Raw genomic sequence first — 115,343 nt, forward strand, 5'->3', positions numbered from 1 at the left:
TGAAAAGCAAGTTATGCTTTCACATGACTCTATTACACATTGGATGGGCAGGCAGCCCGAAATGAGTGAAGAGGTTGCACAGCTGGTTCAAAACTGGCATCCGCTGCACATTTTTCAAAACATTGTCCCTGATCTGAAAAGTAAGGGTATTTCTGATGAAGCTGCTGAACAACTGTTCCGTCTTAAATGAGGATTCGATATAAAAATTAACTGATAAATGTAAGCGTTATCTTAAATTAGGGCTCTTTTCGCAGGTTTTGTTGCTTTTCAATCTTCGCAGTTGATGTAAAAGGCGAAGTAACTGACAGAAAGAATCAATTTCTTCTGTTTAGACTGCTAAACCATCGCTTTGTCAGAATGCTTCGCTTTCCGCAGCGATGGGTATAGACATTTCAAAATTTTCACTAGTTGGCATTTCATAGATTTTGTGTCAAAACAACAATTCTTTTTAGAAATTAGCTTAAATTAAACTTTTTTAAGGGAGGAAGTAATGATGGATAAAGCTTGGCATAAGCATTACCCGAGTCATATTGAGAAGGAATTAAAGATTCCGGACAAGTCACTTCCAGAAATGTTAAACGATTCAATTGCAAAATATGGAGATCATGCAGCACTTCATTTCTATGGAAATGAATTTACGTATAGAAAAGTTGGTGAACTGGCTGGTGCGTTTACAGCTGCTCTTCAGGAAGAAGGCGTCGAGAAAAATGATCGGGTAGCGATTATGCTACCGAACTGTCCGCAGTATGTATTCAGTTATTATGGAATCCTGCAGGCGGGTGGTGTAGTCACTCAGGTTAATCCAATGCTTATCGGCAAGGAATTGGCATATATTTTAGCGGATTCTGGTGCGGAGACGATTGTCATTTATGAGCCTTTGCTCCCGGTTTTAAATCAGATCATTGATAATACTTCTATTAAACGTGTAATTAAAGTTAATTTGGAAGGAAGGGATACCGAGGATAGTCTGGCTATCGGGTTTAATGAATTTTTGAGAAAAGCTAAAAGACCTCCTCAACCCGCAGCAATCAATGCTAATGACGACGTTGCAATTTTACAGTATACAGGCGGAACTACCGGCCGTTCTAAAGGCGCAATGCTTACACACCGTAATCTTCTGGCAAATGTGATGCAGACATACGAATATTTTAAAGATGCAATTACACCTGGAGAAGAACGGTTTCTAACTGTTATTCCTTTATTTCATGTTTATGGAATGACGTCTTGTATGAATCTGTGCATCTATACTGGTGCGCTGAGTATTATGCTGCCAAGGTTTGAACTTGAAGAAGTATTGAAAACCATTAAAAAAGTACAGCCGACCTCCTTTCCGGGTGTGCCAACGATGTATATAGGATTAATTAATCATCCAAAAGTGAGTGAATATGGTCTAAACAGTATTGAAATTTGTAACAGTGGAAGTGCACCAATGCCTGGGGGAATTCTCCGAACATATGAAGAAAAAACCGGGGCCACCATATTGGAAGGATACGGACTTTCAGAGAGTTCACCGACCACACACAGTAACCCATATTTCGGCACGAGAAAGCCTGGAAGTGTTGGTATTGGTTTACCATCAACTGACTACAAAATTGTTGACCTGGCAGATGGTGTAACGGAACTTCCTGCAGGTGAAGCAGGTGAAATAATTATTAAAGGTCCGCAAGTGATGAAGGGGTACTGGAACATGCCTGAAGAAACCGAGCAGACACTTCGGGACGGCTGGCTTTACACAGGTGATATAGCTTATATGGATGATGATGGCTACCTGTTTATCGTTGATCGTAAAAAGGATTTAATTATTGCGAGTGGCTACAATATTTATCCTCGTGATGTTGAAGAAATTCTGTATGATCATCCTGCCGTACAAGAAGCAGTTGTAGTTGGAATCCCTGATCCATATCGCGGGGAAACCGTTAAAGCGGTCGTTGTCTTAAAAGCAGGAGAGGCTTGTGACGAAAAAGAATTAATTGCTTACTGCCGTGAAAATCTGGCTGCTTATAAAGTTCCGGAAGTCATTGAGTTTAGAGAAGAACTGCCAAAAACAAACGTCGGGAAAATTCTGCGACGAAAAATAAGAGAAGAATCCGTTTAAACATTTACGAGGATATTCATTTTTTAACTAGGAGGAATAACGTGAAGTCTGTATTAAGGAAAAGCTGGCCTAAAGGTATTCCGGAGACACTGGAATACCGGCTTGGTGAAAGGCCTTTGCATGAATATTTAATTCGAAATGCAATCGACCGGCCAGAAGAAACGGGATATGTTTTCTATGGAAATAACCTTACCTGGGAGCAATTGAATAACAAGACACAACGCTTTGCACAGTTTTTAAAAAACCGTGGCATAAACAAAGGAGACAGAGTTGCGTTATATATGCAAAACTGCCCGCAATATCTGATTGGCCACTATGCAATACAAATGCTCGGTGCAATAGTTGTTCCATTAAACCCTATGTACAAAGAAGCAGAGCTGGAATACGCGATAAATGAAGCGGAAATCCAAGCTATCGTAGCAGGTCAGGAATTGTATGAGCGGCTTGAGAACATTAAGGATGAATTGCCTTCCCTGGAATTTCTGATTACGACTAATTATGCTGATTTTCTTTTAGGTGAATCGAACTTGCCATTGCCTGATGAGTTGAAAATTGAAAAGAAAGAAATTAAGAATACGTTCGACATGGAAGAAGCAATTGATACTTCTGAACCTATCGGAGAAACAGAAGAAGTTGATATTTGGGAAGATGTTGGATTGATGGTTTTTACTTCCGGTACAACCGGCAGACCAAAAGCAGCAATGCTAACATTTGGAAATGCACTTTTCAAAACCGCTGCATCTGCACATGGTTATCAGGTTTCTTTATCTGATAAAACGCTGGCAACTGCACCGCTTTGTCATATTGCAGGAATGGTTATGGGAGTGAATATTCCAGTATATAGTGCAACTCAATGTGCTTTGCTTACACGTTTTGAACCGGAAGCTGCAATCAAGGCAATTGAGAGTTATAAACTGAACAAACTATATACGGTGGCACCAATGAATGCCGCGATATTACATTATCCAGGAATAGAAAAAAGAGATTTAACATCATTGGAGTTGAATTTTGCCACAAGCTTTGGAATGGCAGTAGATGAAAAGCTGGCGACAGCATGGAAAAAGCTTACTGATGGCTGTCTGCTTTTCGAAGCATCTTACGGATTAAGCGAAACGCATACATGCGACACTATGATGCCGATTGATCAAATCAAATTTGGGACGTGCGGTATTGCCACATATGATACAGAATTTCGTATCACCGATCTGGATACTGGTGAAGATTTACCTCCTGGGAAACAAGGTGAAATAGCAGTGAAAAGCCCAGGAGTCTTCAAAGGTTATCTTAATCGCCCGGAAGCAACGGAAGAAACGTTGCGGGATGGCTGGGTATTTACTGGAGATATCGGAATACTTGATGATGATGGCTATTTATATTTCATCGGTCGTGTTAAAGAAATGATTAAGGCATCAGGTTACAGTGTGTTTCCTGAAGACGTTGAATCATTATTAAGCGCACATGAAGCAATTTCACAAGTGGCAGCAATTGGTGTTCCAGATAAAAAGAGAGGCGAAAGTGTGAAAGCCTTTATCGTTTTAAAGCCGGATTACAAAGGCAAAATCACCGAGAGCGGAATGGTGGAATGGGCTAAAGCGAAAATGGCAGCTTATAAGTATCCGCGTGAAGTTGAATTCCGTGACAGTTTGCCAGCAACATCTTCTGGTAAGGTACTCAGGAGATTATTAAAAGAATCATAATGTAGCAGGCAGACACCAGACAGTATGGACTTTTTAACTAGAACAGCGAATCAAATCATCTTTACAACAGGGGAGAAAGTTATGGAAAAAGTAAAAGAGGAAAATATGCAACAGGCAATACAAGAATTACTGGAGCGAAAAGAAAAGGCTAAGCTGGGAGGCGGTCAGGACAAAATTGACCGTCAACACCAGTCAGGTCACTACTCCGCAAGGGAACGTATTGATAAGCTTGTCGATCCCGGCACTTTTCTGGAATGGGGAATGCTTGCCCATTCTGATCAAGTTGGCAGTGAAGAAAAGAGTGCAGGGGATGGGGTCATAACAGGATTGGCAAAAGTGAACGGGCGTCCAATCGTTGTACAAGCGGCAGATAAAACAGTCTTTGCTGGCACAGAGGGAATGGTTTACTTGGACAAAACAAAAGCTGCTCATGAGTTTGCAGTAAAGCGTGGTTTTCCGTTACTCAATCTAATGGAAGGCGGGGGATTGCGCATGCCTGATGGGATGGGATCTGATGGAATAAGCCAGATGCTTTTCCCAAATGAGCTTCTGATGCATCGTCGCCAAGTCCCTTTGATTACTGCTATTTTAGGGGACAGCTTTGGCGGACCGACATGGACAGCGGTTTCTTCTGATTTTGTCACACAAGTGAAAGGATCTTCTATGGCTGTAGCTGGACCTCGTATGCTTGAAGTGGCAACAGGGGAGAAGATTTCAAACGAAGAACTTGGCGGCTGGCAAATACATGCCGATCACACTGGGCAAGTAGAACGTTTTACCGAAAATGAGGATGAAGCAATTGAGGAAATAAAACAGTTCCTGGAATACATGCCGTTAAATGGCGATGAAGAACCTCCATTTAAAGAAACGGAAGATGACCCGTACCGTAAACTTGATGAGATTGTTGACTTGGTTCCGACTAGGCAAAAACGAGCTTATGATATGAAAAAGGTGCTTAAACTGATTGTTGATGACGGGGAATACTTCGAATTGAAGGCACTATATGGCACAGCTCTTATCACTGCCTTGGCAAGAATTGATGGAAGGGCAGTTGGGATAATTGCAAATCAGCCGATGAAATATGCGGGAGCAGCTGGGGCTAAGGAATGTGAGAAAGCTACTGACTTCATTTGTTTGTGCGATTCTTATAATATTCCGCTTATTTTCTTACATGATATTCCCGGTTTCCGTGTTTCTAGTGATGCTGAAAAACAAAAAATGCCGACTAAAATTATGATGTGGAATCAGGCATTAGCACAGTCAACTGTTCCGAAGATTTCAGTTGTAATCCGAAAGAGTATTGGTGCTGCATATGGAAATATGTGCGGTCCGAATATGGGTGCTGACTTTGTTGTGGCATGGCCCACAGCAGAAATTAATTTTACAGGTCCTGAAGTTGGCATCAACGTTGTCCACGGCCGTGAAATTCAAAAATCAGAAAACCCGGAAGAAAAAAGAATGGAACTATTGAAGTCGTGGGGCTTTGACAGCTCGCCTTATAAGGCTGCAGGGAAGCACCTGCTTGACGATATAATTGATCCGCGTGATACACGAAAATTCCTTTCACAAACGTTGGAGTATGCTTGTATAAAAAATGGCTCTATAAGTGAACGCCACCTTGCAAACTGGCCAACGGGGTATTAGAACATACTGAACGTTAAGTATTCTCCAAAAGCAGAAAGGAGGGTGATTATATGAGGTTAGCAAATAAAACGGCTATTGTAACTGGCGGTGGTGGTGATATCGGCAGGTCGACAGCATTAAGGTTTGCTGAAGAAGGAGCCCAAGTAATGGTATCTGACATTAGTGAAGAAAATGGGCGAAAGACAGCAGAGTTAATTAAAGATAGAGGCGGCACCGCAGAATTTCTGCTGACAGATATGACAAATCCTGAAGATGTTGAAAGGGTGGTACAGCGAACAATAAAAAAATTTGGTCGTCTTAATATCCTATTTAATAATGCAGGGGTCAATAGTGACGAAAAGAAAATACCTGATGTTTCACTGGAAGAATGGAAACGTGTTATGGATATAAATATCAGCAGTGTATTCCTGGGAATGAAATATGCTCTACCGCACATGGAGGCAGGCAGTTCAATTGTTAATACAGCCAGTATTGCCGGAATTAAAGGGCAGAAATTGGTTGCAGCATACTCTGCCTCAAAAAGCAGTGTGCTTACACTTACAAAGACTGCTTCAACTGAATTCGGCAGGAAGAACATTCGTGTGAATGCTGTTGCTCCCGGGATTATAGATACCAAAATGGTGGAGGATTGGAAGAAAACGGAGAAGTGGCCTGTATTATCTACTGCAAATGTATTACGGCGCATCGGTAAACCAGAAGAGGTAGCTAACGCAGTTCTGTTTTTAGCATCAGATGAAGCTTCATTTATTACGGGGGAGACCCTTGTGATTGATGGTGGAACACTAAATTTATAAGAATATCCGATACACAAGCATATAAAGAGAACTAGAATAATAGAGCCTAAATAAATGCAAGGGAGGAAAACCATGAATTTATTTTTGCAGCAATTATTAAATGGTCTTTCTAATGGTAGCGTTTACACGCTTGTGGCTTTGGGACTGACGATGGTTTTTGGGATTCTGCATGTTCCTAACTTTGCACATGGTGCTTTCTATATGATTGGAGCATATATAACGCTTACAGTTATGACTCTATTCGGGATCCCTTACTGGATTGCAATGTTTCTTTCGATGATTTCGATTGCAATCATTGCTGTTGCAACAGAACGTTTTATTTTTAATCCATTAAGAAAAGCAGAGGCGCTCCATCAGATGATTGGGGCAATTGGAATTTTACTGTTTTTGACAGCTCTTGCTCAAATAGTTTGGGGGCCTAACTACCAGCAAATGACTAGCCCATATGGCCACGCTGTAGATTTCCTTGGCGTCACATTTACACAGCAGCGGTTAATTGTAATCTTCGCAGCGGTAGTTATTATGCTCATTCTACATTTTTTCCTAACTAAAACGATGATTGGCTCTGCAATCATTGCAATGGCACAAAATCGAGAGGGAGCCTATCTGGTTGGTATAAACGCCAACGTAGTTGCTATGCTGACGTTTGCTATATCGGGAATATTGGCTGCAGCTGCCGCAACACTCTCTTCCCCTATTAATCTAGTGTTTCCGAGCATGGGCGACCTTGTAATCATGAAAGCATTTGTGATCATTATTATAGGGGGCATGGGAAGCATTCCTGGTGCGATTATAGCAGGGTATTTACTTGGGATAGTCGAAAGCTTTGGTGCGACTTATATATCGGGGGATTATAAGGATGTCATTGCATTTGCGCTGCTCGTAATTATTTTGACGGTGAAACCAACAGGGTTATTTGCGAGGAGGATTAGCTAATGGCAGAAATGATTAATAAAAAAAGCAGTATATTATTCATCCTTGCTATTGCGCTGCTTATGCCCTATATTGTCCCGAACGAATATATCCTGCATGTTTTAGTACTGGTTTGTATTTGGTCAATCAGTGTATATGGAATCAATATTTTTACCGGATATACTGGGAATTTATCACTCGCACATGTAGGTTTCTTTGCTATTGGGGCATATACGTTGGGACTTTTAACAGTGAAAGCAGACTGGAACTTTTGGTTCGCTCTGCTTGGCGCATGTGTGTTGTCTATCATCCTAGGAACACTAGTGGGCCTGATTTCCCTGCGAACAAGCGGTCATTTTTTCGCCATTTATACAATGTGTGTCGGTTACATTATTTATCTTGTAATTGATAAATGGGATGACCTTACTGGCGGGGTTCGAGGACTGGTTGGAATCCCAAGTCCTGCTTCCATTGGGCCTGTATCATTTGACAGCTTAACAGCTCAATATTATTTGGTTTTGTTAATCCTGATACTCACCATCTTAATTTCAAAACGAATTATTCAGTCGCTGCTGGGGCGGACATTTGTAGCAATCCGCAATAGTGAAGAGCTTGCATTGACAATCGGGATATCAACAAAGAAGAATCAGCTTTTAGCCTTTGTTATATCTTGTTTCTTCGCAGCATTGTCCGGAGCACTGTATGCGTCATTTGTTCAGTTCATTGGCCCGGAAGTTGGTTCCATATTGCTGGGTTTTGAAATGTTAATTTACCTTGTGATTGGAGGAATTGGTACATTAAGCGGACCGCTTGTCGGTACATTGTTAATCGTGACCTTAACGCAATCACTTCAGTTCCTGCAAGAATATCGAATGGTTTTCTTCGGGCCTATTCTGCTTATAATATTGATCTTTTATCCCCAAGGAATCGTTGGATTGGTAAACAATATTGCAAATAAATTCAAACGAAAAAAGGTCAGTTCTCAACCAGCCGGCGAAAAGAATCTTGATAAAAAGGAGGTTGGCTAATGGTACTGAAGGTTGAAAAATTAACAAAAGCATTCGGGGGCTTAACTGCTGTCAACAATGTCAATCTTCAAGTGGAAGAAGGAAGTATTCAGGCAATAATTGGGCCAAACGGTGCAGGTAAATCAACATTTTTTAATCTGATAAGCGGTTTCCACCTCCCGTCTTCCGGCAAGATTATTTTCAAGGGAAAAGACATTACAAAGCTGCCTCCAAACAAGATTGCTAAACTCAGAATTGCAAGAACGTTTCAGACTACTAATCTGTTTGAAAATGCGACTGTTCTGGACAATGTTGTAATCGGCAACAGGTTAAGGACAAAGTCAGGTGTGTTTGATGCTATTTTTAGGACAAAACGTGAGATTAGAGAAGAGAAGGAAAGTATGGAAAAGGCTTTTGAAGCGTTACGATTTGTAGAGCTGACTCACTTGGCAGATCAATCAATTGGGAGCATAACACAGGAACAAAAAAAACGAGTAGCAATTGCTTTAGCATTGGCCACAGATCCAGAGCTGGTCCTTCTGGATGAGCCGGCAGCAGGCATTAATCCAGATGAAACAGATGGGCTCGCTGCATTGATTAAGAAGATGGCAAAAAGTGGTCTGACTGTTTGTCTCATCGAGCATAAGATGTCGATGATTATGTCCTTGGCAGATCGGATTATGGTGCTAAATCAAGGCGAAAGAATCGCCGAGGGCACGCCTGAAGAAATTCGTAATAATCCAGTTGTAATTGAAGCTTATTTGGGGAGTGAAGAAGATGAGTCAAGTAAAACTACAAGCGTCTGAACTATCCGTAAACTATGGGCCGTTTACAGCTTTGGAAGGGATTAATATGAATGTGAAAAACGGCGAGCTGGTAGTATTGCTTGGGGCAAACGGGGCAGGGAAAAGTACTATTTTCCGGGCAATCAGCGGATTAAATAAACCTAGCTCTGGTGAGGTTCATTTCTTAGGCAAAGAGATAAATGGCTTGTCCCCAGACAAACTGGTGAAACTTGGTATCGTTCAGTGCCCGGAAGGCAGAAAGCTGTTTCCAATGATGTCGGTCTATGAAAATCTGCATATGGGTGGTTTTGTGCTTCGAAAGAGTAAGAAGGAAATAAAAGAGTCACTCGAATATGCTTATGACTTGTTCCCCATTTTGAGAGATAAGAAAAATCAGGCGGCAGGTTCCCTAAGTGGGGGCCAACAGCAAATGCTTGCTATCGGCAGGGCTTTAATGTCAAAGCCAAAATTACTTATGCTTGATGAACCATCGTTAGGTCTTGCCCCGCTAATAGTGAATCAAATGTTTGAAGTCATTCAGCAAATAAATCAGCAAGGAACCACAGTACTTCTGGCAGAACAGAATGCAAACGCTGCCCTCAAGATTGCCGATAGAGGTTATGTAATTGAAAATGGCCAAATTGTGCTGGAAGGTAAGAGTGAGGAGTTATTTAACAACGAAGAAATACGCAAAGCTTATATAGGGGCGTAAAGGTTTGCTCTTAAGGGGGGTGCTGCTGCCATTTAGTCTTGAATCTTTATCTTTACTGTTTTAACAAATAAGGGGAGGTACAAAAATGAGGATGACTAAAAAATGTTTACTGTTTGGAATTCTGGGTTTCCTGATTATACTGCTGGCAGCTTGTGTGGATGTTTCAAATGAAGAATCAACCGATGAAACAGATAGTGACCCTGTTGCGGAAGAGACTACAACTGACGAAGCTGAAGTAGAAGAAGGGGAAAAAGTCGTTAAGATTGGTTATAGTGGACCATTAAGTGGTCCTGGTGCCCAGTATGGTGCCAACGTGCTAAACGGTGTGAAGATGGCAGCTAATGAGATTAATGAAAACGGTTTCGAAATAGACGGGACAACATATAAAATTGAACTTGTCGCATTGGACGATAAATATTTGCCTAATGAAACTGGTGTCAATGTGAAGCGAATGGTATCAGAAGATGATCCCGTGGCAATTTATATTCCACACAGCGGGGGCGTTTTTGCAACACAGGAGTTTAATGAGGAAGACGATTTCATCATTATGGCCTACACAAGTGAGCCAAGGATGTATGAGCAGGGAAATGAATTACTGGTTGGAGTTCCTCCAAAATATAGTGTTTGGAGAGAGCCGTTCACTGATTACATGATGGAAAATTTCGGCCCTAAAATGGCAATGCTTCCAACTGCCTCGCAATATGGGAAAGACTGGACAGAATCGATAACGCCAGTTTGGGAAGAAAATGGCGGAGAGATCGTATTCGAGAATGATATTGACTTCAGTAAAGAAACTGATTATTTCACAGTCGTAACGAACGCATTAAACGAAAATCCGGATGTACTGTTTGTTGGTGGACCATCCGAACCAACCGCTCTAGTGATTAAGCAAGCCAAGGAGCTTGGATTTGAAGGTGGATTCATGATTATGGATCAGGCGAAGATAGAGGAAATGGCAGGGTTTTTGGGTGGTTATGAAATGCTGAATGGGTCAATTGGCCTTCTTCCTATTGAAAGTTACGAAATGGAAGCTACACAAGAATTTGTAAAAACATACAAGGAAAAGTTTGATGCTGACTATGCAACATCCGAATCTGCTTTAAACTATCAAAGCATGTTCGCATTGGTAGAAGCAATGAAAGCTGCAGGTTCAGTAGATGATACACAGGCAATCATGGATGCTTTTAATAAAGGGATTGAAAATATTCCTGAAGAAAATATGGTAACAACTCTTACTGGTATTAATGAAGATGGCAGTCTTCAATGGGAATCAGAGGCTGCGGCCGTTGAAAATGGTGAGGTTATAGCAATTCCGGTTGACTAGCAACCTATTTTAAATACTAGAGTCGACTTTATCAACTGCAAGGATTAAATTGCACAAAGACGTATGAAAAGAGCTTTTAATAAGGAAGGGACAGCTTTTATTAGCAGATAGGAAAGTATAAAACTTTCCTGCTGCATAAGTAGTGCAACTAAGGCTTTCACCAGTAGGGCGTGGCGATAAGCTAAGTTGTCTAAGGTTCTTCCTTCCTTCCTTTCTAAAAAGAACATACCTACCAGTTGGTATTCATACTTTAAAAGAATATGGAGTGATAAATATGCATTTACGTTTAACAGATGAGCAAAAGATGGTTCAGCAGACAATACGGAAATTTGTGGAGAAAGAATTGATTCCTCTCGAAAATGAAGTCCTTCGCAATGAGAGAGAAGGAAGGCCAAGCTTACCAAAAGAAAAGCAAGAGGAGCTTCAATTAAAGGCTAAAAAAGCTGGGTTTTGGGGAGTGAACACACCTAGTGAATATGGTGGAGCAGATATCGGGCAGATGATGCTGGCTGTTGTATTGATGGAGCTGTCAAAAACGTTTGTACCATTTGAATTCGGTGGCTCGGCAGATATTATTCTTTACCGTGCAAATGAAGAACAGAAGAAAAAGTACTTAATACCTACTATTAATGGTGATAAAAAATCATGTTTTGCCATGACAGAGCCTGGAGCAGGATCTGATACAAGAAACATAAGGACAACAGCTGTCAAGGATGGAAATGAATGGATTATAAATGGTGAGAAGACGTTTATTACAGGTGGAAATGAAGCTGACTTCGTGATGGTAATTGCTGTAACAGACAAGGAAGCTCACCAAAAAACTGGAAGAGACGGTGTGACCTGTTTCATTGTTGACAGAGATATGGGCTGGAAATCGGAATACATTCATACAATGGGTGAATGGGGACCAGCAGGACTAGTCTTTGATAACGTACGTGTACCAGAGGAAAATATCCTGGGAGAAATACATGGCGGATATGATCTTGGTCTTGAGTGGATTGGATTTGCCAGATGGATCGTTGGTGCCCGGGCAGTCGGATCTGCTGAGCGTTTATTGCAAATGGCAATCGATTATTCGAAAGAACGGGAAACATTTGGCAAACCTATTGCTGACAGACAAGCGATTCAGTGGCAGATTGCCGATTCTGCAGTAGAAATTGAAGCGGCTAAATGGCTGGTACTTAATGCAGCTTTCACATTGGATCAAGGTGAGGACAACCGTCATCTGGCGTCAATTGCTAAGCTGTATGGTTCCAATATGGGTACTAGAGTAGTAGATCGTGTTCTCCAGATTCATGGCGGAATGGGATATACAAAAGAATTGCCAATTGAACGCTGGTACCGAGAAGCAAGATTATGGAGAATTTACGATGGGACAGATGAAATTCAGCGGTTAATTATTTCCAGGAACCTATTAAAAGGAAATGTTAAAGTAGGGCAATTTATTTAATATCACTTAGGAGCAGGAGGAATTAATATGACAGGCAGATTTGCAGGGAGAACAGCATTCGTTACAGGTGGTAGCAGGGGAATTGGTAAAGGGGTTGCTCAAAAGTTTGCTGAAGAAGGAGCAAACGTAGCGATTATTGATATCAATGAAGAAGCTTTACGTAATACAGCAATAGAGTTCGAGGAACAGGGCTTAGAAGTTTTTACAAAAACAGCAAATGTGATCGATGCAGATGAAGTGGAAACAGCAATGAAAGAAGTTGTTACAGCGTTCGGGTCTCTGGATATTCTTGTCAATAATGCCGGCGTTATTCGGGATAACCTATTATTTAAAATGACGGATAGTGACTGGCAGCAAGTAATGGACGTCCATTTAAAAGGCTCTTTTAACGCTGCCCGTGCGGCCCAGAAATACATGGTCGATAATAAATATGGGCGAATCATTAATACTTCATCAACATCTGCTCTTGGTAATCGTGGGCAAGCCAATTATGCAACAGCCAAGGCAGGTTTACAAGGTCTAACCAAAACGCTAGCCATCGAGCTTGGTAAATTCGGAATAACAGCAAACGCTGTCGCACCCGGATTCATTGAAACGGAAATGACAAAAGAAACAGCTGAACGAATAGGGATTCCATTTGAAGATCTGGTGAAGGCAAATGTCGGCACCATTCCTGTTGGCAGAAGCGGAAAACCTGCTGATATTGCAAATGCAGTTGCCTTTTTTGCAGATGAGAATTCTTCATTTGTGAATGGCCAAGTAATCTACGTTGCCGGCGGACCAAAAGATTAGGTGTTATTTAGCAGATAAGAAAGCATTCTTTCTTACTGCATAAGTGTAAGGCGTCCCGCTATAAAGGCTTGGCGACAAGCCAAGTTTTCTAAAATAGTTGTTTTTTTTAACTTGCTAAAAACTTCAACTGCGGTGTCATAATAGCAGCATAATATAAGAAATGACCCAAATATAAATCTTCTAAAGCATAAGGGAGTGAGCTCGTATGTTAAAAGACTCAATTGGAAAAAAATCCACTAAAGTCAAAAATATTGTTGAAAGAGGAATGGTTAAACGATTTGCTGAATCCATTGGTGATTTGCACCCTATTTTCATGGATGAAGCGTTTGGAAAACAAACAAGTTACGGAAAAAATATTGTACCGCCAACCTTTCCAAGAGTTTTTGAATATGGAGAAGTTGATGGATTGTACCTCCCCAATGTTGGATTAATTCACGGAGAACAAACCTATCATTATGAGAGACCATTGCTGGTAGGTGAAGCGATTTACTGTTACACAGAGGTGGCAGATTACTATGAGAAGAATGGGAATAATGGCTTAATGGGTTTTGTTATCTTAAAAAGGTACGGGGAGGATCCAAAGGGGAACGTTATTTTTACAGAAGAACAGGTTGTCATTATTACAGAGGCAGTAAGAAAGGAACTGGTTCGATGAAAAATATAATGAATTTAAAAGAAGGTGAATCACTTGAAGCAGTAACACTTAACCCTGTAACACGACTTGATTTGATTAAATATGCCGGTGCTTCTGGGGATTTTAATCCTATTCATACGATTGATGACGAAGCAGAAAAAGCAGGGTTGCCTGGTATTATTGCACACGGAATGTGGACAATGGGAAACCTGGCAAAACTATTTACACCTTATTATGAAGCCGGATTTATTCAGGATTACAAGATACGGTTCGCCGGAATGGTTTTTTTGAACGACGTTATTACGCTGAAAGCAATAGCGCAGGACCCCGGTGAAGATTGCCTGAATTTTAAAGTGGCAGCTGTTAATCAGGATGGGAAAGAAGTTATTAAGGGAAAAGTTAAATTTAAAAAATATTAATAGAGGAGTGTATGCATTCATGAAAAGGGATGCTGTTATTGTATCAGCTGTCAGAACACCGATTGGTAGGCAAGGAAACGCTTTGGCTTCTGTTCCAGCACATATTTTTGGTGCTGAAGTAATCAAGGAAGCAGTGGAACGGGCAAATGTTGATCCACAGTTGGTTGATGATGTGATTTTAGGAAATGTATTAAGCGGTGGTGGAAATATTGCTCGATTAACAGCTCTACAGACAGGATTGTCATTAAATTTGCCAGGGCTTACAATCGATCGTCAATGTGGTTCAGGAATAAATGCTATCAACCTTGCTGCACAGGCTATTAAAGCAGGAGATGGCGACGTCTTTATTGCTGGTGGAACAGAAAGCATGAGCCGTGCCCCATATCTGATGGAACGTGCTGAACGAGCATATAGCCCTATACCACCTAAAATTCGAGGTTCGCAACTTTCGCCAAAGGAAATTGGTGATCCGCCGATGGGCATTACAGCAGAAAATTTAGCAAAGAAATATAAAATTAAAAGAAATGAGCAGGATGAATTTGCTTTACGAAGCCAGCAAAGGATGGCTAGAGCTATGGAAGAGGGTCGTTTTGACGAACAAATCGTTCCAATCCATGTTCCGGTTCGAAAAGGGGAACCTATTGAATTTAAAACAGATGAACATCCCCGTCCACAAACGACAATCGACGGCTTGGCAAAGTTACAACCAGCCTTTCAGAAGGGTGGAACAGTAACAGCAGGAAGTAGTTCTGGTTTAAATGACGCGGCATCAGCACTTGTTGTTATGTCACGAGAAAAAGCAGAAGAATTAGGTGTTAAACCACTAGCCACCATTCGGGCATCAGCAGTTTCCGGCGTTGATCCGAGTATTATGGGTATTGGGCCTGTTCCAGCTACAAAAAAGGTAATGGAAAAGTTAGGCTTTGATTTAGACGATATGGATATTATTGAAATAAATGAAGCGTTTGCTGCACAAGTCCTTGCATGTGATCGGGAACTTAAAATGGACCCTGAAAAAGTGAATGTCAACGGTGGAGCAATTGCACATGGACACCCACTAGGTGCAACAGGAGCAATTCTAGCAACCAAAGCAGTATATGAATTAGAACGTTCAAAAGGACAATATGCTTTAATCACAGCTTGTATTGGCGGGGGTCAGGGTATTGCGACGGTCATTCAACGCGAATAGACGTTACGTTTTCTAATCCAGCGTTTGTTTAGGAAGGAGGGTACCATGACAACTTCACATGAAATAGAGGTGTATGTTAGATTTTGCGAGACAGATGCGGCAGGCCACGTGAACAATACAAGTTACTTTTTCTATCTAGAAGAGGCCCGTCTAAAATATTTTGATACACTTGGCATCGTTGAAGATGAACGATTAAATTTTATCTTAGCCTCAACTACATGTGATTATGTAGCGCAGGCATACGCTGGTCAGACGCTTAAAGTTAGCACAAATGTCTCCAAAATAGGGGTGAAAAGTTTTAGTGTGAACCATGTGATAACGGAAGCAGATACAGGAAAGGAAATTGCAAAAGGTTCTGCTGCACTTGTTTGTTTTAATTACTTTGAGCAGAGAACAAAATCGATTCCAGCATCATTAAGGGATAATTTGGAAAGTAAAATAGTCAAGTCCACCATATAAGAGGTTGTTCAAAAAGTCCGGTAAAAATGACACATCGAATTTCTTCGTTAGCTTGCTTTACCGTTCCTTGGAAAAGAAAACCACTTTTCCTGCGTGCGATGTAGATTCGGGGTAGCTTTCCTTGTGCTCACGTATTAGAAGCATACGTTCCGCTACTCAAAGCTTCGCTGACTCGAACTTTCGACGCACAGGAAGTGCTAGTGTCGGCGTTGCAACAGGACGTTGCGAACATAGCCGACTTGGTCCTTTTTATCCTTCTTTTTGAACACGCACTATAAGGAAAAATAGATTTAAACAGGAGGAGATTGAATGATGGAACAGAATGAAAATAAGCATGTATTGGTGAAAACGCATGAGGGTATTATGCAAATTTCCCTGAATCGCCCGGATAGTTTAAATGCCTTTAGTCCTGAAATGATTACAGGATTAAAGGATGCGATAAAACAGGCTAAGCACGATGAGAAGGTTCGTGTTATTACCATTTCAGGCTCAGGCCGTTCATTCAGCGCTGGTGGGGACGTCAAGACAATGGGGGAAAGTGACGCCTTAAAAACGTATAATCATATTGGTGAATTAAATGAGTTAATTCTTTCGATGAGAGATTTGGAAAAGCCAATTATTGCTGCTGTGCACGGTTTCGCTGCAGGCGCAGGATTTAATCTTGCTTTAGCATGCGATATAATCCTAGCCGCAAAGGAAAGTAAATTTGTTTTAAGCTTTTCTAAAGTGGGCTTAATTTCTGATGGGGGAGGTCTATACTTTTTGCCAAGGTTAATTGGTCCATACCGTGCGAAAGAACTACTATTTAGAGCCGAACCAATCAAGGTCGGCGAAGCTCACTCTTTAGGTATTGTTAATCATGTGTATCCATTAGATGAATTTGAAGAAAAAGTACTCGAGTTTGCTAATGAAATTGCTGCTGGTCCTGCAACAGCTTATGGATTTATAAAGAAGATTGCTGATCAGTCACTAACTTCAAGCTTACCAGAGATCCTTGAACAGGAACGCATAACCCAAGCAACAGTCGTTTCTACAGAGGATCACCGGGAAGGGGTTCAAGCATTTAAGGAAAAACGAAAGCCTAATTTTAATAAGGCTGACGGAGGAGTCTTAAGTAACAAATAATTGGTAGTTTTGGGGAGTCATCAAAGGCTCCCCTAAGTATAAGTGTATAAGGAGTTTGAATATACATGCAAAAAGAAACAGTAAAACAACTCAAACAATCTATGAAATTGCCTGTCATTATGGCACCAATGTTTCTCGTTTCGAATCCTAAGATGATTATTAAAGCCTGTGCATCTGGAATTATCGGCTCATTTCCAGCCTTGAATGCTCGCACCAGTGATGATTTAGAGGAATGGATGAACGAAATCAGCACAGAATTAGAGGAAATGAAAAGCAAAAATCCAAATAAAGCGGTAGCACCCTGGGCAGTCAACCTTATCGTGCATCGCTCGAATAAACGATATGAACAAGACCTTGCCTTAATTGAAAAATACCAGCCGCCAATTGTAATTACGTCGCTTGGAGACCCAAGTGCTGTCGTAAAGGTTGTCCATGAATATGGTGGGTTTGTTTTATCCGATGTCATTAATATGAAGTTTGCTAAAAAGGCGATCGAAAAAGGAACAGACGGATTAGTACTTGTCGCGAGCGGTGCAGGAGGGCATGCTGGAGTGTTGAATCCCTTCGCTTTTCTTCATGAAGTTACGGAATTTTGGGACGGGCCAATTGTTCTGGCAGGTGGTATGTCGAAGGGTGAGGATATACTGGCAGCAGAAGTACTTGGAGCGGATTTTGTTTACATGGGCTCCAGATTCATTCCATCTGCAGAGAGTTCAGCTGTAGAAGACTATAAAACTATGATTATCGATTCATCTATAGACGATATCCTATATACCGATACGTTTAGTGGTGTGAATGCAAACTACCTCATTCCAAGTATACGAAAGGCCGGATTAGACCCTGATATCTTAAAGGAAAAAGAGAAAATAAACTTTGATAAATTAAATAACTCCAAAGCAAAGGCATGGAAGGATATTTGGGGTGCAGGGCAAGGTGTTGGGGCAATCAACAAGATTCAATCTGTTGCCCAAATCGTCGATGAACTCCAGCTTTCCTATAATGAAGCAAGAGCTGGAATCGTACGTCATGACAAAATATAGGAGGTAATGAGTTTGCTAGAGGAATACGGAATAAAACAAATAAGGCTTGATCTTCCTTTTCGGCTAAACCATGTGAATTGTTTTATTGCTGAAGGGGAGGACGGCTGGAAGGTTATTGATGCTGGACTTCATAATAAGGAAACGGCAGATAGGTGGGACCAGGAATTAGCAGGAAAAAAGGTTACCGATATTTTAGTCACTCATTATCATCCTGATCATTTCGGTTATGTCGGAGCTATGCAAGAAAAAACGGGTGCACGTGTTTCGATGACAAAGATTGACGCTGATGCGGGAATCAATGCTTGGCAAGAGAGCTTTATACGTGACCTTGCAAGGAATTATTCGCTGGCCGGTATTCCTGGTGAGATTGCCAATGATATGACAACCAATACAAATGAATTTGTTTCCCGTGTTACACCTTATCCAAAAGTGAACCACAACTTTCAGGAGGGTGAGATAATCCTAATTGGCAAGTATGAATATGAAGTAATCTTTACACCTGGGCATTCGGACGGCTTGATTACTTTTTATAATAAAGAGAAGAATATGCTGCTTTCGACCGATCACATCTTACCAAAAATAACGCCGAATATTTCGTATTGGTTTCATGGTGATCCCAATCCATTGGCAACCTATCTAGCATCTTTAGAGAAAATAAAAAAGCTTGATGTCGATTTTGTAGTGCCTTCCCATGGTCAGCCATTTTACGGGGCGAATGATCGAATTGACGAAATAAAAACTCACCATGATCATCGGCTTGAACAAACATTAGAATTAATTAGCGGCGGAAGTACAGTGTACGATGCGTGTCAGAGATTATTTCCCAAAAAACTGACCACTCATGAGATGAGGTTTGCTATTGGTGAAACACTCTCCCACCTGGAATTTTTACGATATAAGGGAGAATGTAGACGGGACATTAAGGATGGGACGTATTGGTATGAGGTTGGGTAGAGATTTAAGCGGACAAACTGTGTCGAAGTGAAATAGGGCTTTTTCTGCCTAATAACCGCTCTGGTGTCCGCTCAATTTCTCTTGCAGCTTTATCCAATCTAAAAATCAGCAAGTTTCTATCAATCTGCAGTCGAAAAGGATTTAAAAGTATCAATTTCTTTCGCAAGGGTAGTTTGCATTTTTTCGCCACATGTTTCGGAGCAGAATGCGAATAAGCCGTCCCCTCCATTTTCCTTGGCTTCAGAATCAGCTGTAGCAACAATCATCGGAACACTTGTCCCTCGTGAAGTTAAATAAACTTGGACAATTTCCCCTTCCTGATCCGAGTAGTCAATTCCATCAGCGAACTTGACATTGAGAGCATGTAATGGTTGATCGTCAGCAATTTTCTTCATACACCATGCACATCTGAACAATGTCAAATCTCCTTTCTATAAATACATTTAATTTAAGTTTAAGGTGTCTTTTCGTATTTTTCAATCAGAGAACATGAGCAACAGAACTGTACCTAAACCTCCAACCCTGCAATCCCAAAACCACCAGGTCCTGCATGAGTTGAAATCATAGCACCAGCTTGCATCCATTTTATATTTTTAAAACCATTTTCTTTAGCGATTTCTTCCACCCGCAGCTTGATACTTTCATCAAGTCCAATCGAATATTGAAAATAAAGCTGCTCCCGGTCAATGTCGAATTGATTTAAATAATCTTGCAAAAGCTTTTCGGCAACGCTACTCATTTTGCCACGATATTTCTTGGTAGAAACCAGTTTTCCATCGATTAATTCAATCCTTGGCTTTAGTTTCAATAAGGCCCCTCCGAGATAGGCGACATTGCTTACACGTCCACCTGCTCTGAGAAACTCTAAGCTTCCGGGTACGAATGCCAATCTTGATTTCGGAATGATAGCTTTTATTTTTTCTACTAGACGATCAGATTCAATCGCAGGTTCATTCTCCAGCAAGGTAACAGCATGCATCACAATAGCTGTTAGTCCACCTGTAACATTTAACGCATCAATGAGAAAAAGATCATCGAAGTTCTCTGAAGCGATCACCGCGTTTTGGAAGGAAGAAGATGCCTTTGATGTATAGCCAATGTGAATAATGATACAATCAGGAAAATCCGCCTGTATCTTCGTAAAAAAATCATGATATTCATGGGCATTTGTCGATGTTGTAGAGGGTATCTTTTTGGAGCGATCATAATAATCGTAAATATCCTCTACGGGTAAAGAACCATCCAGATAATCCTGCCCATCCATGACTACATGCATCGGCACCACCTGAACAGCATGTTTCTCAGCCAAATCCTCTGGTAAGTCTGCTCCACTTTCTGTCGATAAAATAATTCTTCTCATATTACATCCCCTTTCATATTAAAAAGCTATTACCGTTCATACTAAATTATCAATTCTATTCTTACTATACCTTAAAAGGGAATGTCATTCATTAACTAGGAAAAATTATTTCTCCATTCCATGATACTTTTTCCTCACTACAATCATTAGTAATTGTATCCCCACTATAAATACAATCGAACGCAACCCTTAATAGGTATCATTGAAAGTCAGTTTATAAATAGGATACCTTGACACTGGTACAAATCATTTTTAAACACTCCCATTTTTGCACAAATATGTTTTTTCCATATAGCCACTGGCCATTGATTTAAGGGAAAGCAAATTAATCAGGAAGGAAAATAAGTAAAAAAGACTACTATAGTTTCATAATGTGAAATATTTTTATTGCGCGGTCAGACATGTATCGATATAATTAATGAAAATTAAATATTTAAAATTTTCAATTTTGAAAGCGATTACAAAAAACTTGTCAACCTTATATACATCAAATCTATTAGGTATATCAATATTTTTTTTGTGGAGGAATTAAAATGATAGAGTCTGTGAAAAAGGCTAGTAGAATTATAAATTGCTTTACAACTGAAGATCCCATCTTAGGAAATGGACAAATTGCAGAGAAACTTGGGTTGAATCGTAGTACTACACATCATTTAATTAGCACCCTATGTAATGAAGGGCTGTTGATGCGAGCTAGTAACGGAAAGTATCGTCTTGGTTGGAAATTACTTGAATTAAATAACAATGTAATGTTTCAACAAGATATATATGACAAAGCTATTCCGATAGTTAAGGAATTGACCCAAAGATTTAAAGGGACGGTTCATATAGGTATGTTTGACAAAGGCGAAGTTGTATTTGTTTTGAAGGTTTCTTCACTAGATTCATACTACATACAGACACATGTCGGAGCTAGGAAACCAGCTTATTCTACTAGTGCTGGAAAAGTATTATTATCCTTTAATTCATCTTATCTGAAAGAAACAATTAGTAGAGGGTTATCTCGTCAGGCTCCTAACACGATTACTGATACGACCAAGCTTAAACAAGAGTTAGCAGTAGTGCGTAAAACTGGTTATTCAATTAGTAATAATGAGAACGACACACATACATATGCAATTGCGGCACCAATATTATCTTATTCTGGAAAAACTATTGCAGCAGTAAATTTGGTTGGTCCAGTATCTTACATGAAAGGAAGTAATCGCACTATAATGATAAAAAGTATTATGAACACCGCAAATTCCATATCTCAGGAATTAGGTTATATCGATATATAATCTTAAGCAGAATGGATACGTATCAAGGGGGGGTTAATGCCCAGAGAATAAGAATAGCTCATAAACTAACTGAGTATTGCATATAAGGCAATTACTGACCAGCTTTAAAGGAGGTAACTTTTTCGTAATTAACTAGTATATAACTTAAATCAACGATATTAGTGTGTACGAAGATCAAAGCATAGAACAATTTAGTTTGTGCTTTACTCTCATTATTTCTTGTAAGTATATAGTTGATAATTTCGGATGGAAATGGTTTTTTAAAAACTTAAAAAGGGGTGTTTGTAATTGAATAAAATTAGCGGGATTTTTGTATTTAGTTTATTTATGGTTTTAATACTTGTTTTAGGTGCATGTAGTGAGGGAGAAGCGGGTGGTAAAGAGACGGAAAAGAATGCGAAAGAATACAGCTTTAAACTTGCTCACATAGCACCAGAAAATCACATTTGGAATGATGCTGCAAAAAACTTAGCAAAAGAATTGAAAGAACGTTCTGATGGTCGTATGACGGTGGAAATTTATCCAGGTGGGCAGTTAGGAAGTGATGCCGATATGGTGCAACAACTTGAAACAGGTGCTCTAGATTTCGCGTTCATTACTAATGCTCACTTAACATCGATGTCAGATGCATTTAGTGCTTGGTTCTCACCATTTTTATTTGATTCATACGAAGATGTTCTTGAGGCGAGCAAAAGTGATGTAGCCAAAGATGTTTTAGCAACAGTTGATGATACTGGAATAAAAGCGATGAATTATTTCTTCTCAGGTAATCGTGTTATGTTATTTAGAGAAAAAATTGAAACACCTAAAGAGATGGAAGGTTTGTCTATGCGTGCGACCCCAAGCCCAGCACTACAAGATTGGTACCGTTCCTTGGGCGCAAATCCTGAATCTATTTCATTACCAGAAGTATATCAAGCTGCCCAAACAGGTGTTATCGATGGAATGGATATGGATTTAGATGCAGCAGTTACTTCTAATTTTAATGAAGTTACTGGTTATGGGGCATTAACGAATCATATGGTTTGGCCATCAATCATGGTTACAAATAAGGAACAATTTGAAAATATGCCTAAAGAGGATCAAAAAATTATAGAGGAAGCAATGGCGGCGACGTCTGAATATGCAACACTTAAACGGTCTTCACAAGAGGAAGAGTTTATTAATACTCTAGAAGATCGGGGAATGGAACTTTATAAAATAGATGAATCTTTGTTTACACCATATACTGAAAAGTTTGATGAAAAATATAAAAGTAAGGACCCATTAATTAAAGAATTTATTGAGACATTCCGTTAGGGGGTAATTTTTTGAAGACTTTGGATACATGGATTGAATCGGTTGAAAAAGTAATTTCAATTATTTTAATCGCAACACTAGCCCTGGTAATAGCTACATCAGTATTCTATCGGTACTTTTTAAATGCACCAATCTATTGGGCAACTGAAGCAAGTATATTTATGATGGCATGGCTTACTTTTGTAGGGGGAAGCTTGGGACTTAAATATAAGTCCCAAGCTTCTATAACATTTTTAGTGGAGAGGTTATCAATGAATGGAAAACGTATTTTGGATATGTTTTCGCATATTGTTATCTTAGTGTTCCTAATAATTTTGCTGTATTTAAGTTATGATTGGATATTTTCTTTATCGAGTCAAAAGTCATCTGCTATGCGAATTCCTATGTGGGTACCTTATCTTTCCGTACCAGTTGGCCTAACCTTCAGTTTTATTCATTTATTGAATTACACTATAGATTTAGTGAAAAATAATAAACAAGAAGGTAATGCCTCATGACAATGATTATTGTTGTATTGTTGTTCATTGTATTTTTGCTCGTTGGAATCCCCATATCATTAGTATTAGCTATTACTTCGCTTTCGTATTTATTACTAAGTGGTCTGCTAACGGCAATGGGGTCTGCTCCTCAGTCTATGTTCTCTGGAATAGATAGTTTTGGATTATTAGCTATACCTTTATTTATGTTAGCTGGTGAGTTAATGAATGGTGGGGGAATTACGAAAAAGCTAGTAAACTTTGCGAGAGTTTTAATTGGTCATTTTCGAGGTGGACTAGCATATGTAGCAGTTATTGCTAATATGTTTCTTGCGTCCATTTTGGGCTCTGCAAATGCTCAAGCAGCAATGATGAGTAAAGTAATGGTCCCCGAAATGGAAGAGGAAGGTTATAGACGTGATTTTTCTTCTTCTCTAACTTTAGCCTCCTCTATAGTTGCGCCAGTAATACCACCGAGTATGTTATTTATTATTTATGGCACTTTAACTGGTGCTTCTATTGGTGATTTGTTTATGGCGGGTATTATCCCCGGAATTTTATTAGGGATAGGTTTTATTATTGTCATCGGTATAATGGGTGCGAAACAGGGTTTTCCGAAAAGTCAAAGAGCAAGTTTGAAGGAAATCTTAACAACCTCTATAAAAGTGCTACCTGCTATGCTTATCCCATTTACGATAATTTATGGTATTTTAGGTGGTATATTTACACCGACTGAATCAGCAGGTGTTGCTTGTATTGTGGCGTTCATAGTAGGTGCTTTTATTTATCGAGAATTAAAAATGAAAAAACTTCCTTCAATATTTATAGATACCGTGATTAACACTGCAACAATTACCTTTCTAATTGTGACAGCAAATTTATTTGGCTTTGTTTTGTCGTTTGAAAGAATCCCACAGTTGATTGCTGACTCAATGCTTGGTATTTCAGATAACCCGTTCGTATTTTTATTGTTAGTCAACATTTTTCTCCTGTTACTTGGAACGGTATTAGATGGAATTGCTGCATTAATTATATTAGTACCGGTTATGATGCCTTTACTGGGAATCTATCAAATAGACCCAGTTCATTTTGGGGTAATCATTTGTATTAATTTAACACTTGGTTTATTAACACCACCAGTAGGGACAGGGTTATTTATCGTCTCTTCCATTGCAGAAGTTAAGTTTGAGAATCTTGTTAAGGCGATAATGCCATTTTTAACAATGGCAATAATAGTGTTAATCATACTCACATATTGGGAAGATGCTGTATTGTGGATTCCAAGCCTTATTAGTGACTAACTTTATTATATGCTTGTTAGAAAAGCTGAAAGGTAAAAACTTATATCACTTTCACATGGTGAAATCAGACTGTTGTTACTAGTTTGAAAGTTTATTATATTTAAAATCAACAGACTAAAAGGGGGGGTAGAAAAGATTTAATGGAGAGTTTATTATCCGTGAATCCTTGGCTTTTGTACAAATATACAGGTAGGTCTGAAAAGCAATAAAAGGGCAAATCAACGAATAAAATAATTCATCTTAAAAAACTATCAGAGTAATATTATTTTCTAAATGATAACAGTGTACATCAAAAGGTCTTAAGTATTCACAAAATGTAAGCGCTAACTTAGTAGATAAAACTATCATGAAGACATATCATAGGAAGAATTTAGAATATTAATGAAATGAAATCAAAGGTTCATGGATAATCAGAAACTAAGGAGGATGAATAATGGGTATTAGAACAGGTGAAGATTATATCCGGGCTTTGAAATCAAGACAACCGGAAGTTTGGATGAATGGAAGAAAGGTTACGGACCTAGTCAATGAAGACAATTTTAAGCAACCGATTCGCGAAATTGCAAAATTGTATGATATGCAACACGATTCTAAGTATCGAGACAAAATAACGAGTATATGTGAGGAAACCGGTGAAAGAGTATCAAATGCGTTTATTGTTCCTAAAAATTACGGTGATCTGATGGCTCGTAGAGAATTATACGATGTTTGGGCAGAGGCAACTTTTGGATTGATGGGAAGAACGCCGGACTTTTTGAATGTGACCGTTACTTCCATGGCGAGTAGCCCGGACTTTTATAATCAATACAATTCGGACTGGGCGGAAAATATTAAAAACTATTACAAGTATATTCGTGATAATGATTTATTTATGACACATGCATTGATAAATCCACAAGTTGACCGGAGTAAATCTTCTCATGAACAAAAAGATCTCTTTACACATTTAGGTGCTGTCGAAGAAACTCCCGACGGACTTATTGTTCGCGGGGCAAAAATGCTTGCAACACTTGCCCCAATTACGGACGAGGTTATTATTTATTCATTCCCGGGTTTTAAACCTGGTGACGAGCGGTACGCGTTGTCTTTTGCTGTCCCGATTGATACACCGGGGCTACGTTTAATGTGTCGCGAACCTATGCAAGATGGAAAGCGTCCATTATTTGATCATCCACTTGCATCAAGGTTTGAAGAAAATGACGCTGTTCTTATTTTCAACGATGTTCTTGTACCTTGGGATCGCGTCTTTCTTTATAACAACGTGGACGCGGCCAACAAACTTTATTCAGAAACTGGTTTAAGTCAAAACACTCATCAAAATGCGGCGCGAGGATTAGTAAAACTCAAGTTTGCTCAAGAGGTAGCGTCAAAGGTGGCTGATGCAATCGGTGTAGACGGGTTTCTAAATGTACAAACTCAATTGGGTGAACTGGTACAGTCTGTTGAAACAATTAGGGCTTTGTTACGCACTGCAGAAAATGAATATACTATCAGATCTAATGGGGAGGCCATACCTAATCCTATACCATTGGAGACTATTCGAGGCATTTTGCCGAAAGCTTATCCTCGGGCTATTGAGGTTATCCAGACAATCGGAGCAAGTGGATTAATCTTACCTCCAACGGAAGCGGATTTAAACAACCCGGAATTAGCAGAAGATATTGATCGTTATTATGGTGGACGTTCAGGTATATCAGGTGAGGAACGGGTTCGCTTGTTTAAGTTAGCATGGGATTTAAGTGGTGAAGCGTTTGGCCAAAGATTAGTGCAATATGAACGGTATTATTCAGGTGATCCGGTTAGGAAATTGGGCATGTTTTATAGCAAACATAAAAGTCAAAATTCCTTCGATATGGTAGATCGAGCATTGGAAGAAGCTAATGATTTTAAAAATCGATATCCTAAGAATCCAGTTTAAGGTTTATATTAATCCTTTTATAATAGCGCATAATTCGACATGTCCAATGGCTGAAAGGACGCTTGAAAGGTAGAAATAGTAGAATCAACATCAAAGTTCCAAGTGTGAAAATAATCATTTTGAAAGGACGTGATTTTTGTTGGAGGTTCATGCGGCGAATGAAAAACTTATCTTACCTAAATCAATTATTACAATAGGTGCCTTTGATGGTGTACATCGTGGTCATCAGAAAGTTATCCGAGAAACGGTGAGAGAAAGTGCTATTGAGGGCGTTCAAAGTGTGGTATATACCTTTGATCCACCACCACGTGCCTACTTTCAAGATGCACACATTTTAACATCTGTTAAAGAAAAGATACAAAGATTTAAAAAACTAGGAGTCGATTATGTAGTTATTGCACCATTTGATGAATCATATACAAAACGAAGCCCTGAAAGTTTTATAAATGAGTTAAAACGATTAAACCCAAAGAGTATAAGAGTAGGAGAAGATTTTCGTTTTGGAAAAAGCCGCGAAGGAGATGTAGATCTTCTGAAAAAATACTTTTTAGTTCAACCTATTCATACAGTTTGCTGTACGAAGGGTACACGTATTTCATCAACAAGAATTCGTGAGTTGATTTTAGAAGGGGACATTCAACAAACAGAGCCCCTTTTAGGATGGTAGGATAAAGTTAAATAAATAAGAGTTTACAAGTTTACTAAAAAAATGGAGGTATTTAATATGTCAAAGTTTAAAGCATTTAATTTGTTAGGTTGGATTGAAGAGAATAAAAGTGAAATGAAACCACCGGTAAATAACAAACAGCTTTGGGCTGACTCCCAAACCATTTGTATGATGGTTGGAGGACCAAATAAACGTCGTGACTTCCATGTAAGTCCCTCAGAAGAGTTTTTTTACCAAATTAAAGGTGATTGTTATGTTGAAGTAATTAATGATGAAGGAAAACGAGAAGTTGTAACAGTTAAGGAAGGGGAAGTGTTTTTATTACCAGGTATGGTTCCTCACTCTCCACACCGAGTTGCCAACACATATGGACTCGTTATCGAGCAACCTCGTGGTGAAGGGGTAACGGAAGATATGGTTTGGTTTTGCGACAAATGTGATCATGAATTACATCGCATAACAATGGTATTAACAAATATTGAAAAACAGCTTAAAGGCGGAATTGAAGAGTTTGATTCAAACGAAGAGCTTCGTACATGTAATAATTGTGGTCATGTTATGTCCGAAACAGTGGGACTTTGGAAATGAGAGTAGATTTTCATACACATATTATTCCGGAAGAAATTCCCGATTTTGCGGATAAGTTTGGTAGTGACAAATGGCCCGTATTGGAAAAAACGTGTAGTTGTGGTGCGAATATCATGATTGAGGGAAATGTATTTCGTGAAGTTACGGATCAGGTGTGGAGCCCAGAAAAAAGAATTCAAGATATGGATGCTGAAGGTGTAGATATCCAAGTGTTATCTCCTATCCCAGTAACATTTTCTTATTGGGCTAAAGTAGAAGAAGCGGAAGAAATGTCAAAAGTACAAAATGACTTTATCGCGAATACGGTTAAACAGTATCCAAATCGTTTTGTTGGATTAGGTACTGTCCCTTTACAAAATGTAGAAGTAGCTATTAAAGAGATGGATCGTTGTATACATGTATTAGGATTAAGGGGTATTGAAATTGGTACAAATATCAATGGAAAAAATCTAGATGAACCCGAATTTACAACTTTCTTTGAGATGGCTGAAAAATGGGGAGTACCAATATTCATTCACCCCTGGGAGACTTTGGGTAGAGATCGCCTGCCCCGTCATAATTTCATGTATACAGTAGGAATGCCGAGTGAAACAGCTGTAGCAGCAGCTAGTTTAATTAATAGCGGTATTATGGAAAGGTTTCCTAGATTGAAAGTTTGCTTTGCCCATGGTGGTGGATCGTTCCCTTATATTTTACCGCGGTTAGACCAAGGGTGGAATGCGTGGCCAAATTTACGGTTAACAAGTATGCCACCTAGTTACTACGCAAAAAAGTTTTATTTTGATTCATTGAATTATGACCCATTAAATATTAGGTATCTAGTAGATCGTTTTGGTCATGAAAAAATTATAATGGGTTCTGATTATCCATTTCTACTTAGGGAAGTTCCACCGGGTAAAGTGATTGATGAAACTATTAAATTAAGAGATGAACAAAGAAAGGCAATTTTAGGAAAAAATGCGCTTAACTTCTTAAATGTTGATATAAAGGAAGAAATCAAATGACGAAAACACCAGAGGAAAAACTTGAAGAACTAGGACACGTTTTGCCACCTCTAAGGCCTTCATGGGGTAGTTATGTAAGTTGTGTGAGAGTGGGGAATTTATTGTTTACTGCGGGACAAGGTGTTGATCAATATCATGGTAAATTGGGTAATGAATTAACTACTGAAGATGGCTATCTGGCAGCTCGTCAATCCATGCTAAATTTATTAAGTGTAGTTAAAAATGAAGTAGGCGAACTAAGTAATGTAAAACAGTTTGTTAAATTACTTGGTATGGTTAATTCGACAGAAGATTTCATAGAACTACCACAGGTTATGAATGGGGCTTCCGATTTAATTGGCGAAGTCTTTGAAGACAAAGGAAAACACGGTCGTTCAGCTGTTGGTATGGCACAACTTCCTAATAACACAGCAATTGAAATAGAAATGATTATTGAAATAGAAAATTAGGGAGGAATAGGAAGTGACTAATGAGGTAGCAGCTAATAATAGACTCATACAGGATTCAAAGCTATTTATTGATGGTAAATATATAGAAGCTCTTTCTGGTGAAACGTTCGAGACTATTAACCCAGCTACAAATAAGAAGATAGCTAGTGTTGCTAAGGGTGGCAAAGAAGATGCTAAACAAGCAATAAACGTGGCGCAAAGCACATATGTAAATGGAGTTTGGAGCACCATGTCTGTTAATGAAAGGTCGCGTATCTTGTGCAAGATGGCGGATTTAATTATGGAAAACGTGGATAAACTTGCCTATGTTGAAACATTAGATGTTGGTAAACCAATTAAGGAAAGTCGTGGATTTGATATTCCCCGTGCAGCAGACAACTTTCGATTTTTCGCTGAAATGGCTAAATACATGGTAGATGAACATTATGATATGCATAACCATATGTCTTATGCACAATATGCACCAGCAGGGGTTACAAGCTTAATTATTCCTTGGAATCTTCCCTTCATGCAAATGACATGGAAGGCCTCGGCAGCATTGGCTGCTGGCAATACAGTGGTGGTTAAACCAGCCTCTTATACACCACTAAGTGCTGTCTTGTTGGGTGAGATTGCTAACGAGGCTGGCCTTCCTCCTGGTGTGCTCAATATATTGACTGGGCCTGGTGGTTCTGTAGGAACAGAAATGGCTACCCACCCATCTGTTAGTCGGATTTCCTTTGTTGGGGAGTCGACTACGGGAAAAACTGTGATGCGTAATGCAGCTGAAAATTTAACTCCTGTCTCATTAGAGCTTGGAGGAAAGTCTGCTAATATTATATTTGCAGATGCTGATTTAGAAGAAGCGGTAGCTGGATCAATTGATGCCATATATCGTAATCAAGGGGAAATCTGTTTAGCAGGTTCAAGAATTCTGGTGCAAGAAAGCATATATGATCAATTCTTAGATCAATTTGTAGAAGCTGTAAAGAAAATTAAAGTAGGAGACCCAATGGATGAGGTCACTGATATGGGAGCTCTTGTATCACGGGAACACATGAAATCTGTGGATGACTACGTGCAACTAGGAATATCAGAAGGTGCCAAACTTGCCTATGGAGGAAGAATGGTTGCAGGAATGGAGACAGGCAATTTCTATGAACCTACCATTTTATATGATGTTGATAATAAGATGCGAGTAGCGCAAGAAGAAATTTTTGGGCCAGTACCAGTTGTTATTCCGTTTAAAACAGAAGAAGAGGCAATTCTAATAGCCAATGATTCAATTTACGGATTAGCTGGGGTTGTATGGACTAATGATTTACGACGAGCTCAACGCGTATCCTCCTTGGTAGATGCAGGTTTACTATGGGTCAACTGCTGGTATGTTCGTGACTTAAGAACTCCATTCGGTGGCTCTAAAGCAAGCGGCATTGGACGTGAGGGTGGTAGACACAGCTTCGATTTTTATACAGAAGCAAAAACGATTACCATTAAAAAGTAAAAACAAACGAAAGGGGATAAATTGATCGCCTTTCGTTTGTTTAGTATAGGGGGCTATATGATGTCAGTGCAAATAAGTCAATTTGCAACAGAGCTATTAGAGGCAGAAGAAGCGCGTCAAGGAATTAGGCCACTAACTGAACAGAATAAAAACTTAACGATTGAAGAGGCATATCAGATACAACTTGAGATTGTGGAAAAAAAGCTTGCACAAGGTAAAAAGATCATTGGTAAGAAGGTTGGTTTAACTAGTGATGCTATGCAACGTATGTTGAATGTCAATGAGCCTGATTATGGACATTTGTTTGATGACATGCAAATAGAAGATGGAGGAAACGTCAATGTAAGTACGATGATTGCACCGAAGGTCGAAGCTGAAATTGGCTTTGTTTTAGATACAGATTTAAAAGGTCCAAATGTCACTTATTTAGATGTCATGATGGCAACGAGGTATATTGTACCTACGCTTGAAATTATCGATAGCCGAGTTGCTGATTGGCAAATTAAACTAGCTGATACGGTTGCAGATAACGGATCATCCGCGAAAGTGGTAATTGGTAATCAAACATCAACGCTAAATCAAGTAGACTTACGTACTAATAGTATGGTCTTGTTTAAAAATGAGAAATTGATTGCAACTGGGGCCGGTGCTGCCGCTCTTGGACATCCGGCAGGGGCTATTGCCTGGTTAGCAAATAAATTATCTGAGTTCGATATTACATTGAAAAAAGATGAATTAATTTTACCTGGTGCTTTATCTGGAGCTGTAGCTGTAACTGCTGGTGATAAGATTGAAGCTAAATTTGGTTCACTTGGTAATGTAACTGTTTATTTTAAATAGCTTTTCGTAATTTTAGGTATTCCAGCAAAACTATTTTGAATGAGAGAGGAGAAATAAATTGGAAAAAGTAAAAGCGGCTATAATCGGCTCTGGAAATATTGGGACGGATTTGATGTATAAATTAGAACAAAGTGATGTGATTGATTTAACTACTATGATTGGAATAGATGCGGATTCTGATGGATTAATAAGAGCAGAAAAAAGTGGATATAGAGTCTTTTCTAACGGGATTCAAGGTTTCGTTGACAATCCAGATTCAGCAGATATTGTCTTTGATGCAACATCTGCAATTGCCCACGTGGAACATGCAAAAATTTTAAAAGACCTCGGCAAAATGGTGATTGACCTAACCCCTGCTGCTGTTGGCCCTTTTTTTTCTCCAGCGGTTGGTAATAAAGAAGATAATAGTAAATTGGATAATGTAAATATGATAACGTGTGGCGGTCAGGCGACGATTCCTATTGTCAATGCCGTTAATCAAGTTTCAGATGTGAAGTATGGTGAAATAGTTGCTACAATCTCTAGTTTAAGCGCTGGCCCAGGAACAAGAGCAAATATTGATGAGTTTACAATTACTACACGCCGTGGAATTGAAGAAGTCGGTGGTGCCAATACCGGGAAAGCGTTAATTATTTTAAATCCAGCAGATCCACCAATTTTAATGCGAAACACAGTGTACTGTGAAGTAGAACATATGGACGAAGCAAAAGTGAACGCTGCGATTAAAGCAATGGTTGATAAAGTAAAAGAATACGTACCAGGATATCATCTCCGACAAGATCCTATATTCGATGGGAATACCATAACTGTATTTCTTGAGATTGAAGGAGCGGGAGATTACTTTCCGCCCTATGCAGGCAACCTTGATATCATGACAGCTGCAGCCAAGCGTGTAGGCGAAGACTTTGGTCGTTTAATGTTAGATAAAAAGGCAGCAGTACAGAATCATAAGAAATAGACTGGAGTGAATTAAATGAGTAATGGTAAGTATTTACAACTAACAGAAGTAAGTTTACGTGACGGAAGCCATGTGGTAGCACATGCATTTACCGAAAAACAAGTACGTGATGTTGCGAAGTCGGTAGATGATGCTGGGATGCATTATCTAGAAGTCAGTCATGGAGATGGCTTAGGTGGATCTACTTTGCAATATGGGAAATCCCTTGTTGATGAAATGAAGTTGATTGAAGCAGCTGTCGATGAATGTAAACATACAAAAGTTTCTGTGCTACTCATTCCAGGGATTGGAACAATACATGAGTTAGAACAAGCACATAATTTAGGAGCTCAATTAGTACGTGTTGCGACCCATGCAACTGAGGCCGATGTATCTGCTCAACATATTAAAAAAGCCCGGGAATTGGGAATGGAAGCAATTGGTTTTTTAATGATGGCACATTCTGTCTCTGCTGATAAATTGGTGGAGCAAGCTAAACTGATGCAGAGTTATGGAGCTCAAGCTGTTTACGTTACGGACTCCGCAGGGGCACTGCTCCCACATGAAGTACGTGAAAAAATTCGCGCAATGCGTAAACATTTGGATGTAGAAATTGGTTTCCATGCTCATAACAATTTATCATTAGCGATAGCAAACACACTTGTTGCGATTGAAGAGGGGGCGACTCGAATTGACGGAAGTATTCGTTGTTTGGGGGCAGGTGCTGGGAATGCTCAAACCGAAGTATTACTCGCGGTCTTGGAACGAATGGGGATAGATCTGGGCATAGATTTGTATAAAATGATGGATGTAGCTGAAGATGTTGTAGGGCCTATTATTCAAGGTTCACAGGAGATACGCAAAGGAAGTCTTGTTCTAGGATATGCTGGGGTATATTCTAGTTTCCTACTTCATGCAGAACGTGCTGGAAAAAAATTTGGAGTTGACCCACGTGATATTTTAATAGAACTCGGAAAAATGAAAGTAGTTGGTGGTCAAGAAGATATGATTGTTGATGTTGCTGCTGATTTATCCAAAAAAGCTAAAGCGGGGGTTTAAATATGTCTTTGATTACAAGTAAAGAAAAAGAAATTATTAATTATTTGTACGCAGCAGAGCAGGACGCACTTGAAGTGATTAAAGTGACCGATGACTATCCGGAACTAACTATTGAAGAAGCCTATGGGTTACAAGATGAATTACTTGCTCATAAACTAGTAGAAAATAGAACAAAAGAAGTTGGGATAAAGCTTGGGTTAACAAGTAAAGCCAAACAAGAAATGATGGGAGTCAACGAAGCTATTTATGGTGTGTTGCATAATGATATGCTGGCTTACGAGTGGGAGCCTGTGGATTATGCACAACTTATACATCCAAAAGCCGAGCCAGAGATTGCCTTTTTCATGGATCAAGATTTAAAGGGTGCAGATATAACTGAGGAAGATGTAATAAACGCAACAAAATATGTTGCTCCTGCAGTTGAAATTATTGATAGTCGTTACAAAGATTTTAAATTCACCTTAGTCGATGTGGTAGCAGATAACTGTTCCTCTGCTAAATTTATTGTAGGGAGCAAATGGGTTTCTCCAAACACAGTAGATTTAGGTAATATTGGGATGGTGATGACTAAAAATGGTAAGGTAGCGACAACAGGGTCGAGTGCTGCTGTTTTAGGACATCCTGCAACAGCCATCACTTGGGCAGTTCATCAGTTAGCAGCACGGGGAAAAGGTCTAAAAAAAGGTGATATTATCTTAAGTGGTGCGATGTCCGGTGCAATTGCCTTTGATTCGGGGGATTCTATTATTGCGGAATTCGATAATTTAGGCAGTGTTTCTATGTTTTGTAAATGAAAATAAGCCCAAAGGGGATATAAAAACAAGGTAATCACCAATACTTAGTAGGTGATTACCTTATTTCTTTACTCGAATAAACTTTTCAGTGACCTTAGGAAAGAGGAGGGGGATAACTTATAAGGTATTCGTATGCTTATGTGGAAAAGTGCCAAGATTTCAATGGCACTCGCGGGCTTGCTAATAAGTTTCTCCCGTGACTAGGTATTGCAAAGTCTTGTACTGTTTAATATGAGCTCTGTATAAGGCCTGGTTAGTAATGACGAAGCTTACCATGGGGTTTTATGTTATGCCTGTTGTTCTGACCTCAATACCTTTTGCATGTGCACTATCTCTTCTGCTAGTGTATGAATGCGATTCAAGAGTTCTGTATTAACGATTTGATTATCCTCAGTATAATGATCACAGTTAGCATAAACATATGATGGGGCCACATGAGATCGCAGATACCCCGCTATCGGTTTTAATTGATTCTCAATCATTAGATAATGTTGGTATGTTCCCCCATTTGCAACGAAAGCCATAACTTTGTGGCGAAATATTGATGGTTTGACCAAATCAAATACATTTTTTAATGGGGCTGGTATTGAACCATTAAATATTGGGCTTCCAATAAGGTAAGCATCGGCACTAGACATTTCTTCTATAATTCTTTGAGTATCGTTATTATATAATTCAAAGCTTCTACCGTCACTAAATTGCATATCATATTCTCTTAAATCAAGGAGCTTGGTTTCAATACTAGAGTCTATACTGTTTATTTCCTCTATAACAGCTTTTACTAGTATTGATGTTTTTTTTCCCACAATCGTTCCCGACACTCCAACTATTTTCATAATTAAACCTATCCTTTCCAAACAATATTTTTCTTTATTAACCATTAGTTAATTTAAGCTATGACTCTTCATATTACATTTCAATTATCTTTAAATTCACTTAATAAAACAACTCTAAAATTTCACAATATTAAATATTATTTAGTTTATTTTTAGGAATCTGTCAGATCTATTGAGCCTGAAGTAACAGCTGTAAAAGCAAAGGTATAAGTAGCCTGGACAGGAGTTTGCAGATATAGTAACTGAAATTGGAGAAGGAATTACATATGTTTCATTTGGCGATAAGGTAGCTATTGAACCTGTGATTTACTGTGGACGCATAAGTTCACCTAAACCTTTTCCCTTGAAGAAGGGCACTTGTTGAACCACAGCTGTTTCGTTTCATGGAAACAATGGTACTTATGGTTTATTAGGAGAACTTCCATATTAGTATCTAATTAATAAAATAGAAAAATAATATGTGAAAGTAAAAGTGAAGATACAAGTAAAAAGGGAGACCTAAACCACATAGGATTAGGACTCCCTCTCAAATTAATTATTAATCTCTACATTTCCTTCCTCATCTTCTGTAATTAACCCTTTGTCAACAGCTAGATCAATAGCTTCCTGCATATAGCTTTCTAATTTATTACTAGTACGGTTATAGCCAAGTTGCCTTGCTATTTCGCGTGTTAAGTCTTGCTTTGGCAGGCGAAGGGAGGTATGCATGATCTTTAGAATTCCATTGGCATACTCGGTCTTACTAATATCCTGCAAGGCTCTTCGATAACGATCTTTAATCCTGAACTCATTATAAGTCTTGAATTGTTCCTCATCTTTCCAGAGAAACTTTCCTTTTTTATCAGTTGTTTCATATAGCATCATGCCTTTAACTGAATCATTAATAACTTTCTCTAACTTGGCACCACTTCGACTAAATCCCCACGAATTGGTAATTGATTTGGTTAGTTGAGAGAAGCTAACAGGTGCTTCTTGCTCAATAATCTGTTTGATTTGTGCTCTGATGGTTGGCATTCCTTCAACTGTGTAAAATGAATCGTTATCCATATTAACATCTTCCAATAATGCAGGCTCATAATAATCTTCCTTTGATTCCTTCTCAGCCTCTGGGATAATCAGACTGCTGATTTTTTCTTGGAAGGATTCCTGTTTATTTTTTGACACGGGAACTTTTGGTTTAACCTTTTCAAAAGAATTATTCTCAAATTCCTTTAGTTGTGCCAGAAGATTGTCAATTTGCTCTTTCTCATTATGCCACCACTCAATTGACCATACTTTAATAATATGCCAGCCTAATCGATCTAGCATTGTGTCAGTCAGTTTGTTCCGGTCGCGGGTTGTTGAACGATTCGCATATCTGTGCCCATCAATTTGGACTGCTGCAATATAGTTTCCTTCCCGCTTTTTGTCAACAACTGCTAAGTCTACTTTAAATTCACTGCTGCCAACATTTGTGTCAACCTGATAGCCTTGTTCTTGGAGTGCCTTTTGTATGATAGGAATGATGGAGCTGGAATTTGGTCGGCCATTTTTAATGCGATTCTCTAGCAATAATGGTTCATTTCCTCTTTTGGCAAATTCCATAAAGGCACGTAAACTATGGACACCCTCTGCTTTAGTTCGTGATAGATTGATTTGGTCTGGTTCCATTGATGCAATAATAACCATTTCCTTTTTTGCACGGGAAACTGCAACATTTAGGCGACGCCAACCACCGTCACGATTTAATGGTCCAAAATTAAGTGTCATATGTCCTGTTTCATCTGGTCCATAGCCAACTGTAAAGAGAATAACATCGCGTTCATCTCCCTGAACATTTTCTAGATTTTTTACAAAGACGGGTTCCTGTACTTCATCGGTGAAATATTTTTCCAATGTTGCATCTTGTTTTAGTCGCTCATCAATCATGTCTTCTATGAGTGTTTGTTGTACTTGGCTGAACGTTACAATTCCAATACTTTCATGCTGTTTCAATGGGTCTTTTAGTCTTGAAAAAATCTCTTCAACGATAACTTCAGCTTCGATTTTATTACTTCTCGTTTTCCCTCGATCATAAGTGCCACCAACATTTCTAAATGAAACTCTGGAAACAATATCATCAATAGAAGGGAAGGTTACTAGTTTATTTTCGTAAAAGTGATTGTTTGAAAATGAGATTAAACTTTCATGTTCACTTCGGTAATGCCATCTTAAATGTTTTTGTGGCATTCTTATCGATAAGCTATCGTCCAGAACGCTTTCTAAATCTTGTAAGTCAAAATCATCCTCTGTTTGTTGTTGTGAACTAAAGAAGCTTGTTGGAGGAAGCTGTTTCGGATCTCCCACCACGACTACATTCTTCCCTCTTGCCATTGCACCAATTGCTTCACTTGTAGGTAATTGGGAAGCTTCATCAAAAATTACCAAATCAAATTTTGATGATGAAGGATCAAGATACTGAGCAACTGATAACGGACTCATTAGCATACATGGTTTAATTTTGGGCAAAAGATTAGGAATTCGTTCAAACAGTTGTCTTAGAGCGATTCCACGTCCTTTGCTTTTAATAGCCTTTAATAGAATACCAGGCTCTGAGCTTTTAATAGCATTATTCATAAGGTTAGGTACACGTTCCATTAGTTTTACGTATACCTCTAACTTAGTCAATTCACTTATTTCGTCATCTAGCTCATTGAACTTCTTTAGCTTATTTTCAAATGATGCTCTTGTAAACTGTGCTAGTGATTCATTGCTGGTAATTTCTTCGTCTATTCGGATACGGTACACGCCATATAAATAAGAAGAAAGAAGTTCCTTATGATTTATTTCTCCTCTAAGATATGGTGCTGTTACATGGCCTAATCCAAATGTCTCAGCTTCCTGTACCACACGTGAGAGGTTACAGTTATCCTTTAATTGCGGTAGCGAATTAATTAAGCGAGATGCCTTTTCCCTGGCAAAGTTTACCCAGTCAGATTGCTGTGGTTCATGGAAATCTGTCGCTACCAATTCTTTTTCAATCGTTTCCCAGCTTTTCATAATGGTTTCATATGTTGTTGTATATGTTTCTATTTGTTCCTTCATCTCGGAAGTGGTTAGTAATTGATTGTTATCCTGTAAAGCTTGAGCAACTCCAGCTAAATAGCTTTGTGAGCCATTAAATTCCTCTATAATTGACCGAGTGGATGTCAGCCATTCCACAGCTGTTTCGATGTCCGTCCACTGGCCCTCTGTTTCATGCCATAAATTAGGGAAGTGAATCTTCATTTGCTGATCATTATCATCCAGTGTTTTTTGTTTTTCTTGAATATCTTGAACGCTGGCAATAATGGTTTCCAGTTCATCGGATCCAATCTTATCTTTTGCTTTAAGGTATTTCTTCAGTTCTTTTGTTATTTTATTTTTACCTAGTAGTTTTTTGAAAAACCAGCTGTTTTCAGCAAGTCTTAGTTCCTGTAATAAAGACTCCGTATCCATTTTAATAATTGATTTATCAAAGCGTTCTTCAATTATTTTCGTTTTTTCATCTCGTTTTTGACCATTACTTATAACTTCAAGGATTTTCTTTTTTGTCTTGTCAAAATTCTCTTCCCCTAGCAATGCAAAATTCACCTTGGGACGGTTTTGCAAAGAGAGGATAATGGTGTGAACAAATTTGTACCATGGATGGTCTTTTTTTTTGCTGGTTAGTCCCAGTTTTTCCAAATCATTTTCTATTTCCAGTAAGTGTTGTGATTTTTCCTCAATAGCGGTTAATTCTTTTTTTAAATCATCATGCAGTTTTAATGAATAATCAGTCTGTTTAATTCCTGTCCATACATTCTTACCGAGGTCACCACATGCCTCGCCAGCAATTGCTATGTCTTCAATTAACTGTTTGGATTTCCGGAATGTGACTTCATCCATGTTTTTCACTTTTTCCCGGTTAAATTCAATTGTGTTAGTTGCTGTTTTCATATCAGAGTATACTTCTATCATTTCAAATATACTTTGGCCAATTGTCGTTGGTTTGTGCAAATCCTGCACATATTGGTTTAGTTCTTTTTTTAGTTCTGTTATTTCCTCATACTTCGAACCCCATTCTGTTCCTTTTGTTCGTTGTTGTGCTTCAAATGAAGTTTCCAACTGAGCTAGTATGTCTTTCTTTTGGCCCTTGTTTGAGTAAACTTCCAGACAGAAGTCACCTAAGCCGATATCTGCCAACCTTTTTTGTACAACACTTAACGCTGCCATTTTTTCGGCAACAAAAAGCACTGTTTTTCCAGTTGCCAGGGCATGTGAAATCATATTTGTAATGGTTTGCGATTTCCCTGATCCGGGTGGGCCGTGTAATACGAAACTATTATCGCCACCAGTAGCGAGAATGGCTTCGGTCTGGGTACTATCTGAGCTTAATGGAGTATATAACGTTTCTTCTTCATCTTTTTCCGTTGTTAAAGGTTCAGTCATTGCTTCATTAACTTCTCCGACATAATTCCCTTCCACTAAACTTTTGACTACTTTATTCTCCTTTAATTTTTCGGAATGATTTACAAGGTCGTTCCACATAACGAATTTTGAAAATGAAAACACACTGATACTGGCGTTTTCCTGAACATCCCAATTTTTCATAGGCATTATGAGTCTACGCATGGTTGTTAGGACTTTCTTGACATCTGCACCATGATCGTCTATTGGAATATCATACAAACGGGACGCATCAATTCCAAACTTTTGTTTTAAATATTCGATGAGTGAGATGTTAATTTGTACTTCCTCATCACGTGCCCGGATATAATAACCTTTTTTGGCAGACATCCGTACTAAATCAACTGGTAATAATAAAATCGGAGCAAAACGTTCCTGCGTCTGTGATTTAGGGTCATACCACTTTAGAAAACCAAGAGCAACAAATAAGGAATTTGCCCCGCTTTCCTCTAAGGTATTCTTTGCTTTTCTGTACAATTTCACGAGTTCTTTTTCTAATTTAGTATCCGTGAGTGTTGAGCGTAACCGGTTATTTTGCATATCCTCCTGAAGTATTTGTGATTGCAGTAGTTCCTTCTGGTCCCTAAAATCACGAGCTTTGTTTCGCCACTCATTTGGAAGAGGCTCAATAAAAACCTTCTTACCCATGGCAAGTATATCCTCAGTCTGTGCTAAGTCAGAACTTACCACAGGAATACCCTGTGTATGTAAACGGAAATTTAACAAGTTATTTCGTAAACTCATATCGATAAGACGGTTTTGCCAGTATGTTACTTTATCTTCCTGTTGACCTAACTCATTTGAATCGGATTCATTGTCAGGAATGATATCCAATTGTTCGACACCATAATTCTTATTAGGTTTAACAGGCCCTTCAACTTCCGCCGCGCCTTTAATCATTGCTCCCTTATCAATTTTTAGTGAAAAAGGTTTCACCTGGCCAATTCGAGCTCTGCGAACATCAATAAAGTAATGGAAGGAATCCTGCTTATCTAAACTATTTTTAGCAGATTGAACAGCACTTTTGAATGTGGCATCCATGTTCGTTAGCAAAGTAGACTCAACAACGATAAGTTCACTTATACCACTTGCCATATTCTTGGTTAAAATACTTTTATCATCTTGAAAACTCTCAGATGAGCAATATTCCTTTAGCCAGAAAGCAGGGAAGGCATGACCTTGTAGGAAAACCACAATAGGGTGAAGACCGATTGCTTCCGCACATGCCGCAAAAAGTAATGTTGAATCAAGACAAGTCGCTAACTTATGTTGTTTGATCATATCTGGAAAACGGATTTTCTGTCCTTCTTGTTCAAAACTTGCTGGGGGATTTGCATAAGCGATTTGGTGTGATTGAATGGCAGAGAAAATTGCGGAAAGTTGTGCTAAAGCACGGTTTGGATCACCACTTTGATATCCGTCCATGGCATTATTACCTGTGTTTTTCTCCAAAATTTCGGATGCCTGCTTTACAATTTCCATGATAAACGGGCGGTTAGGCGTTATAAAACTGGCAATAATTTCAGGAAGAACAGAAGACCCCGGCCATGAGTCAAAGGATAAGATATCAATTGGTAAGTACTCTTTATAAAGTTCCTGTTCTCCTGAGGTTATTTTTAATTGAAGGTGTCCAGTCACTTCTTCATCTAAACTGCTCAAGAAGTCAAAGGATAAAAAGAGATCAGGATGTACCTCGATTATTTCTCCAGCATCCAGTTCTTCAATATTCATGGAATACGAATCGGAAAAATTAGGATTTGCTATGATTTCAATTTTAATATCGTTTAATGTATGTATCGAAGCATTTTTAATCGCAAGAAACTTGATAACAGGTACATGGTTCTGCTGCAATGCAAAGCTGACCTTTTTGTCATACTCATATTCACAGTGAATTACTTGTTCCATAATATTAAACCTCCTTATTCAAAATATTAAGCATTATTTACTATTATAACAATCTGAGCGGAATTTTGTTGAATTTTAGGGAAATTATTGGAAAAATGGTAAAATGTAAGATAAATAAGTGCATTCAGGTTTCTCTTTTGTTGTATATGAAAATTAGTGCTGATTATGCTCCTTTTCATGCCACTTTTCCCTATCAAAAACGATAGTAATAGTAACCACCCACTTCTTATATATACAATCGAATGCTAACTTTAAAAGGTGTCATCGAAAACCAAGTCTTTATAATAAGGATACCGGCACGTTGATGTAGAAGTGGTTTAGGCCTATACATTTTTTTGCACAGTCTATACTGTATCATTGAAAATAATATGTTATTGAAGATGATAAAAATTATCTACAAGTCATCCAATAAAAAATAATCGGTTTAGCACTTACCATTTATAACGCTAATTTGATAGCGGTAAGGGAAAAGGAATTTGAATTTGAAGCATTATGAATAGGGGAAAACCCATTCGTTTTGTGCATGTGTCGGCTCATAGTTGTAAAACCATCATCACACCTTTTGAATTTATCATTTTAATTTCCTGAACATTTGATAAAATAGGAATAAGTACTTATGAATAGGAGCTATTAGCTATATAGGTGAAAGGATAGTCAAATGAAAAAATTCTACTAAAAAGTTTCCACAAAAACTGCAATCGGTGAGTAGATCGGTTTAGCGCAAAATTGGTATATAGTTTTTCACCAGGAAAATCATACTACAACCACGTTACGATATTGTATGTTTTTTAGATACTTCTGATTTACAATTTAATGAGGCATTAGCTAAACTACCGGAATGATCCCCTGTGTTTTTAATGGTGACTTACTTCCTATTGCAGCTTTTGAGGCAGAAGGATCCAAAGTACAGTGTAACACTTTCAACCTACTTCAACTACACTATCCGCGTCCGTCTCATCGACATGCTCCGCGAGAAAACAAGTTCATTCCCAAGAAATAATTGCCTATGAAGAAATTAATAAAGCGTATGATGGCAATCGCTGCTGCATATGGATACTAGCAATAGTCGACTAGTCTGGCATTGCATTAGAGGATAATGTTTTGGGGTGAGAGTTAAATCAAGTCTTACAGCTAATCATTGGAAATGGGTGCAATGTTATATCATTGAAAGTATGTCATTGCAGAAAATCGTGCAGCAAAATGTTTCATTTTGATAGATATCATTATCATTATCCTTCAAGTGAAAGAATTATTGAATTGAATTGAAGATATGATCTAAAGAAAATCAATTATCGATGATACTCAAAAGCTGCACATATTTTCTAATATAATCAAAATATACAAATAATTGGAAAATACATTCTGCGTGGTAGAATAATATTTATAAAATTATTTAAACCTTAGAAGCTATAATCAGTTCATTTCTAATTTAATATTTTTCAATTTTTCTGCTATGGAAGCGAATCAGTTTTACTCAAAGTAAGATAACAAAAGTCATAGAGGAGGCTACCCATGAAATTACAAACACTTAAACATAAAAAGTGGAAATTTTCGCCCATTCCTAACATAGAAGAGTCAAGCTTCAATAAAACGCTAGAACGTTTTCACGCGATGGGCGTAAATGGCTTAACAAGAGAAAATATACAAAATTCACTTGATGGACGTATGTTGAATAACAATGGGCCGGTTATTTTAAAAATTGAAACAGGTAGTATAAATGAGAGGGACATTCCCGGGATTGAAGAAGTGAAAGAACGTATCATGGATTTGGAAGGCCGTAATAATTATACGAATGAAACGATTAGTCATATGAAAAATAAACTCGGTCAGGATGAAGTCAGATATATATCTTTTGAAGATATAAATACGAGAGGATTAACAGGAGCACGTAATGGTCAAAGTGGATCAAAGAAAGATACTTGGGGTATTTATGCATATAATAAAGGAGTTCATTTTGAGGAAGATAGTCAAGAAGTGGAAATTTCAAGAGGTGGCTCTCATGGGGTTGGTAAGATTGCATCAAATGCCGCTTCTGATTTACACGTTATGTATTTTGCGAACTGCGATGAAAATGGAGAACAACATTTAGGTGGAACCGTTCAATTAATTGAGCATGTTTATAATGGGCAGGCATTTAGATCTACTGGTTATTTTACTGATATTGAAGTCTACGATGATAATAGCTCAAAGTTTTATCCATATGAGAATAACTTTCACGAAGTATTTCAGAAGGATTCAAGAGGTTTAAAGATCATTATTCCTTATTTTCGAAAGGAATATGATGATGAAAAGGCTATCATAAAAAGTATTTGTGACAGCTTTTTTATAGCGATTTTAAAAAATGAACTGGAAGTGCATGTGAATGAAGAAGAAGTTAAGAAAGATACGATATTAAATTACGTTAAAGATCAGGATTATTATAATCAGGATATAACAGAAGCAAAAAAAGAATTTACCCCTCTGTATCTAGATACGTATCTGGAAGCACCTTCTCGGGAAATCATCGTATCTAATGGAGAAGAGGACTTTCAATTTCAACTTTATTTTAAATACAATGAGGAAATTCCAAAGGGAAGAGTTGCCATTGTTCGGACGATCGGAATGAAGATAGAGGACTTTAAGGTAACAGGTAATGCTACAAAGCCGTTTAACGCGGTACTTATAGGTGGATCTAAAGAGGATGCCTATTTAAAGTCATTGGAAAATGAATCGCATACCAAACTATCAAAAGATCATTTTAGTGATACGCAATTAAAAAGACTTGCTACGAGGTTTATCAATAATTTATCAAAAGAAATTAGGAAAGTCATTGAAGAAGCAATCAAACAACATAATCCTACTGACGGTTTAATGGATACGAAGGATATCTTGTACGTGGTAGAAACACAGTTAAAAAAAGACTTGGAGAACTCCATGGGTACAGTGAAGATAAATAATGGCAAATCCATAGTGAAATCTACCGGAAAACAGTCAAAGAAGGAAAGGCGTAACAAAAGAGGAGGTAGGAAGAGTGAAGCTAAAAATGAAAAGAATTCTCCCCAGCGAAAACGTGATCCTCTAAAATGGCAAAAAAGTAATAAGGAAATGGATAATACTCAGGAGGAAGGAAAAAAGCTGTATAGTGCACATCCAGAAATGGTAGAGAGAGTCATAATATCTGATAAAGAGATGATAAAATTTGATTTTACAAAAAGCGACCAACTGGGAGGAGAAAAAGTATGTGACATCTCGTTGTCTATCATTGATGGAATGGGGGTAGAATATACAGATGAATTTAAAATACAGAACAACTATCAGGAAATTCTAGACGTCAATGCTGCTAAAAGATGCGCTTATAAAAAGAACGTTATTCAAGGTGTACAAATTAAAGATGGAGTTGCTCAGCTGCAGTTAAAACTGAGAAAAACGTTCAACCGATCATTAAAGTTCATTTACTATGTGGAGGTGTAAGAGATGATTTATAGAAAAGATGCCAACTTTCCATATCCTGTTTTATCTGATACCTCTCACAGTTATGCTGCAAATCACTTTGATTTAGATGTTAACGTCAGTGAGAATGCAGACTATTACCATTTTAACTTTAATTATAAAATAGATTCGGAGTTTATAAGTGAGCAAATCAGTAGAAGGAAGGCGCAATTAATCCTTATTATTCAATCAAAGGATAATAAATTTTATAATCTGAAACAAGGACAAAGAACCATAGAAATTCATAAGTCCCGTATCTCATTAAGCAAGCGTACTTCCGTTCAATTGCATATTCAGGCGTTGGAAGATATTAATTTTGCGAGTAATGATGATTTAAACGAATTCTATATTCAATTTAGAGAAGAAGTGAATGTCCCTAAGTTCTCTTTATTAGGATATTCAAATGTAAATGTATTTGATGGCAGTATTACAAAACCTTTTGATCTCTTTGAAAAAAGAGTGGATGAGAATTTGAAATCAGATATAAAAGTGGAGTTGGGACAGGAAACCATAATTATTCACTATAAAAACCCGGAGTTTCAGTTTAGCCATCTTCCTAAAAGCAATGTATTAAATAATCCTTATATCTATGCAGGCTTATCCAAAGCACTTCAGGCTTTTATAATAAATAATAGTGATGATGGAGATGTAGATATTGAGGATATGCAGGAACCTGATGGGTCGCTGGATTTGAAGTTATATAATTTGATGAGAAAAAAAATGGTTACAGAATTGAATATGGATAATATAGATGAAATCATTTATATGATTTCTGACCGTATTATTGAAAAGTATACTGCTGCAGTAGAGGGGGTAATTATGGATGGAAGTTAAACTGCTAGCTAAAGGTTATAAGACAAACGATACCTTATATCAGGATTTTCTTGAGGGTAAAATAAAAGAAAAAGAAGAATATTTTTCAAATGAAAAAGTCTATATTAGAGAAGCCCCTGATTTCCCAATCTATATGGGGAAAGGAAGTGAAGAAGAGAAAAAGAAGGACTTTCTCCAAGCTTTTTATGTGGTTTCTCAATCTTATTTAAACACGGAAAGGGATCTGCTTCTTGATGAGACGTTCTGGCATTCATTATTGTTAAGTCACAAACGGAATTTTATATTAGAAAAATATCCTGAGGTGGAGAATGAGAAAAGCAAATTCTATAGTATTGTTATGAAAAAGTTCGATTGGGAGAATTATATCTATAAAACCATATTAGGTGCACAATATATCAATGATAATATTCAAGATGAAGATGAACGTAAAAGGTTTTATGAATTAATAATAGAGAATCTGGATCTGTATAACTATATTATTAAATATGAGATATTTCGGAACGATAAATTTTTAGTTAATATACTGAGTATTATCGATGAACTTAATCTTTCAAAAGTGTTGAAGGCCAAAATTAAAGGTCGTGAAGATCTAGGGGACGATGAACGTGTCGGAAGGAGAGTCATCTTTGAATTTAATAAAAGTTATCCGGTAGTTATGTCCCCCATGCTTGATAAAGAAGAGCTTAAGAAGATGTTCAAGGAATATTTAAGCTATTACTATGATATATCTCAAGTGTCTTCACAGGAAGGTAGTTCAATAGTAGAATTAGAAATCAAAAATTTTAAAGAAGTAGATACTGTAGTTCAAACTTCTAGTTATGACTATTCTTATCAAGAGGAAAGTTACTTAGAGCCAAGTATTTCTTCCCGTGAAAAAATGGCCGCCGATACAGCTTTAAATGAAGAATCAGGATACCAAGTGCCTCCCACATCTATTCAGGTTAAAAAAACTAAAGAAACGAATGAAGAAATGGAGTCTGAAGTACAAGATGAACTTCTTGCTTATTTGGAGAAACATAAGCTAGAGTATGTAGATCATCGTAGTAAAGGTGGATCTATTTGGGTGATGGGAGATAATAGGATTGAACCATATTTAAAACCCTTAGAAGATGAAGGTATACGTTTTAGATTTAAGCCTGTTGGTGGTAAATCCTCGAAAAATAGACCTGCCTGGTTTTGGTATGATAAGTAGCTTGGAATTGATTAAAAGGAGTGCAAATATGTACTCCTTTTATTGAACCTTATATACAAAAGAAAGAAAACATGAATTTTGGATTGATCTGCCTCCCGATTAACACCTTAATTTCTTCCTTTAAAGTAACTAAACTATTAACTTTATATAGCTTAAGTTAGAAATGGAGCATCACAATAGAATAGGCCTAGAAAGAGTCTTCCCGATAAGTACCTAGCCTATGTAGGTGCTTATTTTTAATGCATAACATGAAATCTATCAATGCAATTGATTTTTTAAAAGCTAATTTGATAGTTAGAGACGGACCTTAAATGTGTTAAATCGACAAAATTAACTAATTTTTTACTTAAAATGAAAGGATTTAAATTTATAATATAGAATACATAGAAGAGGAAAGAGGACGAACAACCAGAAATTTACGGGGTGTATATATGAATGGGGAAAATAAACTAATTGTAAATACTGAACAGACAAATCTATTAAAAGAAATAACATCTTCACTGGAGACTTGCCAAAAATTTTATTTTAGTGTCGCTTTTGTAAATTTTAGTGGCCTTCAGCTTCTTCTCGACGCATTGAAGGAAACAAAGTTAAGAGGAGTGAAAGGTAAGGTGATGACTTCTACTTATCTAAATTTCACGGATCCAAAAGCGCTGGATAAATTAAGGGAATTTAATAATGTTGATCTGAAGGTATTCGTAACTGATCGTAATGTTGGATTCCACACAAAAGCATACATATTTGAATATGAGGATTACTTTAAAGTGATGATCGGTTCCTCAAATATAACTCAGTCAGCTCTCAAAAGTAATGTTGAATGGAACGTGGAGATCATATCAAAGAACGAAGAAACATTCATCCAGCAGGTTATTTCAGAGTTTAATGGATTATGGGATCGTAGTACTATGGTGGACGACTTTTTCATCCAAGATTATAAGCGATTTTTCAATAATATAGACAGAGTAGCTGCCTCGGGATCAGCTATCTATGAAAAAGCGGAATATATTGTTCCAAATTCAATGCAAAATCGCGCCATGGAAAATTTGCAAAGGCTAAGAGGACTGGGGGAAAAGAAAGCTCTTGTTATTGCAGCGACAGGGACTGGGAAAACATATATGTCAGCTTTTGACGTTAGAAATTTAAAACCCAAAAAGCTACTATTTGTAGTACACAGAGAAGAGATCCTTACTAAAGCGAAAGAAACCTATGAAAAGTTACTCCCCAATGAAGATATTACTTTTGGAATGTTAACAGGTACAAAAAAGGACTTTGATGCGGACTACGTCTTTGCTACGATTCAAACGTTATCTCGCTATTACCAAAACTTTGATCGCGGAAACTTTGACTATATAATTTATGACGAAGCACATCATGCCACAGCCGATACCTATCAACATGTCATTGAATATTTTGAACCTGATTTTATGTTGGGCATGACTGCAACACCTGAGAGGGGAGACAGTCGTTCAATTTTTGAGATATTCGACTTTAATGTAGCACTTGAGGTCCGCTTACATGATGCTCTTGAAGACGATATCGTGGTGCCCTTTCATTATTTTGGAATAACCGACATAGATGAAATTGATCTTAGCGATGTATCGGTTGATGATTTAGACGAAATAACGAAAAGACTCAAGGTAAATGAACGAGTCGATTTTATTATTGAAAAAATGCGGTTTTATGGACATGATGGAAAAGTACGAAAATGTTTAGGATTTTGTGCAAGTAGAGAGCATGCCCGTTATATGGCAGAGGAATTCAATAGGCGTGGAATACCTAGCACTTATTTGACAGGAGAGGACTCGGTAAAAGCTAGAGAACTTCGAATAAGTGAATTAGAAGATGAAGAAAATGAGTTACAAGTAATCTTCACAGTTGATATCTTTAATGAGGGTGTCGATATTCCTTCTGTTAATACGGTTTTAATGCTTCGCCCTACTAACTCTCCAATTGTGTTTATTCAACAACTTGGACGGGGCTTACGAAAATATCAGGATAAATCCTTTTTAACAGTACTCGATCTTATCGGTAACCACACAAAAACATTTTTGATTGCCATTGCTTTAAATGGTAGTCGATACTACGATAAAGAAAGTTTAAAGGTAGCCATATCAACCGGATTTGCACATCTTCCCGGTGCTACACATATCCAAATGGATAAAATATCACAAGAAAGAATTCTAGCACAAATCGACCAAGAGAAGTTCACTTCGATGAAATATTTAAAAGAAGAATATTTTGAGTTTAAAAAAATGAACCAGGGGCGTGTCCCTGATTTGCTAATGGATTACTATAAATACGATGGAGCACCTGATCCAGTCAGATTCATCGTAAAAGAAAAATCTTACTTAAATTTTGTTGCTAAAGTGGAAAAAGATCAACAGCTTAACCAACTACTCGCTAATGAAACTTTTGAGAAGACATTGAAATGGCTTTCTGGAATGCTTCCTTTAAAGCGAATTTATGATTTTATAATAATAAATTATTTAATAGAGAACCAATCTATTACATTTGATCAAGCAAAACATGAAATCCTAAAATGGGTTAAAAAAATAGATGATGATAGTACTTATCATGCAATGGAGTTCTTAAATCAGAATTTTTTTGATGATACACAAAAAAATAGAACGCCTAAGTTAGCAAAATTGGATGGTGAACAACTAAGTAGAACCGTTGCGTTTGAGGAGCTATTAGCAAATCCTAACTATGCAAGGTATCTAATAGATTTGGTTGATTATGGCTTATTCCGATATGAACGAGAATTTGGGGGAGATTACTATGGCGTACCTCATTTTAAGCTATACGAACAGTATCAAATGATGGATGCGGCACTACTTTCAAATTATAGAAAAAGTCATAGTTCATATCGAGGATCTGGTTTACTTTCGAATGGCAACGACTATTTCTTATATATCGATCTTCATAAGGAAGCGGATATTAAGGAAAGTATTAACTATAATGATAAGTTTATAGATCGAAAACATCTTCAATGGGAGACGCAAAATAATACATCACAGAGTTCTGAACGAGGCAAGAACATTATCTTTAATCAGGACAGAGGAATCAATTTACACCTTTTTGTCCGTAAATATAAAGAAATTGAGAAGAACAATGTAGAACCATATATTTATATTGGTGAAGGAAATACTATTTCATATAATGGTGAACGTCCCATTGAGGTTCAATTAGAATTGGAGCATATAATCCCACCACAACTTTATACAGAACTTACAGAAAAAGTATAGGCTGCTTCATATGAAGTAGCCTATACTTCTTCTATCAGCTGTTCTACCGCGGGAATGTCCGCTGGTGCCCATACTAGTGATTTCAAATTTTCACGTTTTAACCACACCAGTTTTGAATGCTCACTTAGAGTGGGTTCTCCTTTAACGAGCTTAGCCTTCATTGCCACTAAGTTAATAATAAAACTATCATATTCATGAATGTTTTCGTGAAAGACAACTGAAGCACTAATCTCACAAGAAAATTCTTCTTTAATTTCACGTTCTAACGCAGTATGTAATTCTTCGCCTTTTTCCACCTTGCCACCAGGAAATTCCCACATATTTGCAATAGACATTTCCGGTGAGCGAAGCGCGCACAATACTTCTTTATGTTCGTTTTCAATTATAGCTGCGACAACTTTTATAGTCTTTTTCAAGATAATCCACCTTTCTTTATCCCCTATTAATCTAGTACAAGTTCTATAATATTTAGTACTTCACTAGCATATTACAATATTATATATAGGCCAAGTATTCCACCGTAATAGGCTGGTCTTATCCTAAAGATAGAGAAGAGACAGGGAAATTAATTTGACAGTGGAAATGAATTTGTTGAGAATGCTACAACAAGTGGCAAATTTGTCATTCTGGATGTGACGGTTAAAAATGACCAAAAGGAACCCCTGACAATTGATTCCAGTTATTTTAAAATCAAGTCAGCTGACGGAACAACATACGAGCCTATTACGGATGGTCAGGTTATGATGGCGATGGGCGATAGTATGGGAGACTTTTTCCTGACACAAATAAATCCAGGTCTAAGCAAATCAGGTAAAGTTGTCTTTGAAGTGTCGAAGGATCTGAAATTAAAAGATTCAGTTCTGCACAGTCAGACCGGATTCTTTGGCACAGAAAGCATTGAAATTAGTCTGAAGTAAAAGTTGGATACGGCTATTCCTGCTGGGAGGCTGTGTTTGAGTGGGATAAACCTAAGTGTGGGTTTATCCCTTTTATATAGGAACAATTAACATCATTCCTTTACAATCCGATAATAGAAGTAAATAAATTTTAGGGGAATGATTTGTTTGCTTGGTCTGTTTAAGAAAAAGGAGAAACCTCAATCAAAACCAAAGAAAGAACAAACTAGTAATAAGAAAAACAATGAAGTGATAGCAGGCAGAAAAGGAGAGATTGGCGAGTATAAGATTGATATTCAGCTGTCACAGCTCCCAAAAGAGTACATGTATCTTAATGATATTATGATCAAAAATGAAAAGTCGGCATCCGGCTATTCACAGATTGATCATCTTGTACTAACGCCATATGGCATTTTTGTTATTGAGACAAAGAATTACCAGGGTACGATATATGGTGGAAGAAACCGAAAACAGTGGCTTATCAATGGAAAGTTTAAAATGATAAACCCGGTTATTCAGAACTATGGCCATATTCAAGCGCTTAAAACGATAGTAGATAAGAAATTTCATTCTAATTTTATTTCGCTTATATCATTCACAAAACGCTGTAAGCTGATAATCGACATGGACTTAAGAGAAATCTCAGCAGATGAGATAGTCATCTATGATATTTATCTAACAGAAACGATCAATAGAAAAGTAGCTATTACTAAATTGAAGCATAAAGAGCCTTTGTTAACAGAGGCGGATATTGAGCAAGTATACAATACATTATCTAAATCAAACATTACAGATCCAACGAAAAGGGATCAGCATAATAAAAGCTTGAAAGAGAAGACCAGCACGAATAAATCAGCAGCCGCTAAATGCGTTGTTTGCAGTAAACCTGTTTCACAAAAGGTTAAGGATTATTGTATGGCGAATAAAAAGTTCGGTGGGAAAGTTTATTGCTATGATCATCAAAGAAGTCGGTATTATATACAAAATAGTGGCCGTCAACTGGAACTACTCTGAATACTTCCGAGTAATAGGCTCTTCTACTTAAAAATCATCGTCCCTTCGTAGTCTTATACCCTTGTATATTAACTATTATAATGATGATTTAATCTAAATTAAATGTTAATGATTACAGCAATGAAACGTACCATCCTTGGCTTAGTTTTTTCCACTTTACCTTCTGGATGACTGAAGATTAAAATCATAGTTTTTGGAATCTAAAATGTTATCCTTGTTATAGCAAATTTGATTGGCTTTCAATAAGATCAGTTTTCTGCAAACGAGCCATTTAATGGAATAACTCATTGTATAAATAACGAAATTTTGACATAATTATTTTAAGTTAATAGGCAGCAATACAGAACAAAGAGATTAATTAACGAGGGGATTGTTTTGAATATTTATTTGGAACACGTTAGTGCGAATGTCTTATTCAATGGTATGAGGAGAGCTTGGGGTTAAAGGTAACTGGTTATTGGCCACATGAAAATCCGAATTATGCTCATTTTGAATTTGATAAAGGGGCAACGTTTTCCATTATAGAACATGATGAATTCCCTTCGCGTGGGCGATTTAATTTTAAGGTAGAAAATGTTGACGCTTTTTGGGAAGAGATTAAACATAAAGTTGAAGTAGTTGAGGAATTGTTCAATACTCCATATGGCAGTCGGAAATTTACTTATTAAAGATTTGGATGGTAACGAACTTGGTTTCGGGCAGGAATAGGTTTCTCGTTTTAATATTATAAGGAATTACATATTGCAGTACTGGTGATAGAAAACCATGTTCCGAAAACGGGCGCCATTCTAGAATAATGGCACCCTCATTAATTGGACCGTATTGTTGGGGAACACATAGAATTAAGTTACGTACCAATTAATGCAGGTAAATGTTAAATTGAGTTAATGGAGTGTGAAAAGAAATGGTATTATATCTAGGTCATAAACCACTAATAGAAGGGGAAAAAATTGTTCTTAGACCTTTTAAGGATGAAGACTTTCCTTTTATAGAAGAATGCTTAAAGGATCCCGAAGTATTAAAATTGACAGGAAGCAGTTCGGGGTTTAATAGAGAATCAATTCTCCAATGGTACAATACAAGAAATGAACAAACTGATCGCTTGGATCTTGCTATTGTTGACCAATCCCAGGGCTTACTAGTGGGAGAGGTAGTGGTAAATTTATACGATGAAAAAAATCATAGCATGAATTTTAGGATACTTATTGGACCAAGGGGAAGAAATCGTGGGTTAGGAACTGAAACAACTCAACTTATAATTGATTATATATTTAACAACACTACACTTAACCAACTTACTTTAAGTGTTTTTGATTTTAATCCAAGGGCCAAGTATGTTTATGAAAAGGCAGGCTTTGAAATAGAAAATATTGATAAAAACGATCTAGAATTTGATGGAGAATGGATAGATTCTATCAATATGAAACTGACAAAAGAAAGTTGGCTGAAAAGATAAAACTCATTAAAATAATGATCATCAGCAAATGGGCTCGCTAATCGAATAAATCGTCCTTCTGAATCGGGCCTATTTTGTAGAATAAGCAGGAATCTTCTATGGACTGTTGAAATAGTATTTATATCTGATCTTTTTGAAAAAGTTAAACGGGCAGTCTATTTTCATAGGAGGTAACTAATGAGTATTGAAAATGAAATAGCAACTAGCGTTTATCGAATGCGAGAATTACATGAAAACTTCTCAAATGGTAGCTTTAATGAAATGAATAAATATTATTCTAAGGAATTCCAGGGGTATCTTTATATGCCTGGTAAGGATCAAGTAAAATTATTCAATGCGGAACAAATTAAAGAGGGAAACAAAGGTGCGGCATTCATTATAAAGGGAAACACATTAAGTTTATTTACTCTGCCTTAAATATTGTTCCCCAATCTGAAACACAGGCAGCTGTTTCATATGAAATTACGCATCAAAATCAAGAAAAAACAGTTCGGGCTTTATCTCTTGAGGTATGGCGTAAAGAGTCAGATGGAGAATGGAGAATGCTCCGGTGGTATGATGAAAAAGGGCCGAGTATTTCAATTTAGTTGTCTTTTAGAATGTGTCAGCAAATGTAATCAAAGGAGCATATAAAGGTCCAGCTGGGAGTCTGTCGTAGTAGTATTATATTAGAGCATTTTAATGTCATAGGGAGGAATTTGCAATTGGAGAAGAATACTGGTGTAACATTTCAAGTAAGAATAGCTGATTATGAAGTAGGAATAAAGTGGTATGAAAAGCTTTTTAACAGACAACCTGACTTCATACCACACGGGGATTTTGCAGAGTGGGAGATCGTTCCCAACACTTGGCTTCAGGTTGCTAAAGGTGAACCGACAAATGGAAATGGTCCGTTGAGGTTAGGCGTAAAAGATATTGAGAATGAAAGAGAACGGCTTATGGAAGTTTTGAGCACAGAGATAGAAAGTGTTAATACCAGGGCAGGTGTGCCAGCAGCTTGGTGTTCTTTTGAAGATCCTTATGGAAATAGGATTGGCTTATATCAGGAACTTTGATATAAGACAATAAATGATAATAACTTTATTCCAGAAAGGGCGCCTTCCTTTAATAAGGGTAGCACCCATATAAACCGCTGGGTTGAAGTTAAAGGTTATTTAGTAAAAGTAAATGTTCCTTTAGGGTTCTGCGCTTGCTACCTTTTTCGGTTTAAATGATTACTACTTCTAATTCTGTATATTTTTCAGCAAAATTAAAGGTATTAAAAGTACGGACTTACCCTGATCTAAACTCATGCTGCTTTGCAATCCTTACCATCAGGACAACTAAAAAAATACATTGTTGTAGAATTAGTGTCATTTCTAAACATATAAACCTCCGCAGATTCAACTTCCATACCTAATAGTATAGACCATCGTTTTGATGTTTTTTTAGTTGGTAATTCATTGAGCCTGAGTCTCCTGCTTCTATGGTTGTTGCGCTCATGAGTAAAAGAAATAATATGTTGTCTTTGGAGAAGGAGAAGTATCTCTTTTGATCATACCGGGGTTATGAGAAGGAGTACAGAAATCCTCAAAGGCTTTAGCTTTCATTTATCGATAATATACTAAAAATACAGGGTGTATGTTTGCAGTCGGAAGAACCACCTGCCAAGGTTTAGCACCACAATCCGTACTACAAGCATCGATGGTTTATATCATATCACACTCCTCCCTCAATTCTTCATCAAATCATTACACACAGTTAATGTACACTTTACATTTAGGTGATATGTTTGATGTGAAATAGGAGGGAGGAAAAAAATGAATATACGTGCATTGTTCATTGATATGGATGGAACATTGCTGACGTCATCAAATGAGATTTCACAACGCAATGCGGAAACGATCAACAGATTGACAAATCAGGGTGTTAAAGTTTTTCTGGCGACAGGGCGTCAATATGAGATCACAGCACCATACCATAGTCTGCTTGGCTTGAAAGCACCGATGATCTGCCTGAATGGTGCCTCCATTCATGATGGATTCACGGGAAGGGTTGCCCAGATGAATCCGGTTGTGCTGGATGAGGCGCATTTTCATCGTGTAACCAATGAAATTCCGTGCAATATCATTGTGCACACAACCGACGGTCTCTATTGCAACAAGACGTGCAAGGAGGTTGACGAGTGGACCAGGGAAGGTAAGGTTCCGCCAAGGTATATCGGCGACTTGCGGCATGTAGATTACCGGAACGTGCTGAAATACAGTGTCAGGACAGGCTGCCATGGTTCGCATATGTCACATTTATTTAGTGATGCAGCGGATGTCATTGACTGGAAAGACGGGTTTGAGATAGTTGCCCCCGGTGTTTCCAAATGGGCTGCCATTCAAGTGCTTATTAGAGCGTTTGGCATTAATTCGGAAGAAACAGCAGCCATCGGTGACGGTCCGAACGATATTCAAATGCTGCGTTATGCCGGAATCAGCGCCGCAATGGCGAATGCTGACCAAGAAGTGAAAACAGCCGCAGATGTTACAACCGGTCATCATGAACAGGATGGTCTGGCTGAATTTATTGAAAAATACCTCGTTCAGTCATTTGCTATCTGAGGTGTAACTGAACTAAAAAACGATAAACGTGAGGAAATCGTTTATCAGATGATCATTCCCATATAGGTGGTCCTCTTTGTACAACCTTCAATCATTCTCCCCAAACCGAACCACATCGATCTAATCGTCATGCTTTGAATTCTATATTGCTAATTATCATACCATTTGTATTAGATTCTTTGTTAAGCTAACAGGCGCTATTATCGAATTGAGGAAGACTAATAGCTCATTAAAACACTGATAATTTAGCCCCTATTATCTTCCAAATCGATTAACTATGTAAATCCGCACTTCCTTGATGTTACCATTGATAATAATTGCGACAATCGCTGGTAAAAAACGTGACAAAAGTGGTACATTTTAATGGCCGAAATCAGCTAATGAATTTTTGTAAAGTTTTTATTTTAAAGATGAGAAATGGGGTTAGACTCCTTTGCAAGGTTAAAATTTTTACCAAAAACAGTGCCTATCACCTGAAACGATCCAAATCGTTCCAGGCGACAGGCACTTGTAAATAGTTATTACCTCATACTCGCATCTTCCCAGTGAATTTGCCGCACAATCTCTTTTTCTTTTTTTGGCGGATGAAGAAACAGTGCCAATATAAAGGCGGCGAATGCTAGGACAGTACTGCCCATAAACGCCCATTCAAATCCGACAACTTGTGCTTACTGGGCGATTACCTCATTTGTGGCGGGTGTTTCTGGTTCAACTCGGATGTCATTACCGGCATTAGGGCAAAGGACAGACCAAACATGCGAAGGGCATAGATAGTGGTAAAATAGGCGAATGACGTTTCAAGTGATAACTGTGTAAACATAAATGTCGTAACAGTTACAATACTAAGGCCTATTAATGCAAGCCATTTTGTTGCATAGTAGACAAATATTACGCATTCGTTAATGAAAAAATTTACTTTAAAAGTAAAGATGTTTTATTTATCGGTGGTAGTTTTTCAACAATCGGGCCATGTAATTGAACAAGGAAACGATTAATAGTAGCATATCAAGAAGATTTTACACGATAAAAATATATTGTGACAGGAACACATGTTTACTAAAATAAAGTAAACGACAGAGGGGGAGTTTAATGAGCGATTTAGTGCTTCGAAATGTGATTGAGGATGACCTTCCTATTTTTTTTAAGCATCAGCAGGATAGTGAGGCAAACCAAATGGCTGCCTTTACAAGTAAAGACCCTAATGATGGGAATAGCTTCGCTGAACACTGGAACAAAATACTTACGAATAAGAATATTATTAAGCAAACGATCATTGTTGAGAACACCGTCGTTGGCCATGTAGTACACTTCGAGCAGTTTGGAGAACCAGAAGTAACCTATTGGATTGGAAAGGAATACTGGGGTAAGGGAATCGCAACCAAAGCTTTACGGGAATTTCTGAAACAGGTAACAATTCGTCCACTTTATGCTCGTGCTGCAAAAGACAATATTGGATCCATAAAGGTTTTAAAAAGATGTGGGTTCATCATTTCGGGTGAAGACAGTGGGTATGCAAACGCGCGTGGTAAGGATGTTGAAGAGTTTATTCTCACCCTCAATTAAAGAAATTCAAACTATATTGTTTTTTTTATGGTGTGCGCTTGTCGAACCTTGGAACACCCATCTAAAGCTAAAAATGAGCCAAGATTTGAAAGTAGGCTGTCTCAGGTGCAAAAATTGCAAAATTGTGAAGTGAGGTACTTAAAGTAACACTATTTCCTTAAATAAGGGAACCGTATTTTCGTTTAACTATAGAGCAGTTAATATGAGAACTCTAAAAGTATTTGAATCAAGCTTTACTTAGGCATACTTTCTTCGGTATGTCTTTTTTATGCTCCGGTTAAGGTAGTAAAACTAATAAATCATTCAAACTTTTGCTCACTCCTAGAAAATAATGTGTTAATTTTTGCGAAAACTATTGACCTGATAGGTAAATTAAATTATAATAATATTGACCTTAAAGGTAAATAATTTAAATGAAGGTGGTTATCATGCTTCCAAAAGTTTTGAATCTGGAACCCAAAAGAAAAGATGTTATTTTAAATGCAGCATTAAAGGAATTTGCAACGAAGGGGTTTGACGATGCCTCGACAAATGTTATTGCAAAAGAGTCCGGGATTTCAAAGGGGTTAATGTTCCACTATGTAAATAGCAAAAAAAACCTTTTTCTATTCCTTTATGATTATTGCACTGACATGATTAATAAAGAGTATCTTGATTTAATGAATTTTGACGAACAAGATATTTTTGAAAAGTTGCGTCAATCATATCTTCTTCAGATTGAGTTGCTGCAAAAGCATCCTTGGATTTTCGAATTTATTAAAATTACTGCTACTACGAAGTCTGATGAAATCAATAAGGAGCTGGAAGGAAGAGTTAATGAGAAACTTTTATTTTGCCAAGAAACTATGTTTGATAAAGTTGATGAATCTAAATTCAGGGAAGGGCTTGACGTTGAAAGAAGCAAGCAGCTAATTTTTTGGTCGAATATTGGTTTTACCAATCAGATATTAGAGGATATTAGAAGCTCAGAAATTACTGAATTAGATTATGACAATATTCTTGCAGAACTTGATGGTTACCTTAATGAACTCAGGAAAATCTTTTATAAATAAAAATTACTGATTGGAGGTCTTGATATTACCATGAGAGATTATACAAATAAACACCAAGGTGATGCGCCGATTGGACGTTTTTACAATGTGGAAGAACGACACTTGTTACTCGACCACGCTGGGACCGGGAGTCCAGCAGTAGTATTTTTACCGGCAGCCGGCATGGTCGGTCTTGATTATCTGAATATTCACAATCAAATTAGTCAACGTACAACATCAATGATCTATGATCGAGCGGGAACGGGCTGGAGCGATCAGGTTAAGCTGCCTCGAAGTGCCCTCGAGGTCACTGATGAATTGCGGAGTCTTTTATATACCGCCGGAGTACCAGCTCCCTATCTATTCGTCGGTCACTCGTTGGGTGGAATTTACGCACGCCGGTATGCTCAAAGGTTTCCAGATGAGGTAGCCGGAATGCTTCTGTTAGAACCGCCTCACGAAGACTTTCTCCCCCATACACCAAAGCTAAAGAAACGCTATTTACCTCAGCAGAGTTTTGCGATCGTTCGGACACTCCTAACTTACAAGCGATCCTTTCGCGGGTTATTTGATCAGATGTTTGCCACGTGGCCGGATTCGATACGTGAACCGTTGATTGACTATCATCTCAGGACATTATCGAAAACGATTACGGAGAAGAAGAACTTGAACAGCGAACTCTATAACGAAGTACGTAAAGGAGGAGATATGCCGGATATCCCGTTGATCGTCTATACAGCGATGGGAGTCGACCCATTTACGACTCAGATCACGAGTAAATCATTCCTGCGCGAGACTACTGATCCATTCAATAATGTAAAAAATACGATTTATACCAAATTAGCCAATTCAGTTCCACGTGGGGAGCATCGTATACTCGAAAATGCTGGTCATGCTACGATTCATACAGATTGTCCAGACGAAGTCGTCAAAGCAATCTGGGACTTACTCGACTTACGTAAAACGCATGAAAAAAGTTCACAATAGAATAAATAAAGAGATGTGAATCCTCAACTAAAATACACTGTTTTTCGCTATATAAAAATGTCCAGAATGAACAGGAGGTCGAGGGATGATATGGATCGTCAATAATTAATTAAAAAGTTTGAAAAGCAGGCAAAAAAATACAATAAACGACGAAGAAGCGGTCAGGCCTATATATGGTATTGATATTGAATATCAATTTAAACTGTGCTACAAACGGGCGTAATCATTGAATAAATGGTTGCTTTTCTTTATATACTGGGACGTAGAGTAACTCTTGTATTACGTATTAGACTCAAACTGTGCAACAAATAATTTTTGAAAGAATTTACTAAGCGAAGTAGCAGCTTTTAGGTAATGTGTTCAACAGGTGCTGGGATTGGAGTAATTTTCGAAAAAAATTAAACACCTTTTCACAAACTAAAGAGGCAGGTGAAATAAAACCATTTATCACAAACTGTCTATTGACTGAAGGCTTTTTAGTTAGATTGTCTAACACTTAAGATAGTGATAGTGGCTAAAATAATGAGCATGCCAATAAGTTGAACAAAAGTCAAACTATCTTTAAGAACCAATACGCCAAACAAGGAAGCTGTAACAGGCTCTATCATAGCGATCATCGAAGCAGTTGAAGGTGTAGTCCATTTGATACCGACTATATACAAAACAAACGATACCCCGGCTCCGACGAGACCTAACAGGAGAAACCATCCTACATCACCCGAAGTTATGACAGAAAGTGCTTCATGGTGGTCGATAAACAGTAAAAGTATCAAGGAAAATGCAAAAAAAGCGATGGTTAATATTGACTGTGGCTTACCAAAATTAGAGGCATTTTTAAAACTGAAAATAAACAAAGCATACGAAAAACCAGAACCGAGTCCTGTAGCAGCGCCTAGTAGGTTGACAGATGATGAGCCAGACTTATAAGCACCTGTAAGTAAGAAGGTTCCCAATAGTATTACAACGATACATCCCCATTTTAACCAAGTGGAGCGCTCTAATCTTAGGAGAAACGAAATTAATAGTACAAACACTGGTGCAGTGTACATTAATGTAGCTGCGATAGCTATGCTAGACGCTTCAATACTCAGAAAATAAAAGGTGAAATTTCCAGCTAAACCAACTCCTGCCAGGGTAGACCATACGTACACAGATGAAGAGCTAGGCCAATTTTGTTTTGCCCGGAAAAGAAACCATGAAAAGATACATATAAGCCCTATGGCTCCACGATAAAATGAAATAACTGTAGGGTTCCAACCTTTGTTCATTAATATTTCAGCGATTCCTCCGGTGATGCCCCAAAGTATAGCTGCCAACATAACCAAGCCTATTCCACCATATCTCATTGTTGACCTCCTGTTACCGATATTGTTATTAAAATTGCTATCTCGGGTTTATTCCATTTGAGAAGAGCATTTAAACCTAAAATCATTTATGTTAATTGCTGTTTTTCATGTTTCGACCTAAAACATCTTATCCCAATGAAATAAAGGGCTATTAGGAGGGAGTGGATAATGAGCATATATTTAATATATATGAGAGCTTGTGTTTAAGTGATAAATAAGATTGGTTGCCTTAAATAGTATGTTGTTGAAAACGGGTTAAGGAAGTAAGTATCTTGATTTCAATTCTTCCGCTTAAGGTGTATATGACACTGTATTGGCAGTATATTTATAATACTAAATGTATTAACTATCATAATCTATTATGTATAAGAGACGGGTGCTTATTTTTAATATGGGAGACTGTTAGACAGTCTTTTTTGTGTTCAAATTTAGCACATGTAAATAAAGCTTATAGTTTTAGTTATTATGAATGTTGTAAATAATACGAAGGGAACCAAACAAGAATAAAGTCTACACTAACGAGGGCTTGTCTTGAACAGTAAGGTAGTTGCACGATTTAGTTTTATTAAAGAAGCAAGACCCAAATAAGTGCCTGGCGATAATGTGTCAGACATTTTATTTTTGGGTCTTTTTTTTGTTAAGACTAAAAAATTATTACTTGTTAAAAAAAATTAAAGTTTGCCGAAATAATAAGAGGATAGGAAAAGTATTCTTGAATTACCATTTTATTATTTAGAATAATTATTGCAGGAGGAAACGTAATGAAAAAATTGAAATTTATAATCTTTGCTATTTTGGTGGTGTTTTTCATTTTTCCGGTGAATAGCTTGCAGGCAGAAGAACTGAAGACATATGACAAACTAACCTTGGTAGACGAAGATTACCAAAATGATTCACTACTTCGAGTATACAAAGATAAAGATGGGAATGTCGTTTTTCATTCTATTTTTATTCAATCGGAGTTAAGTGACACCATTAAGGCAAGCGAGGACCAAGTTTTGACAGCCAAAAAATTATTGCTTGCATTTTATATGAAGTTCGATTTAACCAATAAAATGAATGAATTATTACATAAGTCCTTTCCTAAATCCAATCCTAGAACCGATCTGGAAGTAAAAACAATTGAAATTTCCCCTGACTATTTGGATAGGTTGGAAGAAACAGAATCAATATCACTTGCATATGCGAAAGATCAAAAAGCAAAATTTGAACAGTTAAGTGAAGCAGAGCAAGAAGCACAAAAAGGGTATACCTTTTATTATTACGATTACGGTGAGGAATATTTAGGAACAACGGAGGAGTATATAAAGCGTTTAGATGTTGAAATTAAGGAAAGTACAGATCAATCGATTACGATAAGTTGGACTGCGAATAACACAAACGTTCCAGGCGGAATTCTTTATATGTACGTATCCCTTGATTCAAAATGGAGTGAATGTTTTCCAGTAGGCGCTGTTTCACCTTGTAGAATTAAGGTGGACGGAGAACAGCAATTTACGCTGGATAATTTAGAACCTTCAACCACACACAAAATCAGAATTGGGGGAGGCGTATTTTCGGAAGATTCAACTGCATCTAAGTCCGTTGAAGCAACAACAGAACCAAAAAGTAAGAATGAAAAAGAGAAATCTAAGGGAGACGATGTTTCTCTAAAAAATCATATTACTGTTGATCCAAACATTACGAAGAATACGGCAACACTTCCAATGAATGTAATTGATTTACTTGCAAACGAAGGATTATTAACCGTCAACTTGGAAAAAATGTCTAATAAAGAGAACTCAACTATTCAATTTAGTCAAGAAGAAATGGATGAATTGTTACAACGTAAAGCAACCATCCAGCTTAATCATAGTGAGGTTGAACTTTCCGTACCGTCTAACGTATTACAAAACTCAAAAGTCACAAAAATAAACTTGGATAAATTGGAAGCTGTTAATGGTGCTCTTAGCGCTGTATTTGACTTTAGTATTACCCAGGGGAATGAAGTTGTCAGTCAATTTGACCAACCAATTACACTCCGTTTCCCAGTAGATCAAGAATTGGTCAAGGATACGAATAATCTAGCAATTTACTTCCTTAATGAAGAAACAAATGAGTGGGAAAAAATCGGTGGAACTTACAAAGATGGAAATGTAACCGCCACAGTTAATCATTTCAGCACATATACTGTCTTTGAAGAATCTGTAGAAGAAACCACATCTAACGAAGGCTCTACTATTAATGATAGTGGAGTAACTGGGAAAAAACTACCAAATACTGCATCAAATGCTATGAACTTCCTAATGCTTGGATTGTTATTCAGCCTTCTAGCTATTGCTTTGGTCGTTTATCAGAAAAAAAGAGGAAGAGCTTAAAAATTTTAGTTTCCCCTCCTACCTTTAGGAGGGGATTAGTTAATTATTAGTTCACAGTTAATTATGTAAATATCATAATAGGAGTTGGAAAATGTTATGCCAGTAAAGAAAAAGAAGGTCAGCATAATTGTGATTGTATCCATTCTATCTACTTTAGGTGGGATTTTCTTGCTATACGGATCGTGGCTAATGGTAGACAGTAAAATTTCACAGGATAAAGCACATGAAATTGCAAAATCGAAAGTGGTATCTAGCTCAGCACAAGTGATTACTAAAAAGGCAACTCCTCAATCCTATCAATTTGAAAAAGGAGAAATTTTTGGTGTTTTACACATACCTAGCATAAAGGCGGAGCTTCCAATAATAGAAGGTACGGGGGAGCAAGAACTTAAACAAGGGGTCGGGCATTTTATCGGTTCTTCTTTCCCGATGCAAAATAATCAAATTGTTCTTTCAGGTCACCGAAACACAGTGTTTCAGAATATAGGTGATCTTGTTATTGGCGATTATATAGTTGTTGAAATGCTTGACGGAGAGTATAAGTATGAAATTAAATATACGGAAATTGTAGATGCAGATGATCGTACAGTGATCCGTTCGACAGCACCTAATGAAATACTTACGTTAACTACTTGTTATCCATTTAGCTATATAGGAAGCGCTCCTAAAAGATATATAGTTTATGCCGAACCAGTTTTTGTAGAGCAATCTGGTGAGAGAGGTTAATATATAGGACTTTAACCTCTCTTACAATAGATTGTTCCGATCCCCCTTCAAAAAATTTCTCATTGTGAAACGAGAAGTACAAGAGTTACTTAATGGAGATGGAAAGATGTTAGAATTTAATACAAGAAACAATTAATGATTTTGATATCAATTTATCCTATATAAATCTAGATTTTAATGTACATAATTTTGTTGAAAAAAATTTTTTATCTTCTGTTAAGTGTAGAGGACATGAAGGTAATTAGTATTGTCATAGATGGACCATTTAAACTTAATTATTTTTGATGTGGATAGTGTCATTGCATGAGGTTCGCGAACACCTTCATCAATGGCTACGTTTAGCCATTGCAAAAACAAATCTGATGGGTTGTTCGTTATCTCGTTTGGATGAAAATCCGGTAACGGACCGGCCAATGACTTTAAATTGCTTAATAAATCCTTTGCTTGCTTCATAATCCTGCCCCTTTCATTATGAATCTAGCATCTTATTTTAATATAAAAGAATAAATATCTTGAATCAACTTTATCATTATTTTAAAGGTAGATAGCAGCAGTATTGCTAATGTTTCTTATGTAATCAAAAATAAGAACCCTAATCTGCAGCAATAGGTCCAGATTATTGAGCAATCGAGAAGAAATTCTTCGCAATAGTATGTGATAGACTTAAGAAAACATAAGGGGGTAATAAGTTTAATCCGTCTATAAATGAATGTGTTAACAGGTGCATTCCTGGAGTAAGAAACTGCTCCTTTTTTACTTAAAACAAGAGAAAGGTATGGTTTAATTACCGATATTTGCAGGAAATACAAAAGAGTGAAATCAAAAAGAAAGATAATTAATAAAATTACTGGAGGGACCAAAATGATAACCCAAGTTGAAATAACCCATACTTTCAATGCTACACGTGAACTAGTGTTTAGGTCATTTACAGAATCAGAGCATCTACAGAACTGGTGGGGGCCGAAAGAGTGGACGTTTCATGTTGCAAAAGCAGATTTTCGTCCGGGAGGTGTCTTTCATTACAGCCAGAACCCTGCTGATGGCGATGTAATGTGGGTTAAATTTGTATACAATGAAATGATTACACCAGAGAGAGTCGTTTACACTAGTTATTTTTCTGATGAGGATGGAAATATTGTGCGTGCACCTTTTAACGAAAACTGGCCATTGGAAACATTGAATACACTGACGTTCACTGAAAATGGGGGTAAAACAACCCTTACAGCAATAGTAGCTCCTGCTGCATCAGCAACTGAAGAGGAACTGAAGACCTTTGGAGAATCACAAGTTATGGTTCATGAAGGATTTTCAGGAACCTTCAATCAATTAGAAGATTATTTATCAAAGGAATTAAAATAATCCGGACCATGCAAGAAAATCACCGACTAAATTAGCGGTGGTTTTCTTTTTGAGGTGGAGAATATAATTGATTTAATTTTCAAACCCATACAAACGTGCGCAAATCAGGGATAAGTGCCTGCGTCTAAATTTTATATAAGGGTCATTTTGTTAAGAAAAAAGGATTTTAAGACAAACGAAATGAAGTAATTATGATAAGCAAACAGAAAGGAGTATATATTATGAGTGAGGATATTAGCGTAAATCTTCCCGAGATTGTCACGCATGATGACTGGCTTGCGGCTCGTCAGAAGTTATTAACAAAGGAGAAGGAGATTACTCGTAAGCAGGATGAATTGAGTGCTGAGCGTCGCAGGATGCCCATGGTTGAAATCGACAAAAATTATATTTTTGAAGGACCAAATGGCGAAGTAAGTTTACTTGATTTATTTAAGGAGTGTCGCCAGCTTATTGTCTATCACTTTATGTTTGATCCGACTTGGGATGAGGGTTGCGAGGGTTGCTCCATGATTGTTGATAGCATGGGACACCTTTCTCATCTGTATGCTCGTGGTACTTCTTTAGTTTTGGTGTCCCAGGCACCTTTGAGCAAAATCGAACCTTTTAAAGAACGTATGGGTTGGGGGATACCGTGGTTTTCTTCTTTTGAAAGCGAATTTAATTACGATTTTGAGGCTACATCAAAGGATGGTGCACAGCTTCAACACCAGGGATTGAGTGTTTTTCTGCGTGATGGAGACCGTGTCTTTCACACGTATTCTACGTATTTACGAGGTCTCGATACACTTTTTAGTCCTTTTAACTACCTTGACCTAACACCATTTGGCAGACAAGAAACTTGGGAAAAATCGCCCGAAGGCTGGCCGCAATCTCCCCCGTATGAATGGTGGCGTCTCCATGACGCTTACGATTACACTGAAGTTCCAGGTTCATGTTGTCATTCAAGAAGCATCACTCGTAAATAGTTGTATTTTTGGTACAGGGCAACAAACTGGCGCGTTTATCTCATAACGCGTCTATTTTGTATAGGGCGTTAATGTTGATTAAGTACGATGAAAATACAACATATCTATTTATTGCGTAGTGCAACCATACTGGTAACAGATAAATCTTAATAGTTTTTTAAGATTTTGATAAGCGTATTATAAAATCGCCATGTAATAATAATTGTTAGATAACGTAGGAGGGATTATCTTGGAAAATCAAGCAGTACAACGATACTATGTAATAGAAAAATGATATTCAAGAATTGTGCACGGTACTTAAATAAGTGCTGTTGCCTTTAAGTTGTATCATTTTAATTAAGCAACAGAAGGCCGGAATACTGACTGGGAGGGTCAATGATGAGTCTTGGAAATGAGTATTTAAAAGTTGTTCAAGAAAGGTTTAAAAGTATCAAAGACCTCGGGGATAAGACAATAAGTCAATTGTCAAACGACGAAATTCACTGGAATTTCAATGATGCTTCAAATAGTGTCGCTGTTATAGCTAAACATTTAAGTGGAAATATGGTGTCCAGATGGTCTGATTTTTTAACATCGGATGGAGAAAAGTCATACAGGAATCGTGATCAAGAATTTGAGAATGATATACCACCAAAACAGGAATTGATAGCAGTTTGGGAAAAGGGTTGGAACACTCTTTTTGAAACATTAAATGGATTAAAGGGTCAGGATTTATTGAAAAGTGTGGTCATTCGTGGTGAAAGTCATACGGTATTAGAGGCAATTGAAAGGCAAATGGCACACTATGCCTACCATATAGGGCAAATCGTTTATATTGGTAAACAAATAAAAGATGAGAATTGGGAAACTCTCAGTATCCCTAAAGGAAAATCAGAAGAATATTTACAACAAATGCTGAGAAGAAATCAGAAATAAAAAAGGGGTTAGCCCTTATTTTCACGAATAGGATTATGAAGTATTCTAGTAATAATCAATAAGTAAAAAAATAATGAATAGGGAAAGGAGATTAAACATGGATGTAAGATTTCCAATTGGGGAATTACAAGTTCCAAAAAAGGTAACATTAGGAAATATTCAAGAATGGCTAAAGGAGATCGAAACTTACACGATTCGATTAAGAGAAACTGTTGACACATTAAGTGATGAGGAATTAAGCAGAAAATATCGTGATGGTAGCTGGACAGTTCGTCAACTTGTTCATCACATTGCAGATTCTCAGTTGAACATGTATCAACGTTTGAAGCTGGCTTTAACAGATGAGAATCCAACAGTACTAGCTTTTGATCAAGAAAAGTGGGCTATTCAACCCGATACAGAGCTACCCGTAGAAAGTTCTATTAAAATGCTAGAGGGTATAAATGAGCGCATCGTATCTTTAGGGTATAGTTTAACGGAAGACCAAGTAGATCGAGCTTTTACTCACCCGAAAAACGGTGAAATACAAGTTGCAGCAAAAGTTGCAAAATTAGCTTGGCACGAAGAGCACCACTTAGCCCATATAAAAATCGCATTATCAAAATAGCAAAATATTTATGGAATTGGCTTATCGAAGTTCGATAAGCTATTTTTTTTAAATAAGGAATAATTACAGAAGTTTTATTCAACTAAATGGTGTGATAATAGTAAAGGATTTTTATTAAATTTCGCATTTGTTCGTTTCCGATGTCACAAATCAGAGTCTTACATTGTTATATGTATGAAACCTAAAAAGGAGCTGAGGAATAATGGACGACTTGACATGTATAATTATCGGAGGCGGTTATGCAGGGCTTAAAGCACTCAAACAAATACAGGAGACAACCCGGGGCATGGCAAACGGACGGCGGATTCGGTTTGTGCTGGTCGACAAGCAGCCGGGTCATCTGCGCAAATTGAGGTTATTTCGGCCAACTACGGTCGAGGAAGAAATTATGATTCCTTGGAATGATTTAGTTTTAGGAGAATTTGAATTTGTGCAAGGTACAGTTAGATCTGTGGATAGTGAAAAAAAGTGGGTTCAATATGTGGATGTGCAAGGAAATGATGCCCAAATTCATTATGACCTTTTAGTCGTGGCTGTTGGTAGCACCGTTCGGCGACCAGATACCGACCAAGGTGGGATCGTCTTGACTGATCAACAATCCGCGGCAGCCATCCGGGAGCGCTGGCATGTCAATTTACGAAAGGCTGCTGAAGAGACGAATCCTGAAGAACAAAAGCGTCTAATGACAATCGCGGTTGCTGGAGCGGGTATCAGTGGCATCGAGACGTCTGCAGAGCTGGCACTCTCTATGCAGAAGGAAGCAGCTGCGCTAGGGCTGAATTCGTCCAATATCTCCGTATATTTACTGAATTCACATGAACGACTGCTCTCAGAAGTGTCGGAGAAATTTAGGAGGAAGTTGGATCAGGAGCTCAACAAATGTGGAGTGACCGTACTTCACAATCGTAAGGCGATGCGGGAGGAAACAGGAGAGGTGACGCTAAATAATGGAGATTCACTGAAAGTTGGCCTATTGATATGGATGATTGGTCTGATACCGAATCCAGCCCTGAGCGGTATGGGCTTACCGCTTACACCTGATGGTCAGGTACTGGTAGATGAATGTTATCGTGTCCAAGGGGCGCCGGAGGTATACAGCATTGGCGACTGTGCGAGAATCGTCGATCCGAAAACCGATAAGGCGGAACAGAAGACGTGCTTTGAAGCTGGATTACAAGGGATTCGACTGGGGAAGATTGTGAGTGCCGATTTGGAGGGTCAACTTGCACCGGTTCACAAAGCATCGAAATCCAATATGGATGTCTATAATATTGGTCTGGGTCAAAAAGGGGTGTTTTGGATACGTAAATGGGGAATTGATATGGTGATGACAGGAAAGACTCCAGGGAAGATCAAGAAGCTGGTAGAGGATAAAGCCAGTTACCTTCGATAGAAACAAGAGACCAGGATGCAATATTTATAACATTCAAGAAAGGAGGGACAGTGAGATGGAAGAACTATACGACCAATATAAAGCGCTGCTGTTTACGCTGGCATATCAGTTGACAGGGTCTGTTGCAGACGCGGAGGATGCGGTACAGGACGTATTTTTTAAAGCGTACAATGCACATGTCGAACGTTTAGAGGAGCCAAAAGCGTATTTGTGTAAAATGGTGACCAATCGCTGTCTCAATCTGCAGAAGTCAGCACGAAAGAGGAGGGAAGCATATGTCGGTCCGTGGCTCCCCGAACCAATTCGGACGCAAGAATCGGATACACTTGAGATGATGGTTGTCCGCCGCGATTTGCTGTCTTACGCCACGCTCGTAATGTTGGAGAGGCTGACACCTACAGAACGGGTAGTTTTCGTCTTGCGTGAAGCGCTGGGATTCGATTATCCCGAAATAGCCGAACTGCTCGGCAAGAGAGAGGCGAATTGCCGCAAGCTGATGAGCCGGGCGAGAAACAAGATGGGAATATCAGAGGAAGAGACAGTTGCGACCGAAGCGATAGAATTGGAATGGGTTAACCGGTTCCTCACTTCCCTTGAACAAGGTGACGTGGATCATATACTGTCTCTGCTGACTGAAGACGTCATGCTCGTCACTGACGGAGGAGGAAAAGTAAAAGCATTCAGGCATCCAGTACAAAAGCGTGATCTCGTAGCTCGATTCCTGGCTGCTGCGCTTGAAGGGATGGCTCCCTTTTATCAGGAAAGTCTTCACTATGAAATTACTTCTTTGAATGGTGAGACCAGTATAGTACTCCGTTCTGGTGATGAAACTGTAGCCGCTATATGTGTACAACTCCGGCACGGAAAGTTTGCAAGTATTATCTATGTCGTACGGAACCCGGATAAGCTTACTCGGGTTTAGGTAGCCGATTACAATCTCGAAACACTTGTTGGAAAGATACTAACTTCTACAAGAATTAATGTGTTTACACAAAATTATTAAAAAGATAGCTACCATGAGATATCAAAATAACTTTTAAATGATATAATTGAAAAACAAGTAATCAAAAATACATGAACAGGAGGGGGGTATCATGGCCAAACATAAGATCTTTACAATGAGTGTCGCAAGTGTCTATCCCCATTATGTTACGAAGGCAGAGAAAAAAGGACGTACAAAAACAGAAGTTGATGAAATCATCCGTTGGTTGACAGGGTATAGCCAGGAAGAGTTACAAGCGCAACTGGAAAAACAGGCAGACTTTGAGACCTTCTTTGCGGAAGCTCCCCAACTGAATTCTTCACGGGCTTTGATCAAAGGTGTGATCTGCGGTGTCCGAGTGGAAGACATCGAAGAACCAACTATGCAGGAAATTCGCTATTTGGATAAGCTGATCGATGAGTTAGCAAAGGGAAAAGCGATGGAGAAGATTTTGCGGAGATAATAATTATAAACGAAGAAACACTGATTCTATGGGGCAGATTGTTGAGTAAACACCCATGACTGAGTAAACGACAAACTTAAGGTCTGAAAAATAAATTTTTTCACAGTAAATAAATAAAGCTCCAATTAATTGTGTAAGTTGGAACTAGGAGATTATCAGCTTTAAAGGAGGAAATTTGCTTGGCAAAATGGGACAATATGCTAGCTATCGTTTGGCTGTTAAGATCAAGAAACAGTATGACGGCGGAACAACTTTCTGAGAGATTGGAAATTAGTGTTCGGACGGTTTATCGCTATATTGACGCACTTTGTGCAAGCGGGGTGCCCATTGTAGCAGACCCAGGACATGACGGGGGCTATCATTTGCCGAAAAGTTTTCGGGAAGCACCGCTGTTTTTTAATCTTAATGAATTGAAAAGTCTTTTTCACGCCGCCTCATTTGCACGGGGAGCAGGGTATCCGTATGAAAAGGATTTAAGCCATGCCCTTGAAAAAATCCAACAGAATTTGAACTACAAACAGAAGGCCTATTTGGACCGCCATATGAGTGGTTTGGATGTCATGTTTTCACAACATGATGAATTGATGCACCGTTGGCTTAAGCAACTTGAACAAACCGTGGCAGAGGGGCAAACCATTGATATGTTCTATGATAAACGGAAGGGAGAAGGACCAGTTGAACGTCGGATTGATCCATATGGGTTGGTGTACCGACAAAATTATTGGTATGTGGTCGCCTTCTGTCATTTGAGACAAGAGCTGCGTACGTTTCGTATAGATCGAATCAGCTACCTGTCATATTCTGGTTTATTTTTTGAGCGACCGTCCGATTTTTCGGCGAGCAAGTATTTACAAAATCAGTGGAGCTTTGAATGGGAAGCAAAAGAGCCAGCTACTATGATCCATGTTCGGGGGATACCTGAGGTTATGGATTATCTGTGCCAAAATATGCACCATTGCCTGATGGAACGAGGAGATGAAGAGGCACATTTCAAAATCAATGTTGAACGGATGGAAAATAAATTGCCTGCGTTCCTTCTTTCGTTTGGAACAGGTATTCAAGTATTGGAACCACAGGCGTTAAGGAATAAGATGGCAGAAAAGGCACGACAACTTGCAAACTATTATGAAACAAATGAGTACCTTGACGGAGTTGAGAGGTAAGTAGGATTCCGAGTCACTTTTTAAAGTAAATGGAGGTGGATACCATGAATTATTACAGTACATTTATATTAATTTCTGATGATAGTCCTGTTCAGGCAAGTAAAATACCTGTATCTAATCGAGAAAAGAGGACAATCTCTGAAATTGAATATGCGCTGCTTCATGAGAACCCGGGCTACTATACGCAAGATGAGTTACAATTTGAGGTACATATGATACACAAAGGAATTCCAGAAGAAAACCGTCACGGGGAAAAGGTACTTTTTTTAGAGAAAAGTCGTGCTTGTATGCGAGCTTCTTCTCTACCGAAACGTTTTGGCTGGGGGAATTTACTTTGATACATACGGCAACGCTGAAATGATTCCAGTTGAAACGGAGAAATATCAAGAGCTTAAACAACAGGATCAAATTAAGAAGGTGAAGGCGATGAAGTCTAAAAAATAAATGAAGTGCCATCGTTAATTATTGAATAGCCACTTCAAATGGAATGGCTTTTTGCGAACGGGATAGTAAAAGACAATACGGCAATTAGTAACTTTTTGTAAAATGATAACATCCCCTGACAGCATTTGTCAGGGGTATTGTTTTATGATTGTCACATTCCCAGTGAAAAGTGAATAAACAAGGAGGATTTTCAAATGAAACATCAAGCATTACAGCTGTATGATTATCACGTTTGGGCAAACAACAAATTTTTCGGACATTTAAAAGAGCTACCTGAAGAAATATATTCACAGGAAATTGAAAGTGTTTTTCCTTCAATTGCAGAAACGCTCTCCCACATTTACATCACTGATACCGTTTGGCTCGGTGTTATACAAGAAGACAATTTTGATCAAGTTCAGGCTTCCGGCGTTAAAGCAGCTGAAGCAACGAAAGGTAAAAATCTTGAGGACCTGGAAGTCATGTTTACAGAACTTTCTGAACGCTACAAAGATTTTCTTAACAGCGAAAATGATCTCGACAGACCTATGGAACTTGAACATCCACATTATGGTCGTTTGGAAACACAACTTTCTAATTTGGTCCAGCATGTTGTCAATCACGGGACGTATCATCGTGGTAATCTGACAGCCATGATTCGCCAATTGGGGCATCCAAGCGTCCCAACCGATAATATCCTTTATCTGTATGAAAAAAATGCTAAGGACTAGTTAATCCGCTGGAAAAGCGGTTCTTTAGTGGAGTTAAGGTGTCGATCTTCATTAGTCTGACGCCTTTCTCTAATAAGGAACAGTGCTAGTATCGCATATTCATAAGGGATACTAACAATATTTTTTTTATTATGATGGTGCACTGAAAATAAAACATTCCGCATTATCTCTAGAGAGATCTATCCTTTTGAATAAATTATGGAGGTGCTGCTGACATGATTACCGTTTATAATTACGTACTGGATACGTTATCCGACTGGGAACTTGGATATGTGACGGCTGAGCTTAATTCGGGTCAATACTTTAAAAAGCAAAGTGACTCTGTTTCTGTAAAAACTGTTTGCTCTACAGAAGAATGTATAATAACAAAAGGAGGTATGACAGTTAAACCTGATATAACCGTTGATGAAATCATTATTGATTCATCAGCACTTTTATTGTTGCCGGGGGCAGATACTTGGGATGATTCTATACATATACCAATTATTGAAAAGGCAACAGAATTATTAGAATGTGGGGCAACGGTCGCTGCAATTTGTGGGGCAACAACTGCACTTGCCGGGGTCGAATTGTTGGATAAATGGGTACACACTAGCAATAGCCTTGAGTATCTCAAGATGGTTTGTCCAAGCTATAAAGGAGAGCCATATTATAGGGATGTAAAAGCAATTAAGGATGGAAATTTGATTACTGCCAGTTCAGCAGGAGGGTTGCTTTTTGCTAAACTAATAATAGAAGATTTAGAGGTCTTTTCTAAGGATACCCTTGAGGCATGGTATAACTACTTTGATAAAGGGGATGCAACATATTTCTACGATTTAATGCAGACTTTGGAAGATTAGAAATTTTTGATATTCTATATAAACTATTTCTATTATAGGATCGAGAATTGAATAACAAGCAGAAAAGGGAGCTTCCAATGCATAAGCATCGGGGATAAAAATTATCGGGGTAAAGGTTTTGGACAGGAATCGTTTCGTCTACTATTGGATTTTGCATTTAATGAGTTGAATTTGCACAAAGTGTATTTAAGAGTATTTTCCTTCAATGAAGGGGAAATTAGATTATATCTAAAACTTGGATTTTATGAAGAAGGAGAATTAATAGAACAATTTTATCGGGAAGGCTCTTGGCATAATGTTATTTTCATGGATCTTTTTAAAAGAGATTATAAAAAAGCTTGGCGAAGCTAAGTTTTCTTATAAAAAAATTTGTATCCATTTTGATTAATCACTTTCAAAATGGATTTTTTTATTTCAAATTTATTTATCTGAATTTTTATTGAATTCATAAAATTATTGGTGTATTATAATTGGTAATACCAAAGTAATTAATGGAAATACCAAAGGGGTTGAAACACAATCAGATCTTCAAAGGAAATTGAAAAAAACCTTATCATTAAAATTCTTCAAGGGGAATATCCAGTTAATAGTTCGATGCAGCCAGAAAGAGAACTTGCAGCTGTTTTTCATGTAGGCAGACCAACAATCAGAGAAGTACTGCAGAAGTTGAGTCGCTCTGGCTGGCTGACATTAAGGAAGGGGATGCCAGCGACAATAAACGATTTTTGGAAACAAGGGAATGTGCATACTATCGTTGATATTATCCAGTCCCTTGATGAGATTCCAGATGAATTTGTACTTTACTTTTTGGAGTTTCGTATTGGTATTACTGCACAATATGTTAAAGAAGCTGTCAGGAAACACCACCCAAAAGTAGTTGGTTTGCTTTCTCAAATGGATGGCTTGCAAGACAAGGCGAAAGATTATGCGGAATATGACTGGAAATTGCAGAAGGGGCTAGCTGATCTGGCGGAAAATCCAATTTTTCTATTAACATTAAACAGTTTCGATGGTGCTTATACAAAGATGGCTATGCGCTATTTTTCCTATTCATTTTGCCGCGAAGCTTCGTCCAATTACTATAAAAAGCTTATGGCAGCAGCACTTAAAGGGGATTATAAGCAAGCAGAAGATATTTCCCGGTCGATGATGGGAAAAAGTTATGCTTTATGGAAAAGTCATCTTTCGTTAGGTGTGCAGGGTGAAAAGGAAAATTATTAACAGTTAGGAAAATATAGATCGTTTCTTACTGCATAAGTGCAACTAAGGTTTTCTAAAAAGGAGAGTGGGTTTCTTGAAAAAGTATTTAAAAGAGTTTTTTACATTTCCTGATGTAACCATTATGCTTGTGTTGTTTATCCCGGTTGTCATTTATACATCAATTGATTTATTGTATTATGGAACTTGGATTGCAATTGTGGTTGGTATGATTGGATATGCACTGAGTGAGTATATGATTCACCGGTATTTATTTCATATCAAAACACCTAAGAATCCTTTCTTATTAAAAATGATTAAGAGATTACATTATGATCACCATGTTGACCCCAGTGATTTGCGTTTGCTGTTTCTGCCACTTTGGTTCAGTATCCCTAACTTTGTCATTAGCTCATCCGTTTTCTATCTGATTACGCAAAATTTGCAGCTTACAATAGCTTTTCTGGCGGGAGTTATGGGATATTTTCTTTATTATGAATGGAAGCATTATGTTGCTCATAAGCCAATTAAGCCACGTACACAATTAGGAAGAACCATTAAAAAAACACACCTTTGGCACCATTTCAAAAATGAGAATTATTGGTATGGTGTCACACATACAACAGTTGATAAAACACTTGGCACATATAAGGATCACAAGTATGTCGAAAAAAGTGAAACAGTAAGAAATTTGGAAAAACGCAGCAGAAAGAACGTTAACTAATCAGTTTTTGCTATTGGGTTCTACACTCTGAACTGCATATTTGTTTGCTGAACCGCTGCATTCAGAAGTACCTCATGTGGTTGCGCGATTACTATCCTTTTACCTTTTTGAAACAAGCACAATACATGAGAATTTTAGCTACTGATATTATCCTCCTATACGTTTTTGTTCCGGGTCCCCTTGCCAGAATTTCACTTCATCTAATTTATTCAACAGCACCAGTTAATCACATGAACATTCTGATTCAAATCTGACATGATTCAGTCGTAATTTTCATAGGATAACTGATATAAATGGCAGAATTGTTGTGCGTGGTCTCGTTTAGCTGTATCGTAAAAGAGGAATATGTAGTAATGCAAAATTAGATGAAACAGGAGCTGATTAATTTGCTCGGGCAACGAATCAGACATACAAAGCGCTATCGCGAAATTATTAATGTACTTATGAAAAATGGATTCAGCCATTTCCTGTTCCGGGTTGGCCTGGCAGATCGAGGACTGGCGGCAGGACAGGGCGCTGAAGAGATTGATCGAAACATGAAAAATGTTGGGAAGCGGCTGCGTCATGCATTGCAGGATCTGGGGCCTTCGTTTATTAAGCTCGGTCAGATTGCCAGTACCCGCCATGATGCACTGCCACCGGAAATAATAGAAGAATTGGAAAAGCTTCAGGATCATGCACTGGTAATTCCGTTCGAACATGTGCGTTCTACAATAGAATCAGAGCTTGAAGATGAGCTCGACAATCTGTTTGCACACGTCGATTCCGACCCGCTTGCAACAGCCTCAATTGGACAAGTACACACAGCCAGGCTTCTTAGTGGTGAGGATGTCGTGATTAAGGTGCAGCGGCCGGGACTGAAGTCCAAGATTGAAACGGATTTGGAAATTTTACAGGGATTTGGGCGTATACTGGAGGAACGTACTGTCTGGGCAAAACGATATCGTCTCTGTGACATCATTGATGAACTCTCCACCTCATTGAAAAATGAGCTGGATTACTTAATGGAAGGCCTTGGTGCTGGGCGGATCTCCAAGCAGTTTGAGGACGATGCGTTTATAAAAGTCCCGGACGTTTATTGGGATTTTTCGACCAAACGTGTATTGACGATGGAAAAAATCGAAGGCATCAAAATTTCCAAGATTGAAGAACTGGATGCCAATGGCTATGACCGGGTAAAAATTGCCCGGCGGCTTGCAGATACAATGCTCCGGCAGCTTTTCGAGAATGGCTTTTTTCATGCTGATCCACACGCTGGCAATATTTATGTGCTGCCAAAGAATTCGATTGTATTTTTTGATTTCGGGGAAACCGGAATGATTAACAAAAAGACGCGACAGTACTTTGCATCGCTCCTTGTGAACCTTCACCAAGGCAATACAAAATCGATGATCAAAACTTTTTCCAAAATGGACATTATCAGTGAGGAGACAGACACAGAGGCATTGCGGCATGACCTGGAAGACCTGCATGTACGCTATGAAAATATCAAAATGAAAGAGCTAAGCCTAGGCAGGGTTATCTTGGAAATATTGAATGTGTCGTATCACAACTACATAAAAATACCAACAGAGCTGGCGCTGATCAGCAAGGTGATCCTGACGCTTGAGGGAGTTTTACAACGGCTCGATCCGGAATTCAGCCTAATGCGGGCAGCGGAACCTTTTGCACAAAAACTGATGTGGCAGCGTTACCGTCCAAAGGAAATTATCCGAAATTCATTGGAAGAGATCAATGAAGACATCGGTATTATTTCCGAATTGCCAAGTGATTTGAAGGAAGTAATGGACGTTGTAAAGAAGGGCAAAATCGGGCTGGATATTAACGTGAAACGCGGCGACCAAATCATGCGCAGGGTGGACAAGATCAGTAACAGGCTGTCGTTCAGCGTTCTGATGCTTGCCTTCAGTATTTTAATGGGCAGCCTAATCATCGGCCTAGCAATTGTCGGACAGGACACCATCATCTGGAACCTGCCAATCATCGAAATCGGTGCAGTCATCGCCGCCCTCATGTTTGTGCTGATGGTGATAACAATTATCCGGTCAGGACGGATGTGAAGAGGTTCTAAGATTGAATGGAGTAAAAAATGGGTAACACATATTAACAAATGTCCTTTTGGTGAGGAGGTCAACAATGAAGCAGACACTTATCATATTTCTGATTCTTGCTGTATTGATGGTCACCTTTTTTGTAACGATAGAAATTGTGTAGATAGTTAAAAAGCGGGACAAGGGACCTGTCCCTAAATGTCCCACTTTGGACCAAATAATTCAGTATTATTTAAAGATGAACTTTATTACCTGATGAAAGAGTAATTGTTTTTCAATACCATTGGAACACATTTGAAATATGCAAAATGGATTGTCCTATCACCAGACAATCCACTTTTGTTGTTAATTATTAAACTCTAATGTTTCATTAATGTCTGTTGATTTAGAACTTTGCTTGGTCATTCGTTTATAGTAAAAGGCAATTTTCTTTATGTAATTTCCTCCTTCCCAATATTCGGCTGCTTCCACATTTACCCTTATCAAGATAACATTAGGATCATCATAAGAAGTTTTCATTATTTTCTCATATATTTTGCTCCACAATTCCTTTTTCTTGCCTAAATCTTCAACGATTTCCGCTCTTCCACGGACGGAAACATAGGATTTACCTACATATGCTACATTAACATCTTGATTATGTAATATTTCATCATATTTATTCGTCTCTTTTTTAGTGAAAAACCATAAGTCACCATCAAACTCTACTTCTTGTGTTCTCATGGGACGAGAAACCAGCCCTTCTTCAGTAGCTGTAGTCAACATGGCCGTGTCTACATCTTTAATTATCTCTCTAAATGTTTCAATATCATCTTGTTTCCAGTTGTTAGCCATTTCTATCACTCCTTCAAGGGTATAGTGCCCTCTATACCAAATTTTATCCAGGTATAAAAGAGTAAATGCTTGTTACATCATTATTAAATTAAAAAAGGGAGGACCATTAAAAGTCGCTCCCTTTAAAACTTTATTCCTCATCTAAAATTGCATCAAATGCCTCTGACACTCTATCAAATTCATCGTCGGATTCAATTGCTGATAGATCATGATTATCGTCTATTTTGAGGAAGAAGAGATCAATATCATCATTACTTTCTGCCTGTAAATCCTGTACAAAGCTGACAGCTACATAGTCAGTTCCTTCTAATGTAACCTTTGCCAATACTTCAACTGAATGTTCTTCTTCTGATTCATCACTTATTGTGAAAACTTCGCCAACTTCGATTTCACCCATTTTAATTAATCCTCCTCTTACTTACCTAAAGTTATGGTAACATTCTTTCCTGTAAGTATGAAATTAATGCAAGTTATTTTAAAATGAAACATAGTGAATACCTAATTCGTAGCTAAAGTAACAGCAAAAAAACTAGGAGGATTTTGATGGGGGAGTCAATTTATTTTAAAGATAATTTTTTTTCAAAGGGAACAACGGAAATTTATAATGGTGAACAGGAGGTAGTCGGGTCACTTGACTTAAAAAGTGCTTTCTCATCAAGCGTCGCTATTCTGGATGTGGATGGGAATATTGTAGTGACGGGTTCTTCCCCTTTTTTCTCGAGAGGGTGGATTGTGAAGAATCAAAGTGAGCAGGAGCTTGGGAAATTAAAGCAACGCTTAGCATTATTTTCCAAGAAGTTTGTCTATCATTCCTACCATCATGGCGAGTATGAAATTAAATCAGAGGCGTTTTCCAAGGAATATGACATTCTTGATCAGGATGGAAATCTGGTTGCTGTATTTAAGAAAGTCAGTGGTTTCTTTCAATCACCAGCATATGAGTTGAGCAGTAATTCATCTCTGTTAGCGAAGGAAGAATTAATAGCAGTTGTGATGGGAGTTAATATGATTATTAAAGGGAATAATTCTGCAGGAGCAAGTGGTGGAGCAGGAGGTTCTTAGTAAAGGATTCAACAAAAAGAATAAAGAACATCGGTTAATGCAGAGTACCTTAGGAGGTGCTCTGCTTTTTTATTCCAAGAACCCTGGGTAAGTAAAGCCTGCATGAAAGAAACTTCTTATTCATAAAATTAAATGAGTTCTTTTCCTGTCCATGTTCAGTCGAACGATAAGGAGGTAAATATGTCTAAAGATATACTAATATGCAGATGTGAAGAAGTTATGTTAAGTGAACTGAAAGAAGGAATAAATAAAGGATTAACAACAGCGAAGGCATTAAAACTGAAAACACGAGCTGGTATGGGGATATGTCAGGGAAAAACGTGTCGTCCACTCATCGAACAGATTGTTGCTCACTATACTGACAAGGAAATAACAAATGGTTCGGGCTTAACCTTTAGTTATCCTGTACGACCCTTAAGTCTGGTTGAACTAGCCGGTGAGAGAAAGGGTGTTGAATGATGCGAATTACGGACCATCCGATTCTCGAAGATTTGGAAAAAAGACCAGTAACGATTACATTCAATGGGATGGATTACCAAGCATATGAAGGTGAGTCGATTGCGGCTGCGTTACTTGCTAATCATATTCGTGTGCTGCGGTATTCAGAAAAAAACAGAGAGCCACGCGGTATATACTGTGGAATCGGTCACTGTTATGAATGCCGTGTAACGGTTGACGGAAAACGAAGTGTGCGAGCATGTATTACAAATGTACGGGATCAGATGTGTATCGAATCGCAGGACGGAGATGACTCATGAAGTACGATCTGATTGTTATTGGTGCAGGTCCTGCAGGAATGAGCGCGGCAATCAAAGCTGCGTCATACGGTGCAAAGGTAGCGATAATTGATGAAAATCCATCTGCAGGGGGCAAATTACTAGGTCAGCTGCATAAAGAACCAAAAAGTGGTTGGTGGCATGGCAGGAAAATTGCCCGGGAAATGGAAACAAATTTGCGTCAGACAGAGGTTACATGTTTTCAGGGTAAAGAGGTGTGGGCAATCTACCCACGTTGGAAGGTGTTAATGAACAACGGGGAAGAACTTCAATCGGAATATGTTTTAATTGCATCAGGAGCCACTGAAAAAGCAATCCCAGTTCCGGGATGGACGTTGCCGGGAGCAATGGCAGTAGGGGCTGCACAGACTCTTACAAACTACCATCGTGTAAAACCTGGCAATAAAGTGGCGGTTATCGGCGTGGATCCACTTTCCTTATCAGTCGCGCATCAATTAAAACTAGCCGGGGTTCATGTGGTGGGAATATTTCTTCCGCCCAACAATGAATTTTCAAAAGACCAGTCAACACCAAGCCAGATGATCAGTTACTTGTCCAGTATGGCTCACGCTGCACCTAACATATTCCTCAAGTTTGCCGGAAATATGGCAAAGTATCCATTCGTTCAACAAGTCGGAGCTAAATTTTATCCGTGGTTTGGAATGAGGGTTTGGGGAACTCCTCTTTATTTAAGAAAAACAGTATTGGAAATTGGCGGTGCTGAACAGGTGAAGCATATCAAGGTAGCCCCAGTAAGTCAGGAAGGTATTCCTAATGAGGGTCGTGCCAAGACAGTTGATGTGGATTGTGTGTGTATTTCAGGAGGGCTGTATCCACTCATGGAATTGGCAGGTGCAGCTGGGTGTGAATCCGTGTATATCGAGGAACTAGGTGGTCATATTCCGTTGCATAGTCCGGAGATGGAAACAACACAGCCTGGAATTTTTGTAGCCGGTAATATTACTGGAATCGAAAGTGCAAAGGTTGCTATGGAACAGGGGAACCTTGCAGGAACAGTAGTTGCCGCAAAACTTGGACTGGTCAGCTACAAATTAATAGAAGAAGCACAGAAAAACGTGTCACAGGCAAGGGAAAATGCAGTAATCACATTTCAGCAGAACATAGCAAAAGGCAGGGAAAAATCACAACAATCTTGGAAGGAATACGATTCTAAAGGGGTGAAGCTATATGCAGACAGCTGATGCTGTCGTAATAGGCGGAGGCGTGATTGGGACATCAATAGCTTACCGGTTGGCAGAACACCGAAAAGTTGTTTTGATTGAAAAAGGTGAAATAGGGGCACAAACCTCTGGAGCCTGTGATAAGGCAATTTTCCTGCAATCAAAAAAACCCGGTTTTCCTATTAAACTAGCAAATGCTAGCAGAAGGATTTACGAGAACTTAGAAGATGAACTGGAAGCTTCGATTGAATTCAAGAAAAATGGTGGGATGATCGTCATCGAAAAGGAATCGCATTTCCCCTTCATGAAGGATTTTATAAAAAAGCAAAACAAGGCTGGAATTGATGTGAAGCTGTTGGACAGGAAAGAGTCCCTTGCATGGCAGCCGAGTTTATCATCGCATATTGCCGGCTCTGCTTACAGCAAGGAGGATGCTGAGGTGAATCCACTTCTATTAAGCCAAGGATTCGCAGAGGCATCAAAGCGAAAGGAAGTGGAAATACAAACACATACAGAAGTGATTGATATTGCCGTAAATCAAGGAAAAGTAATTGGTGTACAAACAAATAAGGGCTATATTGCAACCGAGCTTGTGGTGAATGCAGCAGGTCCTTTTGCTCCTAAAATAGCGGAAATGGCCGGAATTGGACTAACAATTATGCCACGGCGTGGTGTAATTCTGATATCAGAAAAAGTAAAACCGTTAATTCATGGAAATATATTATGCTCGCAGTATATTGCTGCCAAGCACCTGGATGACAGTGATACGAATGATCCGCCATATGGAATCGGACTTTCTCTTGGGCAGACGGAAAGCGGAAATCTGCTAATCGGCGGAAGCAGGGAATTTAAGGGATTTGATAAAGCGGTTGAGCCTGAAGTGCTTTCTTCTATAGCTGCACATGCAAGTCGTATTGCACCGGCGTTAAAACAGATTCGGATTATTCGTACGATGGTGGGGTTCAGGCCTTTTACAGGTGATGGACTTCCGATTATTGATGAATCACGAGATGTAAAAGGGTTTATCATAGCCGCTGGTCATGAAGGGGATGGCATTGCACTTGCACCGATCACCGGTGTACTGGTTGCTAGTTTAGCAGACAACAACTCAAACTATAAGGATTTGCTCGAGCCATTACGAATGGACCGGATGCAAGCTGTTTAGTTTTATAAATTAAGGTTGTTATTTTAAAAAGATTGTTGCTTTTTTCTTAACAAGTAGTTGTAAAACAGACAAAGGGTAGTTTAGTGTAGCTCTCTGACCACGCAACTGGAGTATAATCACTTTCACCACTCCGGGTATAAGTGCGATATCTAAACGCTTTCCCACAGAAGTCTCGCACATTCTAGCTGCTGGTTTAAATGGTCTGAAATCTTGCTCTTATCCATCATAATTTATATTTCTATATATCAAGTTAAAGTGATTATATTCCAACGCAGGAAATACACAGATACTCCTGTGGGAGGAAAGGCATCGGGGAGACCCCGCAAGTGCGCAGCACGAGGAGGATCGCCAGCCACCCACGAAAAGCGTAGTGTATTTCAGGAGTGGTGTTATAGCACTCAAGTATTCTATCCGAATTATATCAATAGCAACAATCCTTAGAAACAGCCGAAACAAGGGGTTGGGTATGTATGATTGAAATTATTGTACCACTGGCGTTGCTGTTTATCATTGCATTGGTGAAACAAATACCAAAGATTGGAGGAGATATACGAGTTGCACTGCTTGTAGCTGCTGTTTCATCCGCAATAATTTCAGGATTAAACCTTGGCGAAACGGCGCTTGCATTCGTGGATGGAATTGATCGCCTGTCTTGGGTTATCATGCTGTCGTTATTTGGCAGTCTCTATGCAGAATCGCAAGCCAAATTAGGTGCTATTGATACAACATTGAACAGTCTCCGCGCAGCATTCGGGAATTCTCCTAAGGGTTTAATAGTCGCCATATTTATTACACTTATTCTAGCCGGTTCGCTTCTTGGGGACGCCATAGCGGCAGCAACAGTCATTGGGTTTCTCGTTATCAATTCATTAACAGAATTAAAATTGAAGCCGGAACAAATTGGTATGATTATTTTGCTCGGTGCATCCATCGGATCCATTATGCCGCCAATTACACAAGGTGTATTTCTTTCTGCTTCATTGGTAGGGGTTGATCCAACTCCTGTAATAAAGATTGCTTACGTAACCGTGACAATCGGTGCGATATTGGCCATCTTGGAATCATTTCGATTTGTCCGCGGAAAAAAGATGCCAAAGGAATTAATTCCGGAACAGAAGGTTTTCCAAATTTTAAAAGAACGATGGAAGACTCTGATACCACTGCTCGTTTTAATCGCTATTGTGCTGGCCAATACGTTATTTGACTATAATATTTTTACCGAAATTTCTATATTTGCTTTTATTCTGGAGTCTTTAAAAGAAATAAGAATTGTGCAGGGCATTACCTTTCAGGTTGTGAGTGCAATAATTATTGCTTTTCTGGTCAGCTTTTTATTCCCTGCTGTCAGAAAAGATACCAAAGGGGTATTTAAAAATGGCTTAGGAAAAGTAAATCAGACTGTCCAAATACAGATTTGTGCAGGGGTCATGGTTGGTGTTTTTTACGCGTCTGGGTTAATAGATAAAGTTGCACTTATGACGGAGGGACTGGGTTCATCAATGGTGAAATTGGGCGGGGCACTGTCGATGGTAGTAGTAGGTATGCTAACCGGATCACAAACAACTTCTCAATCTGTTATTGTTACATTTCTTGGTCCCATCCTTGAAAAAATGGAGGTAGCCCCTGAACTGATTGCTTTAGGGGCATCCCATATAGCAGCAGCGGGCCAGAATATGCCGCCGGTTGGTCTAACAGCGTTTGTCATCTGTGGTTTGATAGGTGGGATTTTAAATACAAAAGTAGATCCGTTGAAAGTAATGATGCTGGCATTACCGAACTCACTATATTTCTTACTTATCGGATTGATTGTGTGGTTCATCTAAAATGAAGGCAGCAAAATTGGGGATTCTGATGCTGGATACCGACTTTTACCGACCAAAGGGAGATATAGGGAATCCAGATACCTTTCCTTTTCCTGTTGAATATAGAATAGTAGAAAAAGCAACTATCGACCGTGTAGTTAAAAAGGGAGATAATGCATTGATCGAACCTTTTATTAAATCAGCAAGGTATTTAGAGGAAAAAGGCGTTAAAGCAATAACCACAAGCTGTGGCTTCCTTTCCATCTTTCAACAGGAAATCCAAAATCAGTTAAAAGTTCCTTTCTTTGCATCAAGCTTAATCCAAATTCCGATGCTTCATACGGTTACAGGTGGGAGAATAGGAATTCTTACTGCGAGAAAAGCGAGTTTGGGCAAACAGCATTTGGAAGGTGCGAGAGCTGGTGACATTCCAATCGCGATTGAGGGTATGGATGACAGGCCAGCATTTACTGCAGCAATTGTAGATGAAACACATGCACTGGACATGGAAAAAGTATCCCTGGAAATGGAAGAGGCAGTTCGTATGCTCATCAGCAATTATCCGGATATAACTGCTATTGTACTTGAGTGTACCAATATGCCGCCGTATAAACGTACCATACGTGAAATGACAGATCTACCAGTTTTTGATATTACTTCTTTGATAAACTATGTGGTTAAAGAACTGTGAATCACGTGCCTGTCACCTTGGACAGTTCAGAATAGTCTGAGGTGACAGGCATTTATTCCTTCGATATAACAACTCTTCATCATTACAATTAAAATAATTCCCTCTTTATAATATTTTTGTTAAACTCATTCAACATGATGTTTTTTATTTTCGCTTTTCTGGATTACTTCCAGTTGGGCTATTTATGATATCGAGAAAGCTATTAATAGGGAAGGGGGAATTGAGAAATGAGTGCGATAGCTGAAGAATATACGTTATCCAAATCAGAGAAAAAGAAAATAATCTTCCTGATGTGTTCCGTTTTATTATTTTCAGTTATGAATGGAACCATGTTCATGATTGCTGTACCTGATATTGCAAAATCCTTTTCTCTATTACCCTCACAGGTAAGCTGGGTTGTAACTGGCTATATCATTTTGTATGCAATTGGTGCGTTGATGTATGGAAAATTAGCTGATATTTATCCGTTGAAAACGCTATTAACGATTGGGTTGAGCTTATTTGCGGCAGGTTCGGTTTTTGGCTTTTTTGCACCAACATTTCTAATGGTTGTCATTGCGCGTTTGATTCAAGCAATGGGGGCGTCTTCCATTCTTGCATTGGCTTTTATTGTGCCGTCACGGTATTTCTGGGATGAAAGAGGTAGAGTACTAGGAATTGTTTCAAGTACAATGGCATTTGCCTCCGGAGTAGGACCAGTGATTGGTGGTTTTGTTGCGGGTGCGTTGAACTGGCAATTTTTATTTTTAATTTCTGCACTTGTAATGATTACCATACCTTTCTTCCAAATCTGGATTCCTGAAGAGGAAAAAAAAGAAGGGAAAGTTGATATTCTAGGGGCTGTATTTATTGCCGTAGCTGTTGCTGATCTTATTCTTTTTATTACGATGTTTGATTGGTGGTACTTCGTCATTAGCATTGTATTCTTTGGTTTGTTTGCGTGGAGAATATCCAAGAGTGACATTCCGTTTATTCGTCCGGATTTATTTAAAAACGCTCCATATCGAACAACAATTATTGCTGGTTTTTTTGCGATTATGACAATGATGGGTTTAATGTTCATCATGCCTCTCTTACTAAGTGAGGTAAACGAATTGAATACGCTGCTAATCGGTCTTACATTATTTCCAGGTGCCATGGTTGCTGCGTTTATGGGGAGATGGGCAGGGCTTTTAACTGATAGACGAGGTAGTAATCAAGTAGTCTTTATTGCTTTTGCGCTGATGATTACTGGATTCTTGCTAATATCCACTTTCACAGGAGGACCTGCTTGGCTTATCAGTACCGTGCTAATCATAACCTTTATCGCCTTTCCGTTTATCCAGACTTCCACAGCCAATCTGATTTCGACTGTTCTCCCACGGAATGAGATTGGAGTCGGAATGGGGATTTATAATTTGGTTAATTTTATGTCTGGTGCCTTCGGTGGGGCGATTATTGGAAAAATACTAGACTATGATAATGATATAAAATTAAACCCCTTTTCAATTGCACAGGGGAACGAGATTGTTTACAGTAATATTTTTGTCGGATTTGTCGTGCTGACGATCTTGAATGGATGCTTCTTTTATATGTCGTTTAGAAGGAAGCAGTATTAAAGCTAACGGGGCAGTTTTGGGAAAGAAAAACACTTTATAGTTTCCTAAATTGCAAGACAAAAAGCTCAGAATAAATTCTGAGCTTTTTTGACGTTGTAGCATACTGTCCTTCCTCAACTAAAGTCACCCACTACCAATCCTGTATTTATTTACTAGATAGGCTGGTGCCCACTGATTTGGCGGATCCTCATTCCGTTATTTCCTTAAAAACGCCTATTTTGATCGTGTTATGTAATCCTGGTTCCGTTATTTACCTTTTTCAGCCAAATTTTTCATTGTTATTGGGTAAATAACGGAACCAGGAACCGTTTCAACCTTCTAGGAAAGCTTTTTTACCCTTTTAGCGGAATCACGATCCACTTCATAACTTTGTGATTCACATTCTGCTCCTTTGAACCCTTCATCCCTGCATCATTTAATTTAGAATTAAAACAACGCTCTTAGCCTTTAAAGGTGACAGGCACTTATTTTTTTATTAATATTCCTTGACAGGAATATTCTTATTAGTATATATTCAATATATGGAAAAAATCATGAGTGCTCTTGCTGAATCTAATCGTTTAAACATCATAGAATTATTGCGCGATGGTCCTCTTACAGTAGGAGAAGTCGCCGAACAACTTCAGCTTCGTCAGCCTCAAGTTTCCAAACACCTCCGTGTACTTAGTGATGCTGGGCTCGTTGAGGTAGAACCGATTGCTAATCGAAGGATCTATAAGCTAAGGCCTCAGCCACTCATGAAGTTAGACGCTTGGCTGGAATCTTACCGCCAGGTCTGGGAGGAGAAATTCGACCGATTGGACGATTATTTGGTGAAACTGCAGGAAAAGGAAGATGAAGAGTAAGGAATAATATCGCAGTTGGTTTACTGTTATATTATTTCAATTCAAATGGAAGGAGATTTGTTTAGTTTTGTTCAATAAAATAATTTTAGGAGGAAACTAAATGTCAGAAAACAAATTATCGTATAGAACGGAAGGCCGGACACTTGTAATGGAGCGAGTGTTTGAAGCACCAAGGGACTTAGTATTTAAAGCATTTTCGGAGTCTGATCACTTGGAAAACTGGTGGGGACCAGAAGGATGGGAAACCGAAAGTCGCAAATTTGAGTTTAAGCCTGGTGGTGTGTGGCATTATTGCATGCGGTGCACAGACAAAAAACAGGGAGACTTTTTTGGCCAGGAATCGTGGAATAAATCGGTTTATGAAGAAATCAGTGCACCAGAGAAAATCGTCTACACCGATGTATTCTCGGATGAGGAAGGTAATAACACAGTTGGTATGCCAGAGACTCGTGTAACGATGAATTTTATTGATCAGGGTGAAAAGACCAAACTCATTGCGCGGTCCCAATTTGAGTCAGTTGAAGCCCTTCAAAAAGTTGTAGATATGGGTGTGATTGAAGGAATCGACTCACAATACAGATGTCTTGATGACTATCTGAAACAAATTCAGTATGCGTAACTAACAAACAGTTGCAGTACTAATCTCTGGAGATCAAGACTCCGGAGAAACTAAAAAATGCCTGGCACCCTGGACAATTCAGCATCGTCTAAGGTACCAGGCACTTATTTTAACTGCATTACTTTTGATTAATTGAGGCATCATAGATGGAGTCTACCGCTTCTTTTAAGGCAGCATTAAACTCTTCATCTGTTTGGTTAACATTTAAATCATCACTTAATGCTCTGGAGAAACTGGCGATTAAGCCATCATTTTTCGCAAGCTTTTCGTTAGCTTCCACCCGAGGATACCCGCCAGATAGAGCAACAACTCGAACAACGCGTGGGTGTTGGATTAACTCTTGATAAGTGTTTGCTTTTGTTGGAATCGATAATTTCAGCATCACGTTATCTGTTTCAGATAAATCATTAAGATGGTTCAGCAATTCGTCTTTTAATATTTCTTCAGATTTCTCTTTGTCGCTACTGTTAATATCCACTTCTGGTTCGATAATCGGAACTAAGCCAGCTTCTATAATTTGTTTTCCAACTTCAAATTGCTGGTCCACGACAGCTTTAATGCCTTCTGGGTTAGCTTCTTTGATAACGGAACGCATCTTTGTACCAAAAATATTGCGTTCATTTGCACGTTCAAGTAATTTATCTAAACCTGGGTTAGGCTTCATCAGCTGCACACCATTTGATTGTTCTGCTAGTCCTTTGTCCACTTTTAAAAATGGTACAATTTCTTTCTTCTCAGCTAAATAATCCGCTGTATACATGCCTTCAATCTTACTATCCATGGTTTGTTCGAACAAAATGGCACCAAGGATATATGTAGAATCAAAAGCAGGTGATGTGATAATCCGTGTGCGCATTTCATGTACCAAATTAAACATTTCTTCCTCGTTTGAATAAGCATCTTCTAAAACACCATAATTCGCTAATGCTTTTGGCGTACTGCCACCACTTTGGTCAAGTGCTGCAATAAATCCTTTTCCATTTTTTATTTTCTCAAATTGACTATTGTTCATTTTATCCACTCCTTTAGATTACTAATAACCAGCCTTTTCTTTAGAAAACATAGCTTATCACCATGCTTGAATGGCGAAAACTTTAGTTACTGTTGCAATTAAGAAAGTATTTATATTTCCTTAACTGTGTGCAAAGACAATTATACATTAGTATGTTGAAGAACGAAAATTTTACAATTAGTAGGGCGGAATCATATTAGAAATCACTATCTATTATTAATTCCCCGTTGCAGATAAATCATTTCATCGGCAAGTTTTTGAATTCTATCTGTAACATTACGATCAATAATCTCATCACTTTCCAAGTTAAAGGCATCATTTTGGATGAAGACATTACCCGTTGGAATTAAACCTTTAAAATAAGAAAGGACTGGCTTTAATTGATATTCTGGTACTAGAAAATGCTTGTTGGACCACCCTGTTGCTACAATACCTGTTACTTTATATTTGAAGGCATTTTCAGGAAAGTGGTCTAATAGATTTTTTAATGCCCCAGAAATGGAGGCCTGATAAATTGGCGTTCCAAATACCAGGAAATCGGCAGACGATATTTTACTAACTACATCCCAAGTATCTTTGTTACAATCTGCTAACGGGGCACCAACAGCAAATTCAACTTCATATTCCCTTAAGTCAATTAACTCTGTCTGAATGGTTGAGTCAAGAAGTTGAGCGGCGACCAAAACATCGTTTACAGCTAGAGACGTCTTGTCACCAGCCAGTGCTCCCGATATCCCGACAAGTTTCATCATTATTACCTCACAATATCTTTAGAATTTACATTAAATAAGGTGTCGTGATGATACCTTATTCAACAGTTTAATTTCATTCATTGTTTATGTACTAAATACTGTTTTATCTAACTGTATATTTAATAGTGAAGTTATCTTATCCTGAATTTTAATGCAAGAAATTTGCCTGTTTAAGCTGGGGAAGAGCCTGTTTATGATAAAATAGAGTCTGTATATTAAACAAAGGAGTACAACTATGGTGACAGAAAAATTATATTATCAGGATCAGTATATGCGCAGCTTTACAGCCAGACTGCAAAAGTCGGATAGGGACGAGAAAGGGCATTTCTATGTTATTTTAAATCAAACAGCTTTTTACCCAACTGGTGGTGGTCAGCCTCATGATACGGGAACACTGAATGGTGTGAATGTCTATGATGTGGTGGAAATTGATGGGGAAGTCCGACATTACATAGAGGAGCCTGCTGAGATACATGAGACATATATTACAGGTGAAATTGACTGGAACCGGCGCTTTGATCATATGCAGCAGCATACTGGACAGCATATTTTGTCTGCTGCATTTGAAGAAGAATTTAACTATAAAACAGTTAGCTTCCATTTAGGTGCGGAAATTTGCTCGATTGACCTTGAGGTAGAAAGCCTTCCAGATGAGGAAACAGCTCACGTGGAAAAAATCGCAAATAACATTATCATGGAAAATCGTCCTGTTGATACAAGATGGGTGTCAAAGGAAGAACTATCAAATTTTTCGCTGCGGAAAGAAGTATCCGTTGTAGATAATATTCGTCTCGTTATCATTCCGAATTTGGATTATAATGGCTGTGGCGGAACACATCCAGACTCGACTGGACAGGTAAGTTCTATAAAAATTTTGCACTGGGAAAAGCAAAAGAAGAAAAAGATACGTGTTTACTTTGTTTCTGGAATGAGAGTTCTAAAACAGCTCGATGAAAAACATAAAGTTATTCAAGAATTAACGAATACGTTGAACTCCCCACAGCAGGATTTGAATGAAACGGCAATTCGGAATTTGCGTATGAATCAAGGACTTGAAAAAAAGGTCAATGAGTTGAACATGGAAATGATTGAATATGAAGCAGAGTCCTACATTGAACAGGCAGAGTCTCAGAACAATTGGAAAATAGCAAAAGCAATCTTTTATGATAGACCAATGCCGGAACTTCAGCAACTGGCCAAACGGATTACCGCCAAATCTGATGGTATACTGGTATTGCTTATTAATGGAAAAGGGGACAAACTCCAACTTGTTTGTTCGAGAAGTAATGATGTGGTAATTAATATGAATGATTTAGTTAAAAATACCCTGCCCGTAATTGATGGAAAAGGCGGTGGAAGCGATTCAATTGCGCAAGGTGGGGGAGATAGATTAATTTCAGCAGAGGAATTGATGATGGAGTTAATGAACCAAGCAGCAGGATTTAAAAACGAATAAAAGCCATCCTAGATTTTTGGAAGGTGAATGTTTAACCACCTGTTTAGAAAAATATAGGTGTAAGTAATCGATGCCTCCTGTAGTGTAGAGAAGCAGGGTAGGTTTTCTTTTTTAGATTAATCATTTACAATCAATAATGGAACTTTAACTGTATTTGGTAACGGAATTTTTTTATCTTACTTTATTTAATGAGTTTTTCGATATGAATGAGTATTACATAGGAGGAACACACTTGGAATCAATCTTACTTGAATATGGATGGACATTATTAATTCTAATTGGTCTTGAAGGTTTGTTATCGGCTGATAATGCGCTTGTAATGGCAGTTATTGCCAAGCATTTACCAGTTGATCAGAAAAAAAAGGCAATTAACTATGGTATTATTATGGCTTTTTTCTTTCGTTTTGGTGCTTTATTTGCAATTTCTTTTATCGCGAATGTTTGGCAGGTACAAGCCATTGGTGCGGCCTACCTTCTCTACCTAGGTCTGAAGCATGTGATCAAGGTACGGTTCGGTAAAAAGAATGAAAAAGTTGAAGAGGATAAGAAAGGAGAATCCAAAGGCAAGGGATTCTGGCCGACTGTTGGTAAGATTGCTTTAGCAGATCTTGCATTTGCGATTGATTCAATTCTTGCAGCTGTTGCACTTGCTCTTGGACTTCCGGATTCTCCAATTGGTGATTTCGGCGGGATGGATGGCGGTAAATTTGCTGTGATAGTACTTGGAGGAATTGCTGGCCTTATATTAATTAAATATGCAGCGACTTGGTTTGTTCAGTTGCTTGAAAAGCGTCCGGCTCTAGAAACAACTGCTTATGTGATCGTAGCCTGGGTTGGTGTCAAGCTTGCTTTACTAACCCTTGCGCATGATGATATTGGCGTATTAGCTCATGATTTTCCTCATAGTACAGCCTGGACCCTTACGTTCTACGGAATCCTCGTGGCTATCGCCCTATTAGGCTGGTTTGCACCGGGTAAAAGAACATCCAAAGATGATGGTGAGGGAACAACAGATGGAAAATAAGGACAAGGAGTACTTACTGCGATGACTAGCCAAGATGTATGAATACAAATAACCACCCTGAGCCTGCGCAAGCGTTTAGGGTGGTTATTTTATATTTCTTTATGTGACCGCACCTTCGAACGGCTTCCCCTCAGAAGGTTGCGAGAATCATACTTTTTGATTAACCCACACTTATAATCACAGCCATTTTACTATCTAACGCTGTTGTTAAACTAAAGTACCCTTAATTCAATGAAACCTCCATTTTTCTTCCCTTCGTTGTCATCCCAATGGACCTATAAAATTCAATGGCAGATGTATTTTCTTCGGATACTCCTAATTCAATACCATCAACTCTGAGGCTCCTCCCAAAATCAAAAACGTATTTAGTTAGTTTTTTTCCGATACCTTTCTTTCTATGTGTTTCAGCGACGCATAAACTGTTTATAACTAATACTTTCCTCGCTTTAACAAAAGAATTTTCAATTGTTTCTTCTTCCTTTGTCACTATAACACCGACTATATCATTGCCTATGGTAGCCACAAAAATATGTTGTTTGCTATCAATCAACTGGCTTTCAAAGAACTCTTGCTCGACTGGAGTGATATTCTCTTTGTACAAATCTGGTCTTACAAAAACGTGGAATTCATGAACCTGCCTAAATAACGGCAACAAAAAATCGTAATCGTTTTGCTCGACATTTCGAATAGATATATCCATATTTTTTTCTACCTCTCAATAATTGTTTAATTGGTATTTTACCACAAATGTAATCTAGAATGACCATCAATCTAATTTGGTGGTCATCTCATTTTAATAGTATTTTATTTTTATAAAACTGTAGTGTAATCTGAGTCCTAAATTTGTTAGGTGACAATAGCCAGTGTTGTCTACATTTTGACCTACAAATTAGTATGCAATTTGGCATACATAAATTTACCATTAAACTGGAAATTGATTAGTTTTGATTAATTTTACAAGATATTCTGATTATTTATGTTAAGCTAAATGAAGATATTGTGAACAATTACACTTAACCTGCAGTTTAATTGAATATGACTGACTAATTTGACTGGATATTTAAAGTTAAAATGGATGATTTGATAGTAAAGGAAAAAAGGGGAAAGAAATATGTTTAATTATATAAAGTTTAACCTGAAAATGTTCCCAGCCTATTTAGTATTAAGTTTTTTGTTACTATTCAATATTTTGCTTGGTACGGAAGGCGATAACTATTTAAAAGATATATCAGGTGCAATTTTTCAACTTGTCATTCTTATGCTTATTCCAAATGTTTTTTATATGGTTCGTCATAACGAAGACAAAGGGAATATTCTAGGGTTTTTAGGAATAATACCACTTATTCCTCTTCCATTTATCCTTATAGCAATTCTAATGAGAATTGTATACCTTTGAATATTTTTTATTCAACTAAACTGCTGCACTTTAGTAGAAGAAGTGATGAAAATAAATATAAGAAAAATCTCAGTTAATTTTAATTGGACTGAGATTTTTTAAATTTTAATTATAAGTGTCACTACAAAATACGGTGTAATTCGTTATGCAAATCTAGGTACAAATAATAGTGTGATTCCAAGTTTTGCGATAGGTAACGGACCTTGTTAGTGCTTTATAATGTGTTTTTTGCACCATTGAAGTGAACCCGTTAATGAATTCCGAACGTTTTTTTATTTTAACTCCCCCTAGTGATTTAAAGGTAGTCTATCTAAATTATATGGTAACATAACCCAAGCTGGGAGAATATCATACTATGTAAAGAAAGGAGAGGTGTTTAGTGTACAATAATATGCAGATGAATCCTAATGAATATCAGGGAGATTACCAACCTGACCAAATTAAAGGGCTATGTAAACAGTATATGAGCTACCATGTCATAGGACAGCTAAGCGATGGATCACAGGTTGATGGAATTATCGATAGCATGGATGAGGAAGGTGTGACCATGTTAGTTCCAGAAGAAGTTGATGAAAAACAAATGAACAGACAATTTGATTATGGATATGATTATAACTACGGACGGCCTCGAAGAAGATTTCGTCGATTCCGCAGACAGCGATTCCCGTTTCGCTTTTTCAGAAGTTTATTCCGTTACCCATATTACTACCCTCCTTATCCCTGGTACGGATACGGTGGAGGATTCTATTAATAGCTACTTTAAAGGTGATTTAAGGCAGTTTAAATGCTGCCTTTTATTATTGTTTAGGAAATTATAAAGTTTAAGTGCTGTGGATAACTGGAATTCCGAATCAGCGACGTCCAGCTCCGACGTACAGGACGTACTAGTGCCAGTGACGCCACAGGACGTGGCGTTCTCACCGGCCAGCGCCTAGCGCCTAGTGGACTTCCCTCCCCGTGTTTACGATAAGAAATAAAGGATGTTCGACTAAACCCACCACATCCTGTGGCAACGTCGAACTATCCCACGTCCTGTAGGGCAGCTTACGCTCTTAGGGTATCCTTTATCTCAGGGGAAAAGGAAGATCGACTAAGACCGCCGTTTTGCGCGGCAACGTCGACCCACCCGCAGCGCTGAGCGCAGTCCATACGGCGCTGAACAGGCGCTTGCGCTTTTGTTCTGGAGTTGTACCATTGCTTCGGTAGATTTCAGGTACTAGCGAACAGTATTAATAACACGAACTCTAAATCTGTTCCTTACTATCATCACTTCGGTATTCTAAAACATCTCCAGGCTGACAATCTAAAGCCTTACAAATACCCTCCAAAGTAGATAATCGAATCGCTTTTGCCTTTCCATTTTTCAATATAGAAAGATTAGCCATCGTAATTCCAACCCTCTCCGAAAGTTCAGTTACGCTCATTTTCCTTTTAGCCAACATTACATCAATATTGATTATAATCGCCATATTACTCACCTCAGACCGTTAATTCATTTTCTGATTTTATATTAATCGCTTCCTGCAAAAGTCTTTGGAGAACAGCAGCAAAGACAGCAATGACTAATGGAGCAAGAATAAAGAGCATTCCAACCAATATGACACCCGGGGCATCATCTAATTCCGCAAAGATATAGAAGAATGGCATACCAACCACATATAAGCCACTGATTGTCATTGCACAGTATTTTATATTTTTTAGAACTTTTACAGATATTTCCGAGAATGCTTTGTTCTTGTCAATATAACTTAAAAGTTTAAAAGCCTGATACAATGCAACGAAAAACGGTATTGCCGATGCATACATAATTATTAAAATGCCATATAGTACATAAGCAAACTCCGAATTACTTTCTGCTGCTTCTTTAGCTATGATAGGCAACCCAAATATACACAAAGCAAGAATCGGAAGTCCAATAAGAATAACAGCTATTTTTAAAAAGAGTGTTGATCCACGTTTCATAAAAAGCACCTCACTTATTTATTTATCAAATTGACTTTACCATATTATTTATTGTTTTACAATAATAAAATGTTGAATAGTATTATATTATTATTGTTTGGAGGATTATTTTTGGTAAGGAAAAAGCATTAACTATTTTATGATGAAGTATTAAAGACATGGTAGCAGGAATGAGGGGGCAAGTGAGCGGAATGTGGATTTCAAACTAGTAAAGTGGATTGTGATTCCGCTAAATGGTGAAAAAGCCGTCCTGTAAGGTTGGATCGGTTCCTGGTTCCGTTATTTACCCAATAACAATGGAAAATGTGGTCGCAAAGGGTAAATAGAGGAATAAGGATTACATAACACGATAAAAATAGGCATTTTATAGGAAATAACGGAATGAGGATCCGCCAAATCTGTGGGCACAATCCTGAACGATTGGTCTTATAGTGGAACAAGATGAAAAACGCTTAGATTGTATTAGGGCGTTTCTGCTGGCTATTTATATTTGTCAGAACTTAAATCTAATACTCTAGCTCAATCTAGCGGGGCAATCGTCAAACATAGATTCAAGAATCCGAATAATTAAATAAAAATGCCAAGCCAAACCCCATTAATCATCGCAAGTATAAGGATTATTTTCTCATATGCAGAGACTTGATAATGATTATCTATCTGCATTTTGAGGACTAATAAAATGGCAGTCCCTACCACAGCTAACGTTCCAATCATTGCCAAGATACGATCGGTTCCTAGCCAGACCGCACATAATCCGACCAGTGTGAAATATAACAGGGCGGGTAAACGACTGAACGCAGATCCGAATTTTTCATAAGCCCAGACGACACTTGTTTTCTTAATAGGAGAAGCGTTTCTATCAGCCTCTCGATCTGGTATATGATGAACCATTACCCAGGCTAAACAAAATAAGGCATTGATGAGTGCGTTTTGCAGAGCCCATGTCGGGATTGAATCCAGCGTCAGCCAGGCACCGGCAAGCCCGAGTACAAAAACAGACGGAAACATAGACAGCCATTCCCCAATAAAGGGACGATAACTGAATTGAATTGGACGGAGCGAGTATGAAATGGCTCCCCATAAACCGATGGCAAGTAATAGAGCGATTTTAAAGTAACCAAATATGATTAATCCTACGACAATCAAACTTAGTGATAAAATAAGCCATTTACCCAGCAGCCAGAGTGAAGAAGCAGAAATAACACCAGTCTGAATGACACGACTACCACCTGACAAAATTGCCGGGCTGTTTTGATCTGTTCCTGATTTATAGTCAGCGAAGTCATTCAACACATGCGTCAATACTCCGTGAATCAGGAAGGCGCCAAATAGTAATAACAGGAATATCAAGAGCAATTTATTAGGAGCGACAGTATAATACAAGAATATGGGAAGAACAGTAGAAACTATTGTCGTAATGCTTGAAGAGACTACCGCTATTGACCGTAATAGAATCCAGCTATTTTTGATTGGGGCTAGTAGCGATTGATTCATTATCTTTTCTAACTCCTTTTTCTAATGCATATCACTTCTACTGTACACTATACCCTTTCTGGAAAGATATGAAAGCTAGAATTAGTATTTTCGGATGGAGATAAGGTGTCCTGTTATGAATAATTTCATTATTCATAACTACTATCGATTGTTGTGGGTGAAAAGTGGCATGGAGAGGGAATGTTATTGAAATTTAATATAATTAGGTTCCATCCATCTAAAATTTTTCTACTATTTGTCCTGCTATTTACTAAAATATGCCAAAATTGGGAAAAGTAATAAGTATGTAATTATTATAGATTAGTAACAAGTTGGGAGTAAGATGAGAATTCTAATGGTACTCAATTGAGGGCAGTAGGGATGGAATTTGACGCAGTTATTATATATAACTATGATGATTATAAAATGAATGAAAATGATTTTGGAAGAAAATTGCTATATGTTGCTACAACTCAGGCATTACATGAATTGGTTATTTTTTAAATTATCTTTGATAAATGAATACTGCATACACGGTAAAAACAGAAGTGATTCCAAATGCTTCTGTTTTTTATATACAATTAGATGAGGTGGTCATGAAATGAAGAAGTTGGACAAATATATATATGAATCTACAATCCCTGGTTGGGAAAAAGTAAAGCATGGGAGATATTCTTTAATATAAGATAATCTTATAATAAAGTAGCTCTGATTAGTAGAAGCCTATTATCAGGAAATTTGTAGTACAACTGTTCTAATTCATTTAATTAACTACATATGTTTGATTTTTGTGATATATTACAATTAGGAAATCATTGGTAATAGAAGATGATTAATTTGGAGGGATGATGATTTATGTATTTACAGGATATATTACCTAAAATGTCTAAGTTGTATCTCGGACGAATTGTTGATAGTTTTCTTAAAGATGTACGAATGGATACGGAAGAAGAAATGCGAGAAGTTATTATAAGGAATGTTGATGAGTTCCAGAATAAAGAACGTGTAAAAAGAAATCTTAATTTTAATACTGAAATTAGAGATATCACACTATTAAATGAAATGATCTTACTATCCTTAATGGAACAGCAAGGTTACCTTCTAAGTGAAAGCGATTTGATTAATGAGGTTGAAAAGCTGGAATCTGAAATTGTGGAACAAAGCACTGATGACGATTATATAAAAACTGCAATATGTAACGATGCAGAAAGAATTTACAGTGCTGTCTTAATAGAAGCATGGAAGAAAGACGATTCATTAAATACCCATGAAATTAATATATTAAATGTTTTACGTAAAGAGCTTGATCTCTCAAAACGTGATCATTATCTATTAGAAAGTCGAATTGGTAGATTCCCTCAGAAAAATAATAAACTTCACACCACAAAACAGATTGAAAAATCCTTGAGAAATTTGCAATCAAGAGGTCTGATTCTACGCTTCAAAGAAGATACTTCATATTACATCATTCCAAAGGAAATTGCTCGTATTGTCCGATATGAAATGGGTGGAGAATTAAGGAATGAAGTTTATGAAACATTACTTAACGATCTAAATGTTAACCAGTTAAAAGTCATATTAACTAGTTTAAACATTAATATTAGCGGCAAGAAAAGCGATATGATTGAACGGATTATCAAGCATAACATACTACCTTCCACTGCTCTCAATGCTTTTGGGACTAAAGATTTATCAGATATATTAAAAAATCTAGAAGGAGCTAAAGTTAGTGGTACTAAGGGTGAAAGGGTACAAAATATTATAGATTACTATGAAAATATATCTACACCTATTTCAACCGACCCAACAGATAGTAGGTCTAGACTTTATGACTTTTATGAGGAACTAGCTTCTAGAGATTATAAAGCATTACGTGTTAATAAAATCATTGATAAGGACCTTAATGTCGAGAAATATTTCGAGGAAGCAACTCGTTATTTATTTGAAAAGAAATTAGGATTGGAACTAGTTGACATGAAAGGGTCGAAACACGCTGACGGTAAACTTAAATATAGTTCAAAGGAAGTAATATTATGGGATAACAAAAGTACAGAAAAACCATATACCTTCCCAGAAAGCCATTTCGATCAATTTATCGGATATATTCGCTCAGATGAAACGAGAGTGACAACCTTCTTAGTTGTAGTCCAAGACTATACAAAGGAAGCAGTTGCACAAGCTCAAAAACTGAAAGCATTTTCAGAACAAGATACAGATGTTGCTCTGATAAAAGCCTCAGATTTAAAGTATGTAGCTGAAGAATGGAAAAGCTATTCCGACCAGAAAAATCCTAAATTTAATTTACAAGTGTTTAATCTTACAGGAGAATTGAGTCGGAATTTACTAATGAGCAGGATGGCGTGGGCAATTTAGCTATTGAAGTATTAATCAAAATAGGAACCAACAATTGTGATGTGTGGTGTAATAATTAATGGATGTTCTCGAACTCAATGAAAGAATAGACAATCTTACTATTTGGAAAAAAGGAGATCAGCGGGCTCCGCATAAGCCGCTGTTAATATTATTTGCTCTTGGCCAGGTTCAGGCTACTAATTCAAGACTTCTACAATATGAATTTGTAAGAAATAAATTAATGGAATTGTTAATAGAATTTGGTCCTGTACGGAAATCCTATCATCCAGAAGAACCTTTCGTACGATTGAAGAATGATGGGATTTGGGAGTTGAATGGTGAGGTGAATTATCAGAGCCCCAGCAATAAATACTTGCTTACTAATAATATTGCAGGTGGATTCACTCGTGAGGTTTTTAATCATTTAACTGAAGATTCGAATCTGTTGCAGGAAATTGCCCAATCCATTTTAGATAAACATTTTCCGGATACCATTCATGAAGATATAATTAAATCAGTTGGTCTAGACTTTAATTTTTATAAGCGGAAGAAACGCGACCCTTATTTTAGAGAGAAAATACTAAGAGCATATGGATATAGTTGTGCGGTCTGCGGGTTTAACGTTCGGCTTTCACATACATTGGTAGGGATTGAAGCCGCACATATTAAATGGCATTAGGCAGGCGGGCCAGATCTAGAAGAAAATGGATTGGCTCTTTGCTCACTACACCACAAACTGTTTGATAGAGGTGTGTTTACAATTTCAAAAGATCGAAAATTGATCGTCTCCCAAGATGCCCATGGAACTAGTGGCTTTAAAGAAATGCTGTTAGATTATCATGGTCTGATGATAAGAAAGCCAATTGAACCTGTATACTATCCTAATAATTCTTATTTAGATTGGCATGTGCATGAAGTATTTAAAGGACCAGAAAGGTATGTTGTTTGCAGTTAAGAAATCCTATTTTACTGCATAAATGCTAAGGCTTTCGACATTATGGCTAGGCGAATTTAAAGTTTTCTAAAGTGTGGTATTGAAATGGTTGGTGACGATATTGAAAAAATAAATATATCAACATTTAATTGGTATTAACACCTTAAATAGAAATTATAGGTTGTTAGTAAATTGTTTTTATTGTATTTTTGAGTATAAACAATTAGCAATCACTTGTATGTTCAGAGTTATCTAGAATTATTGGTGCCTATGTTAAAATAAACATATTGTGTGAAGGGTTGTTCTTTAGTACAGATATAATATAGGTTGTTATCAATTGTGAAGATATTACTTACATAAGTTGTGCGATTGTTGTACGAGAAGCAATTGTATTATTCAAATAGAGGTGTTATAAGAATGTCTAATAATAATCCTGGTTGTTTGGGGATTTTTTTCAAATTTATTGGAAAATCACCAAAAGAGAATGTTAAGGAAGAAACTAAATTACCGTATGCTATGAGGGATGACTTTTTATCTAATGCGGAGTTATCCTTTTATAAAGTACTTCAGCAATACATAGGAAATAGAGCAATAATATGTCCCAAGGTTTCTCTGCAAGATATTTTCTTCGTACATGCGAGTAATCAAAGTGAAAGAAGTACCTATAATAATAAAATTAGCAGAAAACATGTTGATTTTCTGTTGTGTTCAACAGACACGGTAAAACCTTTTTGTGGAATTGAATTAGATGATCGATCTCATCAAAGAGCTGATCGAATAGAACGTGATAAATTTGTTGAAGAAGTTTTTGAAATAGCTAATTTGCGATTAGTTAGATTTCAAAATAAGAAAGCATATTCTTTCGCAGAGCTACAAGAAAAACTAGATTCTGTACTTGAAGACGTTGATCGAATAGAGTCTAAACATAGTCAGGAAGTAACCACTGATTCTAACAATGGTTCAGTTCCTCAATGTAAAAAATGTGGAGTGCCAATGGTAAAACGTGAAGCAAAAAAAGGTGATTATAAAGGACAAGAATTTTATGGCTGTCCTAATTTCCCAAAGTGTAGAGAAGTTGTTTATATTTCATAGGTATATAAAACGGAGTATAATTGATTGGATATCACTAGTGAAACTTGGTTTTAAGCATATTGACAGTATAATGATACAAACATATCCTAATAATAAAAACAAGGCATCAAGCACTACTTGACGCCTACTACAGACCGCATAAGAGCAATTGATCAATTGAAGAAGTAATCGCTTGCCATTGGTAGGGGCGGTTGCTTCATTCTATTTAGAAGGAGCGTGAAAGGGGACAGCCCAGATGAAATTAAGTGTATTGGATCAGGCACCGATTTCAAGAAATTCCGATGCCAAAGAGACGTTGAATAACACATTAAAGCTTGCGAGAATAACAGAAGAGTTAGGGTATACAAGGTATTGGGTTGCCGAGCATCACAATACAAATGGATTGGCTAGTACATCGCCGGAAGTACTGATTACACGGATTGCATCGCATACAGACACAATACGCGTTGGTTCAGGAGGAGTGCTGCTTCCCCAATATAGCCCGTATAAAGTGGCGGAGAATTTCAAAACGCTTGAAGCATTTTTTCCAGATAGAATTGATTTGGGAGTTGGACGTTCTCCGGGTGGATCACAGACTACCCGCTTGGCATTGACCGATAGCGTCAATAAAAGCCTGCGCGATTTTCCAAGACAGCTAGCCGATTTGCAGGGTTTTCTGCATAATACGTTACCAAAAGAGCATCCGTACCGCATGGTAAAAGCGGCTCCGCGGTTGGAGAGTGTGCCACCAATATGGGTGCTGGGTCTGTCGGAACGAGGTGCCCAGAATGCTGCTGAATTAGGACTTGGATTCGTATTTGGACATTTTATTAAACCAACTAACGGCCAGGCAGTTATGGAAGCATATCGAAACAGTTTTCAATCCTCGCCAAGCCTTGACCAGCCAGAAACGATGGTATGTATATTTGTTGTGTGCGCCGACACGCAAGAAGAGGCAGAAGAACTGGCTTTGAGTCAGGACAAGTGGCTATTAAGTGTCGGAAAGGGAGCGGATACGAAGGTTCCTTCGATTGAAGAAGTGAAGAATAAAAAATTCAGCGATGAAGAATTAAACGAAATCAAGAAAAACCGTGATCGCTGTATTATCGGAACACCGGAAAAGGTCAAAAAAGAACTGATGCGTCTCAGTGAGTTTTATCAGACAGATGAATTTATGATCATAACAAATATCTATGAATTTGAAGCAAAAGTGCATTCGTATAGGTTGCTTGCAGAAGTTTTTGATATTGAAAGATGATGTAGGGACTGAAGTGAACATCTTCAACTATATTGACAGTATAAATATAGTGTCAGTGTCGCTATTAGTGAAAGACTAAATTGCGCTACTAAACTCAATGCTTCAAATGTCGTCATCCTACTACATCCCTTCTATAAGGAAGATGGCGCGGGACAAGGGTCCTGTCCCCATTGTCCCTTGTTCATCTGCTGTTCATATTTTGGTTTTATAATGATTTGTTGGGTAGGTTATTATATGAAATGGTAGGAGGGGTGAGTGGGATGACTTCGATTTTAATTGTTGATGATGATATGAACATTTTGAATCTAGTAGATATCTATTTGACTAGGGCAGGTTACCGGGTCTTCAAAGCAAGTGATGGGATGGAAGCACTAGAAAGTATAGAAGGAATACATATTGATCTTGCTGTTGTTGACGTCATGATGCCTGAGATGGATGGATTTCAATTGACTCAACAACTTAGAGAAGATTTCGATATCCCTGTAATTCTGCTAACCGCTAAGGGTGAAATGGACGATAAAGAAAAAGGCTTTCGCTCGGGTTCTGATGATTATGTTGTTAAGCCGTTCGAACCGAAAGAGTTGTTGTTTCGTATCCAGGCAGTTTTGCGACGGTATGATAAACAGAGTGATATGGTTAATAAGGTTGGAGAAGTCACCATCAATAGGAAAAGCTATGAAGTTCAAGTGGGAAACCAGATTCTTTTAATGCCACTAAAAGAATTTGAATTGCTTTCGCTACTGATTTCCCGTCCTAATCAAGTTTTTACCCGAAATTATCTGATTGAAAATATTTGGGGGCTTGATTTTGAAGGGGATGACCGTACTGTTGATGTCCACATTAAACGGATACGGGAGCGATTAACTAAACTGACCGATGCCATTGCTATTGTTACAGTTCGCGGTGTTGGGTATCGATTAGAGGTGCGCCAGCCATGAGAACACTCTATTCCAAGTTCGTTATCACCACGATTTTAATCATGCTGTTCAGCACTATTGTCGGCTTTATGGTTTCGAATACCTATTATCATCAAACGGTGAAACAGGAAAATGATCGTAAGAATATGGAGATTGCTAAAGGGATGGCGGAGTTTGCTGTAACGCAGGACAACCTGGACAGCTATCTGAAGCATACGGCAGCTTCAGGCTATCAATTATTTGTCATTAATAGCTCGGGTCAGGAAAAGTTTTATGGTGGCAGCTTTCGGGACAAGACATTGGCCAGCGAGGTCAAAGAGAAGGTTTTGAATGGCGACGTATATCACGGGATGAAAAATTTCCCGAAAGAAACGTTCGTAACGGGTTTTTTTGCCAATGAACTGACAAATACAGTAGGTGTGCCGTTTACTTATCAGGGGGAAAGCTACGCATTATTTATGCGTCCCAACATCGAGTTGTTGTTCAGTGAAGTCCATTTTGTGCTTGGCTGGATGATCATTGTAATGGTTATTCTCAGTATCATTGCGGTGTTGATAGGCTCACGGATGCTGGTGAATCCGATCCGCAAGCTTTCCAGTGCTACCAACAAAGTCGTTGAAGAGGACTTCGATGTTCATCTTGATATTAATCGCAAGGATGAAATCGGTCAACTGGCAGGCAGTTTCAATGAAATGATCGCACGTTTGGGAGAACTTGATAAAATGCGAAAATCTTTTATATCTAATGTGTCACATGATATTCAGTCGCCATTGTTGAATATTCAGGGCTACACCAGGTTACTGGAAAGCAACACGTTAACCAAAGAAGATAAAGATGCCTATATTCAAGTCATTCATGATGAAACAAATCGGATGTCAATGCTAACCAAACAGCTACTGGTTCTGACAACACTCGAACAAAAGGGGAATTTTCGCAATAAAGAAATGGTCGATGTTACTGCACAACTAAAAGAGATTATACAAAAATATCGCTGGCTGCTCGATGAAAAGGAAATCGCGGTAAGTTATTCCCTTGATGAAGTAATTGTATCAGGTGATCCTGACATGTTGTACACAGTATGGGAAAACTTGCTTACTAACGCGATTAAATATAATTGCCCGGACGGATCAATCGAACTGACCATTATCGAAAGGCAATCGGAAGTGGAAATCGCCTTTCAGGATACAGGGATTGGTTTAGCACCAGCAGAACAAGGACAAATTTTTGAGCGTTTTTACCGGGCAGATGATGCTCGTACACGTACAACGGAAGGGACTGGGCTTGGTCTATCAATTGTTAAACAAATCATCGATATGCATGGTGGTCGTATTAATGTTAGAAGCGTTTTGGACGAAGGAACAGCTTTTAATGTCATACTACCGAAAATGTAACGTATTATTCACCTTCTGTTCACTTTCCTGTTTTACAGTTATACATGGAAAGGGACAGAAGGTGTTTTTTCTTTGGCAGTTAAGAAAGCATAAATACATTCTTACTGCACAAGTGCAACTAAGGCTTGGTGATAAGCCAGTTTTCTAGTCTCCTTTATCGTCAAAATAGATTACAGGAGGTTCTTATGAAACAATTATTTCGTATGATCAACAGTAAACAAGGCTTGATTATTGTCTTATCGGTCTGGCTTATCATCGTGATAGCGTTAGGATTTATAGCACCTGGAGCGAAAGAGTTTGCTGGCAATTCCAGTGGTGCAGGCTTGCCTCGGGATGCACAATCCGTTATTGCGGACGGAAAAGTGAATGAACATTTTGAGGGCAGTGATGTTTTGCCTGCAATTCTTGTATTTCATCAGAAGAAATCTTTTGATGAGGCGTCCAACGCAGCAGTCGGGGACGGACTTGCCTCCATAAACGAAGAGAAAATAGAAGGAATCGACAGTATCATTCCGTTTAACCAAATGAACATGGAGATGCAACAGTCATTTTTGTCAGATGACGAAACTACACTGGTACTCCCAGTCCATCTAGAGGAAGAGCTGGAAATGGATGAAATCAATGAACTTGTCGTAATGATGGAGAAAACGGTCCAAGGGTCTCTTTCTGAAGGGATAGAGTTGTCAGTTACGGGCCCAGCTGGGATTTCATCTGATGCACTTGAACTTTTTTCTAGTGGAGATATGGTCTTATTGTTTTCGACTATTGGACTGATTCTGGTGCTTCTAATTGTTATCTACCGTTCGCCATTGCTCGCTTTGATACCGCTGATAGCTTCAGGAATTGTTTATGAAGTTGTCAACCGCACGATTGGCCTTGCTGGAGAAAATGGTTGGTTTACAGTTGAAAGCCAGGCACTATCGATAATGATGATCTTATTATTTGCAGCGATCACGGATTATTCGTTGTTCATCTTCTCTAGGTTTCGAGAGGAATTGCAAACCGTGGAAAGTAAATATGAAGCGATGAAGCGAGCCATGAGTCGTGTCGGGGAGCCTATTTTCTTTAGTGGTGGTACTGTGCTCGTCGCTGTCATCACATTGTCCGTGGCTATTTTTGAACCATATCGTAATTTTGCACCAGTATTTTCTGTTGCCATGTTCTTTATTTTACTAGCAGGATTGACCCTAGTTCCTGCACTATTTACCTTATTCGGCAGAAGATCATTTTGGCCAGTAATACCACGGGTTGAAAAAGATAAACAAGTGAAGACAAATAATGTCTGGGAGAAAATCAGCCATGCTGTTACAAGGAAACCTCTTGTTACGGGCATAAGCGTGCTTGCATTGCTGATATTATTTTCCCTGAACACTTTTAATATAAGTTATTCGTATAACTTACTACAATCATTCCCAGAAGATATGTCATCACGGGAAGGGTTTGAATTAATCGAGGAAAAATACACACCAGGTGAAGTCGCACCAACAACGGTGGTTATCACATCTAATGATGCTATCGAGAAAGAAAGCATTAATCCGTTAGTCACCCAGCTGGAGGAACAGGGGTTGATAGAGTCTGTTACGTTTAATGATCGGGACTTCATATCTGAAGACAGCAGGGCTGCTAAACTGACCTTGGTTTTCTCGGAAAATCCATATACCCATGAAGTATTGAATGCCATGGAAAAGTTGCGTGACAACAAGGAAGATATATTGGATAATAGCGGGTTTAATCAGGAAGAAGCAGACTTGTATTTTGCCGGTGAAACTGCCAAGAACCTTGATGTCAGGTCGCTGAATAATCGGGATACGATGGTAGTGATGGTTCTTGTTACTATTTTTATAACGATTATGCTAGGTTTCCAATCCAGATCAACTATTGCACCAATCTATATGATGGCAACTATTTTATTATCTTATAGCGCAGCACTTGGAATTTCCGATCTGATTTTTAAAAACGTATTTGATCTGCAGCAAATGAGCTACAGAATTCCAATTTATGCGTTTGTCTTCCTGGTAGCGCTCGGTGTTGACTACAACATCATGCTGGTATCACGTATTCAGGAAGCATATAAAAATCATTCATTGAAAGAAGCGGTGAAGCAGGGAATAGCGCGGACAGGTGGCGTTATCTCATCAGCGGGACTCATCCTGGCAGCGACGTTCGCAGTATTAACAACCCAGCCAATTCTTGAGCTATTTATGTTCGGCTTTGTTGTCGCACTAGGCGTACTAATCGACACATTCCTAGTACGAACAATACTCACACCAGCAATTATACTGAAATTAGGGAAATGGAGCTTCTGGCCCGGGAAGTAGGGTTGTCCCGGTCAGAACCCCTTATCCCGCTTAATTTACTATTCTTTTGCTAGATTATACTTATTCCTAGACAGAAGTAATCGCTCAAGGGCGTTTACTTCTTTTTATTTTTTAAAAACGGGACAAGGTTCCTGTCCCTATTGTCCCACTAAGAGTAATATTCGTTATATTGGACATCCTATTTTGGTGTATGGATTAAATTGGAGGGGGATGAGATTATTGACTTTGGTTCGTCTTGGCTATGTTGCTATGAGCGTGCATTTGGAAAATGCTTCACCGTCTAAAACGATGACCTACACCAGATTTTCAAAACTAGACGATAGGGATGCGGCTATCCGGAAATTAGAACAAATCGCAGAAACGAATTTACATAATTGTCTCAGATTGCTGCGGCATAATTTGGCGCATGATATTGCTTTTTTTCGACTATCCTCTAAGCTCGTCCCTTTGGCTACTCACCCTGATCTTAAAGGCTGGGATTATATTCAATCCGTGCAATCATCATTGGAAGAAATACAAAAATTTCTTACACGTAATACTAATGTCAGGGTCGATTTTCACCCTGATCATTTTGTACTGTTGAATTCGCCTGGACCAGATGTTTTAAAAAATTCGATAAAAAGCTTGCGCATGCATTATAGGCTGTTGCAGGGGATGGGAGTTAATCCTGAACATCGCTGTGTGCTGCATGTTGGCGGGGGATATGGAGATAAAGAAAAAGCCCTCGAGCAATTTATTCATAATTGGGCATTTGTGTCGCCTGATTTACAAAGCATGATCATTCTGGAAAATGATGATAAGGTCTTCACACTTTCCGATACATTATATCTAAGTGAGAAGCTGGCTGTACCGATGGTGTTTGATTATCATCACTACCTTGCAAATCACACAGAATCAGAAAACTGGCGTGAAGATTGGGAGCGCGTTGTTCAGACGTGGGATTCCTCCACTGTACCTGTGAAAATGCATATTTCAAGTCCCAAGTCAGATAAACAATTTCGCGCCCACTCTGACTATGTGGACAGTGCGATGTTTATGGATTTTTTGCGGGAAATAAAAGGAACTGTTTCGCAAATTGACTGTATGATCGAAGCGAAACAGAAAGATGCTGCTTTATTTAAATTAATGGATGATATACAAAAGTATCCTGAGATTGAAATCGTTGATGGAGGTTGTTTTCATATCACGTAAGACTAACTAGTAGAGAGAATCGTACTACTTTGAGCACCTTCCTTTAAAAGTAACGGGTTCAGTAAGGGAGAGAAAACAATAAATATCACACTAAAAAGGAGTACAAATCGCATAGCGTTTCGTACCCTTTTTTATTGATATGACAACGTTTATCTGTTTTTAACACCCAGATTGACATAGTTAATAGCAACCTTTTTAACAAACGTACATAAAATTATGTACAGTGTGGATTTAAGTTGTGAAAACGAGTGTTAAAAGCAATGTTGCTTTAAATGTGATATGCGATGCTAATAGTGAGTTGTTCTATATTTTGGAAAGGTTTTCTGGGATTTTATGTTAAAATATAGATAGAAAAACAGAACGAGCTTATTCAACTAACGACGCAGGTTACTTCAAAAAGGAGTAATAGTTAAACTAGCTATCCTATAATATAAGCTGTAGAAGAAAAAATAAGTTATAAAAACTACTTTGAAGGGGAGAAAAAATAAATTGGATAGCATTATTTTTGATTTATGATGGAACCATGGGATTCAATAGACACAGTGCTCAGTGCTTGGAACACCGTTATAAGTAAAAATAATCAATAAAAAGTGAATTAACTAGGAAAGACTTTGAAGATACAATGGGGTTACAGATGAATGAAATAAGTAGGAAACTCTTTCCTACCCTATGTTATAAGGAACGGCTACAACTAGAAGATTGTTGCGAAGTAGAACATTCTTTCTTAGAGAAAAATGGCGGTGTTCTCTATCAAAATGTAGAGAATGTCCTAAAAAAGCTTTCTCAAAAATACAAACTATACATTGTTAGCAATTGCCAAGATTGCTACATAGAAACTTTTTACAAGTACCATAAACTTGAAAAGTATTTATTTGATTTTGAAAACCCTGGGAGAACCGCCCTGTCAAAAGGGAGAAATATTATCTTAGTTATTGATAGAAATAACTTGTCAAATCCGGTTTATGTAGGAGATACAGAGGGTGATTTAGAAGCAGCCAGATTTGCTGAAATTCCTTTTATATATGCTGAATACGGATTTGGGCAAGTAAGTCAATATGATAAAGTAATTGAAAGTTTTGAAGAACTTTTATGTATTTTCTAGTGGATTATTAACAACAATTTTAAGCAGGTGAAAATTTGATTATATATGGAGGAACACCGAAAATAGAAACCAATCGCCTAACCCTTAGAAGAATGGAACACATCGATGCACAAAGTGTCTTTGATAACTGGATTTCAGATGAACGAGTAACAGACAATAGAATTAATGCAGCACACAAGTCTATTTTGGAAACAGTTGAGAGAGTAGCTAAGATTGTTAGTGGATATGAATCTAATGAATTTTGTTACTGGGGAATTGAATTAAAATCCAGTGGTGAATTAATTGGAGAAATTGATTTATATGATTTTGACAGTTCCACTGGAAATTGTGAGGTAAGTTATTCCATTGGATATAAGTGGTGGAACAAAGGTTATGGTACTGAAGCTTTAAGAGATGTTGTGGATTTTGGTTTTAGGCACATGAACATACACAAGATTTCCGCATCACATAATACTGACAATCCTGCTTCTGGAAAAATCATGAGTAAAGTAGGAATGGTAAAAGAAGGAATAATCAAACATATGATACGTAATTCAAAAAATCAATATAAGGATTGTGCTGTTTGGGGAATTTTCCAAGAAGATTATCTTAAAAAGAATGTGAGTTCTTACTTTAGATTAGGGGTCAATAGATACAAACGCTAAACATAAGAACCTTGTGAAATAGTGTACTTAAATTAACGGGTGCTTTAGTACAACAATAGCAGCAGGATTGATAAAAAAATAAGGGGAAATATTGTGGGTTCTATAAAAGTAATGTTGCTCGGTATTGCACTGATGTTACTTCCACTTTACATACAAAATGAGCCTGGAATTAGATTTTTTGGAAACGAATTTTTTATTTTGGTTTTTGGTTTTATCCCTACACTAATTGGTTTATTTATAAAAGATAGGAAACATAACAAATAAATGTTTTTTGTTCAGCTTATATATACTTGTTCTTATTGCATTAACGGGTGCTTTCCTTGAATGAGGCATTGCATCCTTGTTCAACTACAGCAGCAGGGTTGTTCAAGAAGAGTCAGTATATTTTTAGGGGGGAAGCATTGGTTACTTTAATGTTAATGAATTCTGGGGAATTTCAAATATATCTTAAATCAGCGGTAGAAAGTTATGCTAAAGAAAAAGTATTATCTAATAATTGGAATGAAGAAGAGTCTATTAGTAAGGCGAGAGAGGAATATGAAAAACTTTTGCCCAAAGGTGAGACCACCGAAAATAATTTTTTATATTCTATTCTAAATGAAGGTCAAACAATAGGAGCAGTATGGCTTGAACAAAAGAATAACGAGAACGGATTTATCCGTGATATTAGGATTTTAGAAAAATATCAGGGACTTGGGTATGGTAAGGAAGCAATGAATCAAATTGAAATGATGGGAAAAAAATTGGGTTTAAGGAAAATAGGACTTCACGTTTTTGGTCATAACAAAGTAGCAAGAGGTCTATATGAGAAACTAGGCTATCAAACTACAAATGTTATGATGATAAAAGAGATATAAAATTATTTGTCTTGCTTAACTAAAGGGTGCTTATCTTGATTAAGGGATACAGCCCTTATTGCGTTAAAGAAGCAGGATAGTTTAAGAAGAAAAAGTTAGGGTGGTTTATGCTGAAAGGTAAAAGATTAACACTCCGACCAGTTGTTGAAGAAGATTGGGACTTCGGTTTAAATGGTTATCAGACCCTGAAATCAACTCAACTTTACCATCTGGGAATGGAGACCAGACACGAAAGTATGCTGAATCAAATGATAAAAGTGTCTACTTTACAATTATTAATAAAGAGGATAAGTCCATTGGGAACGCACAATTGTATAAGATTAATCCGTGAAATCGCAATGCTGAGTTAGGATTGTGGATTGGAGAAAAATCAGAATGGGGAAAGGGTTATGGAACTGAGGTAGTCGAAATTCTTGTTAACTTTGCATTTAGTCGTTTAAATTTACACAAAGTTTATCTTACTGTTGACTCAGACAATATAGGAGCAATTCGTTGTTATGAAAAGGTAGGTTTTTATAAAGATGGTGTACTACGGGATGAGGTCTTTAAAAACGGAAAATATGTAAACCGAATTTATATGAGTATCCTTAAAACTGATATAATAAAAACTTAAGAGAACTTAAAGCCGATTTAATTTTAGTGTTTAAGGGTTGATTTCTACCCGGACTGCGTTAAAATTGAAAATATTAACAGTTTACTTTTTCATACATACTTTAAATATTCTATGCAATTACAGGAAGTGTTTAATAATGTTTGAAGATTTACATTCAGATTGTAAGAATTGCTTTGGGTTGTGCTGTGTAGCATTGCCTTATGCGGAATCAGCAGATTTTCCGTTCAACAAAGACGGTGGAGAACCTTGCCGACATTTATGTTCAAACAATCTGTGTTCAATACATGACCAATTAAGAGATAAAGGCTTTCGTGGTTGTGTAGCTTATGAGTGTTTTGGCGCTGGACAGCGTGTTTCACAGGTTATTTATAAGGGTGAAGACTGGCGAAAGGAATCAGAACGTGCTGAAGAAATGTTCGCCGTATTCCCTATCGTGCAACAATTGCATGAAATGCTCTGGTATCTGAAACAAGCTTTGGGTCTAAAGGAAACCCAATCATTTCAACCTAGCCTGCAAAAGATCTACGAAGAAACGGTTGATCTAACCATAAAAACGCCTAAGGAGATATTAGAAATAGATATTGTTGCACATAGAAGCAATGTGAACGCTCTATTGATAGAGACAAGCAAATTGTATCGTGCAGACCTTATTAATAAGAGTAAAAAGAAAAGAGAAAAGAAAGACTTAGATTACTTAGGAGCAAACCTAAAAGGGTTGGATTTACAAGGAGCAGATTTTAGAGGTAAGCTAATGATTGCAGCTAATTTAAGCCATAGTGATTTGAGAAAGGCTGATTTTATTGGGGCTGACCTTAGAGACGCAGAGCTAAGTGGCGCTAATTTAAAAGAAGCTCTTTTTCTAACACAGTCACAAATCAATTCTGCAAAAGGTGATAATCACACTCAAATTCCCGACTATTTAGAAAAACCAAGCCATTGGTTGAAATAAAGGATTACCATTTACTTTTGATATAGTCTTTGAAATGATCTTCCTCAATCGTGCGCCATTCTTGAATAAGAATCGGCGCTCTTTTCGTATCTAATAAGGATTAATTGAATAATATACTGGATTTATCTTACGTAAAAAAGGAAAGGGAATTAGGGGGTTATTGTCGAATAGTAAATACAATGGAAAAGAAGGATATGAAATTCACGGTCAAGAAGAGGGAACTGTAATAACAGTGGATTTTCAGCTGGAAGGTCAGAATTTTGTTGCGTTAAATGGTGGTCCACATTTCAAATTTAATGAAGCAATTTCATTTATTGTCAATTGTGCGTCACAGGAAGAAGTAGATTACTACTGGGATAATCTTTCTGAAGGCGGAGATGAAAAGGCGAAACAGTGCGGTTGACTTAAAGATAAGTATGGTGTGTCCTGGCAAATAGTCCCGACAGTCTTAACCGAAATGTTGATGATCCAGACCCTGAAAATGCAGGTAGGGTTATGTCAGCAATGCTGCAAATGAAGAAAATTAACATAAAAGCATTGAAGGAGGCTTAAGAAGAATAGGGCTTTATTGAAACCTGTTCTAAAAATTATTTATTAGTTGTACAACAGATATTAGAAAGTAAAATGGCTTGGATATTTCCACAAGCCATTTTTACTGTCACGTGAATTTTAACTGTGAATCTCTGTATTATAACTCACAAGTGCCTCTGTTTAGAAATCAAACTTTTTAGCAGTTAAGAAGTATAAATCCTTTCTGACTGCATAAGCGCATCTAAGGCTTATCTATATTAAAGCTTGGCGATAAGCTAAGTTTTCTAATTCACATTCTCCTCAAAGTAATTACCCCAATGAGGCTGAGTTCCATCAATATCTGTAAAGTTATATATTTCGGAGAGTTGCCAGCTACTTAAAACGCTCCCAGTAAATCGGTTAACATCTGTGTCTAAGGCAAGGTGTTTTATTGCTTCTCCGATATAAAAAGGAGTCTCAGAGGCAATAAAATGCTTTTCTACTTTTGCGCCTTCCTGCCAGTTTTCCTCTGTTACGCCAAATAAATCGAGCATCGCTTCAGAACGAAGGAATCCAGGTGTTACTGCAACTGACGTTATTCTATAGTTTTTAAGGTCAGCAGCCAGGGCCTGTGCCAAATGAATATTAGAAATTTTAGCGAGACTGTAGTATAAGTTTCCACGGTATGTATTGTCTGTACCATCTGTAATTTCAATGACTAATCCTTTGTTGTTTTTCTTCATTAGTGGGACTGCATAATGAGAAGTAATAATGTGTGACTGGACTGCTTGTTTTTGTATTTGCAATCCGTCCTGCAAGTCATGCTCGCCAAATGGCTTTTCCCAGTTTGTAAGTGGATCACCTCCCCAGATGTCATTAATTAATATATCAAGCTGTCCATTTTGCTCTTTATTAATACGATTGAATAAGCCCTCGACTTGTTTTTCCTCAGTGTGATCGACTTGTATGGGGATACCGTGTCCACCGGCATCCGTAACGAATTTGGCTGTATCTTCAATTGTTTCTTTTCTTTGCATAGGTGACATTTCCTGTCTGGTGGATCTTCCTGTTACATAAACAGTTGCACCTGCCTCCCCCAGTTTAATAGCAATTCCCCGACCGGCTCCTCTAGTTCCACCAGCAACAACAGCGATCTTTCCGTTTAACGTACTCATATAATCATTCCTTTCAAATCTGTTACTAGAATTATATACTATTTAATATGACACCTTTTGTCATGATTGAAAAATAATTTTAGGAGTGGACTTATGAAAGCTGAGCGGCTAATTAAAATACTTATATTACTGCAGCACGGAGAAACGACTTCTACAAGGACGTTAGCTAATGAATTAGAGGTGTCGGAAAGAACTATTCATAGGGATATGGAATCTTTAAG

The 115,343-nt window shown here is 37.9% G+C and carries 109 protein-coding genes and 2 pseudogenes (2 of these 111 only partly in view); 95 read left to right on the forward strand and 16 right to left on the reverse strand.

What is annotated here, in order from left to right; genetic code table 11:
• The 19 genes from BLS02_RS14600 to BLS02_RS14690 form a co-directional block, all read left to right on the forward strand.
• Nucleotides 1-190, forward strand: the 3' portion of a protein-coding gene (locus BLS02_RS14600) for a phosphotriesterase family protein (protein WP_092493757.1). 770 nt of this gene lie to the left of the window's left edge; 190 of the gene's 960 nt are visible here — the last part of the coding sequence; its start codon lies off the left edge, out of view; it ends in the stop codon at nucleotides 188-190.
• Nucleotides 191-490: 300 nt separating this feature from the next.
• Nucleotides 491-2,095, forward strand: a complete 1,605-nt coding sequence (locus tag BLS02_RS14605) for a long-chain-fatty-acid--CoA ligase (RefSeq protein ID WP_092493758.1) — start codon at nucleotides 491-493, stop codon at nucleotides 2,093-2,095.
• Nucleotides 2,096-2,136: 41 nt separating this feature from the next.
• A complete protein-coding gene (locus BLS02_RS14610) occupies nucleotides 2,137-3,792 on the forward strand; it encodes an AMP-binding protein (RefSeq protein WP_092493759.1) in 1,656 nt (551 codons plus the stop codon).
• A gap of 81 nt (nucleotides 3,793-3,873) precedes the next feature.
• Complete coding sequence (locus BLS02_RS14615) at nucleotides 3,874-5,436, forward strand: acyl-CoA carboxylase subunit beta (RefSeq protein ID WP_254788781.1); 1,563 nt, start codon at nucleotides 3,874-3,876, stop codon at nucleotides 5,434-5,436.
• A 50-nt stretch (nucleotides 5,437-5,486) separates the two neighbouring features.
• Complete coding sequence (locus BLS02_RS14620) at nucleotides 5,487-6,230, forward strand: SDR family NAD(P)-dependent oxidoreductase (RefSeq protein ID WP_092493760.1); 744 nt, start codon at nucleotides 5,487-5,489, stop codon at nucleotides 6,228-6,230.
• Between the two features lie 72 nt (nucleotides 6,231-6,302).
• On the forward strand, nucleotides 6,303-7,166 hold the full coding sequence (locus BLS02_RS14625) for a branched-chain amino acid ABC transporter permease (protein ID WP_092493761.1): 864 nt from the start codon (nucleotides 6,303-6,305) through the stop codon (nucleotides 7,164-7,166).
• Nucleotides 7,166-8,170, forward strand: coding sequence for a branched-chain amino acid ABC transporter permease (locus BLS02_RS14630; protein WP_092493762.1), 1,005 nt, complete (start codon nucleotides 7,166-7,168; stop codon nucleotides 8,168-8,170). Before BLS02_RS14625 ends, BLS02_RS14630 begins: the two co-directional genes overlap by 1 nt.
• Nucleotides 8,170-8,955, forward strand: a complete 786-nt coding sequence (locus BLS02_RS14635) for an ABC transporter ATP-binding protein (protein ID WP_092493763.1) — start codon at nucleotides 8,170-8,172, stop codon at nucleotides 8,953-8,955. Before BLS02_RS14630 ends, BLS02_RS14635 begins: the two co-directional genes overlap by 1 nt.
• Entirely contained in the window at nucleotides 8,927-9,646 is a 720-nt protein-coding gene (locus tag BLS02_RS14640) for an ABC transporter ATP-binding protein (protein ID WP_092493764.1), read from the forward strand. Before BLS02_RS14635 ends, BLS02_RS14640 begins: the two co-directional genes overlap by 29 nt.
• Nucleotides 9,647-9,731: 85 nt before the next feature.
• Nucleotides 9,732-10,970 carry an ABC transporter substrate-binding protein gene (locus tag BLS02_RS14645; RefSeq protein WP_092493765.1) on the forward strand — a complete coding sequence of 413 codons (1,239 nt, stop codon included), beginning with the start codon at nucleotides 9,732-9,734 and terminating at the stop codon, nucleotides 10,968-10,970.
• Between the two features lie 274 nt (nucleotides 10,971-11,244).
• Nucleotides 11,245-12,420 carry an acyl-CoA dehydrogenase family protein gene (locus BLS02_RS14650; protein ID WP_092493766.1) on the forward strand — a complete coding sequence of 392 codons (1,176 nt, stop codon included), beginning with the start codon at nucleotides 11,245-11,247 and terminating at the stop codon, nucleotides 12,418-12,420.
• Nucleotides 12,421-12,447: 27 nt separating this feature from the next.
• Nucleotides 12,448-13,212, forward strand: a complete 765-nt coding sequence (gene fabG / locus BLS02_RS14655) for a 3-oxoacyl-ACP reductase FabG (RefSeq protein ID WP_092493767.1) — start codon at nucleotides 12,448-12,450, stop codon at nucleotides 13,210-13,212.
• A gap of 205 nt (nucleotides 13,213-13,417) precedes the next feature.
• On the forward strand, nucleotides 13,418-13,867 hold the full coding sequence (locus tag BLS02_RS14660) for a MaoC family dehydratase N-terminal domain-containing protein (RefSeq protein ID WP_092493768.1): 450 nt from the start codon (nucleotides 13,418-13,420) through the stop codon (nucleotides 13,865-13,867).
• Entirely contained in the window at nucleotides 13,864-14,265 is a 402-nt protein-coding gene (locus tag BLS02_RS14665) for a MaoC/PaaZ C-terminal domain-containing protein (protein ID WP_092493769.1), read from the forward strand. Before BLS02_RS14660 ends, BLS02_RS14665 begins: the two co-directional genes overlap by 4 nt.
• 19 nt (nucleotides 14,266-14,284) lie before the next feature.
• Complete coding sequence (locus BLS02_RS14670; RefSeq protein WP_092493770.1) at nucleotides 14,285-15,454, forward strand: thiolase family protein; 1,170 nt, start codon at nucleotides 14,285-14,287, stop codon at nucleotides 15,452-15,454.
• Nucleotides 15,455-15,499: 45 nt separating this feature from the next.
• Complete coding sequence (locus BLS02_RS14675; RefSeq protein WP_092493771.1) at nucleotides 15,500-15,913, forward strand: acyl-CoA thioesterase; 414 nt, start codon at nucleotides 15,500-15,502, stop codon at nucleotides 15,911-15,913.
• Nucleotides 15,914-16,225: 312 nt separating this feature from the next.
• Entirely contained in the window at nucleotides 16,226-17,038 is an 813-nt protein-coding gene (locus tag BLS02_RS14680) for an enoyl-CoA hydratase/isomerase family protein (protein ID WP_092493960.1), read from the forward strand.
• A gap of 65 nt (nucleotides 17,039-17,103) precedes the next feature.
• Nucleotides 17,104-18,078, forward strand: a complete 975-nt coding sequence (locus BLS02_RS14685) for an NAD(P)H-dependent flavin oxidoreductase (protein WP_092493772.1) — start codon at nucleotides 17,104-17,106, stop codon at nucleotides 18,076-18,078.
• Nucleotides 18,079-18,084: 6 nt separating this feature from the next.
• Nucleotides 18,085-19,032, forward strand: coding sequence for an MBL fold metallo-hydrolase (locus BLS02_RS14690; protein WP_368073021.1), 948 nt, complete (start codon nucleotides 18,085-18,087; stop codon nucleotides 19,030-19,032).
• Nucleotides 19,033-19,151: 119 nt separating this feature from the next.
• On the opposite strand, the gene BLS02_RS14695 is transcribed toward BLS02_RS14690, so the two are convergent.
• On the reverse strand, nucleotides 19,152-19,448 hold the full coding sequence (locus BLS02_RS14695; RefSeq protein WP_092493774.1) for a hypothetical protein: 297 nt from the start codon (nucleotides 19,446-19,448) through the stop codon (nucleotides 19,152-19,154).
• A gap of 92 nt (nucleotides 19,449-19,540) precedes the next feature.
• Nucleotides 19,541-20,392 carry a DegV family protein gene (locus BLS02_RS14700; RefSeq protein ID WP_092493775.1) on the reverse strand — a complete coding sequence of 284 codons (852 nt, stop codon included), beginning with the start codon at nucleotides 20,390-20,392 and terminating at the stop codon, nucleotides 19,541-19,543.
• A 533-nt stretch (nucleotides 20,393-20,925) separates the two neighbouring features.
• On the opposite strand from BLS02_RS14700, the gene BLS02_RS14705 reads away from it, so the two are divergent.
• The 14 genes from BLS02_RS14705 (at nucleotide 20,926) to BLS02_RS14770 (ending at nucleotide 34,487) form a co-directional block, all read left to right on the forward strand.
• The gene (locus BLS02_RS14705; protein WP_092493776.1) at nucleotides 20,926-21,672 is read left to right on the forward strand and encodes an IclR family transcriptional regulator; all 747 of its coding nucleotides are present in this window, start codon (nucleotides 20,926-20,928) and stop codon (nucleotides 21,670-21,672) included.
• Nucleotides 21,673-21,960: 288 nt separating this feature from the next.
• Nucleotides 21,961-22,971, forward strand: a complete 1,011-nt coding sequence (locus BLS02_RS14710) for a TRAP transporter substrate-binding protein (protein WP_254788782.1) — start codon at nucleotides 21,961-21,963, stop codon at nucleotides 22,969-22,971.
• Nucleotides 22,972-22,982: 11 nt separating this feature from the next.
• Nucleotides 22,983-23,468: a TRAP transporter small permease gene (locus BLS02_RS14715; protein ID WP_092493777.1), complete on the forward strand. Its 486-nt coding sequence runs from the start codon at nucleotides 22,983-22,985 to the stop codon at nucleotides 23,466-23,468.
• A gap of 2 nt (nucleotides 23,469-23,470) precedes the next feature.
• The gene (locus BLS02_RS14720; protein ID WP_439144725.1) at nucleotides 23,471-24,748 is read left to right on the forward strand and encodes a TRAP transporter large permease; all 1,278 of its coding nucleotides are present in this window, start codon (nucleotides 23,471-23,473) and stop codon (nucleotides 24,746-24,748) included.
• 433 nt (nucleotides 24,749-25,181) lie between these two features.
• Nucleotides 25,182-26,666 (forward strand): 4-hydroxyphenylacetate 3-hydroxylase family protein, encoded by a 1,485-nt coding sequence (locus tag BLS02_RS14725; protein ID WP_092493779.1) that lies wholly within the window; start codon nucleotides 25,182-25,184, stop codon nucleotides 26,664-26,666.
• Between the two features lie 139 nt (nucleotides 26,667-26,805).
• Nucleotides 26,806-27,333, forward strand: coding sequence for an FAD synthetase (locus BLS02_RS14730; protein WP_092493780.1), 528 nt, complete (start codon nucleotides 26,806-26,808; stop codon nucleotides 27,331-27,333).
• Nucleotides 27,334-27,390: 57 nt separating this feature from the next.
• A complete protein-coding gene (locus tag BLS02_RS14735; RefSeq protein WP_092493781.1) occupies nucleotides 27,391-27,921 on the forward strand; it encodes a 3-hydroxyanthranilate 3,4-dioxygenase in 531 nt (176 codons plus the stop codon).
• Entirely contained in the window at nucleotides 27,918-28,925 is a 1,008-nt protein-coding gene (locus BLS02_RS14740; protein WP_092493782.1) for an amidohydrolase family protein, read from the forward strand. Before BLS02_RS14735 ends, BLS02_RS14740 begins: the two co-directional genes overlap by 4 nt.
• Nucleotides 28,922-29,374: a RidA family protein gene (locus tag BLS02_RS14745; protein WP_092493783.1), complete on the forward strand. Its 453-nt coding sequence runs from the start codon at nucleotides 28,922-28,924 to the stop codon at nucleotides 29,372-29,374. Before BLS02_RS14740 ends, BLS02_RS14745 begins: the two co-directional genes overlap by 4 nt.
• Before the next feature lie 13 nt (nucleotides 29,375-29,387).
• Nucleotides 29,388-30,857 (forward strand): aldehyde dehydrogenase, encoded by a 1,470-nt coding sequence (locus tag BLS02_RS14750; RefSeq protein ID WP_092493784.1) that lies wholly within the window; start codon nucleotides 29,388-29,390, stop codon nucleotides 30,855-30,857.
• A gap of 60 nt (nucleotides 30,858-30,917) precedes the next feature.
• Nucleotides 30,918-31,697, forward strand: a complete 780-nt coding sequence (locus BLS02_RS14755) for a 2-keto-4-pentenoate hydratase (protein WP_092493785.1) — start codon at nucleotides 30,918-30,920, stop codon at nucleotides 31,695-31,697.
• A 58-nt stretch (nucleotides 31,698-31,755) separates the two neighbouring features.
• Complete coding sequence (locus BLS02_RS14760) at nucleotides 31,756-32,655, forward strand: acetaldehyde dehydrogenase (acetylating) (RefSeq protein WP_092493786.1); 900 nt, start codon at nucleotides 31,756-31,758, stop codon at nucleotides 32,653-32,655.
• 15 nt (nucleotides 32,656-32,670) lie between these two features.
• Nucleotides 32,671-33,693: a 4-hydroxy-2-oxovalerate aldolase gene (gene dmpG, locus BLS02_RS14765; RefSeq protein WP_092493787.1), complete on the forward strand. Its 1,023-nt coding sequence runs from the start codon at nucleotides 32,671-32,673 to the stop codon at nucleotides 33,691-33,693.
• A 2-nt stretch (nucleotides 33,694-33,695) separates the two neighbouring features.
• On the forward strand, nucleotides 33,696-34,487 hold the full coding sequence (locus BLS02_RS14770) for a 2-keto-4-pentenoate hydratase (protein WP_092493788.1): 792 nt from the start codon (nucleotides 33,696-33,698) through the stop codon (nucleotides 34,485-34,487).
• Between the two features lie 287 nt (nucleotides 34,488-34,774).
• Here BLS02_RS14770 and BLS02_RS14775 read toward each other — a convergent pair whose 3' ends face one another.
• Both BLS02_RS14775 and BLS02_RS14780 read right to left on the reverse strand, forming a co-directional pair.
• Nucleotides 34,775-35,323 carry an NADPH-dependent FMN reductase gene (locus BLS02_RS14775; RefSeq protein ID WP_092493789.1) on the reverse strand — a complete coding sequence of 183 codons (549 nt, stop codon included), beginning with the start codon at nucleotides 35,321-35,323 and terminating at the stop codon, nucleotides 34,775-34,777.
• Between the two features lie 531 nt (nucleotides 35,324-35,854).
• Nucleotides 35,855-41,674 carry a DUF3320 domain-containing protein gene (locus BLS02_RS14780; RefSeq protein WP_092493790.1) on the reverse strand — a complete coding sequence of 1,940 codons (5,820 nt, stop codon included), beginning with the start codon at nucleotides 41,672-41,674 and terminating at the stop codon, nucleotides 35,855-35,857.
• A gap of 1,512 nt (nucleotides 41,675-43,186) precedes the next feature.
• Between BLS02_RS14780 and BLS02_RS14785 the strand changes: the two genes are divergently transcribed.
• From BLS02_RS14785 to BLS02_RS14800, 4 genes are all read left to right on the forward strand, one after another.
• Entirely contained in the window at nucleotides 43,187-45,124 is a 1,938-nt protein-coding gene (locus BLS02_RS14785; RefSeq protein ID WP_092493791.1) for a hypothetical protein, read from the forward strand.
• Nucleotides 45,125-45,127: 3 nt separating this feature from the next.
• Nucleotides 45,128-45,976 carry a hypothetical protein gene (locus BLS02_RS14790; protein WP_092493792.1) on the forward strand — a complete coding sequence of 283 codons (849 nt, stop codon included), beginning with the start codon at nucleotides 45,128-45,130 and terminating at the stop codon, nucleotides 45,974-45,976.
• Nucleotides 45,966-47,168: a hypothetical protein gene (locus BLS02_RS19110; RefSeq protein WP_217633971.1), complete on the forward strand. Its 1,203-nt coding sequence runs from the start codon at nucleotides 45,966-45,968 to the stop codon at nucleotides 47,166-47,168. The genes BLS02_RS14790 and BLS02_RS19110 overlap by 11 nt, the downstream gene beginning before the upstream one ends.
• Before the next feature lie 431 nt (nucleotides 47,169-47,599).
• Complete coding sequence (locus BLS02_RS14800; protein ID WP_092493793.1) at nucleotides 47,600-50,413, forward strand: DEAD/DEAH box helicase; 2,814 nt, start codon at nucleotides 47,600-47,602, stop codon at nucleotides 50,411-50,413.
• A 20-nt stretch (nucleotides 50,414-50,433) separates the two neighbouring features.
• Here the strand turns inward: BLS02_RS14800 and BLS02_RS14805 are convergent, their stop codons facing one another.
• The gene (locus BLS02_RS14805; RefSeq protein WP_092493794.1) at nucleotides 50,434-50,829 is read right to left on the reverse strand and encodes a (deoxy)nucleoside triphosphate pyrophosphohydrolase; all 396 of its coding nucleotides are present in this window, start codon (nucleotides 50,827-50,829) and stop codon (nucleotides 50,434-50,436) included.
• 186 nt (nucleotides 50,830-51,015) lie between these two features.
• Between BLS02_RS14805 and BLS02_RS14810 the strand changes: the two are divergent.
• The 10 genes and pseudogenes from BLS02_RS14810 to BLS02_RS14860 form a co-directional block, all read left to right on the forward strand.
• Nucleotides 51,016-51,330, forward strand: a pseudogene (locus BLS02_RS14810) (DUF4352 domain-containing protein); the annotation flags it as partial.
• A gap of 138 nt (nucleotides 51,331-51,468) precedes the next feature.
• Nucleotides 51,469-52,323, forward strand: a complete 855-nt coding sequence (locus BLS02_RS14815; RefSeq protein WP_092493796.1) for a nuclease-related domain-containing protein — start codon at nucleotides 51,469-51,471, stop codon at nucleotides 52,321-52,323.
• A gap of 413 nt (nucleotides 52,324-52,736) precedes the next feature.
• Nucleotides 52,737-52,991 (forward strand): VOC family protein, encoded by a 255-nt coding sequence (locus tag BLS02_RS14820; protein WP_368073025.1) that lies wholly within the window; start codon nucleotides 52,737-52,739, stop codon nucleotides 52,989-52,991.
• Between the two features lie 236 nt (nucleotides 52,992-53,227).
• A complete protein-coding gene (locus tag BLS02_RS14825; RefSeq protein WP_092493798.1) occupies nucleotides 53,228-53,779 on the forward strand; it encodes a GNAT family N-acetyltransferase in 552 nt (183 codons plus the stop codon).
• Between the two features lie 177 nt (nucleotides 53,780-53,956).
• On the forward strand, nucleotides 53,957-54,196 hold the full coding sequence (locus BLS02_RS14830) for a hypothetical protein (RefSeq protein WP_092493799.1): 240 nt from the start codon (nucleotides 53,957-53,959) through the stop codon (nucleotides 54,194-54,196).
• Between the two features lie 287 nt (nucleotides 54,197-54,483).
• Nucleotides 54,484-54,834, forward strand: coding sequence for a VOC family protein (locus BLS02_RS14835; protein WP_092493800.1), 351 nt, complete (start codon nucleotides 54,484-54,486; stop codon nucleotides 54,832-54,834).
• A gap of 744 nt (nucleotides 54,835-55,578) precedes the next feature.
• Nucleotides 55,579-56,367 (forward strand): HAD family hydrolase, encoded by a 789-nt coding sequence (locus tag BLS02_RS14840; RefSeq protein ID WP_092493801.1) that lies wholly within the window; start codon nucleotides 55,579-55,581, stop codon nucleotides 56,365-56,367.
• Nucleotides 56,368-57,456: 1,089 nt separating this feature from the next.
• Nucleotides 57,457-57,930, forward strand: coding sequence for a GNAT family N-acetyltransferase (locus BLS02_RS14850; RefSeq protein WP_092493802.1), 474 nt, complete (start codon nucleotides 57,457-57,459; stop codon nucleotides 57,928-57,930).
• Nucleotides 57,931-58,358: 428 nt separating this feature from the next.
• Complete coding sequence (locus tag BLS02_RS14855; RefSeq protein WP_217633973.1) at nucleotides 58,359-58,982, forward strand: TetR/AcrR family transcriptional regulator; 624 nt, start codon at nucleotides 58,359-58,361, stop codon at nucleotides 58,980-58,982.
• Between the two features lie 30 nt (nucleotides 58,983-59,012).
• Complete coding sequence (locus BLS02_RS14860; protein ID WP_092493803.1) at nucleotides 59,013-59,948, forward strand: alpha/beta fold hydrolase; 936 nt, start codon at nucleotides 59,013-59,015, stop codon at nucleotides 59,946-59,948.
• A gap of 476 nt (nucleotides 59,949-60,424) precedes the next feature.
• On the opposite strand, the gene BLS02_RS14865 is transcribed toward BLS02_RS14860, so the two are convergent.
• A complete protein-coding gene (locus BLS02_RS14865; protein ID WP_092493804.1) occupies nucleotides 60,425-61,294 on the reverse strand; it encodes a DMT family transporter in 870 nt (289 codons plus the stop codon).
• A gap of 761 nt (nucleotides 61,295-62,055) precedes the next feature.
• Between BLS02_RS14865 and BLS02_RS14870 the strand changes: the two genes are divergently transcribed.
• Together BLS02_RS14870 and BLS02_RS14875 are read left to right on the forward strand one after the other, a co-directional pair.
• Nucleotides 62,056-63,651, forward strand: coding sequence for a fibronectin type III domain-containing protein (locus BLS02_RS14870; RefSeq protein WP_092493805.1), 1,596 nt, complete (start codon nucleotides 62,056-62,058; stop codon nucleotides 63,649-63,651).
• A gap of 96 nt (nucleotides 63,652-63,747) precedes the next feature.
• Nucleotides 63,748-64,377: a class D sortase gene (locus BLS02_RS14875; protein WP_092493806.1), complete on the forward strand. Its 630-nt coding sequence runs from the start codon at nucleotides 63,748-63,750 to the stop codon at nucleotides 64,375-64,377.
• A 216-nt stretch (nucleotides 64,378-64,593) separates the two neighbouring features.
• On the opposite strand, the gene BLS02_RS14880 is transcribed toward BLS02_RS14875, so the two are convergent.
• The gene (locus BLS02_RS14880) at nucleotides 64,594-64,830 is read right to left on the reverse strand and encodes a hypothetical protein (RefSeq protein ID WP_092493807.1); all 237 of its coding nucleotides are present in this window, start codon (nucleotides 64,828-64,830) and stop codon (nucleotides 64,594-64,596) included.
• A 408-nt stretch (nucleotides 64,831-65,238) separates the two neighbouring features.
• Here BLS02_RS14880 and BLS02_RS14885 point away from each other — a divergent pair, with 408 nt between their 5' ends.
• From BLS02_RS14885 to BLS02_RS14955, 16 genes are all read left to right on the forward strand, one after another.
• Complete coding sequence (locus BLS02_RS14885; RefSeq protein WP_092493808.1) at nucleotides 65,239-65,736, forward strand: SRPBCC domain-containing protein; 498 nt, start codon at nucleotides 65,239-65,241, stop codon at nucleotides 65,734-65,736.
• Nucleotides 65,737-65,957: 221 nt separating this feature from the next.
• Entirely contained in the window at nucleotides 65,958-66,701 is a 744-nt protein-coding gene (locus tag BLS02_RS14890) for a DUF899 domain-containing protein (protein ID WP_092493809.1), read from the forward strand.
• Between the two features lie 378 nt (nucleotides 66,702-67,079).
• Entirely contained in the window at nucleotides 67,080-67,616 is a 537-nt protein-coding gene (locus tag BLS02_RS14895) for a DUF1572 domain-containing protein (RefSeq protein WP_092493810.1), read from the forward strand.
• A gap of 97 nt (nucleotides 67,617-67,713) precedes the next feature.
• Entirely contained in the window at nucleotides 67,714-68,223 is a 510-nt protein-coding gene (locus BLS02_RS14900; protein WP_092493811.1) for a YfiT family bacillithiol transferase, read from the forward strand.
• Nucleotides 68,224-68,425: 202 nt separating this feature from the next.
• The gene (locus BLS02_RS14905) at nucleotides 68,426-69,616 is read left to right on the forward strand and encodes an NAD(P)/FAD-dependent oxidoreductase (RefSeq protein ID WP_092493812.1); all 1,191 of its coding nucleotides are present in this window, start codon (nucleotides 68,426-68,428) and stop codon (nucleotides 69,614-69,616) included.
• A 55-nt stretch (nucleotides 69,617-69,671) separates the two neighbouring features.
• Entirely contained in the window at nucleotides 69,672-70,538 is an 867-nt protein-coding gene (gene sigJ / locus BLS02_RS14910) for an RNA polymerase sigma factor SigJ (protein ID WP_092493813.1), read from the forward strand.
• Between the two features lie 172 nt (nucleotides 70,539-70,710).
• Nucleotides 70,711-71,061, forward strand: coding sequence for a DUF2200 domain-containing protein (locus BLS02_RS14915; RefSeq protein ID WP_092493814.1), 351 nt, complete (start codon nucleotides 70,711-70,713; stop codon nucleotides 71,059-71,061).
• 179 nt (nucleotides 71,062-71,240) lie between these two features.
• Nucleotides 71,241-72,224 carry a helix-turn-helix transcriptional regulator gene (locus BLS02_RS14920; protein WP_092493815.1) on the forward strand — a complete coding sequence of 328 codons (984 nt, stop codon included), beginning with the start codon at nucleotides 71,241-71,243 and terminating at the stop codon, nucleotides 72,222-72,224.
• A gap of 44 nt (nucleotides 72,225-72,268) precedes the next feature.
• Nucleotides 72,269-72,562 carry a DUF6157 family protein gene (locus BLS02_RS14925; RefSeq protein ID WP_092493816.1) on the forward strand — a complete coding sequence of 98 codons (294 nt, stop codon included), beginning with the start codon at nucleotides 72,269-72,271 and terminating at the stop codon, nucleotides 72,560-72,562.
• A 19-nt stretch (nucleotides 72,563-72,581) separates the two neighbouring features.
• Entirely contained in the window at nucleotides 72,582-72,668 is an 87-nt protein-coding gene (locus BLS02_RS19445) for a hypothetical protein (protein WP_368073026.1), read from the forward strand.
• A 194-nt stretch (nucleotides 72,669-72,862) separates the two neighbouring features.
• On the forward strand, nucleotides 72,863-73,378 hold the full coding sequence (locus BLS02_RS14930; RefSeq protein ID WP_092493817.1) for a DinB family protein: 516 nt from the start codon (nucleotides 72,863-72,865) through the stop codon (nucleotides 73,376-73,378).
• Nucleotides 73,379-73,593: 215 nt separating this feature from the next.
• Entirely contained in the window at nucleotides 73,594-74,220 is a 627-nt protein-coding gene (locus BLS02_RS14935) for a DJ-1/PfpI family protein (protein ID WP_092493818.1), read from the forward strand.
• A gap of 87 nt (nucleotides 74,221-74,307) precedes the next feature.
• Nucleotides 74,308-74,571, forward strand: coding sequence for a GNAT family N-acetyltransferase (locus tag BLS02_RS14940; RefSeq protein ID WP_302846751.1), 264 nt, complete (start codon nucleotides 74,308-74,310; stop codon nucleotides 74,569-74,571).
• 168 nt (nucleotides 74,572-74,739) lie between these two features.
• Entirely contained in the window at nucleotides 74,740-75,441 is a 702-nt protein-coding gene (locus BLS02_RS14945) for a GntR family transcriptional regulator (protein ID WP_092493820.1), read from the forward strand.
• Between the two features lie 121 nt (nucleotides 75,442-75,562).
• The gene (locus BLS02_RS14950) at nucleotides 75,563-76,141 is read left to right on the forward strand and encodes a sterol desaturase family protein (RefSeq protein WP_092493963.1); all 579 of its coding nucleotides are present in this window, start codon (nucleotides 75,563-75,565) and stop codon (nucleotides 76,139-76,141) included.
• 386 nt (nucleotides 76,142-76,527) lie between these two features.
• Nucleotides 76,528-78,201 carry an ABC1 kinase family protein gene (locus tag BLS02_RS14955; RefSeq protein WP_092493964.1) on the forward strand — a complete coding sequence of 558 codons (1,674 nt, stop codon included), beginning with the start codon at nucleotides 76,528-76,530 and terminating at the stop codon, nucleotides 78,199-78,201.
• 336 nt (nucleotides 78,202-78,537) lie between these two features.
• On the opposite strand, the gene BLS02_RS14960 is transcribed toward BLS02_RS14955, so the two are convergent.
• A complete protein-coding gene (locus tag BLS02_RS14960) occupies nucleotides 78,538-79,026 on the reverse strand; it encodes a pyridoxamine 5'-phosphate oxidase family protein (protein ID WP_092493821.1) in 489 nt (162 codons plus the stop codon).
• A gap of 130 nt (nucleotides 79,027-79,156) precedes the next feature.
• The gene (locus tag BLS02_RS14965) at nucleotides 79,157-79,423 is read right to left on the reverse strand and encodes a DUF1292 domain-containing protein (protein ID WP_092493822.1); all 267 of its coding nucleotides are present in this window, start codon (nucleotides 79,421-79,423) and stop codon (nucleotides 79,157-79,159) included.
• Between the two features lie 146 nt (nucleotides 79,424-79,569).
• On the opposite strand from BLS02_RS14965, the gene BLS02_RS14970 reads away from it, so the two are divergent.
• The 10 genes from BLS02_RS14970 to BLS02_RS15015 all read left to right on the forward strand — a co-directional run bounded on the left by BLS02_RS14970 (nucleotide 79,570) and on the right by BLS02_RS15015 (nucleotide 88,765).
• Entirely contained in the window at nucleotides 79,570-80,088 is a 519-nt protein-coding gene (locus tag BLS02_RS14970; protein ID WP_092493823.1) for an LURP-one-related family protein, read from the forward strand.
• Between the two features lie 180 nt (nucleotides 80,089-80,268).
• A complete protein-coding gene (locus BLS02_RS14975) occupies nucleotides 80,269-80,547 on the forward strand; it encodes a (2Fe-2S)-binding protein (RefSeq protein ID WP_175559504.1) in 279 nt (92 codons plus the stop codon).
• Complete coding sequence (locus tag BLS02_RS14980; protein ID WP_092493825.1) at nucleotides 80,544-80,846, forward strand: (2Fe-2S)-binding protein; 303 nt, start codon at nucleotides 80,544-80,546, stop codon at nucleotides 80,844-80,846. The genes BLS02_RS14975 and BLS02_RS14980 overlap by 4 nt, the downstream gene beginning before the upstream one ends.
• On the forward strand, nucleotides 80,843-82,066 hold the full coding sequence (locus BLS02_RS14985) for an NAD(P)/FAD-dependent oxidoreductase (protein ID WP_092493826.1): 1,224 nt from the start codon (nucleotides 80,843-80,845) through the stop codon (nucleotides 82,064-82,066). Before BLS02_RS14980 ends, BLS02_RS14985 begins: the two co-directional genes overlap by 4 nt.
• Complete coding sequence (locus BLS02_RS14990; protein ID WP_092493827.1) at nucleotides 82,053-83,210, forward strand: NAD(P)/FAD-dependent oxidoreductase; 1,158 nt, start codon at nucleotides 82,053-82,055, stop codon at nucleotides 83,208-83,210. Before BLS02_RS14985 ends, BLS02_RS14990 begins: the two co-directional genes overlap by 14 nt.
• Before the next feature lie 470 nt (nucleotides 83,211-83,680).
• Nucleotides 83,681-85,033 carry a TRAP transporter large permease subunit gene (locus BLS02_RS14995; protein WP_092493828.1) on the forward strand — a complete coding sequence of 451 codons (1,353 nt, stop codon included), beginning with the start codon at nucleotides 83,681-83,683 and terminating at the stop codon, nucleotides 85,031-85,033.
• A 1-nt stretch (nucleotide 85,034) separates the two neighbouring features.
• Complete coding sequence (locus BLS02_RS15000; protein ID WP_092493829.1) at nucleotides 85,035-85,703, forward strand: aspartate/glutamate racemase family protein; 669 nt, start codon at nucleotides 85,035-85,037, stop codon at nucleotides 85,701-85,703.
• 227 nt (nucleotides 85,704-85,930) lie between these two features.
• Nucleotides 85,931-87,301, forward strand: a complete 1,371-nt coding sequence (locus BLS02_RS15005) for an MFS transporter (protein WP_092493830.1) — start codon at nucleotides 85,931-85,933, stop codon at nucleotides 87,299-87,301.
• A 521-nt stretch (nucleotides 87,302-87,822) separates the two neighbouring features.
• On the forward strand, nucleotides 87,823-88,146 hold the full coding sequence (locus tag BLS02_RS15010; protein ID WP_092493831.1) for an ArsR/SmtB family transcription factor: 324 nt from the start codon (nucleotides 87,823-87,825) through the stop codon (nucleotides 88,144-88,146).
• Nucleotides 88,147-88,246: 100 nt separating this feature from the next.
• Entirely contained in the window at nucleotides 88,247-88,765 is a 519-nt protein-coding gene (locus BLS02_RS15015) for an SRPBCC family protein (protein WP_092493832.1), read from the forward strand.
• Between the two features lie 118 nt (nucleotides 88,766-88,883).
• On the opposite strand, the gene BLS02_RS15020 is transcribed toward BLS02_RS15015, so the two are convergent.
• Both BLS02_RS15020 and BLS02_RS15025 read right to left on the reverse strand, forming a co-directional pair.
• Nucleotides 88,884-89,777: a fructose bisphosphate aldolase gene (locus BLS02_RS15020; RefSeq protein ID WP_092493833.1), complete on the reverse strand. Its 894-nt coding sequence runs from the start codon at nucleotides 89,775-89,777 to the stop codon at nucleotides 88,884-88,886.
• 206 nt (nucleotides 89,778-89,983) lie between these two features.
• Complete coding sequence (locus BLS02_RS15025; protein WP_092493834.1) at nucleotides 89,984-90,526, reverse strand: NADPH-dependent FMN reductase; 543 nt, start codon at nucleotides 90,524-90,526, stop codon at nucleotides 89,984-89,986.
• Nucleotides 90,527-90,764: 238 nt separating this feature from the next.
• Between BLS02_RS15025 and BLS02_RS15030 the strand changes: the two genes are divergently transcribed.
• Both BLS02_RS15030 and BLS02_RS15035 read left to right on the forward strand, forming a co-directional pair.
• Nucleotides 90,765-91,985, forward strand: a complete 1,221-nt coding sequence (locus BLS02_RS15030) for an alanyl-tRNA editing protein (protein WP_092493835.1) — start codon at nucleotides 90,765-90,767, stop codon at nucleotides 91,983-91,985.
• Nucleotides 91,986-92,217: 232 nt separating this feature from the next.
• Nucleotides 92,218-93,009, forward strand: coding sequence for a TerC family protein (locus tag BLS02_RS15035; RefSeq protein WP_092493836.1), 792 nt, complete (start codon nucleotides 92,218-92,220; stop codon nucleotides 93,007-93,009).
• Between the two features lie 223 nt (nucleotides 93,010-93,232).
• Here BLS02_RS15035 and BLS02_RS15040 read toward each other — a convergent pair whose 3' ends face one another.
• A complete protein-coding gene (locus BLS02_RS15040; RefSeq protein WP_092493837.1) occupies nucleotides 93,233-93,709 on the reverse strand; it encodes a GNAT family N-acetyltransferase in 477 nt (158 codons plus the stop codon).
• Between the two features lie 411 nt (nucleotides 93,710-94,120).
• Between BLS02_RS15040 and BLS02_RS15045 the strand changes: the two genes are divergently transcribed.
• Together BLS02_RS15045 and BLS02_RS15050 are read left to right on the forward strand one after the other, a co-directional pair.
• The gene (locus BLS02_RS15045) at nucleotides 94,121-94,405 is read left to right on the forward strand and encodes a hypothetical protein (RefSeq protein WP_092493838.1); all 285 of its coding nucleotides are present in this window, start codon (nucleotides 94,121-94,123) and stop codon (nucleotides 94,403-94,405) included.
• Between the two features lie 379 nt (nucleotides 94,406-94,784).
• Nucleotides 94,785-95,156 (forward strand): hypothetical protein, encoded by a 372-nt coding sequence (locus tag BLS02_RS15050; RefSeq protein WP_254788785.1) that lies wholly within the window; start codon nucleotides 94,785-94,787, stop codon nucleotides 95,154-95,156.
• 493 nt (nucleotides 95,157-95,649) lie between these two features.
• Here the strand turns inward: BLS02_RS15050 and BLS02_RS15055 are convergent, their stop codons facing one another.
• From BLS02_RS15055 to BLS02_RS15065, 3 genes are all read right to left on the reverse strand, one after another.
• Nucleotides 95,650-95,874 (reverse strand): helix-turn-helix domain-containing protein, encoded by a 225-nt coding sequence (locus BLS02_RS15055; RefSeq protein ID WP_092493839.1) that lies wholly within the window; start codon nucleotides 95,872-95,874, stop codon nucleotides 95,650-95,652.
• 10 nt (nucleotides 95,875-95,884) lie between these two features.
• Complete coding sequence (locus tag BLS02_RS15060) at nucleotides 95,885-96,367, reverse strand: DUF2975 domain-containing protein (RefSeq protein ID WP_092493840.1); 483 nt, start codon at nucleotides 96,365-96,367, stop codon at nucleotides 95,885-95,887.
• 567 nt (nucleotides 96,368-96,934) lie between these two features.
• Nucleotides 96,935-97,861 (reverse strand): prenyltransferase, encoded by a 927-nt coding sequence (locus tag BLS02_RS15065; RefSeq protein WP_092493841.1) that lies wholly within the window; start codon nucleotides 97,859-97,861, stop codon nucleotides 96,935-96,937.
• Between the two features lie 360 nt (nucleotides 97,862-98,221).
• On the opposite strand from BLS02_RS15065, the gene BLS02_RS19360 reads away from it, so the two are divergent.
• From BLS02_RS19360 to BLS02_RS19225, 15 genes and pseudogenes are all read left to right on the forward strand, one after another.
• A complete protein-coding gene (locus tag BLS02_RS19360) occupies nucleotides 98,222-98,344 on the forward strand; it encodes a hypothetical protein (protein WP_302846747.1) in 123 nt (40 codons plus the stop codon).
• A 351-nt stretch (nucleotides 98,345-98,695) separates the two neighbouring features.
• Nucleotides 98,696-100,213 carry an SAP domain-containing protein gene (locus BLS02_RS15070; protein ID WP_092493842.1) on the forward strand — a complete coding sequence of 506 codons (1,518 nt, stop codon included), beginning with the start codon at nucleotides 98,696-98,698 and terminating at the stop codon, nucleotides 100,211-100,213.
• Between the two features lie 58 nt (nucleotides 100,214-100,271).
• Nucleotides 100,272-101,147 (forward strand): annotated as a pseudogene (locus BLS02_RS15075) (phosphorothioated DNA-binding restriction endonuclease).
• A gap of 396 nt (nucleotides 101,148-101,543) precedes the next feature.
• Nucleotides 101,544-102,218, forward strand: coding sequence for a DUF2726 domain-containing protein (locus tag BLS02_RS15080; protein ID WP_092493843.1), 675 nt, complete (start codon nucleotides 101,544-101,546; stop codon nucleotides 102,216-102,218).
• A 235-nt stretch (nucleotides 102,219-102,453) separates the two neighbouring features.
• Nucleotides 102,454-103,455 carry an LLM class flavin-dependent oxidoreductase gene (locus BLS02_RS15085; RefSeq protein ID WP_092493844.1) on the forward strand — a complete coding sequence of 334 codons (1,002 nt, stop codon included), beginning with the start codon at nucleotides 102,454-102,456 and terminating at the stop codon, nucleotides 103,453-103,455.
• Between the two features lie 260 nt (nucleotides 103,456-103,715).
• On the forward strand, nucleotides 103,716-104,393 hold the full coding sequence (locus BLS02_RS15090) for a response regulator transcription factor (protein ID WP_092493845.1): 678 nt from the start codon (nucleotides 103,716-103,718) through the stop codon (nucleotides 104,391-104,393).
• Nucleotides 104,390-105,763 (forward strand): sensor histidine kinase, encoded by a 1,374-nt coding sequence (locus BLS02_RS15095; protein WP_092493846.1) that lies wholly within the window; start codon nucleotides 104,390-104,392, stop codon nucleotides 105,761-105,763. Before BLS02_RS15090 ends, BLS02_RS15095 begins: the two co-directional genes overlap by 4 nt.
• Before the next feature lie 185 nt (nucleotides 105,764-105,948).
• On the forward strand, nucleotides 105,949-108,081 hold the full coding sequence (locus BLS02_RS15100) for an MMPL family transporter (protein ID WP_092493847.1): 2,133 nt from the start codon (nucleotides 105,949-105,951) through the stop codon (nucleotides 108,079-108,081).
• A gap of 219 nt (nucleotides 108,082-108,300) precedes the next feature.
• Nucleotides 108,301-109,272 (forward strand): UV DNA damage repair endonuclease UvsE, encoded by a 972-nt coding sequence (gene uvsE, locus BLS02_RS15105; RefSeq protein WP_302846748.1) that lies wholly within the window; start codon nucleotides 108,301-108,303, stop codon nucleotides 109,270-109,272.
• A gap of 634 nt (nucleotides 109,273-109,906) precedes the next feature.
• On the forward strand, nucleotides 109,907-110,374 hold the full coding sequence (locus BLS02_RS15110) for an HAD hydrolase-like protein (RefSeq protein ID WP_368073022.1): 468 nt from the start codon (nucleotides 109,907-109,909) through the stop codon (nucleotides 110,372-110,374).
• Nucleotides 110,375-110,409: 35 nt separating this feature from the next.
• Nucleotides 110,410-111,018 (forward strand): GNAT family N-acetyltransferase, encoded by a 609-nt coding sequence (locus tag BLS02_RS15115; protein WP_092493849.1) that lies wholly within the window; start codon nucleotides 110,410-110,412, stop codon nucleotides 111,016-111,018.
• A 401-nt stretch (nucleotides 111,019-111,419) separates the two neighbouring features.
• The gene (locus tag BLS02_RS15120) at nucleotides 111,420-111,875 is read left to right on the forward strand and encodes a GNAT family N-acetyltransferase (RefSeq protein ID WP_092493850.1); all 456 of its coding nucleotides are present in this window, start codon (nucleotides 111,420-111,422) and stop codon (nucleotides 111,873-111,875) included.
• Nucleotides 111,876-112,227: 352 nt separating this feature from the next.
• On the forward strand, nucleotides 112,228-112,488 hold the full coding sequence (locus BLS02_RS19220) for a GNAT family N-acetyltransferase (protein ID WP_092506285.1): 261 nt from the start codon (nucleotides 112,228-112,230) through the stop codon (nucleotides 112,486-112,488).
• Nucleotides 112,489-112,624: 136 nt separating this feature from the next.
• Complete coding sequence (locus BLS02_RS15130; protein ID WP_092493851.1) at nucleotides 112,625-113,437, forward strand: pentapeptide repeat-containing protein; 813 nt, start codon at nucleotides 112,625-112,627, stop codon at nucleotides 113,435-113,437.
• A gap of 160 nt (nucleotides 113,438-113,597) precedes the next feature.
• Nucleotides 113,598-113,840 carry a VOC family protein gene (locus BLS02_RS19225; RefSeq protein WP_254788786.1) on the forward strand — a complete coding sequence of 81 codons (243 nt, stop codon included), beginning with the start codon at nucleotides 113,598-113,600 and terminating at the stop codon, nucleotides 113,838-113,840.
• 412 nt (nucleotides 113,841-114,252) lie between these two features.
• Here BLS02_RS19225 and BLS02_RS15140 read toward each other — a convergent pair whose 3' ends face one another.
• Nucleotides 114,253-115,122 carry an SDR family oxidoreductase gene (locus BLS02_RS15140; RefSeq protein ID WP_092493852.1) on the reverse strand — a complete coding sequence of 290 codons (870 nt, stop codon included), beginning with the start codon at nucleotides 115,120-115,122 and terminating at the stop codon, nucleotides 114,253-114,255.
• A 93-nt stretch (nucleotides 115,123-115,215) separates the two neighbouring features.
• Between BLS02_RS15140 and BLS02_RS15145 the strand changes: the two genes are divergently transcribed.
• Nucleotides 115,216-115,343, forward strand: the beginning of a protein-coding gene (locus BLS02_RS15145; protein ID WP_092493853.1) for a helix-turn-helix transcriptional regulator. The gene runs 838 nt beyond the window's last position; the window shows 128 of its 966 coding nt (coding positions 1-128); the start codon lies at nucleotides 115,216-115,218; its stop codon lies beyond the right edge, outside the window.

It is taken from the genome of Virgibacillus salinus (genome assembly GCF_900102415.1).
GTDB lineage: Bacteria > Bacillota > Bacilli > Bacillales > Amphibacillaceae > Lentibacillus > Lentibacillus subterraneus.

Excerpts from the sequence above, each read along its gene's own strand:
- BLS02_RS14675 (WP_092493771.1), top strand. The coding sequence starts at position 15,500 with ATGACAACTTCACATGAAATAGAGGTGTATGTTAGATTTTGCGAGACA.
- BLS02_RS14825 (WP_092493798.1), top strand. The coding sequence starts at position 53,228 with ATGGTATTATATCTAGGTCATAAACCACTAATAGAAGGGGAAAAAATT.
- BLS02_RS19445 (WP_368073026.1), top strand. The coding sequence starts at position 72,582 with ATGATTCCAGTTGAAACGGAGAAATATCAAGAGCTTAAACAACAGGAT.
- BLS02_RS14790 (WP_092493792.1), top strand. The coding sequence starts at position 45,128 with ATGATTTATAGAAAAGATGCCAACTTTCCATATCCTGTTTTATCTGAT.
- BLS02_RS14990 (WP_092493827.1), top strand. The coding sequence starts at position 82,053 with ATGCAGACAGCTGATGCTGTCGTAATAGGCGGAGGCGTGATTGGGACA.
- BLS02_RS14630 (WP_092493762.1), top strand. The coding sequence starts at position 7,166 with ATGGCAGAAATGATTAATAAAAAAAGCAGTATATTATTCATCCTTGCT.
- BLS02_RS14880 (WP_092493807.1), bottom strand. The coding sequence starts at position 64,830 with ATGAAGCAAGCAAAGGATTTATTAAGCAATTTAAAGTCATTGGCCGGT.
- BLS02_RS14685 (WP_092493772.1), top strand. The coding sequence starts at position 17,104 with ATGCAAAAAGAAACAGTAAAACAACTCAAACAATCTATGAAATTGCCT.
- BLS02_RS14625 (WP_092493761.1), top strand. The coding sequence starts at position 6,303 with ATGAATTTATTTTTGCAGCAATTATTAAATGGTCTTTCTAATGGTAGC.
- BLS02_RS14690 (WP_368073021.1), top strand. The coding sequence starts at position 18,085 with ATGAGTTTGCTAGAGGAATACGGAATAAAACAAATAAGGCTTGATCTT.
- BLS02_RS15090 (WP_092493845.1), top strand. The coding sequence starts at position 103,716 with ATGACTTCGATTTTAATTGTTGATGATGATATGAACATTTTGAATCTA.
- BLS02_RS14935 (WP_092493818.1), top strand. The coding sequence starts at position 73,594 with ATGATTACCGTTTATAATTACGTACTGGATACGTTATCCGACTGGGAA.
- BLS02_RS14960 (WP_092493821.1), bottom strand. The coding sequence starts at position 79,026 with ATGGCTAACAACTGGAAACAAGATGATATTGAAACATTTAGAGAGATA.
- BLS02_RS19110 (WP_217633971.1), top strand. The coding sequence starts at position 45,966 with ATGGAAGTTAAACTGCTAGCTAAAGGTTATAAGACAAACGATACCTTA.
- BLS02_RS14895 (WP_092493810.1), top strand. The coding sequence starts at position 67,080 with ATGAGTCTTGGAAATGAGTATTTAAAAGTTGTTCAAGAAAGGTTTAAA.
- BLS02_RS14870 (WP_092493805.1), top strand. The coding sequence starts at position 62,056 with ATGAAAAAATTGAAATTTATAATCTTTGCTATTTTGGTGGTGTTTTTC.
- BLS02_RS14860 (WP_092493803.1), top strand. The coding sequence starts at position 59,013 with ATGAGAGATTATACAAATAAACACCAAGGTGATGCGCCGATTGGACGT.
- BLS02_RS14865 (WP_092493804.1), bottom strand. The coding sequence starts at position 61,294 with ATGAGATATGGTGGAATAGGCTTGGTTATGTTGGCAGCTATACTTTGG.
- BLS02_RS19360 (WP_302846747.1), top strand. The coding sequence starts at position 98,222 with ATGGAATTTGACGCAGTTATTATATATAACTATGATGATTATAAAATG.
- BLS02_RS14875 (WP_092493806.1), top strand. The coding sequence starts at position 63,748 with ATGCCAGTAAAGAAAAAGAAGGTCAGCATAATTGTGATTGTATCCATT.
- BLS02_RS14800 (WP_092493793.1), top strand. The coding sequence starts at position 47,600 with ATGAATGGGGAAAATAAACTAATTGTAAATACTGAACAGACAAATCTA.
- BLS02_RS14850 (WP_092493802.1), top strand. The coding sequence starts at position 57,457 with ATGAGCGATTTAGTGCTTCGAAATGTGATTGAGGATGACCTTCCTATT.
- BLS02_RS14975 (WP_175559504.1), top strand. The coding sequence starts at position 80,269 with ATGTCTAAAGATATACTAATATGCAGATGTGAAGAAGTTATGTTAAGT.
- BLS02_RS14785 (WP_092493791.1), top strand. The coding sequence starts at position 43,187 with ATGAAATTACAAACACTTAAACATAAAAAGTGGAAATTTTCGCCCATT.
- BLS02_RS14840 (WP_092493801.1), top strand. The coding sequence starts at position 55,579 with ATGAATATACGTGCATTGTTCATTGATATGGATGGAACATTGCTGACG.
- BLS02_RS14885 (WP_092493808.1), top strand. The coding sequence starts at position 65,239 with ATGATAACCCAAGTTGAAATAACCCATACTTTCAATGCTACACGTGAA.
- BLS02_RS15085 (WP_092493844.1), top strand. The coding sequence starts at position 102,454 with ATGAAATTAAGTGTATTGGATCAGGCACCGATTTCAAGAAATTCCGAT.
- BLS02_RS14930 (WP_092493817.1), top strand. The coding sequence starts at position 72,863 with ATGAAACATCAAGCATTACAGCTGTATGATTATCACGTTTGGGCAAAC.
- BLS02_RS14620 (WP_092493760.1), top strand. The coding sequence starts at position 5,487 with ATGAGGTTAGCAAATAAAACGGCTATTGTAACTGGCGGTGGTGGTGAT.
- BLS02_RS14635 (WP_092493763.1), top strand. The coding sequence starts at position 8,170 with ATGGTACTGAAGGTTGAAAAATTAACAAAAGCATTCGGGGGCTTAACT.
- BLS02_RS14740 (WP_092493782.1), top strand. The coding sequence starts at position 27,918 with ATGAGAGTAGATTTTCATACACATATTATTCCGGAAGAAATTCCCGAT.
- BLS02_RS14985 (WP_092493826.1), top strand. The coding sequence starts at position 80,843 with ATGAAGTACGATCTGATTGTTATTGGTGCAGGTCCTGCAGGAATGAGC.
- BLS02_RS15100 (WP_092493847.1), top strand. The coding sequence starts at position 105,949 with ATGAAACAATTATTTCGTATGATCAACAGTAAACAAGGCTTGATTATT.
- BLS02_RS15010 (WP_092493831.1), top strand. The coding sequence starts at position 87,823 with ATGGAAAAAATCATGAGTGCTCTTGCTGAATCTAATCGTTTAAACATC.
- BLS02_RS15040 (WP_092493837.1), bottom strand. The coding sequence starts at position 93,709 with ATGGATATATCTATTCGAAATGTCGAGCAAAACGATTACGATTTTTTG.
- BLS02_RS15110 (WP_368073022.1), top strand. The coding sequence starts at position 109,907 with ATGAATGAAATAAGTAGGAAACTCTTTCCTACCCTATGTTATAAGGAA.
- BLS02_RS14680 (WP_092493960.1), top strand. The coding sequence starts at position 16,226 with ATGGAACAGAATGAAAATAAGCATGTATTGGTGAAAACGCATGAGGGT.
- BLS02_RS14665 (WP_092493769.1), top strand. The coding sequence starts at position 13,864 with ATGAAAAATATAATGAATTTAAAAGAAGGTGAATCACTTGAAGCAGTA.
- BLS02_RS14720 (WP_439144725.1), top strand. The coding sequence starts at position 23,471 with ATGATTATTGTTGTATTGTTGTTCATTGTATTTTTGCTCGTTGGAATC.
- BLS02_RS14670 (WP_092493770.1), top strand. The coding sequence starts at position 14,285 with ATGAAAAGGGATGCTGTTATTGTATCAGCTGTCAGAACACCGATTGGT.
- BLS02_RS14615 (WP_254788781.1), top strand. The coding sequence starts at position 3,874 with ATGGAAAAAGTAAAAGAGGAAAATATGCAACAGGCAATACAAGAATTA.
- BLS02_RS15095 (WP_092493846.1), top strand. The coding sequence starts at position 104,390 with ATGAGAACACTCTATTCCAAGTTCGTTATCACCACGATTTTAATCATG.
- BLS02_RS14645 (WP_092493765.1), top strand. The coding sequence starts at position 9,732 with ATGAGGATGACTAAAAAATGTTTACTGTTTGGAATTCTGGGTTTCCTG.
- BLS02_RS14705 (WP_092493776.1), top strand. The coding sequence starts at position 20,926 with ATGATAGAGTCTGTGAAAAAGGCTAGTAGAATTATAAATTGCTTTACA.
- BLS02_RS15000 (WP_092493829.1), top strand. The coding sequence starts at position 85,035 with ATGAAGGCAGCAAAATTGGGGATTCTGATGCTGGATACCGACTTTTAC.
- BLS02_RS15140 (WP_092493852.1), bottom strand. The coding sequence starts at position 115,122 with ATGAGTACGTTAAACGGAAAGATCGCTGTTGTTGCTGGTGGAACTAGA.
- BLS02_RS14965 (WP_092493822.1), bottom strand. The coding sequence starts at position 79,423 with ATGGGTGAAATCGAAGTTGGCGAAGTTTTCACAATAAGTGATGAATCA.
- BLS02_RS15065 (WP_092493841.1), bottom strand. The coding sequence starts at position 97,861 with ATGAATCAATCGCTACTAGCCCCAATCAAAAATAGCTGGATTCTATTA.
- BLS02_RS14605 (WP_092493758.1), top strand. The coding sequence starts at position 491 with ATGATGGATAAAGCTTGGCATAAGCATTACCCGAGTCATATTGAGAAG.
- fabG (WP_092493767.1), top strand. The coding sequence starts at position 12,448 with ATGACAGGCAGATTTGCAGGGAGAACAGCATTCGTTACAGGTGGTAGC.
- BLS02_RS15045 (WP_092493838.1), top strand. The coding sequence starts at position 94,121 with ATGTTTAATTATATAAAGTTTAACCTGAAAATGTTCCCAGCCTATTTA.
- BLS02_RS14650 (WP_092493766.1), top strand. The coding sequence starts at position 11,245 with ATGCATTTACGTTTAACAGATGAGCAAAAGATGGTTCAGCAGACAATA.
- BLS02_RS15060 (WP_092493840.1), bottom strand. The coding sequence starts at position 96,367 with ATGAAACGTGGATCAACACTCTTTTTAAAAATAGCTGTTATTCTTATT.
- BLS02_RS14925 (WP_092493816.1), top strand. The coding sequence starts at position 72,269 with ATGAATTATTACAGTACATTTATATTAATTTCTGATGATAGTCCTGTT.
- BLS02_RS14970 (WP_092493823.1), top strand. The coding sequence starts at position 79,570 with ATGGGGGAGTCAATTTATTTTAAAGATAATTTTTTTTCAAAGGGAACA.
- BLS02_RS14915 (WP_092493814.1), top strand. The coding sequence starts at position 70,711 with ATGGCCAAACATAAGATCTTTACAATGAGTGTCGCAAGTGTCTATCCC.
- dmpG (WP_092493787.1), top strand. The coding sequence starts at position 32,671 with ATGAGTAATGGTAAGTATTTACAACTAACAGAAGTAAGTTTACGTGAC.
- BLS02_RS14745 (WP_092493783.1), top strand. The coding sequence starts at position 28,922 with ATGACGAAAACACCAGAGGAAAAACTTGAAGAACTAGGACACGTTTTG.
- BLS02_RS15020 (WP_092493833.1), bottom strand. The coding sequence starts at position 89,777 with ATGAACAATAGTCAATTTGAGAAAATAAAAAATGGAAAAGGATTTATT.
- BLS02_RS15025 (WP_092493834.1), bottom strand. The coding sequence starts at position 90,526 with ATGAAACTTGTCGGGATATCGGGAGCACTGGCTGGTGACAAGACGTCT.
- BLS02_RS14725 (WP_092493779.1), top strand. The coding sequence starts at position 25,182 with ATGGGTATTAGAACAGGTGAAGATTATATCCGGGCTTTGAAATCAAGA.
- BLS02_RS14735 (WP_092493781.1), top strand. The coding sequence starts at position 27,391 with ATGTCAAAGTTTAAAGCATTTAATTTGTTAGGTTGGATTGAAGAGAAT.
- BLS02_RS14830 (WP_092493799.1), top strand. The coding sequence starts at position 53,957 with ATGAGTATTGAAAATGAAATAGCAACTAGCGTTTATCGAATGCGAGAA.
- BLS02_RS14890 (WP_092493809.1), top strand. The coding sequence starts at position 65,958 with ATGAGTGAGGATATTAGCGTAAATCTTCCCGAGATTGTCACGCATGAT.
- BLS02_RS14640 (WP_092493764.1), top strand. The coding sequence starts at position 8,927 with ATGAGTCAAGTAAAACTACAAGCGTCTGAACTATCCGTAAACTATGGG.
- BLS02_RS14980 (WP_092493825.1), top strand. The coding sequence starts at position 80,544 with ATGATGCGAATTACGGACCATCCGATTCTCGAAGATTTGGAAAAAAGA.
- sigJ (WP_092493813.1), top strand. The coding sequence starts at position 69,672 with ATGGAAGAACTATACGACCAATATAAAGCGCTGCTGTTTACGCTGGCA.
- BLS02_RS14780 (WP_092493790.1), bottom strand. The coding sequence starts at position 41,674 with ATGGAACAAGTAATTCACTGTGAATATGAGTATGACAAAAAGGTCAGC.
- BLS02_RS14950 (WP_092493963.1), top strand. The coding sequence starts at position 75,563 with ATGCTTGTGTTGTTTATCCCGGTTGTCATTTATACATCAATTGATTTA.
- BLS02_RS14755 (WP_092493785.1), top strand. The coding sequence starts at position 30,918 with ATGTCAGTGCAAATAAGTCAATTTGCAACAGAGCTATTAGAGGCAGAA.
- BLS02_RS15015 (WP_092493832.1), top strand. The coding sequence starts at position 88,247 with ATGTCAGAAAACAAATTATCGTATAGAACGGAAGGCCGGACACTTGTA.
- BLS02_RS14815 (WP_092493796.1), top strand. The coding sequence starts at position 51,469 with ATGATTTGTTTGCTTGGTCTGTTTAAGAAAAAGGAGAAACCTCAATCA.
- BLS02_RS14660 (WP_092493768.1), top strand. The coding sequence starts at position 13,418 with ATGTTAAAAGACTCAATTGGAAAAAAATCCACTAAAGTCAAAAATATT.
- BLS02_RS14905 (WP_092493812.1), top strand. The coding sequence starts at position 68,426 with ATGGACGACTTGACATGTATAATTATCGGAGGCGGTTATGCAGGGCTT.
- BLS02_RS14995 (WP_092493828.1), top strand. The coding sequence starts at position 83,681 with ATGATTGAAATTATTGTACCACTGGCGTTGCTGTTTATCATTGCATTG.
- BLS02_RS14855 (WP_217633973.1), top strand. The coding sequence starts at position 58,359 with ATGCTTCCAAAAGTTTTGAATCTGGAACCCAAAAGAAAAGATGTTATT.
- BLS02_RS15005 (WP_092493830.1), top strand. The coding sequence starts at position 85,931 with ATGAGTGCGATAGCTGAAGAATATACGTTATCCAAATCAGAGAAAAAG.
- BLS02_RS15130 (WP_092493851.1), top strand. The coding sequence starts at position 112,625 with ATGTTTGAAGATTTACATTCAGATTGTAAGAATTGCTTTGGGTTGTGC.
- BLS02_RS14770 (WP_092493788.1), top strand. The coding sequence starts at position 33,696 with ATGTCTTTGATTACAAGTAAAGAAAAAGAAATTATTAATTATTTGTAC.
- BLS02_RS15030 (WP_092493835.1), top strand. The coding sequence starts at position 90,765 with ATGGTGACAGAAAAATTATATTATCAGGATCAGTATATGCGCAGCTTT.
- BLS02_RS15055 (WP_092493839.1), bottom strand. The coding sequence starts at position 95,874 with ATGGCGATTATAATCAATATTGATGTAATGTTGGCTAAAAGGAAAATG.
- BLS02_RS14700 (WP_092493775.1), bottom strand. The coding sequence starts at position 20,392 with ATGAGAAGAATTATTTTATCGACAGAAAGTGGAGCAGACTTACCAGAG.
- BLS02_RS14775 (WP_092493789.1), bottom strand. The coding sequence starts at position 35,323 with ATGAAAATAGTTGGAGTGTCGGGAACGATTGTGGGAAAAAAAACATCA.
- BLS02_RS15070 (WP_092493842.1), top strand. The coding sequence starts at position 98,696 with ATGTATTTACAGGATATATTACCTAAAATGTCTAAGTTGTATCTCGGA.
- BLS02_RS15080 (WP_092493843.1), top strand. The coding sequence starts at position 101,544 with ATGTCTAATAATAATCCTGGTTGTTTGGGGATTTTTTTCAAATTTATT.
- BLS02_RS14900 (WP_092493811.1), top strand. The coding sequence starts at position 67,714 with ATGGATGTAAGATTTCCAATTGGGGAATTACAAGTTCCAAAAAAGGTA.